The 115,343-nt window shown below is 44.8% G+C and carries 90 protein-coding genes and 1 other RNA gene (2 of these 91 only partly in view); 64 read left to right on the forward strand and 27 right to left on the reverse strand.

The genetic code is table 11. The annotated features are described in order from the left end of the window. On the forward strand, positions 1 to 965 hold the end of the coding sequence (locus tag ACYX4N_RS06635) for an efflux RND transporter permease subunit (RefSeq protein ID WP_476056005.1). 2,311 nt of this gene lie to the left of the window's left edge; the window shows 965 of its 3,276 coding nt (coding positions 2,312–3,276); its start codon lies beyond the left edge, outside the window; it ends in the stop codon at positions 963 to 965. An 85-nt stretch (positions 966 to 1,050) separates the two neighbouring features. Here ACYX4N_RS06635 and ACYX4N_RS06640 read toward each other — a convergent pair whose 3' ends face one another. Further along, positions 1,051 to 2,301: a dipeptidase gene (locus tag ACYX4N_RS06640; RefSeq protein WP_476056006.1), complete on the reverse strand. Its 1,251-nt coding sequence runs from the start codon at positions 2,299 to 2,301 to the stop codon at positions 1,051 to 1,053. Positions 2,302 to 2,694: 393 nt separating this feature from the next. On the opposite strand from ACYX4N_RS06640, the gene ACYX4N_RS06645 reads away from it, so the two are divergent. The 32 genes from ACYX4N_RS06645 to ACYX4N_RS06800 all read left to right on the forward strand — a co-directional run bounded on the left by ACYX4N_RS06645 (position 2,695) and on the right by ACYX4N_RS06800 (position 39,882). Next, positions 2,695 to 3,465: a SapC family protein gene (locus ACYX4N_RS06645; protein WP_474805345.1), complete on the forward strand. Its 771-nt coding sequence runs from the start codon at positions 2,695 to 2,697 to the stop codon at positions 3,463 to 3,465. A 159-nt stretch (positions 3,466 to 3,624) separates the two neighbouring features. Beyond that, the gene (locus ACYX4N_RS06650; RefSeq protein WP_474854996.1) at positions 3,625 to 4,449 is read left to right on the forward strand and encodes a hypothetical protein; all 825 of its coding nucleotides are present in this window, start codon (positions 3,625 to 3,627) and stop codon (positions 4,447 to 4,449) included. Between the two features lie 425 nt (positions 4,450 to 4,874). After that, on the forward strand, positions 4,875 to 5,333 hold the full coding sequence (gene mraZ / locus ACYX4N_RS06655) for a division/cell wall cluster transcriptional repressor MraZ (RefSeq protein ID WP_024016783.1): 459 nt from the start codon (positions 4,875 to 4,877) through the stop codon (positions 5,331 to 5,333). After that, on the forward strand, positions 5,330 to 6,271 hold the full coding sequence (gene rsmH / locus ACYX4N_RS06660) for a 16S rRNA (cytosine(1402)-N(4))-methyltransferase RsmH (protein WP_476056007.1): 942 nt from the start codon (positions 5,330 to 5,332) through the stop codon (positions 6,269 to 6,271). Before mraZ ends, rsmH begins: the two co-directional genes overlap by 4 nt. Beyond that, positions 6,268 to 6,603, forward strand: coding sequence for a cell division protein FtsL (ftsL, locus tag ACYX4N_RS06665; RefSeq protein ID WP_118492788.1), 336 nt, complete (start codon positions 6,268 to 6,270; stop codon positions 6,601 to 6,603). The genes rsmH and ftsL overlap by 4 nt, the downstream gene beginning before the upstream one ends. Further along, the gene (locus ACYX4N_RS06670; RefSeq protein WP_476056008.1) at positions 6,600 to 8,375 is read left to right on the forward strand and encodes a peptidoglycan D,D-transpeptidase FtsI family protein; all 1,776 of its coding nucleotides are present in this window, start codon (positions 6,600 to 6,602) and stop codon (positions 8,373 to 8,375) included. Before ftsL ends, ACYX4N_RS06670 begins: the two co-directional genes overlap by 4 nt. Continuing rightward, positions 8,365 to 9,930, forward strand: a complete 1,566-nt coding sequence (locus tag ACYX4N_RS06675) for a UDP-N-acetylmuramoyl-L-alanyl-D-glutamate--2,6-diaminopimelate ligase (RefSeq protein WP_476056009.1) — start codon at positions 8,365 to 8,367, stop codon at positions 9,928 to 9,930. The genes ACYX4N_RS06670 and ACYX4N_RS06675 overlap by 11 nt, the downstream gene beginning before the upstream one ends. Further along, positions 9,927 to 11,336: a UDP-N-acetylmuramoyl-tripeptide--D-alanyl-D-alanine ligase gene (locus ACYX4N_RS06680; RefSeq protein WP_476056010.1), complete on the forward strand. Its 1,410-nt coding sequence runs from the start codon at positions 9,927 to 9,929 to the stop codon at positions 11,334 to 11,336. Before ACYX4N_RS06675 ends, ACYX4N_RS06680 begins: the two co-directional genes overlap by 4 nt. Beyond that, entirely contained in the window at positions 11,330 to 12,412 is a 1,083-nt protein-coding gene (gene mraY, locus ACYX4N_RS06685; RefSeq protein ID WP_014950432.1) for a phospho-N-acetylmuramoyl-pentapeptide-transferase, read from the forward strand. The genes ACYX4N_RS06680 and mraY overlap by 7 nt, the downstream gene beginning before the upstream one ends. A 21-nt stretch (positions 12,413 to 12,433) precedes the next feature. Beyond that, a complete protein-coding gene (gene murD, locus ACYX4N_RS06690) occupies positions 12,434 to 13,942 on the forward strand; it encodes a UDP-N-acetylmuramoyl-L-alanine--D-glutamate ligase (protein ID WP_476056011.1) in 1,509 nt (502 codons plus the stop codon). Further along, on the forward strand, positions 13,939 to 15,363 hold the full coding sequence (gene ftsW / locus ACYX4N_RS06695; protein ID WP_476056012.1) for a cell division protein FtsW: 1,425 nt from the start codon (positions 13,939 to 13,941) through the stop codon (positions 15,361 to 15,363). Before murD ends, ftsW begins: the two co-directional genes overlap by 4 nt. Continuing rightward, a complete protein-coding gene (gene murG / locus ACYX4N_RS06700) occupies positions 15,356 to 16,486 on the forward strand; it encodes an undecaprenyldiphospho-muramoylpentapeptide beta-N-acetylglucosaminyltransferase (RefSeq protein ID WP_476056013.1) in 1,131 nt (376 codons plus the stop codon). Before ftsW ends, murG begins: the two co-directional genes overlap by 8 nt. Next, positions 16,486 to 17,940: a UDP-N-acetylmuramate--L-alanine ligase gene (gene murC / locus ACYX4N_RS06705; RefSeq protein WP_476056014.1), complete on the forward strand. Its 1,455-nt coding sequence runs from the start codon at positions 16,486 to 16,488 to the stop codon at positions 17,938 to 17,940. The genes murG and murC overlap by 1 nt, the downstream gene beginning before the upstream one ends. Next, a complete protein-coding gene (locus ACYX4N_RS06710) occupies positions 17,933 to 18,916 on the forward strand; it encodes a D-alanine--D-alanine ligase (protein ID WP_476056015.1) in 984 nt (327 codons plus the stop codon). Before murC ends, ACYX4N_RS06710 begins: the two co-directional genes overlap by 8 nt. A 2-nt stretch (positions 18,917 to 18,918) precedes the next feature. Then, entirely contained in the window at positions 18,919 to 19,689 is a 771-nt protein-coding gene (locus tag ACYX4N_RS06715) for a cell division protein FtsQ/DivIB (protein WP_476056016.1), read from the forward strand. 7 nt (positions 19,690 to 19,696) lie between these two features. Continuing rightward, positions 19,697 to 20,926, forward strand: a complete 1,230-nt coding sequence (gene ftsA / locus ACYX4N_RS06720; RefSeq protein ID WP_474805356.1) for a cell division protein FtsA — start codon at positions 19,697 to 19,699, stop codon at positions 20,924 to 20,926. A gap of 109 nt (positions 20,927 to 21,035) precedes the next feature. Next, positions 21,036 to 22,202, forward strand: coding sequence for a cell division protein FtsZ (gene ftsZ, locus ACYX4N_RS06725; protein ID WP_474805357.1), 1,167 nt, complete (start codon positions 21,036 to 21,038; stop codon positions 22,200 to 22,202). A gap of 213 nt (positions 22,203 to 22,415) precedes the next feature. Next, a complete protein-coding gene (lpxC, locus tag ACYX4N_RS06730) occupies positions 22,416 to 23,327 on the forward strand; it encodes a UDP-3-O-acyl-N-acetylglucosamine deacetylase (RefSeq protein WP_474805358.1) in 912 nt (303 codons plus the stop codon). 207 nt (positions 23,328 to 23,534) lie between these two features. Further along, positions 23,535 to 24,413, forward strand: coding sequence for a peptidoglycan DD-metalloendopeptidase family protein (locus ACYX4N_RS06735; protein WP_474805359.1), 879 nt, complete (start codon positions 23,535 to 23,537; stop codon positions 24,411 to 24,413). A 178-nt stretch (positions 24,414 to 24,591) separates the two neighbouring features. Beyond that, positions 24,592 to 27,300 (forward strand): preprotein translocase subunit SecA, encoded by a 2,709-nt coding sequence (gene secA / locus ACYX4N_RS06740; RefSeq protein ID WP_476056017.1) that lies wholly within the window; start codon positions 24,592 to 24,594, stop codon positions 27,298 to 27,300. Further along, the gene (gene mutT, locus ACYX4N_RS06745; RefSeq protein WP_476056018.1) at positions 27,300 to 27,683 is read left to right on the forward strand and encodes an 8-oxo-dGTP diphosphatase MutT; all 384 of its coding nucleotides are present in this window, start codon (positions 27,300 to 27,302) and stop codon (positions 27,681 to 27,683) included. The genes secA and mutT overlap by 1 nt, the downstream gene beginning before the upstream one ends. A gap of 412 nt (positions 27,684 to 28,095) precedes the next feature. After that, positions 28,096 to 30,003, forward strand: a complete 1,908-nt coding sequence (locus ACYX4N_RS06750; protein ID WP_476056019.1) for a methyl-accepting chemotaxis protein — start codon at positions 28,096 to 28,098, stop codon at positions 30,001 to 30,003. Positions 30,004 to 30,039: 36 nt separating this feature from the next. Continuing rightward, positions 30,040 to 31,587, forward strand: coding sequence for a chemotaxis protein CheW (locus ACYX4N_RS06755; RefSeq protein ID WP_476056020.1), 1,548 nt, complete (start codon positions 30,040 to 30,042; stop codon positions 31,585 to 31,587). A 19-nt stretch (positions 31,588 to 31,606) separates the two neighbouring features. Then, a complete protein-coding gene (cheB, locus tag ACYX4N_RS06760; RefSeq protein WP_476056021.1) occupies positions 31,607 to 32,644 on the forward strand; it encodes a chemotaxis-specific protein-glutamate methyltransferase CheB in 1,038 nt (345 codons plus the stop codon). A gap of 15 nt (positions 32,645 to 32,659) precedes the next feature. Next, entirely contained in the window at positions 32,660 to 33,301 is a 642-nt protein-coding gene (locus tag ACYX4N_RS06765; protein ID WP_476056022.1) for a HEAT repeat domain-containing protein, read from the forward strand. Beyond that, positions 33,294 to 34,148, forward strand: a complete 855-nt coding sequence (locus ACYX4N_RS06770; RefSeq protein WP_476056023.1) for a CheR family methyltransferase — start codon at positions 33,294 to 33,296, stop codon at positions 34,146 to 34,148. The genes ACYX4N_RS06765 and ACYX4N_RS06770 overlap by 8 nt, the downstream gene beginning before the upstream one ends. A 1-nt stretch (position 34,149) precedes the next feature. Next, the gene (locus ACYX4N_RS06775) at positions 34,150 to 34,527 is read left to right on the forward strand and encodes a response regulator (RefSeq protein ID WP_476056024.1); all 378 of its coding nucleotides are present in this window, start codon (positions 34,150 to 34,152) and stop codon (positions 34,525 to 34,527) included. Then, positions 34,520 to 37,222, forward strand: a complete 2,703-nt coding sequence (locus tag ACYX4N_RS06780; RefSeq protein ID WP_476056025.1) for a chemotaxis protein CheA — start codon at positions 34,520 to 34,522, stop codon at positions 37,220 to 37,222. The genes ACYX4N_RS06775 and ACYX4N_RS06780 overlap by 8 nt, the downstream gene beginning before the upstream one ends. Continuing rightward, positions 37,213 to 37,485, forward strand: coding sequence for a hypothetical protein (locus tag ACYX4N_RS06785; RefSeq protein ID WP_476056026.1), 273 nt, complete (start codon positions 37,213 to 37,215; stop codon positions 37,483 to 37,485). Before ACYX4N_RS06780 ends, ACYX4N_RS06785 begins: the two co-directional genes overlap by 10 nt. Further along, a complete protein-coding gene (locus ACYX4N_RS06790; protein WP_476056027.1) occupies positions 37,463 to 38,197 on the forward strand; it encodes a ParA family protein in 735 nt (244 codons plus the stop codon). Before ACYX4N_RS06785 ends, ACYX4N_RS06790 begins: the two co-directional genes overlap by 23 nt. A gap of 17 nt (positions 38,198 to 38,214) precedes the next feature. After that, positions 38,215 to 38,583 (forward strand): response regulator, encoded by a 369-nt coding sequence (locus ACYX4N_RS06795; protein ID WP_474805369.1) that lies wholly within the window; start codon positions 38,215 to 38,217, stop codon positions 38,581 to 38,583. A 9-nt stretch (positions 38,584 to 38,592) separates the two neighbouring features. Next, positions 38,593 to 39,882: a methyl-accepting chemotaxis protein gene (locus tag ACYX4N_RS06800; protein ID WP_476056028.1), complete on the forward strand. Its 1,290-nt coding sequence runs from the start codon at positions 38,593 to 38,595 to the stop codon at positions 39,880 to 39,882. 231 nt (positions 39,883 to 40,113) lie between these two features. Here the strand turns inward: ACYX4N_RS06800 and ACYX4N_RS06805 are convergent, their stop codons facing one another. From ACYX4N_RS06805 to ACYX4N_RS06845, 9 genes are all read right to left on the reverse strand, one after another. Further along, positions 40,114 to 40,986 carry an aspartoacylase gene (locus tag ACYX4N_RS06805; protein ID WP_476056029.1) on the reverse strand — a complete coding sequence of 291 codons (873 nt, stop codon included), beginning with the start codon at positions 40,984 to 40,986 and terminating at the stop codon, positions 40,114 to 40,116. A gap of 284 nt (positions 40,987 to 41,270) precedes the next feature. Beyond that, entirely contained in the window at positions 41,271 to 41,498 is a 228-nt protein-coding gene (yacG, locus tag ACYX4N_RS06810; protein ID WP_014950407.1) for a DNA gyrase inhibitor YacG, read from the reverse strand. Between the two features lie 101 nt (positions 41,499 to 41,599). Then, on the reverse strand, positions 41,600 to 42,352 hold the full coding sequence (gene zapD / locus ACYX4N_RS06815) for a cell division protein ZapD (RefSeq protein WP_474805373.1): 753 nt from the start codon (positions 42,350 to 42,352) through the stop codon (positions 41,600 to 41,602). 358 nt (positions 42,353 to 42,710) lie between these two features. Then, entirely contained in the window at positions 42,711 to 43,322 is a 612-nt protein-coding gene (gene coaE, locus ACYX4N_RS06820; RefSeq protein WP_476056030.1) for a dephospho-CoA kinase, read from the reverse strand. Positions 43,323 to 43,375: 53 nt separating this feature from the next. Further along, the gene (locus ACYX4N_RS06825; RefSeq protein WP_476056031.1) at positions 43,376 to 44,305 is read right to left on the reverse strand and encodes a prepilin peptidase; all 930 of its coding nucleotides are present in this window, start codon (positions 44,303 to 44,305) and stop codon (positions 43,376 to 43,378) included. A gap of 155 nt (positions 44,306 to 44,460) precedes the next feature. Beyond that, complete coding sequence (locus ACYX4N_RS06830) at positions 44,461 to 45,666, reverse strand: type II secretion system F family protein (protein ID WP_476056032.1); 1,206 nt, start codon at positions 45,664 to 45,666, stop codon at positions 44,461 to 44,463. A gap of 69 nt (positions 45,667 to 45,735) precedes the next feature. Further along, positions 45,736 to 46,170, reverse strand: coding sequence for a pilin (locus ACYX4N_RS06835; protein ID WP_476056033.1), 435 nt, complete (start codon positions 46,168 to 46,170; stop codon positions 45,736 to 45,738). Positions 46,171 to 46,569: 399 nt separating this feature from the next. Continuing rightward, the gene (gene nadC, locus ACYX4N_RS06840) at positions 46,570 to 47,424 is read right to left on the reverse strand and encodes a carboxylating nicotinate-nucleotide diphosphorylase (RefSeq protein WP_476056034.1); all 855 of its coding nucleotides are present in this window, start codon (positions 47,422 to 47,424) and stop codon (positions 46,570 to 46,572) included. A gap of 32 nt (positions 47,425 to 47,456) precedes the next feature. Next, entirely contained in the window at positions 47,457 to 47,975 is a 519-nt protein-coding gene (locus ACYX4N_RS06845) for a retropepsin-like aspartic protease family protein (RefSeq protein WP_476056035.1), read from the reverse strand. Positions 47,976 to 48,174: 199 nt separating this feature from the next. On the opposite strand from ACYX4N_RS06845, the gene ampD reads away from it, so the two are divergent. The 6 genes from ampD (at position 48,175) to lpdA (ending at position 57,260) form a co-directional block, all read left to right on the forward strand. After that, positions 48,175 to 48,711, forward strand: a complete 537-nt coding sequence (gene ampD, locus ACYX4N_RS06850; protein WP_476056036.1) for a 1,6-anhydro-N-acetylmuramyl-L-alanine amidase AmpD — start codon at positions 48,175 to 48,177, stop codon at positions 48,709 to 48,711. A gap of 45 nt (positions 48,712 to 48,756) precedes the next feature. Continuing rightward, positions 48,757 to 49,668 carry a beta-lactamase regulator AmpE gene (ampE, locus tag ACYX4N_RS06855; RefSeq protein ID WP_476056037.1) on the forward strand — a complete coding sequence of 304 codons (912 nt, stop codon included), beginning with the start codon at positions 48,757 to 48,759 and terminating at the stop codon, positions 49,666 to 49,668. A gap of 351 nt (positions 49,669 to 50,019) precedes the next feature. Next, positions 50,020 to 50,766, forward strand: coding sequence for a pyruvate dehydrogenase complex transcriptional repressor PdhR (gene pdhR / locus ACYX4N_RS06860; RefSeq protein ID WP_118492845.1), 747 nt, complete (start codon positions 50,020 to 50,022; stop codon positions 50,764 to 50,766). Between the two features lie 206 nt (positions 50,767 to 50,972). Continuing rightward, positions 50,973 to 53,648 carry a pyruvate dehydrogenase (acetyl-transferring), homodimeric type gene (aceE, locus tag ACYX4N_RS06865; protein WP_474855054.1) on the forward strand — a complete coding sequence of 892 codons (2,676 nt, stop codon included), beginning with the start codon at positions 50,973 to 50,975 and terminating at the stop codon, positions 53,646 to 53,648. Between the two features lie 21 nt (positions 53,649 to 53,669). After that, positions 53,670 to 55,706, forward strand: a complete 2,037-nt coding sequence (gene aceF, locus ACYX4N_RS06870; RefSeq protein WP_476056038.1) for a pyruvate dehydrogenase complex dihydrolipoyllysine-residue acetyltransferase — start codon at positions 53,670 to 53,672, stop codon at positions 55,704 to 55,706. Positions 55,707 to 55,838: 132 nt separating this feature from the next. Further along, positions 55,839 to 57,260, forward strand: a complete 1,422-nt coding sequence (lpdA, locus tag ACYX4N_RS06875; protein ID WP_476056039.1) for a dihydrolipoyl dehydrogenase — start codon at positions 55,839 to 55,841, stop codon at positions 57,258 to 57,260. Positions 57,261 to 57,348: 88 nt separating this feature from the next. Here the strand turns inward: lpdA and ACYX4N_RS06880 are convergent, their stop codons facing one another. Continuing rightward, on the reverse strand, positions 57,349 to 59,013 hold the full coding sequence (locus ACYX4N_RS06880; RefSeq protein ID WP_476056040.1) for a glycoside hydrolase family 28 protein: 1,665 nt from the start codon (positions 59,011 to 59,013) through the stop codon (positions 57,349 to 57,351). 257 nt (positions 59,014 to 59,270) lie between these two features. On the opposite strand from ACYX4N_RS06880, the gene ACYX4N_RS06885 reads away from it, so the two are divergent. Then, positions 59,271 to 61,589 carry a GH92 family glycosyl hydrolase gene (locus ACYX4N_RS06885; protein WP_476056041.1) on the forward strand — a complete coding sequence of 773 codons (2,319 nt, stop codon included), beginning with the start codon at positions 59,271 to 59,273 and terminating at the stop codon, positions 61,587 to 61,589. A gap of 53 nt (positions 61,590 to 61,642) precedes the next feature. Here the strand turns inward: ACYX4N_RS06885 and ACYX4N_RS06890 are convergent, their stop codons facing one another. The 3 genes from ACYX4N_RS06890 to ACYX4N_RS06900 all read right to left on the reverse strand — a co-directional run bounded on the left by ACYX4N_RS06890 (position 61,643) and on the right by ACYX4N_RS06900 (position 67,368). Further along, the gene (locus ACYX4N_RS06890) at positions 61,643 to 63,106 is read right to left on the reverse strand and encodes a CehA/McbA family metallohydrolase domain-containing protein (protein WP_476056042.1); all 1,464 of its coding nucleotides are present in this window, start codon (positions 63,104 to 63,106) and stop codon (positions 61,643 to 61,645) included. A 148-nt stretch (positions 63,107 to 63,254) separates the two neighbouring features. After that, entirely contained in the window at positions 63,255 to 65,960 is a 2,706-nt protein-coding gene (locus ACYX4N_RS06895; protein WP_476056043.1) for a TonB-dependent receptor, read from the reverse strand. Positions 65,961 to 66,312: 352 nt separating this feature from the next. After that, the gene (locus ACYX4N_RS06900) at positions 66,313 to 67,368 is read right to left on the reverse strand and encodes a LysR family transcriptional regulator (protein WP_476056044.1); all 1,056 of its coding nucleotides are present in this window, start codon (positions 67,366 to 67,368) and stop codon (positions 66,313 to 66,315) included. A gap of 392 nt (positions 67,369 to 67,760) precedes the next feature. Here ACYX4N_RS06900 and ACYX4N_RS06905 point away from each other — a divergent pair, with 392 nt between their 5' ends. From ACYX4N_RS06905 to ACYX4N_RS06935, 7 genes are all read left to right on the forward strand, one after another. Then, positions 67,761 to 69,038, forward strand: a complete 1,278-nt coding sequence (locus ACYX4N_RS06905; RefSeq protein WP_476056045.1) for an efflux RND transporter periplasmic adaptor subunit — start codon at positions 67,761 to 67,763, stop codon at positions 69,036 to 69,038. Continuing rightward, positions 69,038 to 72,160, forward strand: a complete 3,123-nt coding sequence (locus ACYX4N_RS06910) for an efflux RND transporter permease subunit (protein ID WP_476056046.1) — start codon at positions 69,038 to 69,040, stop codon at positions 72,158 to 72,160. Before ACYX4N_RS06905 ends, ACYX4N_RS06910 begins: the two co-directional genes overlap by 1 nt. 178 nt (positions 72,161 to 72,338) lie before the next feature. Next, positions 72,339 to 73,049, forward strand: a complete 711-nt coding sequence (locus tag ACYX4N_RS06915) for an SIMPL domain-containing protein (protein ID WP_476056047.1) — start codon at positions 72,339 to 72,341, stop codon at positions 73,047 to 73,049. A gap of 186 nt (positions 73,050 to 73,235) precedes the next feature. Beyond that, the gene (locus tag ACYX4N_RS06920; RefSeq protein WP_474805391.1) at positions 73,236 to 73,526 is read left to right on the forward strand and encodes a DUF1289 domain-containing protein; all 291 of its coding nucleotides are present in this window, start codon (positions 73,236 to 73,238) and stop codon (positions 73,524 to 73,526) included. A 21-nt stretch (positions 73,527 to 73,547) separates the two neighbouring features. Further along, a complete protein-coding gene (locus tag ACYX4N_RS06925) occupies positions 73,548 to 74,372 on the forward strand; it encodes an HDOD domain-containing protein (RefSeq protein ID WP_474855070.1) in 825 nt (274 codons plus the stop codon). Positions 74,373 to 74,506: 134 nt separating this feature from the next. Continuing rightward, positions 74,507 to 75,310, forward strand: coding sequence for a DUF481 domain-containing protein (locus ACYX4N_RS06930; protein WP_474855072.1), 804 nt, complete (start codon positions 74,507 to 74,509; stop codon positions 75,308 to 75,310). Between the two features lie 214 nt (positions 75,311 to 75,524). After that, on the forward strand, positions 75,525 to 76,283 hold the full coding sequence (locus tag ACYX4N_RS06935) for a DUF481 domain-containing protein (RefSeq protein WP_476056048.1): 759 nt from the start codon (positions 75,525 to 75,527) through the stop codon (positions 76,281 to 76,283). A 220-nt stretch (positions 76,284 to 76,503) separates the two neighbouring features. Here the strand turns inward: ACYX4N_RS06935 and serA are convergent, their stop codons facing one another. The 7 genes from serA to ssrS all read right to left on the reverse strand — a co-directional run bounded on the left by serA (position 76,504) and on the right by ssrS (position 83,244). Next, positions 76,504 to 77,733 carry a phosphoglycerate dehydrogenase gene (serA, locus tag ACYX4N_RS06940; protein ID WP_269916858.1) on the reverse strand — a complete coding sequence of 410 codons (1,230 nt, stop codon included), beginning with the start codon at positions 77,731 to 77,733 and terminating at the stop codon, positions 76,504 to 76,506. Between the two features lie 335 nt (positions 77,734 to 78,068). Then, positions 78,069 to 78,725 carry a ribose-5-phosphate isomerase RpiA gene (rpiA, locus tag ACYX4N_RS06945; RefSeq protein WP_476056049.1) on the reverse strand — a complete coding sequence of 219 codons (657 nt, stop codon included), beginning with the start codon at positions 78,723 to 78,725 and terminating at the stop codon, positions 78,069 to 78,071. 89 nt (positions 78,726 to 78,814) lie between these two features. Further along, the gene (locus tag ACYX4N_RS06950; RefSeq protein ID WP_476056050.1) at positions 78,815 to 79,459 is read right to left on the reverse strand and encodes a 5-formyltetrahydrofolate cyclo-ligase; all 645 of its coding nucleotides are present in this window, start codon (positions 79,457 to 79,459) and stop codon (positions 78,815 to 78,817) included. A gap of 31 nt (positions 79,460 to 79,490) precedes the next feature. Continuing rightward, positions 79,491 to 81,119 carry an ATP-binding protein gene (locus ACYX4N_RS06955; RefSeq protein ID WP_476056051.1) on the reverse strand — a complete coding sequence of 543 codons (1,629 nt, stop codon included), beginning with the start codon at positions 81,117 to 81,119 and terminating at the stop codon, positions 79,491 to 79,493. A 60-nt stretch (positions 81,120 to 81,179) separates the two neighbouring features. Further along, positions 81,180 to 82,121, reverse strand: coding sequence for a nucleoside hydrolase (locus ACYX4N_RS06960; protein ID WP_179984227.1), 942 nt, complete (start codon positions 82,119 to 82,121; stop codon positions 81,180 to 81,182). 22 nt (positions 82,122 to 82,143) lie between these two features. Further along, a complete protein-coding gene (locus ACYX4N_RS06965; RefSeq protein ID WP_179984226.1) occupies positions 82,144 to 83,040 on the reverse strand; it encodes a ribokinase in 897 nt (298 codons plus the stop codon). A gap of 21 nt (positions 83,041 to 83,061) precedes the next feature. Then, positions 83,062 to 83,244, reverse strand: a non-coding RNA gene (gene ssrS, locus ACYX4N_RS06970) — 6S RNA. Positions 83,245 to 83,776: 532 nt separating this feature from the next. Between ssrS and ACYX4N_RS06975 the strand changes: the two genes are divergently transcribed. From ACYX4N_RS06975 to ACYX4N_RS07010, 8 genes are all read left to right on the forward strand, one after another. Beyond that, a complete protein-coding gene (locus tag ACYX4N_RS06975; RefSeq protein ID WP_179984225.1) occupies positions 83,777 to 84,343 on the forward strand; it encodes a UPF0149 family protein in 567 nt (188 codons plus the stop codon). 75 nt (positions 84,344 to 84,418) lie between these two features. Next, positions 84,419 to 85,732 carry a Xaa-Pro aminopeptidase gene (pepP, locus tag ACYX4N_RS06980; protein WP_476056052.1) on the forward strand — a complete coding sequence of 438 codons (1,314 nt, stop codon included), beginning with the start codon at positions 84,419 to 84,421 and terminating at the stop codon, positions 85,730 to 85,732. A 42-nt stretch (positions 85,733 to 85,774) separates the two neighbouring features. After that, the gene (locus ACYX4N_RS06985; RefSeq protein ID WP_476056425.1) at positions 85,775 to 87,166 is read left to right on the forward strand and encodes an FAD-dependent monooxygenase; all 1,392 of its coding nucleotides are present in this window, start codon (positions 85,775 to 85,777) and stop codon (positions 87,164 to 87,166) included. After that, positions 87,153 to 88,325, forward strand: a complete 1,173-nt coding sequence (locus ACYX4N_RS06990) for an FAD-dependent monooxygenase (RefSeq protein ID WP_476056053.1) — start codon at positions 87,153 to 87,155, stop codon at positions 88,323 to 88,325. The genes ACYX4N_RS06985 and ACYX4N_RS06990 overlap by 14 nt, the downstream gene beginning before the upstream one ends. A 303-nt stretch (positions 88,326 to 88,628) precedes the next feature. Beyond that, on the forward strand, positions 88,629 to 90,179 hold the full coding sequence (locus ACYX4N_RS06995; RefSeq protein ID WP_476056426.1) for a M28 family metallopeptidase: 1,551 nt from the start codon (positions 88,629 to 88,631) through the stop codon (positions 90,177 to 90,179). A 51-nt stretch (positions 90,180 to 90,230) separates the two neighbouring features. Next, complete coding sequence (locus tag ACYX4N_RS07000; protein WP_476056054.1) at positions 90,231 to 91,106, forward strand: EamA family transporter; 876 nt, start codon at positions 90,231 to 90,233, stop codon at positions 91,104 to 91,106. Positions 91,107 to 91,188: 82 nt separating this feature from the next. Next, complete coding sequence (locus ACYX4N_RS07005; protein ID WP_476056055.1) at positions 91,189 to 92,232, forward strand: MBL fold metallo-hydrolase; 1,044 nt, start codon at positions 91,189 to 91,191, stop codon at positions 92,230 to 92,232. Between the two features lie 164 nt (positions 92,233 to 92,396). Beyond that, complete coding sequence (locus tag ACYX4N_RS07010) at positions 92,397 to 93,329, forward strand: DHH family phosphoesterase (protein WP_476056056.1); 933 nt, start codon at positions 92,397 to 92,399, stop codon at positions 93,327 to 93,329. A 51-nt stretch (positions 93,330 to 93,380) separates the two neighbouring features. Here the strand turns inward: ACYX4N_RS07010 and ACYX4N_RS07015 are convergent, their stop codons facing one another. The 6 genes from ACYX4N_RS07015 to ACYX4N_RS07040 all read right to left on the reverse strand — a co-directional run bounded on the left by ACYX4N_RS07015 (position 93,381) and on the right by ACYX4N_RS07040 (position 99,868). Then, positions 93,381 to 94,229 carry a LysR family transcriptional regulator gene (locus ACYX4N_RS07015; protein WP_159117926.1) on the reverse strand — a complete coding sequence of 283 codons (849 nt, stop codon included), beginning with the start codon at positions 94,227 to 94,229 and terminating at the stop codon, positions 93,381 to 93,383. A 93-nt stretch (positions 94,230 to 94,322) separates the two neighbouring features. After that, positions 94,323 to 95,639, reverse strand: coding sequence for a sugar MFS transporter (locus ACYX4N_RS07020; protein WP_476056057.1), 1,317 nt, complete (start codon positions 95,637 to 95,639; stop codon positions 94,323 to 94,325). A 121-nt stretch (positions 95,640 to 95,760) separates the two neighbouring features. Further along, positions 95,761 to 96,888: an N-acetylglucosamine-6-phosphate deacetylase gene (gene nagA / locus ACYX4N_RS07025; RefSeq protein ID WP_476056058.1), complete on the reverse strand. Its 1,128-nt coding sequence runs from the start codon at positions 96,886 to 96,888 to the stop codon at positions 95,761 to 95,763. A gap of 2 nt (positions 96,889 to 96,890) precedes the next feature. Continuing rightward, positions 96,891 to 97,892 carry a glucosamine-6-phosphate deaminase NagB-II gene (nagB-II, locus tag ACYX4N_RS07030; protein WP_476056059.1) on the reverse strand — a complete coding sequence of 334 codons (1,002 nt, stop codon included), beginning with the start codon at positions 97,890 to 97,892 and terminating at the stop codon, positions 96,891 to 96,893. A 1-nt stretch (position 97,893) separates the two neighbouring features. Further along, positions 97,894 to 98,772, reverse strand: coding sequence for a glucosamine kinase nucleotide-binding domain-containing protein (locus ACYX4N_RS07035; protein WP_476056060.1), 879 nt, complete (start codon positions 98,770 to 98,772; stop codon positions 97,894 to 97,896). Positions 98,773 to 98,782: 10 nt separating this feature from the next. Beyond that, positions 98,783 to 99,868, reverse strand: coding sequence for an acyltransferase family protein (locus tag ACYX4N_RS07040; RefSeq protein WP_476056061.1), 1,086 nt, complete (start codon positions 99,866 to 99,868; stop codon positions 98,783 to 98,785). Positions 99,869 to 100,069: 201 nt separating this feature from the next. Between ACYX4N_RS07040 and ACYX4N_RS07045 the strand changes: the two genes are divergently transcribed. The 9 genes from ACYX4N_RS07045 to ACYX4N_RS07085 form a co-directional block, all read left to right on the forward strand. Continuing rightward, entirely contained in the window at positions 100,070 to 101,104 is a 1,035-nt protein-coding gene (locus tag ACYX4N_RS07045; RefSeq protein WP_476056062.1) for a LacI family DNA-binding transcriptional regulator, read from the forward strand. A gap of 205 nt (positions 101,105 to 101,309) precedes the next feature. After that, positions 101,310 to 103,955: a TonB-dependent receptor gene (locus tag ACYX4N_RS07050; RefSeq protein ID WP_476056063.1), complete on the forward strand. Its 2,646-nt coding sequence runs from the start codon at positions 101,310 to 101,312 to the stop codon at positions 103,953 to 103,955. A gap of 59 nt (positions 103,956 to 104,014) precedes the next feature. Then, a complete protein-coding gene (locus ACYX4N_RS07055) occupies positions 104,015 to 106,237 on the forward strand; it encodes an alpha-N-acetylglucosaminidase (RefSeq protein WP_476056064.1) in 2,223 nt (740 codons plus the stop codon). 202 nt (positions 106,238 to 106,439) lie between these two features. Beyond that, entirely contained in the window at positions 106,440 to 107,519 is a 1,080-nt protein-coding gene (gene gcvT / locus ACYX4N_RS07060) for a glycine cleavage system aminomethyltransferase GcvT (protein ID WP_305763407.1), read from the forward strand. A 26-nt stretch (positions 107,520 to 107,545) separates the two neighbouring features. Next, positions 107,546 to 107,935: a glycine cleavage system protein GcvH gene (gcvH, locus tag ACYX4N_RS07065; protein ID WP_014979989.1), complete on the forward strand. Its 390-nt coding sequence runs from the start codon at positions 107,546 to 107,548 to the stop codon at positions 107,933 to 107,935. A gap of 121 nt (positions 107,936 to 108,056) precedes the next feature. After that, the gene (gcvP, locus tag ACYX4N_RS07070; RefSeq protein ID WP_476056065.1) at positions 108,057 to 110,966 is read left to right on the forward strand and encodes an aminomethyl-transferring glycine dehydrogenase; all 2,910 of its coding nucleotides are present in this window, start codon (positions 108,057 to 108,059) and stop codon (positions 110,964 to 110,966) included. An 822-nt stretch (positions 110,967 to 111,788) separates the two neighbouring features. Beyond that, a complete protein-coding gene (locus ACYX4N_RS07075) occupies positions 111,789 to 112,244 on the forward strand; it encodes a hypothetical protein (RefSeq protein WP_476056066.1) in 456 nt (151 codons plus the stop codon). After that, positions 112,234 to 114,390 (forward strand): hypothetical protein, encoded by a 2,157-nt coding sequence (locus ACYX4N_RS07080; RefSeq protein ID WP_476056067.1) that lies wholly within the window; start codon positions 112,234 to 112,236, stop codon positions 114,388 to 114,390. The genes ACYX4N_RS07075 and ACYX4N_RS07080 overlap by 11 nt, the downstream gene beginning before the upstream one ends. Before the next feature lie 211 nt (positions 114,391 to 114,601). After that, positions 114,602 to 115,343 carry the 5' portion of a hypothetical protein gene (locus ACYX4N_RS07085; protein WP_476056068.1) on the forward strand. Its footprint extends 659 nt past the window's final position, so the window shows 742 of its 1,401 coding nt (coding positions 1–742); its start codon is at positions 114,602 to 114,604; its stop codon lies off the right edge, out of view.

Raw genomic sequence — 115,343 nt, forward strand, 5'->3', positions numbered from 1 at the left:
AGTTGGCGGCGCGTTACGGCATGACGATAGACGATGTTCACAGTATTCTAGCTTCGGCAGTGGGCGGCAAAGTGGTTACGCAGTCAGTGGAAGGGCGTGAGCGTTTTCCTATCGCCATGCGTTTTTTACAGCACTACCGCGATACGCCTGAATCTTTAGCATCCATGTCTTTTGTCACGCCAAGCGGTGTCCACATTACCCTTGGCGATGTCGCGACCCTGCGTATTGACGACGGGCCGGCGGGGATTAAAAGCGAAAATGCCCGATTAAATGGATGGGTATACATTGATATCTCCTCAGACTCGGCCACAGGTATTGACTTAGGGGGCTATGTAGATAGCGCGAAACGTCATTTGTCACAGCACCTTGATTTACCCACTGGATACTCCATTACGTGGGCGGGGCAGTTTGCTTACCTTGAGCGCGCAAAGGCAAAACTGTCGGTGGTTATACCGCTAACGTTAGCCATTATCTGCCTTTTGCTTTATCTGGCATTTAAGCGCCTTCGCGATGTGGCACTCATACTCGCTACCTTACCGTTGGCGCTGGTGGGCAGTGTATGGTTGCTTTACCTTCTTAACTTCAATCTGTCGGTGGCGGTAGGTGTTGGGTTTATTGCCTTAGCAGGTGTAGCGGTAGAAATAGGCGTTATCATGCTGGTCTATCTAAACCAATATGTATCAGAAGCACTTAGGAGCCACGCAACAGAAGATGGCAACACTAAAAAAGATGCGCTTGTTAAAACGGCTATTGTCCATGCTGCCTCGGCAAGGCTTCGCCCAGTCATGATGACATCACTTTCTATTATTGTGGGCTTGTTGCCTGTGCTTTATGCCACTGGAACCGGTAGTGAGGTGATGCAGCGAATTGCGGCGCCTATGGTAGGCGGTATGGCGAGTGCACTGGTACTAACGCTGTTGGTATTGCCAAGCGCGTTTTACTTAATTGTGTCACGCAAAAGATAATAGAATTGAACGTGCGATACAGTACAAAAAGAATAGGGAAGCGATAACACGCTTCCCTACGCTTCATTTTTAAAGCGTTGCGCGACTAGTGCGCTGCCGCGTGATCTTTAGCATAACCTTCCGCATGCTCTTCCGCATAGTCTTCTACCTGCTGCCAAACGCGTAAAAGGTTTCCACTCAATATCTTTTCAATGTCGGCACGGCTATAGCCTCTATCCAGCAGTCCTTGTACTAGGTTTGGAAAACTCGCTACGTCTTTAAGTCCAATGGGTAATGAGTCACCTACACCGTCATAGTCTGAACCAATACCTACATGATCAACACCAATCAGTTTTACCACGTGGTCGATATGGTCAAGCACTTCATCAAGGGTTGAATAAGGGTAAGGTACTTTTTCACGGTAGCTTTCTTCGAAGTTCTCTAGCTTAGGACTATCTTCGCCTTCTTTTTCAATCAGCGCCTTGCGCGCAGCCGTAAGCCCTCTGCGCCACTTGCCGGCTTCTTTAGACACAAAACTTGAACCAAAGTTAATCATAATTACACCGCCATTTTCGCCGAGTTTTTTGATCATCTCGTCATCCATGTTGCGCTCAAAGCCAGGTGTAAACCGGCGCAGTGAAGAGTGCGATGCTATAACTGGCACCTTTGTTAGCTCGATAACCTGATAAAAAGCGTCATCAGAAACATGAGAAATATCTAACATGATACCGATATTATTCATCTCGCCTACTAAGTCTTTGCCAAATGGGCTTAAGCCTTTCCATTTTCTACGCAGATCATACGAAGAGTCAGAGATGTGATTAGCCTGGCTGTGAGCAAGGGTTATGTAACGGATGCCGCGCTCGTAAAAAGCCGTTAGATTCGCCAAATCACCTTGAATAGGAGAACCATTTTCCATACCCATTGGCAGTGAAATTAACCCTTTTTCAAATTGGGCTTTTACGTCAGAAGGGCTTTTAGCAATGGCAAATTTATCTGGTGCGCGGGCAACAATGGCTTCTACTGAATCGATGAGCTCATGGGCAAGTTGGGTAGATTCAGGCGAATTGTCCAAGCTGGCAGGTACATAAATACTCATAAAGGGGGAGTTTAGGCCGCCAGAAACTGCGCGAGGGTAGTCAAAGTCTCCACCTTCAGTAGCTTTAGTAACATCCACCCACTTTTCCTTTACGCGATAGGGAACGTCGATGTGACCATCTACAATAATGGTTTCTTGTGCGATCGTGATAGCTTTTTCAGATGCTGAATAAGTTGAGCTCTTAGCAAGAGAAGAGTGTGAAGCAAAAAGCGCAGAGATAAGTAATACGCAAGTAGAGAGTGGGAAGCGCCCCTTCATAGAAAATCCTTATTTTGTTTTTTTGTCGCTTAGGTCAACAACCGCTAACTAAGTAGCAATACGAGACTAAAGGATAATGCACACCGCGACAATAGACTTTTACTTGCTATGCATTTACCTCAGATTGAACACGTACATCCCTAAATTAGTCGATATTGCTCATTTTTAGAGCGCTTGTGCTTGTTTACCTCAAGTTTACATTGCAATAAAAATTTAAAACTTGTTATGGTGAAGACTGCGTGACTTCATTGCGCGAATACGGGATACTCCCAAGCGCTCCGCCAATTATCGATGACTACTAAGCATCAGCGCGGCCGACGTAATTTTTTAGTGGCACCCGCTCTTCTCACATAATTAAGCCGGGGCCACAGCTAACAAGTATGAGAAATAAATATGGCTATTAATTTTGTACCGCTAGATAAAGAAAAGCATAAAGACCTAAAGGTTGCGGTAAACACATCTTTCAGCTTCGCGAAAAACACACACCTTGCAGCAGCAACTATCCGTGAATTTGCACAACTTGCTGCAACAATGCCGCTAGTGTTCATTGAAGACACTGCATCTAAGCGTCATCACGTTGTCACTATGCTTGGTATGGAGCAAGGTCAAAACCTTTTCCTAACTGGCGACAGCTGGAAAGGTCCTCACGTTCCAATGAACATCCTTCGCTACCCGTTTGACGTACGTCCAGACGGCGATAAGCTTGGGGTTTATATTGATGAAAATTCTGACCTAATTTCTGATGAAGGCCAAGCTCTATTCACTGAAGCTGGTGAAGCCAGTGAATTCCTTGATAGCCGTCAGAAGTTCCTAGCAGACCTTGCTAATAGTGAAATGCTAACACAGCGTTTTGTAGCAAAAGTTGTTGAACTAGACCTTCTTGATCCAATTCAAATTCGCCTTACTTATCAAGACGGTAAGCAGCGCAATGTTACAGGCATGATGAGCATTAACGAGAAGAAACTTCTTGAGCTGCCTGAAGAGCAAGTACTTGAGCTACACAAACAAGGCTTCCTAGGTGCAATTTATGCGGTAATGATGTCAGTGGGTCAGCTTAATCGTCTTGTTGAGCTTTCAAACGATACAGATAACCCAATTCGCAACATGCAGCTTTCTGCTGTCAAAGCGGAAGAAGCGCCAGCGGAAGCGACGCCAAACGCGTAATCGCTCCTTCATTTTTTAAGTTTAAAAGCCCGCAAAGTTGCGGGTTTTTTTGTACCTTGCATTTACGTTCAGACTTCGTCATGTTTCGTTCAGAAACCGTTAAGTTTTAATACTTTATCTTACACATCGTTCCCAACACATTTTTTAAGGACAAAAGACATGAACATCAAATCTAATAAACTTTCAACAACGCTAACTGCACTGTCACTCATTACGGCTTCAGTATTTTCAGTCTCAGCAGTACATGCCGCTACACAAAACGAAGTACAAGTTACCGCTGTCGATTTTGAAGGGGTAGATGATAACCTCTACGGTGCTAGATATGTGCGCTACCTTGACGAGGTGAGTGGCGATAGCGGCGCTTACCTTATTAATCCTTATCTACAGCGCGTATCAAGTCTGTCTGGTGGATACGCTAATTTAGACGGTATCGACGTGTTTAACTTAGGTACAACTTTCTATTTCGACGATACGTGGATGCTAGCCATCGAAGGCGCCCACAGTAAATTTGACGACGACTTTGGTGATGAGGATTACACCAATATCGATTTAAAAGTAGGGTTTAACTTATCACGCCAATGGCAAATAGGCGCAGGTGTCATCTATCAGCGTGCCACGTACGACTTTAATGCCGGTGGAGAAAGTTACAGCGAAAGTGAGAATGAAACTTCACCTCTTGTCTTCACACGCTACACCACAGTAGGCAATGGAGGGACCGGTTGGGACTTCACTGCTCAATACATTGCCGATGATGTTGATGTATTATCTGGAAGTGCACGATACTTCTTTAGCCCAGGTCTAAGTGTTCAAGGCAGCTATAGCTACACCAATGCGCCAGACGGCTTTGACAACTTAAAAACTGTAGGGGTGGCTTTAGATTACTGGGTGAATGAACAATTCTCAGTAGCGGCAAGCTATGAAACAGATATTGATAGCGATATCGAAAGCGACGTAGCGTCGCTCACAGCTTCTTACCGTTTTTAAAGGTAGTTCAGCCATCAGCTATTGATAACTAGCGATTATTAACAATGAACTATCAACTTCGGTTGGTAGTTCATTTTTTGCGTTTATTCCTAGATACTGCTTTTAACCTAATCAACGCATTCAAATTAGATACAAACAGCCGTTCATCGATAAATTTTAAGTTTAATTTTGCCCACCTGAATATTTTTTAATCTTTTTTACGCGCCTAATCATACACTTCCTAAAAATACTGTATATCCAACCAGTTCAATCCCAGTGTTTATGCGGCTTTCACGCCTTTTTTCTACTTGACAGTGGGGATCATTGGTACCTAAACTGTATCTCAGTGGGTAAATGTGGCGAATTGTGGATCAAATCATCATCACTTTGCAGATTAGTACTCAAAAAACAAGAAAACCAAGAGCAAATAATAAAAGGCTAGGGGAATGTTCCGCGGCGCTAACGCAATCAATCTGGATACAAAAGGCAGACTGGCTATACCGACGAAGTATCGTCAGTCGCTGCTGGATGATTGTCAGGGACAACTGGTCTGCACAGTCGATACACAACAAAGTTGTTTGCTGCTTTACCCACTTCCCGAATGGGAAGAGATTGAGCTAAAACTCTCTAAACTTTCAAGCATGATCCCAGCCGAGCGTCGCTTGCAGCGATTGCTACTAGGTTATGCTTCAGAAGGCGAGATGGATAAAAGCGGACGTATTCTTATTCCTACTCCACTGCGAAGTTTCGCAAAACTCTCAAAAGAAGTCATGTTAGTTGGTCAGTTAAACAAATTCGAAATTTGGGATGCCGATATTTGGGCACAACAAGTTGAAGCTGATATAGACACCGAACGCAAAGGCGAATTTGAACTTACCGAACGATTACAGGACTTTTCTCTATGACGCAGCCTAGCGAATTTAAACACATTTCAGTACTGCTTGATGAGTGCATTGAAGCGCTAGCCATTAAACCGGACGGCATTTATATCGATGCTACGTTTGGACGTGGTGGGCATTCAGCACATATTTTGAAGGCTTTAGGTGAAAATGGGCGTCTCATCGCTTTTGACCGTGACCCGCAAGCAATCAAAGCGGCAGAACGCTTCGCTGAAGATAAGCGTTTTAGCATTATCCATTCACCGTTTGGTGATATGGCAGAAGAAATCGACGCGCTAGGGCTAACCGGTAAGATTGACGGTGTGCTTATGGACTTAGGCGTATCTTCACCTCAACTTGACGATGCTGAACGCGGCTTTAGCTTTCTTCGTGACGGCCCGCTGGATATGCGTATGGACACCTCACGTGGACAAAGTGCTGCAGACTGGTTGGCTAGCGCAGAAGAGCAAGACATAACACAGGTCATTAAAGAGTTTGGCGAAGAGAAGTTCGGCAAGCGCATTGCTCACGCTATTGTTAACACACGTAAAGATACACCTATTACCCGTACTGCACAGCTTGCCAAAATCATCGATGAAGCCGTACCTGTAAAAGACAAATTCAAGCATCCTGCAACCCGCGCATTCCAAGGTATCCGCATTTATATCAATGCTGAGCTAGAGCAACTTCGCGTGGGTCTTAAAGCTGCCACACAAGTGTTAGCAAAAGAAGGCCGCTTAGCCGTTATTTCATTTCACTCGTTAGAAGACCGCTTAGTAAAGCGCTTCATTAAGGATCAAAGTAAAGGGAAAGTTGTACCGCACAATTTACCGATAACCCAAGCTGAAATAGATGCAGATAAAGTGCTCAAAGCTCTGGGTAAAGCAATAAAACCCTCAGAACAGGAGATTGCGAACAACGTTCGCTCCCGCAGTTCGGTATTGCGTGTGGCAGAAAAGTTATGACCAAAGCCATACCAGACAAGGCCAGCACTAATTTCAAATTACTGCTCATTATTGTTTCAGATTTGACCCGCAACAAGTTGCGGGTTTTGTTGTATTTAATGGTTATCACAAGTGCCATGGCAGTGACACTTAGCAGTCATCACAACAGACAGCAGGTCATCGCCCTTGAAGACCTTATGCAAGAGAAAGATGAGCTTGATGTCGAGTGGCGTAACCTGGTGCTTGAACAACGGGCTTTGACCGAGCATAACCGCATAGAAAACCTAGTTGAAAAGCAGTTAGAAATGTATCGTGCCACGGCAGACGATGAAGTAGTGGTGAGGCTGAAATGAGTACATCTGCACTTTCTCGTAAGCGCAACAAGACAGGCGCAAAACAAAATGTGACGCCAAGCCTAGTACACTGGCGTTTTGTGGTTGTGCTTATTGTGATCATGCTAGTGTTTGGTGTGTTAGCCGCTCGCGCAGCTTACATTCAAGTTATCGAACCTGATGAGCTTATTCAACAAGGCGACAACCGCACGCTTAGAACCCGAGACATGCCAACTTATCGCGGGCTTATTACCGACCGAAACGGTGTCGAACTGGCGGTAAGTGTTCCTGTTCGCGCCATCTATGCAGACCCAAAAATTATCCATGAAAATAACGGCTTCGAGGAAGAACGCCGCTGGGAAGCGCTGGCAGATGTACTGCGCCAAGACGTAAATGAACTCAAAGAAAAAGTGGCAAACCCTAAACGCCGCTTTGTTTATTTGCAGCGTCAGGTGTCGCCCGCCATGGCAGAATACGTTGATAAACTGGACATTCCAGGCATTTATCTTCGTCGTGAAAGCCGCCGCTACTATCCTACGGGTGAGGTGTCAGCGCAGTTAATTGGGGTAACCGATGTGGATGACACAGGCGTTGAAGGATTAGAGCGCATGTATGACGAGTGGCTAACGGGCACGCCGGGCTCTCGTAAAATACGCCGTGATGCGAAAGGCCGTCAGGTAGAAATCTTAGAAACTAAATCTGGTGAAAAAGCCGGCGACCTGCAGTTGACTATCGATCAGCGCATTCAAGCACTTGCTTACAAAGAAATTAAAGAAGCCATGATTTACTATCAATCAAGTTCGGCTTCAGCCATCGTTATCGATGTAAAAAGCGGTGATGTATTGGCTATGGTTAACGCGCCTTCCTTTAACCCCAACGACAGAAGCAAATTGTCTGCGCATAGAATGCGTAACCGGGTTATTACTGACGCGTTCGAGCCGGGTTCAGCATTGAAGCCACTGGCAGTGCTTACTGCATTAGAATTCGGTGAAGTTGAGCCTGAAGATTCAGTAAACACCCACCCTGGTTGGATGCGTTTAGGCGGTAGCCTAGTAAAAGACTCACGCAACTATGGCGAGCTAACGCTAGAAGAAATTATTCAGCATTCCTCGAACATGGGCACATCTAAACTGGCGTTGTCTGTGCCTAAACAGTTTTTGCTTGATACCTACTACAACATGGGCCTTATGAGCGATACCGGGCTGAACATGGCAGGCGAAAGCAGTGGTATTTTCCATGAGCGTAGCCGCTGGTCTGAATTTGAGTTAGCCACATTGTCGTTTGGATACGGCATTTCTGTAACTACGGCACAGTTGGGGCGTCTTTACGCTACATTGGCAAACGGCGGTACAAAAACACCACTTAATATAATCAAGTCACCAGAACAACCTTCGTGGCAAGCTCAATCAGAGCGTGTGATCAGCGAAGAAAACGCAAAAGCCATTGTTCAAATGATGGAAAGCGTAACCCAGCGCGGTGGCACGGCAACCAAAGCTGCAGTTCCAGGTTATCGCGTAGCAGGCAAAACAGGTACCAGCCGCAAAGCGGTAGCTGGCGGTTACGGGGAAGAGTACGTGAACATTTTCGCCGGTATTGCACCAGTGTCTGACCCAAGGCTAGTAACTATTGTATTGATCAATGAACCCGGCGGCGATTTGTATCACGCGGGGGATACCGCTGCACCTGTCTTTTCATCGATTATGGGTGGTGCACTGCACATGTTAAACGTTACGCCCGATGACAAGCAGGTTACGTCAAGTCGCTTATTGAAAGGAGGTCAAAGTGGTAGTTAGTGCCTTTATTCAAAGTATTAAAGCCTTGTTAGCAAAATTTGGTGTAGATGCCCCCGATATCCGCATTGAGGGTTTAACGTTAGATAGCCGTGAAGTGAATACGCGCTTAGCGTTTGTTGCAGTTAAAGGGCATGAACGTGATGGTCGCGATTTTATACCCCAGGCAATAAGTTTAGGGGCTCGTGTAATTCTGGCGCAAACTGAAGACAGTCGCGCTCATGGTCAAATGGAAATGCGCGACCACAGCGTCATCATTTCGCTATATGAACTACCGCAAATGCTCTCTGCGTTGGCTGCTGCGTTTTATGACTACCCTGCCCAGAAAGTGACGACGGTAGCAGTGACAGGAACTAATGGAAAAACCTCTACAGTTCAACTGCTTACCCAGTTAAAGAGCGCGCTAGGTACCCGTTGCGCGAGCATAGGAACCTTAGGAAGTAGTGTGTTTGAGGGCGATGAAACTCAGTGGTCGAACACGCCAGCGGCAAATACCACCCCCGATGCCATACGTATGCAATATTTGTTGGCAGACTTTGTGCAAAGCGAAGTGCGCCATACGGCCTTTGAAGCAAGTTCTCACGCATTGGTTCAAGGACGTCTTGGTACAGTAAAAACCGATATCGCTGTTTTCACCAACCTTACTCGTGACCACTTAGATTATCACGGCACAATGGAAGAGTATGGCAGAGCCAAGCGCTTGCTACTTCAACAGCCGGGTTTGAAAGTTGTAGTGTTAAACGCTAACGACGATGAAAGTAAGAAGTGGGATGGTGCAGCAGATAAGACGATTACACGCGTCTGGACAGGTATAGATGAAAGTGGTCTGGATGGAAGCGGTGAAAGTGAGTTCTTGCGCAAACATAACAATCCACAAAGTCGCCATTGTTTCGCCACAAATGCTTCTTATCATGCAGGTGGATGTAGCTTTGAACTGTTAAGTTCGTGGGGAAGCGCTGCTATTTCGCTGCCACTATTTGGAAAGTTCAATATCAGCAATGTACTTAGTGCTATGGGTACGTTACTCGCTGAAGGTGAACGTTTTGATGACGTGGTTAACGCGGTAAATGCAATCACGCCTGTACCCGGGCGAATGGAAGTTTTCCCTGTAACGGGTGCTGCTAACTTGGTGGTGGACTACGCGCATACGCCAGACGCTCTGGAGAAAGTGCTGTTAAGCGCCAAATTCCATACAACAGGCAGAGTGTGGTGTGTGTTTGGCTGTGGCGGAGACCGAGACAAAGGTAAGCGGCCGTTAATGGGGCAGGCTGCCGAGGTTGGTGCAGACGCTATTGTGATCACCACAGATAACAGCAGAAGCGAAAGCCCTGAGTCTATTGCTAAGGACATCATTGCGGGCTTAAAAAACTCTGAGCTGGCAGTGTCTATACCTGATCGCGAGCAAGCTATTCGTCATTGCCTTAAGCATGCGCATGAAAGCGACATCATCATCGTGGCCGGAAAAGGCCATGAAGATTACCAAATTATCGGTGACAAAAAGACTAACTATAACGAACGTGCAGTTGTGGCGCGACTGCAACAGGAGTACAGCAAATGATAACAACAACGCTGTCATGGATAGCCGAAAAGGTTAACGGAAAATTATTAAAAGGTTCTGCTGACATCGAAGTGTCTGCAGTAAGTACCGATACCCGCACTCTAGAAGATGGCGCAGTTTACTTGGCCTTGAAAGGCCCGAATTTTAATGGCCATGATTTTGTTTCAACGGCCGAAAAAGCGGGAGCAAGTGCGGTTATTGCCAGTGAAGACGTATCAACCTCGTTACCTGTCATCATGGTTGAAGATACCAAAGAAGCACTTGGCCTGTTAGGTGCAGCAGTTAAAGCTTCTGTGGCGCCTAAAACCATTGCTATCACCGGAAGCAGTGGTAAAACCACCGTAAAAGAAATGTGTGCCGCTATTTTGGAGCGAAGAGGCAATGTATTAGCCACAAACGGTAACTTCAATAATGATATTGGTGTGCCGCTAACCCTTTTACGCCTAGAGCCTCAGCATGAATACGCGGTTATGGAATTAGGCGCAAATCACATTGGTGAAATCGCCTATACCACGAACCTTGTTAAGCCGGACGTCGCGACTATCGTAAACGCCGCCGCTTCTCACTTAGAAGGCTTTGGCAGCTTGCTAGGCGTGGCGCGCGCCAAAAGCGAAATTTTTAAAGGCTTAGGCAGTGAGGGCGTGGCGGTAGTCAATGTTGATAGCCAGTTTGCCGAATTTTGGCAAGGCAAACTTAAACAGACCAAAACGCTAACGTTTTCGCCCCAGCAGAAAAACGATGCTGACTTTAGAGCAGAAGATATCACCATTGGATTAGATGGGTGCGCCGAATTCCACTTGGTTTGCCCGCAAGGTGATATGTCTATTCAGCTTACTATTCCTGGCGTTCACAACGTGGGGAATGCCCTTGTCGCTGCGGCATTAACGCTGCAAGTTGGCGCCACACTAGAAAACGTGCGCGACGGCTTACTTGCCATGAAGCAAGTTAGCGGCCGTTTGAATGTAAAACAGCTTACCGAACAAGTTCGCCTGTTAGATGACACCTACAACGCCAACGTGGCGTCTGTTAATGCAGCAATTGATACGCTAAGTAGCTTTTCAGGCATCCGCGTTCTTGTATTAGGCGACATGAAAGAGCTGGGCGAAAAAGCGCGTTATTACCACGAGCAGGTAGGGGAATACGCTAAACAAAAAGGAATTAATTACCTGTATACCATGGGTGTTTTAAGTCAATCAGCGAGTGCTGTGTTTAATGAAAACGGTGGCCATTTCAGCGATGTTGAAAGTTTGTTGGCCGCAATGGAGAGTGATTTGTTAGTGCAGCAGCGCGATATTTCAATTTTAGTTAAAGGTTCACGCAGCTCCAAAATGGAGCGTGTGGTAGAGGCGGTAGAGGCCTCTGCGCTGGGAAAGCACGATAGCCGTCGGGAGCGAATAGCATGTTAATTTGGCTAGCCGACTGGCTGACACAATTCGATTCAGGGTTTAACGTATTTTCATACCTTACCCTTCGAGCAATTTTGAGCACCTTGACCGCGTTACTTATTGCCATTCTTATTGGCCCTAAGATGATTCGTTATTTGCAGCGTATGCAAATTGGTCAAACCGTACGTGACGATGGCCCGCAAAGCCATCTATCAAAATCCGGTACACCCACCATGGGCGGGTTGCTGATCCTTGCGGCCATTGTAGTAAGTGGTCTGCTTTGGGCTGACCTGACTAATCGCTATGTGCTGGTAACCCTAACTGTGGTTGTAGCCTACGGTATTATCGGATTTGTTGACGATTATAGAAAAGTAATCCGCAAAGACTCAAAAGGGCTTATCGCGCGCTGGAAGTATTTCTGGCAATCGGTCGTTGCATTAGGGGTCGCGTTCTATCTATACAGCAGCGCAACGATAAGCGCTGAAACCTCACTGTTGGTGCCTTTCTTTAAAGAAGTGTTTCCGCAGTTAGGTGCATTCTTCATTATCATTACCTATTTTGCCATTGTAGGGACCAGTAATGCGGTAAACCTTACTGATGGATTGGATGGTTTAGCCATCGTTCCAACCATACTAGTCGCGGGCGCATTTGCCATTTTTGCCTATGTAACAGGCAACGCGAACTTTGCTGAATACCTGAACATTCCTCATATTCCGCTTACCAGTGAACTGGTGATTGTGTGTACCGCTATGGTCGGTGCAGGCTTAGGCTTCTTATGGTTTAACACGTACCCAGCACAAGTGTTTATGGGCGATGTTGGTTCACTAGCGCTAGGCGGCACATTAGGCGTGCTTGCAGTACTAGTGCGTCAGGAACTGGTGTTAATCATCATGGGGGGCGTTTTTGTTATGGAAACCTTGTCGGTCATCCTTCAGGTAGGTTCTTACAAATTGCGTGGTCAGCGAATTTTCCGCATGGCGCCTATTCACCACCACTATGAATTGAAGGGCTGGCCAGAGCCACGCGTTATTGTGCGTTTTTGGATCATTTCAATCATTTTGGTGTTAGTGGGTCTTGCTACCCTCAAACTTAGATAAGCGGTTAAGAGATAAATAGTAATGTCGTATAACGTACGTGAGCATAGTTATGTAGTCGGTGGCCTAGGTGTTACAGGTCAGGCTTGCGCGCGCTTTTTGTTGCAACAAAAGGCGACGGTTAAAGCGTTTGATACACGTGCTAATTTTACTGCACCTGCTGATCTTGATAGTGCCCACGACTCTGACATGCAAGCTTTTATGGCGGAGAAGGTCACTTGCCATGCCTTAAGCGAAGACTACTTTGATGGTGTAGACACCTTGGTGTTAAGCCCGGGGCTTGCTCTTAATATTGAACAAGTGGCTTTAGCGCAAAAGTGTGGCGTTGAGGTGATCGGCGATGTAGAGTTGTTCGCCCGTTTAAATGCCACCAAAAACAGCGCTACGCCAGCTAAGCGCGTAGTAGGCATAACTGGCTCTAATGGCAAAACCACAGTCACTTTATTAGTGAACCATCTGCTTAAAAGCTGCGGCGTAAAAAGTATTGAAGCGGGTAACGTAGGTCGCCCTGTGCTTGAAGCGCTGCAAAGTGATGCAGATGTAGTAGTAATAGAGCTATCAAGTTTTCAACTTGAAACTACGTCTAGCCTAGTACTTGAAGCTGCCACTGTGCTTAATATTTCCGATGACCACCTAGACCGTCATATCACCCTTGAAGCATATATCGATGCCAAACATCGCATTTTCGATAACGCGAAATCTGCGATTGTATGGAGAGACGGTGAGTTTGTAGCGCCTGATGAGCAGCTTATTACTGAGGCTAAGGGTAATACAGCATCAGATACCGTAGCTAATGAAGAGTCGCTAGCGTCAATGAATATCATTGAATATGGGCTGGGGGAGTCGACCACAGGGTTTGCGATTGCGTCTTTTAACGGTGACGGTAACACGCTTAGCGATAAACAAAGCCTATACATTACGTTTAATGGCGAAAAGCTTATTGCCTTAAGCGATATTCATTTAGCGGGCATGCATAACGTACTAAATATTATGGCTGCATTAGGCATCTGCCTTCAGCTAGGTATTTCGCCAGCGCTCGCGGTTAAACATCTACACAGTTTTAAAGCTGCACCACATCGTTGTGTGGAAATAGCCCGTGTAAACGACATCCGATATATCGACGACTCCAAAGCAACCAACATTGGCGCAACGGTTGCGGCCCTTGAAGGGCTAGCACCAACTACACAAGGAAAGCTGATCCTTATTGCCGGTGGTGACGCTAAAGGCGCGGATATGGCAAGCCTAACACCATATCTAGAGCAGCACGTTTCCCATGTGTTCGCCTTAGGCAAAGATGCACACCTGTTTGAAAATACGTTCGCGCATACCACTCGTGTGGCAACCATGAAAGATGCCGTAAAAGCAGCAACAAGGCTTGCTGCCCCTGGTGATGTAGTGCTGCTTTCTCCGGCGTGTGCAAGCTTAGATATGTTTAAAAACTACATGCATCGCGGAGACGTGTTTAAACAAGACGTACACGACCTACATAATCTAGACAGTGAAAATAACGGCGCTGTGGAGGCCTCATCATGATGACTGCCTCTACCAAACTTAGCGCGTTATTTGCCGCGAAGCACGACGGCCAACCTTCAGCTAAACATCCCTATGACGTGACGCTTATCTTAATTGCGCTCGCGCTAATGAGCATCGGCGTTGTTATTGTTACTTCTGCGTCTATGCCGGTGGCCGATAGGCTGCACGATAATCCATTCTACTTCGCCATTCGCCACGGTATTTACATTGTTGGGGCCATCGTCGCTGCAATGGTAGTCCTTAATTTACCCATGCAGTTTTGGCGCATGACCAACCCCTACCTTCTGCTTGCGGCCATCGCCCTATTGCTAGCAGTACTGGTGGTGGGAAGAACCGTAAACGGGAGTACCCGTTGGTTAGCGATTGGCCCTATAACCATTCAAGCTGCCGAGCCAGCTAAGCTCTTTTTCTTTGCGTATTTGGCAGGGTATCTGGTTCGCCGTTATGAAGAAGTTACCGAGAACCTAAAAGGCTTTATTAAGCCCCTTGTGGTGTTCTTTGCACTTGCAATGTTGCTTCTTCTTCAACCTGATTTAGGTACGGTCGTTGTGATGTTTGCTACTACAATTGGCTTGTTGTTTTTAGCAGGTGCACGACTTTGGCAGTTCTTCGCACTGGTGTTTGCAGGCATATTGGCGGTTGTAGCGCTTATCGTGTTCGAAGAATACCGAATGAAACGGGTTACCTCCTTTTTAGACCCTTGGGCCGATCCATTTGGTGCAGGTTATCAGCTTACCCAGTCTTTAATGGCCTATGGCCGTGGTAACTGGTTTGGGCAAGGCCTGGGTAACAGCTTACAAAAATTAGAATTTCTGCCAGAAGCACACACTGACTTTGTTATGGCCATCTTGGCCGAAGAGCTCGGCTTTGTTGGTGTGCTTGCCGTACTTGGCCTCATTTTATGGATGGTGTTACGTGCGCTGAGCATTGGAAACAAAGCACTTGAAAAAGGCCGAGCGTTTGATGGTTACATGGCTTACAGCATAGGCATCTGGTTCAGTTTCCAGACGGCGGTAAATATTGGTGCAAGCGCCGGTATTCTGCCAACCAAAGGGTTAACACTGCCGCTAGTTAGTTACGGCGGTTCGTCACTTATCATTATGTCAGTAGCAGTAGCCATATTACTTCGTATCGATTTTGAATTACGCGTTGACGGCGTACAGGCGATTGGCCGGGGCGATGGCAAGTCAGGTAAAAGCAAAGCCCGACGTAAAAAGCCTATTCCTACAAGCGCGTCACAAGCTAAAGCGTCACAAGCTGAAGGTGGAGCGAGTGTAGAGAGCAATACAGATGAAACAGATTTTTCTACAGCGACGGTTAAAGCTAAACCTAGCGCCAAAACATCAAGTGCAGAAGATGAAGGTAAAGCCGGCATTAAAGCCATACTCGCGCGCGTAGCGCAGGAGGCGGATAATGGCTAAGCGTTGCTTAATTATGGCTGGCGGTACAGGCGGACATGTTTTCCCAGGTCTTGCAGTAGCTAACGCGCTTCGAAATGAAGGCTGGGATATTCATTGGCTGGGCACTGCCGAGCGAATGGAAGCGCAAGTAGTGCCTAAGCACGACATACCTATTCACTTTATTCCCGTAAAAGGGCTTCGTGGCAAAGGTATGTCGGCACGTATTCAAGGTGCTGTCGCTTTAGTAAAAAGCTTATTTTCTGCAAGACGAATTATAAAACGTCTACAGCCGGATATTGTAATTGGTTTTGGCGGCTATGCGAGCGGTCCTGGCGGCGTTGCAGCGAAGAGCTTAGGTATTCCTGTGATAGTGCATGAACAAAACGCAGCGGCTGGCATGACTAATAAGCTTCTCAGTAAATTTGCAAGCCGTGTGTTGCTTGGCTTTAACGATGCTAAAGAACAATTTTCAGGGGTTGCAGATAAGGTGCATACTGTTGGCAATCCTGTTCGCGATGAAATTTGGCAGGTGATACCTAAACCTGTAGACATTAACGCAGACGCTCGTGCAAACACCTTTGAAAACACTAGTGAGCACAAGCAAGGTTTAAATATGCTTGTAGTTGGCGGCAGTTTAGGTGCACAGATTTTGAATGAAACTGTGCCTGAGACATGCGGTGCCCTAGAAGGTTTATCAATAAAGCACCAGTGCGGTAAAGGCAACAGTGAAAGTGTTGCTCAAGCTTATAAATCCGTAGGCGCTGATATGGCGAAAGTTGATGTCAGTGATTTTATTGATGATATGGCCGCAGCCTATGAATGGGCTGACTTTATTGTCTGTAGAGCCGGTGCACTTACGGTGAGCGAAGTGGCCGCCGCTGGTAGGGCTGCTATTTTTGTGCCGCTACCCTTTGCGGTGGACGATCACCAAACGAAAAATGCGCAGTCGTTAGTGAAGCAAAATGCGGCACTGATGATTGCTCAATCAGTATTGAAAGAAAACTTAGGGCAGGCGGTGCGTCAGTGGTTACAACACCCTGAAGACTGCTTGAATATGGGTGGCGTTGCAAAAACATGTGCAAGCACTCATGCCACGGAAAATGTAGTAAGCCACGTTAAAAGCGTGGTAGGAGTAGGGGACTAATGGTTTTTAAAACCCCATTTGAAAGCCCGCAAATGCGCCGGGTTAAAAATATTTTCTTTATTGGTATCGGCGGTGCCGGTATGGGTGGTATTGCCGAAGTATTACTAAACGAAGGTTATGCTATTGCTGGCTCTGACATTCAAGAAGGGCCAATGACTCAGCGCTTAAGCGAATTAGGTGCTGATGTTAAAATAGGTCATCGCGCGGAAAATGTCGAAGGCATGGACGTTATTGTGGTTTCTAGCGCCATCAATGAGCAAAACCCAGAAATTATCGTTGCTCGTGAAAAGCGCATTCCGATCATTCGCCGTGCAGAAATGTTGGCAGAGTTGATGCGCTTCCGCCACGGTATTGCAGTAGCGGGTACCCATGGAAAAACGACTACAACCAGTTTGATTTCGACGATTTTCGCAGAAGCTGAGTATGACCCTACCTTTGTTATTGGTGGCCTGCTTAATAGCGCTGGTACGAATGCGCGACTAGGCAAAAGCCGTTATCTAATCGCCGAGGCTGATGAGAGTGACGCATCGTTTCTTCACTTGCAGCCAATGGTATCGGTTGTGACCAATATTGAAGCGGACCATATGGATACCTATGGTGGCGACTTCTCGAAAGTAAAAGATACCTTTGTTGAGTTTTTGTCAAACCTACCGTTTTACGGTCAGGCCATCGTATGCGGTGACGATGCGAATATTCAAGAGATTCGTCCTCGCATAGGCCGAAGCATTCTCACCTACGGCTTTGAATCTCATAACGACTATCGTGCAGAGAATATTTCACTGTCATTTGGTAAAGCGAGTTTTACCGTTATTCGACCAGAGCGTGATCCGTTAGATATTACGTTGAACCTCACCGGTAACCACAACGTGCTTAATGCCCTTGCTGCTATTGCTGTAGCAACTGATGAAGGTGTAGATGACGACGCTATCATTCGCGCGCTAGCCAGCTTTGGCGGCATAGGCCGTCGTTTCGAGCAGCTAGGTACGTTTACTACCAGTAAAGGTGAAGTTTGTTTGGTGGATGACTATGGTCACCACCCAACGGAAGTTAAAGCGACTATCGCTGCGGCTCGGGCAAATTGGCCTGATAAACGCTTAGTTATGGTTTATCAGCCCCATCGCTTTACGCGAACCCGCGACCTTTACGAAGACTTTGTTGAAGTACTGTCGAGCGTTGATGCGCTGTTGCTTCTAGATGTTTACGCTGCCAGTGAACAGCCCATTGAAGGTGCTGACAGTAAAGCATTGTGCCGGTCCATACGTCAGCGCGGCCAGATAGAGCCTGTTTATGTGGGCGATAAAGAGGCGCTTCCAGGAATTTTGGCGAATATCATACAGGATGGCGATATCGTCATGACCCAAGGTGCCGGTAATATCGGACAAATTGCTAAGCTTCTAGCACGCCATGAGTTAGAGCCTGCATCGCTTACGAAGGAAGGGAAGCAACATGATTAGTCCTTCGGTAAGTGTTCGCTCGCAGAAGACCCATTTACCGAGTGAGTACGGCAAAGTGGCTGTGCTGCTTGGTGGAGACTCTGCAGAGCGCGAAGTATCACTTAATTCAGGTAATGCGGTATTAAAGGCGCTATTAAGGCAAGGTGTGGACGCCTTTGGTTTTGACCCAGCAGAGCGGCCGCTTACTGATCTTCTTGAATTAAAAGTCGACAGAGCACTAATCATGCTTCACGGTCGCGGCGGTGAAGATGGCTCTATGCAAGGGGCCCTTCAGTTCCTAAAAATTCCCTATACGGGGAGCCCAGTTTTAGGCTCTGCGCTGGCAATGGATAAAATTCATACTAAGCAAGTGTGGCAAAGTTTAGGTTTACCCACTGCAAAATATGAAATTGCTGATAAAAGGCACTTTGAAGCTGGTAAGTGCAGCGCTATAATGGATAAATTGGGGAATGAAGTCATGGTAAAACCGGCCAGAGAAGGGTCGAGTATTGGCATGGCGAGAGTGACAAGCGCTAATCAACTCGAAACTGCCATTCAGGACGCCTTTAAATACGATAATCAAGTCCTGTTAGAGCAGTATATAGACGGCCCCGAATTCACTGTTTCTGTATTACAGGGGCAGGCGTTGCCGTCTATTCGCATGTCTACTCCACATACGTTCTATGATTATGCTGCGAAATATCAGGATAATACAACAGAATACTATTGCCCAAGCGGCTTGTCTGAAGAGCAAGAAGCACAGTTAGCAAAATTAGCATCTCGTGCTTTTGACGCTATTTCTGGCAGCGGCTGGGGAAGAATTGATGTTATGCAGGACAACCAAAGGCAATTTTACTTGCTAGAGGCGAACACAGTACCTGGCATGACAGAAAAGAGTTTGGTGCCGAAGGCAGCCAAAGTTGCAGGATTAACATTTGACGAACTGGTACTAAGTATTCTTTCTACCAGTTTTGATGACGTTGCAAACAAGGCGTAAACGTGGCGGATACCAATACTAATCAACTTAAGTCTGCTTCTAAAAAAGGCGGAAAAAGCAAAACGGCAGTGTGGGGCGGTGTCGCGTTCTTACTGTTTGTAATTGCTGGGTTAGTATTTGGCGGGCTTAAAGCAAACCAGTATTTGCAAGACGAACAGCAAATGCCGGTTCAGGTTATCGATTTTTCTGGTGATTATCAGCACATCGATATTACCAAGCTAGAGCGGTTAATACGCAAGGCGCAGCCTGGAAGCTTTTTTGCGCTTGACGTAAACGAAGTATTTGAGCTTGTTGAAGCGCAGCCTTGGGTTTATCGCGCGTCAGTAAGAAAGAAGTGGCCAAATACGTTAAAAATTTATTTGGTTGAGCAGCAGCCGGTTGCGCAATGGAATGAAGATTTGTTGTTAAACCCTTATGGGGACACGTTTAACGACGAAGGCGTGAAGCTTGATTTGCCGCGCTTGTACGGTCCGGGTGGCAGTGAAAAAACCGCCCTCGAGGGCTATAACGCGATGCACGCTTTAATAGCAACAACAGACATGACGATTGATGAATTGTCACTGAGTGAGCGATTTGCGTGGCAAGTGCAGTTGGAAAACGGCATTAAATTGAATTTAGGGCGTCAGGAGTTTATCGATAGGCTACAAAGGTTTATTGATGTTTATCCACTTTTGGCGCAACAAGAGAAGGCGGTGAAATACGTCGACCTTCGCTATGACACGGGCGTTGCAGTCGGATGGAAAGATGACAGCGCCACAGATGAAGAGAGTTAAGGAAACCATGTCAAAACCTGCTGAACGCAATTTGATTGTAGGGCTAGATATCGGCACCAGCCAAGTAAAGGCCGTGGTGGGTGAATTACTAGAAGACGATCAAATCAGTATCGTTGGCGTGGGCACCCATGCATCGAAAGGCATGGATAAGGGCGGCGTTAACGATTTAAACCTGGTCGTTAAGTCAGTACAGCGTGCAGTAAACGAGATGGAGTTAATGGCAGATTGCCGTGTATCTTCAGTTTTCATGTCTATCTCGGGGCGTCACGTAAAATGCCAAAACGAAAACGGCATGGTACCGATTAACAACCAAGAAGTAACACAAGAAGATGTTGATAACGTTATTCACGCGGCGCGCAGTGTGCCAATTGCAGCGGAACGTCGTTTACTTCATGTGTTACCTCAAGAATTTACCATTGATGTACAAGAAGGTATTAAAAACCCTATCGGTATGTCAGGAGTACGAATGGAAGCCGACGCCCACATTATCACCTGCGCCGACGATATGGCGAAAAACATGGTGAAATGTGTAGAGCGTTGTGAACTGAATGCCGACCAGCTGATCTTTTCAGCGTTGGCGTCAAGTTATGCTGTGTTAACTGACGACGAGCGTGAGCTTGGCGTATGTGTGGTTGACATTGGTGGTGGCACTATGGATATGGTTATATTCACAGATGGTGCGATTCGCCACACGGCAGTTATACCGGTTGCGGGTAATCAAATTACTAGCGACATTGCTAAAATATTTAGAACGCCTATCAGCAATGCAGAAGAAATTAAGGTGAATTATGCCTGTGCATTAAAAGATATGGTGAGTATGGAAGACAGTATTGAAGTACCTAGTGTGGGCGGGCGCCCGGCTAGAGTGATGTCTCGACATACGCTAGCTGAGGTCATTGAACCTCGCTATCAAGAGCTTTTTGAGCTGGTACATGATGAAATTCGTGCCAGCGGTCTGGAAGAGCAAATCGCAGCAGGTCTTGTACTTACTGGTGGTACCGCTAAGATGGAAGGTGCTGTGGAATTTGCCGAAGAACTTTTCCAGATGCCCGTGCGCGTGGGCAAACCCATCGACGTAAAAGGCTTGTCTGAATACGTTGATGATGCTGGCTTTGCAACAGTCGTAGGGCTGCTGCAATATGGCAAAGTACAATCTGATAATAAGAAGTCCAGTACGCAGAAAACCGGTGAAAGCTTATTTCATCGAGTGCAAAGCTGGTTTAAAGGTGAATTTTAATTTTATTTTGGGGGCGCTATAGCTACGGCATTAAGGCTAGCAGGAAGCAATTAGCCTAAGGGAATGACCTGGCGTAGTGTTTAAAAAGACGTACAACCGGAGAGTAAGTATGTTCGAATTAATGGATAGTCACGGCGAAGAAGCCGTAATCAAAGTCATCGGTGTCGGTGGCGGCGGTGGTAATGCCGTAGAGCACATGGTGTCTCAAAGCATTGAAGGCGTAGAATTTATCGCAGTGAATACTGACGCACAGGTGCTTCGTAGCTCAAGTGCAGACGTAACACTTCAAATTGGCTCAAGCGTAACCAAAGGCTTAGGTGCAGGTGCCGATCCAAATATTGGCCGCGAAGCTGCGCAAGAAGACAGAGAAACCATTCGTCAGGCGCTAGACGGTGCCGATATGGTTTTCATCACGGCCGGCATGGGCGGTGGTACAGGTACAGGTGCAGCACCTGAAGTGGCGAAGATCGCCCGAGAAATGGGTATTCTTACGGTAGCGGTAGTGACTAAGCCCTTCCCATTTGAAGGTAAAAAACGTACCTCGTTTGCTGAACAAGGTATTGTTGAGCTAGCTAACAACGTTGACTCGCTTATTACTATTCCGAATGAAAAGCTATTAAAAGTGATGGGTCCAGGCACGCCGCTTCTGCAAGCATTTAGCGCAGCAAATGATGTTTTGCGCGGCGCAGTTCAAGGTATTGCGGAGCTAATCACTCGCCCTGGTCTGATCAATGTTGACTTCGCAGACGTACGTACTGTTATGTCTGAGATGGGTAAAGCTATGATGGGTAGCGGTGCAGCAAGCGGTCCAGACCGCGCTGAAGAAGCTGCTGAATCAGCGATTGCTAGTCCATTGCTTGAAGATATCGACTTGTCAGGCGCGCGCGGTATTCTTGTGAATATCACTGCGGGTCCAGATTTCGCTATCGATGAGTTTGAGACTGTAGGTAACGCTGTTAAAGCGTTCGCATCAGAAAATGCGACTGTGGTTGTCGGTACCGTTATCGATATGGAAATGACAGATGAGCTTCGCGTAACGGTTGTTGCAACCGGTATTGGCGCAGAGCGTAAGCCTGACATTTCATTAGTAAGCGCAGAAGGTTCTCGCCTTACACAGCCGGCTAAGGAATACGGTAATTCACAAACAAGTGAACCGCGTTCTGCAGTAGGTGGTACAGAAGGCAACCAAGCGCTGAAAGCTGACGACAGTGCTCAGCCAGACAACGATTTGGAGTATTTGGATATTCCTGCGTTTCTTCGCAAGCAGGCAGACTAATTTAGCTGCCTGAAAAGGAAGGGAATTATTTTACGTTTGTGTTGTCTTACTTAGTAAGGTGTATTTACACAGCGTGAAGAATTTCGCGTGAATAGGTTAAGAAAATGCGTAATCTGACAGGGTGAAACTTGCCAGAACGGGTGTTTTTTGACATGTGAGTAATAACTCACTATAATTCGCGCCCGCTTTTTTAATAGGTAAAAGCTTAAGCAGATGATTAGACAACGTACAATCAAGCAATCGGTACAAGAGACCGGAATTGGGCTTCATAAAGGGGAAAAGGTCACAATGACTCTCCGACCTGCGCCAGCAAACACGGGTATCGTGTTTAGGCGTGTTGACCTTGAACCACATGTTGACATACCTTCGCGTGCGAACGCGGTAGGTAATACCATGCTGTGTACGTGCCTAAACAACGAAGACGGTGTAACTATCCAAACGGTAGAGCACTTAGCGTCTGCACTTGCAGGTTTAGGCATCGACAACATTATTGTTGAAGTAGACAGTAACGAGCTGCCAATTATGGACGGAAGTGCTAGCCCGTTCGTATTTTTACTTCAATCTGCTGGTGTTGAAGAGCTAAACGCGCCTAAGCAGTTTATTCGTATTAAAAAGCCAGTTCGTGTAGAAGATGGCGATAAGTGGGCCGAGTTAGTGCCTTACGACGGCTTCCGTGTTGATTTCCAAATTGACTTTGACCACCCTGTGATCAGTCAAACTCGTCAGCATATGGTGATGGATTTCGATTCATGTTCGTATGTTAACGAAGTGAGCCGTGCGCGTACCTTTGGCTTCATGCGCGACTTAGAATACATGAATGCTAACAACCTAGCGTTGGGTGGCAGCATGGAAAATGCGGTAGCGTTAGATGAGTTCCGCGTGCTTAACCCTGAAGGGTTACGCTACGATGATGAATTCTTGAAGCACAAGATTTTGGACGCTATTGGTGACTTGTATCTTGGCGGCCACAGTTTGATTGGTGAATTGCGTGCGTACAAAACAGGCCATGGTCTGAACAACAAACTACTAAACGCAGTACTTGCGCAAAAGGAGTGTTGGGAGTTTGTGACCTACGACTCGCAGGAAACGGCACCCATTCGTTATGCTCAACCCGCGTTAGCGTAAAAATTTAGAAAAGCCGCCTAACGGGCGGCTTTTTTTCATATGGCAATTACTGAAATAAATGATACAGTAGCCAAATAATTAATATAAATTTCACCCATGCGACAAAAAACTATAAGTTGAAGGTTGTCGCCTTTGGCTAAAACACATTCATAGTGTTATGAAGTGGTATGAAAAAGAGTGGCGTGAAACAGCAATTTTCTTCGTGGTATGAAATTAACAATCACATTAGCAGGTAAAAATAAACGCTACAGACACAGCATTAGTGTCCGTACGCTCGTGAGCGCAACCGTGCTCTCGTCTATTTTTATGCTAGTGTCGAGCCGTTCTACTGAATCTGTGTCGGAGGATGTCGCACGGGTTCGCTTAGCGCAGACTGAAGTCAGCGAAAAACAAAAAGACGTTGAAGCGCTAAAGCAACAAACAACGATAAAACTAAAAGCTTTGCTTTCTCATGTAGCAGAATTGTCTGCACAGGCCTCGCTACTTGACGAAAAGGGCAAGCAAATCGCAACAGAATTAGGTATGTCAGCGGCTGACCTGGACGCTTTCGTACCGGTATCGATACCGGAAAACCTCCAAGACGACCCCATCCTTCATGATATAGCCAAACTAGAGCAATCACTTGATTTAAAGTCTCAACAGTTGTCTATGCTTGAAAGTTTGGTAAGGGGTCACCATATCAACGAACAGAGCCAATTATCTGGTCGTCCGATAGAGTCAGGGTGGTTGTCTTCTTATTATGGTATGCGGGCCGACCCGTTTACTGGCGAACCTACTATGCACAAAGGGCTAGACTTCGCGGGTAAAGCAGGGGAAAACGTAGTAGCAACTGCCGCAGGTATTGTAACCTGGGCGGGTGAGCGCTATGGCTATGGCCAACTAGTAGAAATTGATCACGGTGATGGCTATGTTACCCGCTATGGGCACAACGACACCCTTACTGTTTCAATAGGCGATGTGGTGACCAAAGGGGAGCCAATTGCAAAAATGGGCAATACGGGGCGCTCAACTGGCGTTCATGTCCACTACGAAGTAATAAGAAACGGAAAACCAATCGATCCTCTGCCTTTCGTTTACAAAAAGTAGCGTAGGTAGCAGCCAGGTAATTCTCGTTGATGATGCCTTGTTAGTTAGGTCATTTGAAGCGAAGAAGCATAATTTAAGAACATCGCAGAACACAACGCATTTAATATTGTGTTTTATACGTTTAATTTAGCTGTGCACGATGTGCGGCGCCTCGACAAGTAGTGGAATATAAAAGCTAATGTTTTCAAGCATCCTTCGAAAAGTATTCGGTAGTAGAAACGACCGATTATTAAAAAAATTACGCAAAAACGTAGATGCCATTAATGCACTGGAAGCAGAATTTGAAAAGCTTTCTGATGAGGCGCTAAAGGCTAAGACGGACGAATTTAAAGCCCGTATCGAAAAAGGTGAAAGCCTAGATAGCATCCTTATTGAGGCCTTTGCTACGGTACGTGAAGCCAGTAAACGTGTTTACGGTATGCGTCACTTTGACGTGCAAATGCTTGGCGGTCAAGTACTGCACGAAGGCAAAATTTCGGAAATGCGTACCGGTGAAGGTAAAACCCTTACGGCTACTTTGCCAACTTACCTTAATGCCCTATCGGGCAAAGGTGTTCATGTTGTTACCGTGAATGACTACCTAGCACGTCGTGATGCTGAGTGGAGTAATCAGTTATTCATGTTTTTAGGTATGCGCGTAGGTTGCAACGTACCGGGTATGTCACCTGAGCAAAAGCGCGACGCTTACCAAGCAGATGTTACCTATGGAACCAACAACGAGTTTGGTTTTGATTACCTACGCGACAATATGGCGTTCAGCCCGCAAGATCGCGTTCAGCGCCCGCTTAACTATGCGGTAGTGGATGAAGTTGACTCCATCCTAATCGACGAAGCCCGTACGCCACTTATTATCTCTGGCCAGGCTGAAGATAGCTCAGAATTATATCGCCGTATCAACGTCATTATTCCTAAGCTTGTTCAGCAAGAAAAAGAAGATGAAGAAGGCCAAGAAGGCGATGGTGATTACACTATCGACCTTAAAGCAAAACAAATACACCTTACCGAGCGCGGTCAATTACACGTTGAAGAGATACTTCATGAAGAAGGCTTATTGCCTGAAGGTGAGTCGCTGTTCGCTGCTGGTAATATTTCATTGCTGCACCATATCAATGCGGCACTTCGCGCGCACAAGCTGTTCGCGAAAGACGTAGATTACATTGTTAAAGACGACCAAATAGTCATTGTTGACGAGCACACGGGTCGTACTATGGAAGGCCGTCGCTGGTCTGAAGGTTTACACCAGGCCGTAGAAGCGAAAGAAGGGGTTCGTATTCAAAACGAAAACCAAACCCTTGCTTCAATTACCTTCCAGAATTACTTCCGCTTGTATAACAAGCTTGCGGGTATGACAGGTACTGCCGATACAGAAGCCTTCGAATTTAACCATATTTACGGCTTAGAAACGGTGGTTATTCCAACCAACCGCCCTATGCAGCGTAAAGACATGGCTGACCTTATCTACCTAACGGCAGAAGAAAAATACGAAGCCATTGTTGAAGACATTAAAGAGTGCGTTAAACGCGGTCAGCCTACGCTAGTGGGTACGGTGTCTATCGAGAACTCAGAGCTGATTTCTCGCATTCTTAAGAAATCAAAAATCCCTCATAAGGTACTAAACGCTAAGTTCCATGAACACGAAGCAGATATCGTCGCACAGGCTGGTAAACCAGGTGCTGTAACCATTGCGACCAACATGGCAGGCCGTGGTACCGATATCGTGCTAGGTGGTAACTGGCAAGCAGAAGTTGAGAAAATTGAAAATCCAACTGAAGCGCAAATCGAAAAGATTAAAGCTGAATGGAAGAAAAGCCACGACGCAGTGCTTGAATCTGGTGGTCTACATATTATTGGTACAGAGCGTCACGAGTCTCGCCGTATCGATAACCAGCTTCGCGGTCGTTCAGGCCGTCAGGGTGACCCGGGTTCAAGCCGTTTCTACCTGTCATTAGACGACGCCCTAATGCGTATCTTTGCCTCTGAAAAAATGGGCAACATGATGAAGCGTTTAGGCATGGAGCGCGGTGAAGCTATTGAGCACCCGTGGGTAACGCGCGCCATTGAAAATGCACAGCGCAAAGTAGAAGGTCGTAACTTTGATATTCGCAAGCAGTTGCTTGAATACGATGATGTGGCCAACGACCAGCGTAAAGTTATTTACGAACAGCGTAATGAGCTTCTAGATGAAGGTGATATTAGCGAGACTATCGCAGCTATCCGTGAAGACGTTATTTCAAGCGTTGTCGATGAGTACATTCCGCCACAATCTCTTGAAGAAATGTGGGATGTAAGCGGCCTTGAAGAGCGCATGCGAGCCGACTTCGCCGTAGACCTGCCAATTAAGACTTGGCTTGAAAATGACGACAAGCTTTACGAAGAGAAGCTTCGCGAGCGCATTCTTGGCGAAGCCGTTGACGCTTATAAGCAGAAAGAAGCGGTAGTGGGCGAGCAGGTACTGCGCCAGTTTGAAAAAGCGGTAATGCTTCAAAACCTAGATAGCCATTGGAAAGAGCATTTGGCGGCGATGGATCACCTACGCCAAGGCATTCACCTACGCGGCTATGCGCAGAAGAACCCTAAGCAAGAATACAAACGTGAGTCGTTTGCACTGTTCTCGCAAATGCTAGAAGCGCTTAAAGTTGAAGTAATCACTATTCTTGCGCGTGTAAAAGTACAAGCTGAAGAAGACGTGCAAAAAGTAGAAGAGCAGCGTCGTCAAGCTGACGATGTGCCTAAGAACTTTGAGCACGAAGAAGCGAGTGCGACGCCTGAAGAAGCAAGTGACAAAGTACGTACCCAAGTTCGCGAAGGCGCGAAAGTAGGCCGTAACGACCCATGTCCTTGTGGCTCTGGTAAAAAGTATAAGCAGTGTCACGGTAAGCTTAAGTAATGAAAGTAGTACATGTTGCTGTGGGCGTTATCGCCCGCGGCGATGAAATTTTCATTACCCTTCGCCCAGATAACGTTCACCAAGGCGGGAAATGGGAGTTTCCTGGTGGCAAAGTGGAAGCAGGTGAGACCGTTCTACAGGCGTTAAAACGAGAGCTAGCTGAAGAAGTGGGTATCATCGTGAACCGCAGTGAACCTGTGATTGTGATAACCCATGATTACGGCGACAAGCAAGTTAAACTAGACGTTCATCGCGTATGTGACTTTACCGGTGAACCTCATGGCAAAGAAGGCCAACAGTCGCGGTGGGTAAATGTGCAGGCGCTTAACACGGCAGACTTCCCAGAAGCGAATGTTCCTATAATCAACGCATTGCAAAGCTGATACCTGGTATACTTATATAGTTATACAGCTAACAGCAGAAGCGAAGCATCGTTAAAATATCAAAGCGGCTAATAGCCGCTTTTTTCTTATACTTAGGTATAAGTTAATCATTTCTAAGTAGTTTATCTCCAAAAAACTTTACCCTAACGTTAGCCCTATTAGACTTTTGTACTTTGACAAAGTCGGTCTTGTCGTCTTCGACTTCAATACATATATAAGCTTTTGTTTTTATGTACATATACGAAATTGTGTCTTTTATGACATTTGCGTCATATTGTTTTGTAAGCCACAGTAAAAGAAGTTGTCGTAGTAATAATCATACAAAAGTATTTGGTTTTATACTCAAATAGCGCTTTTTTTAAACGATATTTAATGCAGTCAACGAATGGCCATTTAAATATCGAGGTTAATTATGGCGCTCAAAAAGTCCACTGAACAAGCTGTAACCCCTACCGTCCGCGTAGACGCTAAAATGAGAAAAGAAGCGGAAGAGGAGCGCCGCAAAGCAAGAACCCTAGCAAGACAGCAGCAAGCTGCAGAGCGCGTAGCATCAGCAACAGCTGAGCTTGCTAGCGGTATTAACCAGGCCTCCAGCGCTACCGATCAATTGTCTACTGCAGTTAACGAGATTGCCGCAGGAGCAGAGGAATCCAGCAGCGCAAGCCAGGAAAGCTTGGCGGCAGTGACACAGATTTCCGGTGGTTTAGTGGCACAGCTTGAACTAGCTGCCTCTACAATGGGTAAAACCAACGAGCTCCAAACCTACCTTGAACGGGTAGTTGGTGATTTAAGTGCCATGATGACCAGCGTTAAAACTGCATCAGAGCACCAATCACGCTCGGTGGTGATGATGAGTGAGTTAGAGCAGCAAGCGTCAAATATCGGTGAAGCCGTCAAACAAGTTACCCGAATTGCAGATCAAACTAACTTGCTAGCCCTCAATGCCGCAATAGAGGCAGGCCGCGCAGGTAAACACGGAAAAGGATTTGCGGTGGTCGCTGATACTGTCCGTGCACTTGCCGAAGTGTCAGATAAAAGTGCGGCGGATATTGCAAAGCAGATAGAACAAATTCAAGAGCAGTCAAATCGCGTTTCAGATGCTGTTAAATCTTCTTCGGAAGCAGCGCTTGAAGAAGTGAATAAAGGGGAAGCCGTTACCGAACAGCTCACCACTATCAAAGCGGATATGCAAAGCATTGCGGATGGCGCTAGAGAATTACAGGAACAAGTAAAATCAATGGATGCTGCGGCTCAAGAAATTCAGGCAGGTTCAGAAATCATCTCATGTGCTGCCGACGAACAATCCACCGCAGCACAAGAAGTTTCATCGAATGTTTCTGAGCAAAGTGTCGCTTTGTCACAGGCTGAACAGGCATCGCAGTCTTTAGAGATAATCACCGAAGAGCTTAAAAACAGCACTGATATCAATAAAAGCGCAGAGGAAGTCGCATCTTCAGCTGAGGAACTGTCGGCGAGTTTAGAAGAGATTAACCGCTCTTCAAGCGAAATAATGACGGCACTTACTCAGGTCAATAACGGTGCTCAACAGGCTGCGAGTTCAGTTGACCAAGCTGTGGGTAATATCGATCTGTTAAGAGAAGGCGTCGAAAGAGCATCAACGCAAAGTGATATAGCACTTGAAAAAGGCGAAGCAATTACGAGGCTGCTTCAAGAGAATCGCTCGCTAATTGAAGAAATGGTTAGCGGTATAAATTTGGCCTTGGAAACCAGTAAAGAAAACGTCAGCGCCATCAGTGAGATGGAAGTTATGACACGCCAAATAGATAAAGTGATAGATACGATCACAACGGTTTCGGTTAAAACCAGCATGCTGGCCGTTAATGGTGCGGTAGAGGCTGCACGCGCAGGTGAGTACGGTAAAGGTTTTGCGGTGGTGTCCGCGGATATACAAAGCCTAGCTGATGAAGCTGCAGAAAATGTAGAGCAAATAAAAGACCTAATCAAAGCGATTCAAGATCAGACAGTAAGTGTAAAGACCGACCTAACTAATGTTGCTGAAAGCGCTTCGAGAGAGGTAATGAAGGCCAAACAGACTACAAGAGATGTTGAACAAATCTCAACAGACATAGGCGAAGTGGTGGATTACAACAAGGCAATGAAAGACCGTGGTGAAGAAATTGCTGCAGGAGTGACTCAGGCCCAGCGCGGTTTAGAACAAATTGCAACGGCCAACGAACAAGCGAGCAGCAATTGTCAGCAAGCGCTTAGCGCAGCTGAGCAGCAAAGTAAAGGTATGGAAATGTTAGCCAAGTCTATTGAAGAAATTGCTTCGGTAGCTGACGAAATGCAAAACGGCTAGTTCATCGCAAAAGACTTTACAGGGGGAGCTTGCCTCATGAGTAACGACACTACATTCAATGAAACTGACGCTAACCTGGAGCAGGTTTCAGACGGTGAGCAACAGTTCGTATCTTTCTTAGTCGAACAAGAACGCTTTACCTTTCCCATGTTATCGGTGGGTGAAATTATTCGTGTACCGACTATGGTTTCAGTGCCTCTCGGCCCACCGCAAATGATGGGGTTAGCAAACCTACGGGGAAATGTGCTTCCAGTTTATGACTTAAGCGCTATTTTGCTTGGTAGCCATGCAGAAGTTAGTGATGCTACTCGTGTTGTTGTGGTGGAAACTGACCTTGGGAGTATAGGCTTTTTAGTTGACCGAGTGCTTCGCGTTTACAGTGTGGCTGAAGGCGCTGTTATCGATAAAGCATCAATGACCGACTCTATCGCTTATGACTATATGCTTGGCATTATTAAACAAAGCGAAGAGCCGGTAGAGCAAATTTTAGATGTATTAGCATTGGCAAAAGCGCAAGCGGTGACCAAGCAAGGCGGAAGCGCAATGCAATTATCCGGTATGCAGCGCATAGATAGTGATGAAAGTGAGTGTATAGACGCTGATGACAGCTTACAGCAGCTAGTCTGTTTTTCGCTAGAAGACCAAGAATTTGCTTTCCATCTTCAAGATGTGGAAGAGATTGTGAGAGTTCCCGCAGAGATATCACAACTACCAGAAAGTGCCCCGGCTGTCCTCGGTTTGGTTAATCTGCGCGGCCGCATTATTCCTATAGTCGACTTATCAAATGCCATTGGCATGATGCCCACACAAATTAATGAAACATCTCGCATTGTGGTCACTCAAAACACTGAGTTTGGTAGTGTAGGCTTTATTGTTGCTAAGGTCAGTAACGTCGTATCTATTTCTGAAACTGAGCTAGAAAGCGTGCCATCAGTCTGTAACGACGGTGCGGAATCTGGACTTCTTGAAGCTGTATACCGCAGCGATGGTGGAAAGCGTCTGGTCTCCATTATTAACCTTCCTAATATCTATGGGCGCGCGCTCATGAGTGCGCTTACTGGTATCGATGACGATATTAAGCAGGAGTCGCAAATGAGCGAAAGTAACGATGTAGCGTTTGATGAAGATGACTGCGAGCAATACGTGATTTTCTGGATTAATGGGCAAGAATACGGCGTGAGCATTGACGATACCCAAGAAATTACAAGAGTGCCCGAAAAGCTAGAAAGCGTGCCGAGCACGCCAGATTATCTCAAAGGTATAGTCAATCTTCGCGGAACGGTACTGCCCGTTATTGACCTGCGCAGCCGATTAGGTATGCCGTGTAGTGAGACTTCAGAGCGTCAACGAATCGTTGTCCTCACAAAAGATAAACAGCGCACAGGTTTTATCGTGGATGGTGTAGCAGAAGTAAAAACGGTGGTCAGACAAACTATTGAAGAGGCCCCATCGCTATCAGAGATGCAGTCTGAATTTTTAAACCGTTTGATAAAGCTTAACGATGAAAAACGCATCATCCAAATCATTGAACCCAATGTGTTGCTCAACGACAATGCGGTCGCAAAGGTTCAAGAGCAATGCTAATCAACGTTTAAGGTGATCTATGACAGTAAAAGTCCTTATTGTGGATGATTCAGCGTTAATGCGTAAGCTGTTTACAGAGCTTTTCGAGAAGGAGGGCTTTATCGTTCAAATAGCACGCAATGGCGAAGAAGCATTAACCAAAGCCGTTGAGTTCGAGCCAGACTGTATAACATTAGATATCAACATGCCGGTAATGGACGGTATGACATGTTTGGCCATGCTGAAAAAGCTTTCTACATGCCCCGTCATCATGGTGTCTTCGTTAACACAAAAAGGCGCTACCATTACGTTAGAGGCACTGGCACTTGGTGCCAGTGACTTTGTTCTAAAGACTGGGGGCACTGTTTCACGGGATATCTCAAATTTAGAAGTCCCGCTTATTAATAAAATCCATGCGCTAGCGAAAACCGGTAAACCCCAGCGTCCCATCACAAAAACGCCACCGGTTGTTAAACAAAAGGTTATACGAAATAGAAGCAGCGGTGCGTTCGAAATAGTACTTGTAGGGGTATCAACTGGTGGACCAAAGAAACTAGAGCATTTGGTTGCGAATCTGAATCCTTCTTTTCCTGTGCCGATTGTCATCTCTCAGCATATGCCAGCATCTTTTACCTGTGCACTGGCGAAGCGGTTAGATGGTTTAAGTTCGCTTAATGTTGTTGAAGTCGAAAGTAAGATGTCAATAAAACCAGGCACCGTCTACTTAGCGAAAGGTGATGCGGATCTTGCTTTTTCTAAAGCAGGTAGTGAGGTTTTTGCTCGACCAGTACCCTCTAGTCCGAGCTTTTTATGGCACCCCAGTGTAGATCGAATGGTTGATAGTGCGCTTACCTGCTATAAACCACTTTCCATGCTATGCGTTCAGCTAACAGGAATGGGAAGTGATGGCGTTACCGCTATGAGTAAAGCTTATAAAGAGGGTGCAACAACAATCGCAGAGAGCGAGGCCACATCGGTGGTGTTTGGTATGCCTAAAGAGCTTATCGAAGCTGGCTGTGCCAGTTTTGTACTTGACAGTCCGAAGGTCGCGTCGAAGTTAAATGCGCTTTGTCGTTAATAGGAGTAGTAAAAAATGGGTTTAAAAAAGAAAGTGGAGCCTGTTTCCAATATTTCCGAAGACTTTGAAGAAAAGCGCGAGACCCCCCGAACTACAGAACAACTCGTTAGCGACCTTAACTCAAACGATGGTGACGTGCGTCGATGGGCTATTAGAGATTTAAGTGGTCAAAAAGTAGCCTGTGACGAGTTTCTCAGACGGCTGCCTTTCGAAGACGATCCGACCGTTATTGAAGCGCTATTTAGTGCACTTGAGCAAGATATGTCAGGCCGTCACGCATCCCAAGTGCTCAGCTTACTTAAGAGCGAAAACGTGCAGCTTCGAAACGGTGCTATAGAACTTATGCAACAAAATCCAGATGTATTTGCGGCGAATGTTACCCTTCTTATGCAGGATAAAGATCCGGATACACGTATTTTTTGTGTAGATATCATTGGTGCCGTAGCACACATTGAAGCGGTAAATTGGCTGCACCAGTTTGCTCTAAACGATGACAATGAAAATGTGGTTGGCACAGCGCTCGATAAACTTGCAGAGATTGCAGATGTATCAACACTCGACATTTTGCAAACAGTAGAAAGCCGCTTCCCACGTCATAGCTACATTCAATTTGTGATCTCTTTGATAAGAAGCCAGGTGAGAGGCACCGATGAGTAACGCAGCATTGGAAAAAATAGATGCTGCCGACTTCGAGCGGTTCCGCTCTATGTTTTACCGAAAAACGGGGATCCACTTCGAAGATTCGAAGCGCTATTTTGTGGATAAACGTCTTCACGAACGCATGAAAGCAACGGGGCATCCGAACTTTAAAAGCTACTTTACATACATGCGGTTCCAGGCATCCGGCGAAGAGTTTCAAAACCTCGTTAATTCGATGACGGTAAATGAGACCTACTTCTTCCGAGAAGAATATCAGTTCGAAGCCATGACGCGAGAAATTATGGATGAGTTAGACAGCTATCGACCGCCTGGAGAAGACTTAAGAATTTGGTCAGTACCGTCAAGCACGGGGGAAGAGCCGTATTCAATAGCTATCTATCTTATTGAGTACTGGAAAGGTTTAGCTCACAGAGATGTGGAACTGATTTCTTCCGATATCGATAGTAACGTTTTGGCATCAGCGAAAAAAGGGCTGTATTCGAAGCGCTCGGTGCAGAATATCCCGCTGCCTCTCGTCAAAAAATACTTCAAAGAAGTCAATGGACAATACCAGCTAAGTGAAGATATTCGTGAGTCGGTGTCATTCACATTGGCTAATATTTTGTCGGGCAGCAACATGAAACAGTTTCGGCATTTTGACCTTATTTTTTGTCGCAACCTGCTTATTTATTTTGATGATGAATCTCGAAAGAAAGCGGCGCACGTGCTTTACGACGCCATGAAGCCTGGCGGCTATATCTTTTTGGGACACAGCGAGTCGATGAGTCGAATTTCGTCAATGTTTAAGGTTCGCAAGTTTGGCGATGTGATTGCCTATCAAAAGCCACTTGCAGGAGGGGCTTAACATGAAAACAGTAATGATTGTTGATGATGCCTCTACGGTAAGAATGTTCCATAAAATGCTGGTATCTACTCCTGATAGGATCATTGAAGAAGCAGAAAACGGTGTAGAGGCGCTAGAAAAAGCAATAGGGACGCAGGTCGATTTATTTTTGGTTGATGTGAATATGCCAAAAATGGACGGATATCGACTGTGCAAAGAAATCCGCCGTAACGAGGCGCTTCGTGCAGTACCTATTATTATGGTCAGCACCGAATCAGCAAATCGAGATGCCGAACGGGCGTATCAATGCGGTGCAAATTACTACATGACCAAACCTGTCGATGCAGACATTCTGAAGTCGGTGGTGAGTGCAGTGATTGGAGGGAGCGCCAATGAGTGAATTACTTGATGTCTTTATTGGAGAGTCGCGAGAAAACTTAGAATCGGCAAGCCAAGAACTGTTAGCAATTCAATCGTCGGGACCAGCATCAGAACGCGTAGATAAAATCTTCCGGGACTTACACACTATCAAAGGGTCGTCTGACTTATTTGAAATTAAACCTTTAACTCGGTTAGCCCATGCAGCAGAGGACTTGCTCGATAGTGTAAGAGCTAACGAAGTTGCTTTTAGTGACGATATAGGCGACCTACTGCTTGAAGCCTTAGATCAAATTTCGATATGGTTTGACGAACTAGAGGTGGGCTCACAAGACCTAGAGCAGTGGCAACCCATCTCGGCTAAGTTAGGGGCACAGTTAAGGCATTTTATCGACCCTAATGGTTTAGACTCGTCTGGTAACGAAAATAGCGCTGCACATAATGATTTGACATCATCAGATGATAAAACACTCACTGACGAACAAAGAGACATGTTGGCGGCTTTTAGTGATAACGCTGACCTTAAGCTTTTAAGTCAGGTCGAAGGGCCATTTTGTTACCATATTAATTACACGCCAGATGAAGGCTGTTTCTTTCGGGGTGAAGACCCTATAAATGTGGCGCTTGCTTTACCGGGTCTTAAAGCGTTCAACATAGACATGCCCGAACTTAACCATGATGCCGATATTTACAACTGTGTGACCAATATCAAAGCACTTGGTTGTGCAGATGCAGACGCAATTAAGCAGCACATGGCTTATTACGAAGGGCAATATTCCCTTACGGTATTTACTAGCCAAGCGTTAAGAGCAAGTTGCGTAGATAAAATCAAAGATAATGTTGCCCTCATTGCTGATCAAACGTTATCGGATGCACTGAAAGAGAATGATCTTGAGCAGGTGCACGCTAGTGCAGGGCTGTTGCTTGCTTCCCAGGACGTAAGTGATGATCTTTTTGATGATGCGAAGCGGGCGGTGCTGGAATGCTTATCGACAGCAGGCGAACTCGACTTTCTGAATCGGGACGCGCAAGCCAATGAAAGTGGTAGTGAAGATACTCATATTGATAAGGACAGTACTGCATTTAGCGCAGAAAGTACTTCTACCGACAGCACGGCTGGCAAACTTGGCGACGATAGCCCACAGGAAGCTGGAGGAAATTCACCACATGCTTCTATGCTGTGTGGAAAAACGTTAGGGCCCCATGAAAAAGCGATCCTTACACAACAGCTCACGCTTTTGAATTCAGACAGCTATAAGTCAGAGTTTATGTTTCCTTCTATCGCAGGGCTGGTAGGAAATATCTTAGGCGAAACCTTTAGTGACGAAGACGCCGTGGCCGTTGCCATTTGTAATGCGCTAGATGACGAAACAATTAAGGAGCAAGTCGATGAAGTACAAAAGCAAAAGAGCGCAGAAGAAACATCCGTAGAAGCATCGAAGACCGAGCATACAGCAGAGAGCGCTGAAGCTGTGGGCGACACTAAACCCTTAAGCAGTGCAGAAGACAATGTACAGCCAGTAAAAACCGAGCGCCAAGCAGTTAAGATGCTAAAAGTCGACCAAGCTAAAATCGACTACTTAATGGATATTGTTGGCGAACTCACGGTGGCGAAAAACTCATTGCCTTATCTGGCCAAACAAGCCGAGGAGGAAGGAGGAAGCAGAAAGCTTAGTAAGCAAATTAAAGCGCATTTTTCTATTGTTAATCGCTTAACTGAGTCGCTGCAAAGTGCGGTATTGCAAATACGCATGGTACCTGTCTCTCATGTATTCCAACGCTATCCTCGCTTAGTGAGGGACTTAGCGAGGAAGCTCGATAAAAAAATTGAGCTTTGTATGCAGGGTGAAGACACCGAGTTCGATAAAAACTTAATTGAATCACTTTCAGAGCCGCTTATTCATTTATTGAGAAACAGCATTGATCACGGTATTGAGTCACCGTCTGAGCGGATTGCAGCGGGCAAGTCAGAAATGGGTCGTATTGACCTTATTGCTACGCCCCTTGATGACAGCGTAATTATTGAAATCCGCGATGATGGTAAAGGGATAGACCCACAAAAAATTAAACTACTCGCCTTTCAAAAAGGGGTCATCAGCGAAGCTCAACTAGAGAGCCTAGACGATAACGAAGCCCTACAGCTTATATTCGCTGCTGGTTTTTCTACCTCAGAACAAGTCTCAGATTTGTCTGGACGCGGCGTCGGTATGGATGCGGTAAAAACAATGGTAAGCCAGGCAGGCGGCACTATCGAAATGCACAGCGAAGTAGGCGTAGGTACTACTTTCAAATTGCTGCTACCTCAAACTATGTCGGTTAACCGTGTAATGATGTTTGAAGTAAACGACCAAATGTTTGGTGTGGGAATGGATGCGGTGGTGGAAACTGTGAAAGTGCCCACCTCAGACATTCAGCGCATTCGCAACGAACAGGTTCTTGTTATTCGAGAAAAGCTAATACCACTGTGTAATCTGCGCGACGCATTGGGTTTTGAAGAGGCAGAGGAAAAAGAAGAGCACTCAATTTTGGTGGTAGCAACACCACAGGGAGAGTTCGGGTTTATCATCGATAAATTTCATGAGGGTATTGATGTTATTCAAAAACCTCTTGAAGGGGTGCTAGCGGGATACGCGCACTTTTCGGGAACAGCGTTGCTTGGTGACGGGCGTGTGCTGTTAATCATCAATGTACAAGAGGTGTTAGCCAAATGCCTATAGCGTTCAAAAAGAAAGTGGCGGTGATGACCGGACATTGCGAAATTGAAGAGGCTGAAAGTCTGTTTGCCTGGCTAAACGAAGAGGTCTCTAGGCAAGTTAATTTAAAGGCCTTAGTCAGTGCACACACTGCGGTATATCAGGTACTGCTCGCAAAGAAGCCAAAAGTCAGTGTGTGGCCAGAATCTGAAAAGCTGATTTGGCTTACTAAAATGATGAATAAAAAAGCAATGTGTGGTGCGAATGAAAGTAATAACGGTGGCTAACCGCAAAGGCGGTACAGCAAAAACTACAACGGTAGTAAACCTTGCTTATGGTTTAGCCCAAGCGGGTAAACGAGTTATGGTCATAGACCTTGATAATCAGGGACACGTGATGCATGGCTTAAAAGCGCTTGGATGTACACTACAAAGCGAGATTACCGAATTACCAATTAGCCACTTTTTCACGTCAGTAGTGAAATGCTCAGAAAACATTTACGCAACCAATGTAGATACGAACAAGGCCAATACGAACGATAACATTACTTTAGACACTTTACGCAATTGGTGCGACTCAGTTCCTGTTACAACACATTTCGACATTGTGTTAATCGATACACCGCCGACCCTGAGTCCGCAACTGATGGCCGCGCTATCAGCCGCTACCGACATTATTATTCCAGCTACGCCTTTACCGCTTGCCAGTGACGGCGTGCAAAAATTATTAACGGCCTGCAGAAACGCTATGGCGGAGCGAAAGTTTAGAGCGACTAGGCTAACCATTTTACCCGTAATGGTTGAACAAAATTTAAAGCTTCACAGGCAAGAACTTGGTGGCTGGTATGAACGCTACGGGCGCAACAAAGTGCTGCTTCCCATAAGAAAGAGTATCAAATTAGCCGAGGCATTTGCTCAAAACAAACCCGTTTTTACTTATGCACCTCAAAGTCGTGGCGCACACGACTATACTGAATTATGTAAACAATTAATCGGCTAGAAACAAGAGGTAATGCAATGAGCGCAATACACTTAGTAGATGATTCAGCAACAATGCTAATGAGTATGGAAATGCTGCTTAAACGGGCAGGCTATACAGTAACAAAATCAGAAAGTGCAGAGGCAGCGATGGCGGCACTTGAGTCCATATCGCCCAAATTAATAATAACGGATTTAAACATGCCGGGTATGAACGGTATAGAACTAATAAAAACACTAAAGCAGCAAGCTAAATTTAGGTTTACCCCCATGTTGATGTTAACCACGGAGTCGCAGCAAAGTCGTCGAGAAGAAGCGAAAGCTGCTGGTGCTACAGGCTGGCTTGTCAAACCCGTCGAGCCAGAGCAATTGTTAGGTGTAGTAAAGCAGTTGGTACCAGCTGCATAAGGTAAAAACATGAAAGTACTTGAAAAAGCAAAGCAGTATTACGAAACAGTGCTCGCTGAGACAATAAAAGTGCTTAAGGAAAAGACAGGTAACATGCAGGATTCGCTTTTACTTTGGGGCGGGCTTTTAACCGTAACAGTAGTAGGCGTAGTGGGGTCGCTGAGTATACCTATAGAGATAATGGGCCTGCAGGGGGGAGTCTGTGCAACTATTTTAGCAATGTTGACCTTTGTACCTTGGTATGCAAACCGACAGAATCGCATGTTTGCTGCCAAGTTAAGTCGTCAAGAAAGCTATTTGCAAGAAACTTCATCGCAGTTAAGCGAAACCCATGCTCAGGTTAATGATTACGTAGCCATATTAAAAGGGCAAATGGATGGCATAAGTGCAATAACTGAAGACGCCTCAATGGAGCTAATGAAAGCGCTGTATGAGATTGAAAGCAGTATTCAAGATAGTATAGACAACGTGGAATTGGGTCAGAAGAATGCCCTTAATTGCAAGGAGAAAAGCGCAGACGAGTTTGAGTTGGCGGCGCAGCGCCTGTCTAATATAAAAGAAATGATTAATACACAGCGCGCGCAACAGATTGCAGATACTGAAGCCATTCAAGGGGTAATGCGTGAGGTTGAAAACCTAAAGGAACTCACCGAATTAGTTAAAAATATTGCTTCGCAAACCAATTTGTTAGCCCTTAATGCTGCAATTGAAGCGGCGCGAGCTGGCGAATACGGACGGGGGTTTGCTGTGGTAGCTGAACAGGTACGTATATTATCGTCACAGTCTTCAGAAGCGGCTGAAAAAATAGAGTCGGGCATAAAATCAGCGCTGGACGCTGCACATGTTCAAGGTGAAAAAATGCTTAATTCAACACGTGCGAACGATACGTGTGAATTATTAACTGGGTTTTCTGATTCGCTTGAAAATATAACGCAACACTATCGTGTGCTTGAAGAACTAAACCCTAAAATGCTGGCGTGCTTCTCGCAAAGCGCCACCGACGTTGCGGTAAAAGTAAGCGGTGCCATCGCGAAAATTCAGTTCCAAGACATTATTCGCCAGCGCACCGAGCATGTGAAACTAGAGCAAGACGCTATTGTAAGTTTATTTGGGCAGTTTTCGTCATACATTAACAACCGCGAGCATTTTGATGAGTCGTTTAATTTAAGCACCAAAGAAATGTTTGAAAAATATGTGATGGAAGATCAGCGTAAAATACATTTCGATATTAATGAGTCTTCATCTGAAGAGAAAAATGAGTTTGAGGAGGCCCGAGAGCCTAAAATAGAACTGTTTTAATAAGAATTTCAAGAAATTAGGACAGAGCTGAAAGTAACAATGATTAGAAGCCATGAAAGTTAATACGGGTACGTAGGTAAGTGATATCACTACTGTAAAATTGCCAGTCAGCTCCACTGACTGGCAATTTCAAAACCAAGTATCTAATGAGTCTAAGCTCGGTTTCCCGTGAAGACGCATTCAAACACTGTGGCAAGTTTCCGAGGGGCTAACGAAACTAACGCCTTATCCTTACAGAGTAATGCGCTGGGCCGTAGCAAACGCAACGTCCAGTTTAAAGTACGCCGCTTCATTAATGAAATGAGGGTAGGTTTCTTTCTCACCGTCCCAGAGAATATCTTTTCCGTCAAAAGTTCTAAACATGGGAGAACCTGGTAATAGAGGCTTAAAATCATTGTCTTGCAATGAGTGGTGGATCATCGCGGTACGCGCGCCATTTCCATCTAATGGAAAGCCGACGTTTTCACCAAGGCGAAAGGCTTCACACTCAGGCAGTGCGTCTGTTTCTATCTTTTGGTTATTATAGGCTACACAAAAATCTAAAATAGCCTCGGCCATAGTTTGTGTTAAAAGGTAAACATCTTCTCTTAATACGCCTTGAGGCTGACCGCCCACTTCAATCATTACCCCTTTCTTACCGGTAGTACACAAATAACCGTGTTCAAGATAAGGCTTTTCGTCTTCCACCAAAATATTCGCTTCGGGCATTTGTTGTTTAACAAATCGTGCTAACTGAACGTGAAATTCATCCGCTTCTAGAATAATTAGCGTGGCGCCCATCTCGCTGGTGGTATTGTGAATATCAATAACAAAATCGGTATTTGAGTTGCCCTTTGGGCCAAGTTTCTCATTTATCGATTTAGCAAGCACGGCTTCTTTAGCGGTGTTGTTATCTGATAAACGCTCAAAGGTAAACTGACGGTTTAAATCTTCTTCTACAAAACGCACGTTCGCATCAATGGCCGCTTCATTGGCTATATTCAATGAAACATTCAACTCATTAAATCGCGAAGGTAGCCCGAACTGTTGCCAGTTTCGAATAAGCTGAATACCACTGGTTTCATTGCCATGAGTGCCACCAATAAGCGCGATAGAATTAAACATTCATATTCCTTTTTTACTAATGTGAATAAGCGGTAGAGCGGTGTTTAACAGTCAAAAACCGGTGAAAACCAAAAGCGCTGTTGCCAGATTTTTATACGAAACTAGCGGGGTGTTTGTAACACCAGGTTTCGATAGCAGCGAAACGCGAAATCTGAACTTAAATACACTAACTCTGATTGCCTTGATACTACACCAGCGAAGGTGGCTCGAAAACAGGAAAAATAGCAGAGAGAGCGAGTTTACCCACTTACCTCGCGTAGATTTTTAGATAACTGACTAGCGTCTTAGTGTTTGAAAAAGTCGTCAGACTGCTGTGCTAACATCGCCTCAATTTCTTCCACGTCTATATGTTTTGGCGTGGCGTCCTCAGCAGGCTTGCCGGCAATTTTTCTGTCTTCTGCAGCCCATTCACCCAAATCGATAAGTTGACATTTTTTGCTGCAAAAAGGGCGGTATTCGCTTGTTGGGGCCCAAACAACCTGTTTGGCGCAAATAGGGCATTTCACTTCCATAATAGACTCCAGTGAAATACGTCTTGGCGGCACAATCTATGAACTATGAACTATGAACAAAGAAAGTACCCAAGACGAAAAATATTGAATAAAGGCGGAGATTAGCAGGCCGCTAAACGAAACTGAATACTGTTTTCTACTGCGCCAGCCTGGCCTTCTTGGGGTGAAAACATCATAAAACGCAGGGCGTAACGGTATTTATTGCCGCTTAAGGTTGGGTAATAGCCTTCATCTACGCTGCACTTTACGCGAATAAGTTCGTTTTTATCTTCCGCTGCACCTTGATAAAAGCCATTCTCTGCCACCGCATTTACAAACTGCCCTCGTTCGCGGATAAACGATAGGCTAACCGCAATTGCATCGTCAAGAAGCCCTAAAGTCTCTAACCATTGTGCAATCTCAATTTGACGCTGTTCTAGCGGCTGCTGTAACCAAAAGTGCAAATTAGGAAGGTCGAAACTACATGCGCCGCCGGGTATGGCAAAGCGCTGTCTTATGGCGCTAAGCAATTTGTCATCTTTAAGCGCGCTACCAAAACGGCGATCGGTTTTAAGCTTTTGCTTTAATGTAAGTACTGTTTTCAACGCTTGCTCTAACGCCGTACTGTCTATTTTGGGGTGTTTTGACCAATAGACTAAATTCTTCTCGTGAGCTTCAAGATCTTTAGTTAAATCTGAACGAAGATCGAGCCTTTCTATTAGGTCGAGCAGTTCGAAAAGTTGTTCAAAAAACACAAGCTGAAGGTGCGTATGTTCTGATTTGGCAGTTATTTTAAGTTGACCAAGCAGCTGCTCAACACGTAAATAGTTACGTACTTTTTCCTTTAGTGGAAACTCGAATACAGCGCTACCCATGGAACCCCTTAAAACACATAGACTTAGAGAAACTGCACTACGGCCTTGTAGTGCGGCGAATAAAAGCAAGCCTAAAGCATCAAGGCTTTTAAGCCAAGTCTACTTGTTCGACAAATGCTTACTTTGACGCTAATTGGTCAAAAAAGTTTCAAAAAGCGGCGCTGTTGATCGGGAAGACCCGTTATAAGCAAAAAATGCTAAGAAACGGATGGTAAGGCCTCAAAGGGAAACAGAAGAGCAAATTAGAAGAGCAAAGCAGAACAGTTAGGTAAATGTGGTAAGCAGAAAAGCCAAACAGCAACGGTAGATATGAAAAGTAGAGGTAGAAGCGGTTTGCTATTGTGCAAACCACTTACGTTTATATTGAAGCAAGGCTTAGTAGTTTTTGGTGTAAAGTTGATATTTGACTGGCAAGCGCGTCTAGCGTCGTGCTGTTATCCAGTACATCGTTTGCTGCATCAATACGCTCTTTACGTGTAGCCTGCGAAGCCATAATACTTTTTATGGTTTGCTTAGTGCTGCCGTCCCGTTTTAACGCTCGTTCAAGCTGCAATGTCTCTGGACAATCTACCACCACAACATGGTTGCACATCTCAGTTAGTTTGTTTTCTACCAGTAAGGGTACAGATAAAATACAATAGGGCGATGTCGACTCTCTGATTAGCTGTTGCATTCGAGAGCGAATAAGTGGGTGCAGCAAACCATTTAACCAATGCTTTTCTTCTGCATCGGCAAAGACCTTTTCGCGTAGGGCGGCGCGATTAAGGCTTCCATCTTCTAGCAGAATAGTTTCGCCAAAATGCTCGACAATGTGCCGTAAGCCCTCTGAACCTACTTCAACAACGTCACGTGCGACTTCGTCAGCATCAACAATATCAATGCCAAGGTTTTCAAAAATGGCGGTTGCAGCTGATTTGCCGCTGCCTATACCGCCGGTAAGGCCCACTACGAACGCGTTTTGTTTATCCATAATCATCAAGCCTTGAAGTTAATGCGTTACTTGAGATTAAGTAACATTTGGGTTTATAGCACTGCATTAAGATAGGCAGTAATGATTTCTTCTTTAAAAAGCAACGTCAGCCAGCCTGCCACGGCCAAATAGGGGCCAAAAGGAATTGCTAACGATTTGCCCTTATTCTGAATGACCATAATGAGTATGCCTGCAATAGCACCCACAAATGAAGACAACAAAATAATAACAGGCAAGCCTTGCCAGCCAGTGAATGCCCCAAGTGCCGCGAGCAATTTAAAATCGCCATAGCCCATACCTTCCTTGCCTGTTACTAACTTAAATAGCCAGTAAACAGACCATAAGCTTAAATAGCCTGCCGCTGCACCGATAATGGCATCGGTAGTGCCTACGAATATGTTTTGTGTACTTAGCAGTAAACCTAGCCAAAGTAGAGGCAGTGTTAACTGGTCGGGTAGCAGCATTTTATCTAGGTCGATAAACAGCAGCGCAACCAGCACATAAGTGAAAAACACAGCCCATAGTGCTTGAGAGGTTACGCCAAACTGATAAGCAGCGAAGGTACAGGCTATAGCTGTGAAAAGCTCAACAAGCGGATAGCGTATTGAAATACCAACTTTGCATTTAGCACACTTGCCCTTTAGAAACAGGTAGCTGATAACAGGGATATTTTCCCACGCGCGAATTTTGTGGCCACAGCTTGGGCAGGTGCTGTCTGGCTTTACTAAGTTGAACGTATCTGTGGATATCGGGGGGGGGTCGTCGGCAGATATAGTGGCGACATCATTTTCGCTATCATTTTCACCGCCACTTGCGCCATTACTAAAATAGTTTTCATACTCTTGCTGCCAGCTCCGCTCCATCATAATGGGCAGGCGATAAATAACCACGTTTAGGAAACTGCCCACCATTAAGCTTACGAAAAAAACAAGAGAATAAAATACAGCAGGGTAGAGCTGACTAAGCGTTATTATGGCATCCATGAAGTGCAGGTCTTTTTAGTTTTAATAGTGGTTGGAAAAAGTCGGGTGTTAAACCTTATTTATGGACGCCACTAAAAAGCGTCGCCCAAATCGTTCACATTTATAGAGCTAATAATTGTAAAACTAATAATCACAAAGCTAGCGATATGTGTAAGTTATACCACGTTACCCATCTGGAATATAGGTAAGTACATGGCTACAATCAAGCCACCGATAACTACACCTAATACAGCCATGATCATAGGTTCTAGCAAGCTGGTTAAACCGTCTACCATGTCATCAACTTCAGCTTCATAAATAGTGGCAATTTTGCTCAGCATTTCGTCAACGGCACCCGATTCCTCTCCTATGGCAATCATTTGCGTCACCATATCAGGGAACACTTGCGTAGCACGCATGGCCACATGCATAGGCATACCGCCAGCTACTTCTTTGCGTATATATAAAATGGCTTCTCGGTAGACCGCGTTCCCGGAGGCACCCGCAGCAGATTCAAGGGCGCCGATAAGCGGAACACCTGCTGCAAAGGTAGTTGCTAGGGTACGGGTAAAGCGCGCAATACTGGCTTTTTTAAGTATTTCGCCGATAACCGGTATTTTTAAAATATTACGGTCTACCGTATCGCGCAGCTTTTGGCTACGTCTGTGTGCTCGCACAAACATAAAGCCTGCGGCAGCTACACCCATGGCGATAAAAATACCGTAGTCCTGCACAAACCGGGAAATAGCCAGAACCAACTGTGTAAATGCAGGGAGTTCAGCGCCAAAGCTGCTAAAGATTTCTTCAAACTGGGGTACAACGAAAATAAGAAGGATAGTTGTAACAATAAAAGCAACAACCAAAACTGCAATGGGGTAGAACATCGCTTTTTTGATTTTTGATTTTAGTGCTTCGGCTTTTTCTTTATAGGTGGCTATGCGGTCGTAAATGGTTTCAAGGGCACCTGATTGCTCGCCGGTATAAACCAAATCGCAATACAAATCGTCAAAATAAAGGGGGTGTTTTCTTAGCGCCGAAGACAGCGGATTACCTGATTTTACTTCTTCTGTAATTTCACCAAGCAGTTTGCGCATTGATGGGTTTGCATGGCCTTGTGCAATCATTTCAAGAGATTGTATCAAGGTTACACCTGCGGCCAGCATGGTAGCAATTTGCCGTGAAATAACGGAAATGTCAGCGGGTGTGATTTTCTTTTCACGCCTAAATAATGATTTAGATGGCTTCTTAACTCTGTTCGCTGAAATACCTTGGCGGCGTAAAAGATTCTTAGCTTCTGAGAGTGATGCGGCCGATATTTCTCCTTTTCGAGATAGACCATGGCGGTCTTTTCCTTGCCATTCGAAGACTATCGTGGCTTTCATCCTATCTCTCCTTTACTAAAAAAGGGGAAGCGCACTGTGCTTCCCCTTGTTCAATTGAACGATTACTCGTTAACACACTCCTGCGGCTACACATGTGCCAACGTTTCCAGCAGCTTCCTTAGACCAAGAGATTGGTGGAGTGACGCCGTTAGGGGTCAGAATATAGGTAAGGCCTCCAACTTCCGCAGTACCTGTTGCAGTGATAACCCCATCTTCAATTGTTACAGAAGCTACACGACCATTTGCAACGTTAATTGCAGGTGGTAACCCATTAGTACCTGCATCAGCATCTCCAATCGCAGCAAATTCACCTGTTTGAGCTGATACTTCAAACGCTGTCTTAAAAGCCGTCGTCGCCATTACAACTTCGGTAAACTTAGATTTTTGGGTATAAGTCTGATAAGCAGGCAACGCGATTGCTGCAAGAATACCGATGATTGCTACAACAATCATTAGTTCGATTAGTGTAAAACCTTTTTGGTTTTTGTTATTCATGTTCATCATGGTTTTTCTCCGGGACGTGTATAACACGTAAAGTTTAAAATCTAATTCAAATTGACGTTTATACCCGAGTCGTCCTTTTTAACGCCCCTGGTACTTGATACTCAGTATAGAATTTTATTTGTTACTGACAAGTATAGGCAAATATACGTATGTCTAGCTTTTGCAGTATGACATGGATAGCTGCGCTATGGCAGGCGCGATCACTTGTACTTTCGTATAAAAGTTAATGACTTATCTACGTATATCTACCTATACACAGAAAAACATGACGAGAAATAACTGGGAATGATCGTGAGTTTTAGTATTTTTGATCATACTACAACTCACGCTTTTTGCTTAGCGGCTAACTAAGGTGTTGACACCGAATTAGCTGATTAAATCGCCTTATAAACTGCTCTACTACGACAGAGTAATGCGCAGCGACAAATCAATTGCCTGAACATGTTTGGTTAACGCGCCAGATGAAATGTAATCTACACCTAGTTGTGCAAGTGATGCCAGTCGTTCATCAGTAATGTTCCCTGATACTTCCAGTTTACATTGGCCTTTATTAAGCGCTACTGCCTGTTGGATCTGTTCGTTAGTAAAATTATCCAGCATGACAATATCGGCACCCGCTGAAAGGGCCTGTTCAAATTCAGCTAGGTTCTCTACCTCAACTTCTACTGGCTTGCCCGGCATCATGGTTTTAGCTCGGCTCACGGCTTTTTCAATATTTCCACAAGAAAAAATGTGGTTTTCTTTAATTAGAAATGCATCGAACAAACCTACGCGATGGTTTTGACCACCGCCACAGCGTACTGCATATTTCTGTGCATAGCGCAGGCCGGGTAAAGTTTTGCGGGTATCTAAAATTCTAGTATTTGAACCGGCTAGAAATTTGGCATAAAAAGCCGTCACGGTAGCTGTTGAAGAAAGGGTCTGCAAAAAGTTAAGCGCTGTACGTTCGGCTGTTAATATAGCGCGAGCAGAGCCTTCCAAACTCACTAAAACCGTGTCAGCCTCAACCTTGTCGCCATCTTTTACATGCCAGGTTAGCGACACTGACTCGTCAATAAGCGCAAATGCTTGATTCGCCCAAGCTATTCCGCAAACCACGCAAGGCTCGCGAGTAATAATGGTCGCTTTGGCGTTCACATTTTCATCTATCAGGTTTGCGGTAATGTCGTTTGCAGCATTTAATTCGCCGCCAAGATCTTCTACAAGCGCGCTTGATACTTGCTCTCGGATCGCCTGCATATCTGGTGATGTCATTTTCATCGCTTTTATCTATGCTATTTATATATTCAAAGGGTACGCAATATTAACCATTCTCCGCGCTGAGTAAACTCTAATTGGCGAAGAACACTCATTCCTAGCAGTATATGGTCATCTTGCATACCGGGGTTTAAGTTTGCATCTACATTACGTACTACAATTTCGCCAATGCGTAATGTGTCAATTGTTGATTCGGCAACCCTCACTACGCCATTAGCAGTGCTGGCTAAACCTTCTCGCCCAGCTTTTAGTTGGAGTTTGTTGGCTAAATGTGCGGGAACCGCTACATCGGTGGCACCCGTATCAACAAGAAATATGACTTCCTCTCCATTAATATAACCTGTGGTCACATAATGCCCTTGGCGATTTTGTTTAAGGCGTACCTCAGTTTGTGAACCAATGCGTTCGGACGTGGGCTCGCTGTTCGGGTTAATTTGTTTTTCAAGTAAGTCAGAGAAGACAAAAACAAGTAAACCGAAACCGCAAATCCATGCAAGAGCAACCATCCATTTGCCCGCTGATGTTGTCAGGTCTTGTTGTTCATTCATGTTTTTACCTTATTGATAACCGCCTTACGTATAACAGAGATGCACTGTTTACCAATCACGCTCTTATAAAAGCTGCCGAATAAAGCAGTGGCATAAAATATTGAGCGAGCAACGGCATGCAGCGCTTCTAGCCCTATACACTTATATGTCTATACAATGTAGGCTATAAAACAGAAAATCAATTACCGAAGCAAATACTATGGTGCTTTATAACAAAGCGAAGTACACACCAAGTCCGCATTACGATGCTCGCCCTGGGGATACCGATGTCAGTCTTTTAGTGATACATAATATATCACTTCCGCCTTCACAGTTTGGTACGCCTGGGATACGACAATTGTTTACCGGCACGCTCAATCCAAATGAACATCCATTTTATGAAGAAATTGCTGGGTTACGAGTCTCAGCTCATTGCGTAATTTATCGAACAGGTGAAATAGAGCAATTTGTACCCTTTGATCAACGGGCGTGGCACGCGGGTCTTTCAAGTTTTCAAGGTCGCAGTCGCTGCAACGATTTTGCTATTGGCATTGAATTGGAAGGCACTGATACTCTGCCTTTTACTGATGCGCAGTATAAAGCGCTCAACGAGCTCACTGATTTTATTACACGACGCTATCCTCGGATCACTTTAGGGCGTATTGTAGGTCATAATGATATAGCGCCGGGGCGTAAAACTGACCCTGGTGTTGCTTTCGATTGGGCAAGATACAGAATGGGCGTAACTGGGTTATAGAACACTACTCGACCTAGAAAGCTGAAAAAAAGGAACGCAATACCTATGATGTTAATGAGTCTGTTGTTAGTTCTTAGTCTTGAACGACTGATAACAAAAACACCGAATTGGCATATTGAGAAGTATGCCGCGCAATATCGCGCTTTTCTCCAAGATAAAGGTTTAATCAAATTCCAAGAAACGGATGAGGAGAGAGAAGAGGAAAGAGAGGATAAGAAGGTATCGTCTACTGCGCTTTATTTTTACCTTTTAGTCCCGGCACTTATGCTAGGTGCTATTGAGTACTGGCTGCTTGGCGCATTCCTTACCTTTATTGAGCAAAGTTTAGTGCTGTTCATATGCATTGGCTGTCCGGTGTTAAGAGGCATTTATAAAAACTTTCTGAACGCCGCCGACCGAGGAGATCTTCAGGCGTGTAGTATGTATACCGACCAGCTGGGCCATTGTGCAAGTCAAACTGAAAGCGACGGCAGTGCGGGCACAGAAGGTAAGAGTTTTGGCCAGCACCTTACTTGGCTAAACTACCAGCACTATGCAGCAGTGATGCTGTGGTTCATTGCATTTGGCGCCCCAGGCGCACTATTTTACTGCCTAAGCAGAAGCACCACCGAGGCTTTGTGTAACGCTAATCACCCATTAAAAGAAACTGCCGGTAGGTTGATGTTTGCTCTTGACTATATTCCTGTTCGCGTGACCGCCTTCGGCATGTTGATGATGGGTCATTTCTCAAGAGCGTTACCTGAATGGTTAAAACACGCGCTCCAGTTCGATGTACCTGCCTACGACGTGCTGACGCAAATTTCCTCGAAAGCCGAGGTGCTAACTCCAGACGAACAGCAGTTACAGGCTGAAAATGCAGCAGTTGAGCCACAAGTGCTGGTAAAGTTAGCAAAACGTAATGTTATTTTTCTACTTGTTATAACGGCAGCGCTAACCCTTGTAGGCAGCTTGGCATAATCAATATTTTTAACATTTACTAAGCTACATGGTTTAGAAAGGCGTTTGGTCTATTTACTAATTGTATGTATATCAGACGCTTCGCATAACTAATATCCCACTTTGCTTCTCATCAGACCAGTTCTAACGTAAATACTTTTCTTAACAAATTCAACAATAAAGCTTAACACCAAGCAAATAGCATAGGCTTTGCTATGCTTGGGAGTATTTACCTCGAAATCGATCTGCCTTAAACTAGATAGGTAAAATGGTATTACCAATTGTGTTTGTGTTTAAATTTTCCATGATTATTTTTTACATTCACCGCTGTTATAACAGCGCTGGTTATAGATAGAAGGATATGTTGAGCGCATGCGTCAGCAGCGAAAAAAACTCTCTGATGTAATTACCGAACAACTCGAGTCAATGATACTCGACGGTACGCTATTGGCCGGTCAAAAGTTACCGCCAGAAAGAGAGCTTGCGCTTGAGTTTGATGTATCACGTCCTTCATTAAGAGAAGCTATTGGTAATTTGCAAGCGCGCGGTCTGGTAGAGCGCAAGCAGGGCGGCGGTACGTTCGTTAATCGCAACCTGAATTCAGCCATGAAAGATCCGCTCATGGACCTTGTAAGCCAGCGTCCTGAAACTCAATTCGATTTGCTTGAATTTCGTCATGCCCTTGAAGGGATGGCGGCGTACTACGCGGCACTTCGTGGTCAACCTGAAGACTACGATGCATTAAAGCAAGCATTAAACAATGTGCCTACGCCCAAAGCGCACGAAAGCAAGCGTGCCCAAGCTGAGGCGCTAGGACAGTTTTATATCATTATGGCAAGAGCATCACACAATATGGTGTTGTTGCACGTAATGAGCACCATGCAAAGCATGCTGGTAGACAATATTGAACGAAACTTTGACATGCTGGCTGCGCATCCTGAAGCGGTGGAAGACATCGCGAAGCAGCGTCGTGAAATTGTAGAAGCTATTGCTTCTCGCGACCCTGAAGCTGCCCGCCAGGCATGTAACACGCATTTAGCGTTTATTGAAAAAACGCTTTTAACCATTAATCAACGCGATACCCGCGTACAGCGCGCATTGCGTCGATTAGAGATTTAGTTACCTAGCATTACCTGTAACAAGGGCTAGATAGCTATACATTCGCAGAGGCCGGTCAGGTTTTTCCTGTGCCACTGCAAAAGCAGGTGAGCCAGATTGGGTCACTGTGAGTACAACGTAATTTAGTTTTCCTTCTTTTAGCGCCTTTAAGATAGAGGCAATGCTAAGGGAGGATTTTCTATATAAGCAAAAAATAGGATGGCACCATGTCTGATATGATGCACCAAGATGTAGATCCTCAAGAAACTAAAGAGTGGATTGATGCGCTTGAGTCGGTTTTAGAAGAGGAAGGCGTAGAACGCGCCCACTATTTACTCGAAAAACTTATTGATAAAGCACGTCGCAGCGGAGCGCATTTACCGTATGACGCTACTACTGCCTACATCAATACTATCCCTGCAGCGCAAGAGCCAAAAATGCCAGGCGACTTGACCATCGAGGCGCGCATCCGTGCCGCTATTCGTTGGAACGCACTAATGATTGTATTGCGTGCATCGAAAAAAGACCTAGAGCTTGGTGGCCACATTGGTAGCTTCGCATCATCGGCTATGCTTTACGATGTTGGCTTCAACCACTTCTTTAAAGCGCCTAATGAAAATCAAGGCGGCGACTTTATTTTTGCACAGGGCCATATTTCTCCAGGTATTTATGCGCGTTCTTTCATGGAAGGTAACCTAACTGAAGAGCAGTTAAACAACTTCCGTCAAGAGTGTGCGGGCGATGGTCTGTCGTCTTACCCACACCCTCACTTGATGAAAGACTACTGGCAGTTCCCAACCGTATCTATGGGTCTTGGTCCACTTCAAGCTATCTACACAGCACGTTTCCTTAAATACCTAACTAACCGTGGTATTAAAGACTGTTCAGGTCAGCGCGTATACTGCTACATGGGTGATGGCGAGTGTGATGAGCCAGAGAGCTTGGGTGCAATTGGCCTAGCATCTCGTGAAGGCCTAGATAACCTAACGTTCGTTATTAACTGTAACCTACAGCGCCTAGACGGCCCGGTACGTGGTAATGGCAAAATTATCCAAGAACTTGAAGGTACGTTCCGCGGCGCAGGCTGGGAAGTAGTGAAAGTAATTTGGGGTAGCTACTGGGATGAGCTATTAGCTCGTGATAAATCTGGCAAGCTAATCCAGCTTATGGGTGAAACGGTAGACGGTGAATACCAGAACTGTAAAGCCAAAGGCGGTAAGTACACTCGTGAAAACTTCTTCAACAAGTACCCTGAAACAGCGGCGCTTGTAGCGAATATGTCTGATGATGACATCTGGCGCTTAAACCGTGGTGGTCACGATCCAGTAAAAGTATTCGCAGCTTACCAAAAAGCGATTGATACGAAAGGTCGTCCAACAGTAATCCTTGCTAAAACGGTTAAAGGTTTCGGTCTTGGTGCATCAGGCGAAGCACAAAACGTAGCGCACAACGTTAAGAAAATGGACGTTGATTCAATCAAAGCGTTCCGCGACCGTTTCAATATTCCAGTAGCAGACGAGAAGATTGCTGACCTGCCTTACTTCAAGTTCGACGAAGACAGCGAAGAAATGAAGTACCTTCGCGCACGTCGTGAAGCGCTAGGTGGCTACCTGCCTTCTCGCCGTGAACAGGCTGAAGAGCAATTAGAAGTTCCAGAATTGAGCGCATTCGATGCTATCTTAAAAGGTTCTGGTGACCGTCAAGTTTCATCAACGATGACGTTTGTGCGTGTACTTAACGCATTGTTGAAAGATAAGAAAATTGGTAAGCGTGTAGTACCAATTATTCCTGATGAAGCCCGTACTTTTGGTATGGAAGGCTTATTCCGTCAGGTAGGTATTTACGCCAACGAAGGCCAGAAATACGTACCTCAAGATGCCGACCAGGTAGCTTACTATCGCGAAGATAAGAAAGGTCAGGTACTTCAGGAAGGTATTAACGAGCTAGGTGCAATGGCATCGTGGGTAGCGTCAGGTACGTCTTACTCAACGTGTAACGCTACGACTATTCCGTTCTATATTTACTACTCAATGTTTGGTTTCCAACGTGTTGGTGACCTTGCATGGGCAGCGGGTGATAGCCAAGCACGTGGTTTCCTATTAGGCGCTACAGCAGGCAGAACTACGCTTAACGGTGAAGGTCTACAGCACCAAGACGGTCATTCACACGTTCAGGCGAACCTAATTCCTAACTGTATTACTTACGATCCAACGTACGGTTACGAAGTAGCGGTTATTGTTCAAGACGGTCTGCGTCGCATGTACGGTAACAATGAAAATATTTTCTATTACCTAACATTGATGAACGAGAACTATCAGCACCCTGCAATGCCAGAAGGTGATGATGTTGCTGAGCAAATCATTAAAGGTATTTACAAGCTTGAGCGCGTTGAAAACGACAAGTCTAAGCTTAACGTACAGCTAATGGGCTCTGGTACTATCTTGAACGAAGTGCGTAAAGCGGCACAAATTCTGTGTGAAGACTACAACGTATCTTCTGACGTTTACTCTGTGACTTCATTCAACGAGCTAGCCCGTGAAGGTCAAGACGTAGCGCGCTGGAACATGCTTAACCCTGAAGCTGAGCAAAAAGTACCTTACATTGGTCAGGTAATTACGAAAGATGCAGGTCCTGCGATTTCTGCCACTGACTATGTGAAGAACTACTCAGACCAAGTACGCGCGTTCATTGAAACTGAATACCGCTGCCTAGGTACAGACGGTTTCGGTCGAAGTGATAGCCGTGAAAACTTGCGTACTCACTTTGAAGTTAATGCGTCATACATTGTGGTTGCATCACTTTACGAATTGGCTCAGCGCGGCGACGTTGAGAAGAAAGTGGTAGCAGAAGCCATTAAGCGTTTTGATATTAACGCTGAAAAACTTAACCCACTTTACGCGTAAGCCAGATAAGGTATTTTACATATGTCAGATATTCAAAAGATTATCGTACCCGACGTAGGCGGTGACGAAGTTGAAGTTATCGAGCTATGTGTTGCCGTAGGCGACAACATCGAAGCCGATGAAGGCGTTGTTACTGTTGAAAGTGACAAGGCGTCAATGGACATCCCAGCACCATTTGAAGGTGAGATTGTAAGCCTGTCTGTATCAGTAGGCGATAAAATCAAAGAAGGCGATGTGATTGGTGAAATGAAAGTTGCAGGTGGTGAAAGTTCTGATGAGAGCACCGCTGAAGAATCATCTTCAGACGACGCTTCACAAGAAGCGCCTAAGCAAGAAGAAGCACCAAAAGACGAAAGCAAGTCAGAAGCAGCGCCAGCTGCGTCTGGCAGCAGCGAAGTGATTGAAGTTGCAGTACCGGATATCGGTTCTGACGACGAAGTAGACGTAATCGACGTATTGGTTTCAGTGGGCGACGCCATTGAAAAAGAAGATGGTCTTATTACCCTTGAAACCGATAAAGCGACCATGGACGTTCCTTCAACACACGCTGGTACGGTGAAAGAAGTATTCATCAGCACTGGCGATAAAGTGAAAGAAGGCACAGTTGTTATTAAACTTGAAGTAGCGGGTTCAGGCTCGTCTTCAAGTGAATCGGCGTCTAGCGATGCTTCTTCTGAAGCGTCTGCACCGGCTGCACAGGAAAGCGAAAAGCAAGAATCAGCGCCAGCGGCGTCTGCAAGTAGCGAGATTATCGAAGTTGCTGTACCAGACATTGGTGAAGACGGTGAAGTTGACGTTATCGACGTACTTGTATCAGCTGGCGATACCGTTGAGAAAGAAGACGGCTTAATTACGCTAGAAACTGATAAAGCCACCATGGATGTACCTTCAACCCACGCAGGTACTATCAAGGAAGTCTTTATCAAGACGGGTGATAAGGTTAAGCAAGGTACATTGGTTGTTAAGCTTGAGACCAGCGGCGGTTCGTCTTCAAGTGCAGCTGAAAAGCCTGCTGAAGCACCTAAGCAAGAAGCACCTAAGCAACAAGAAACCAAACAAGCGTCACAGCAAGAAGCCTCGCAAGGCCGCTCTCCTGTGCCGCCAGCGCCAGAAGCTAAGAATACAGGTAAAGCACATGCTTCTCCTTCAGTTCGCCGTATCGCGCGTGAGTTTGGTGTAGACCTGACTCAAGTTAACGGTTCTGGCCCTAAAAACCGTATCTTGAAAGAAGACGTTCAGGCCTACGTGAAAGCTGAGCTTGCGAAACCTCGCACGGCTGCGGCTTCTGGCAGCGCGCCAGTAGGCGACAACGTACTTCAGATCGTGCCAGTTAAACCTGTTGATCACAGCAAGTTTGGTGAGATTGAAGAGCAAAAGCTTTCTCGTATTCAGAAGATCTCTGGACCGTTCTTACACCGTAACTGGGCGACTATCCCGCATGTTACACAGTTCGACGAAGCCGATATCACTGAAGTAGAAGATTTCCGTAAAGAGCAAAACGCTTACCATGCGAAGATCAAGTCTGGTCTTAAGATCACGCCACTCGTATTCGTAATGAAAGCGGTAGCGAAAGCCCTTGAGAAATATGAAGTATTTAACTCATCACTGTCCGACGACGGCGAAAGCTTGATCATTAAGAAATTTATCAACATTGGTATTGCGGTTGAAACACCGGGAGGCCTTGTTGTACCTGTTATTCGCGATGTGAATAAGAAAGGTATTGAAGAGCTTTCTCGCGAGCTTATTGAAACATCTAAGAAAGCCCGTGAAGGCAAGCTTAAAGCGGCCGACATGCAGGGCGGTACGTTTACTATCTCTAGCCTAGGTGGTATTGGCGGTACGGCGTTTACGCCTATTGTAAATGCACCAGAAGTCGCCATATTAGGTGTATCTAAGTCTGAGATGAAGCCTAAGTGGAATGGTAAAGAGTTTGAGCCGCGCTTAATGGTGCCGCTAAGCCTGTCTTACGACCACCGAGTAATCGATGGTGCGGTAGGTGCAAGATTCTCTACTGAGGTTGCTGCAAACCTAACTGACTTACGCAGAATCATACTTTAAGTAAAAGGTCGAAAAAGTTTACAATATCAGTAACATTTTCGACGATTTTATCAGCCTTTTTGACGGCATTTAGGTTATGCTATTACACAAAAGTAATAGCATGACCCTACAAGAACAGGATTGAGGTTCACAATGAGCGAAATTAAAACGCAATTGGTGGTACTGGGCGGCGGCCCTGGCGGTTATTCAGCAGCATTCCGTGCGGCTGACTTAGGTATTGAAACAGTTATCGTAGACTCACGCGACACGCTTGGTGGTGTTTGTCTTAACGTTGGCTGTATCCCTTCAAAAGCCCTTCTTCACGTTGCAAAAGTGATGAAAGAAGCGAAGCACCTTGCAAGCCACGGTGTTACGTTCGGCGAGCCTACCATCGATTTGGATAAAATCCGCGAATACAAAGACAGTGTTGTTAGTCAACTAACAAACGGTCTTGGCGGTATGTCTAAAATGCGTAAAACCAAGCATGTACAAGGCTACGGCAAGTTCACTGGCGCAAATACCCTAGAAGTAAAAAATGGTGACGACGTTACTACTATTACTTTCGAGAAAGCGATTATCGCTGCAGGTTCTGAACCTGTAAGCCTACCATTCATCCCAGAAGATGACCGCGTAATCGACTCAACTGGCGCGCTGGAAATGAAAGACATTCCAGAGAAAATGCTAGTACTAGGCGGTGGTATCATCGGTCTAGAAATGGGTACTGTGTACGAAGCACTTGGCTCGAACATTGATGTAGTTGAATTCTTAGACCAGCTAATTCCTGCAGCTGACAAAGACATCATGAAAGTATTCATGAAAGACTACAAAGACAAGTTTAACATCATGCTTGAGACCAAAGTGACTGCGGTTGAAGCTAAAGATGATGGTCTATATGTAACGTTTGAAGGCAAGAACGCACCTGCTGAGCCAGTACGCTACGACAAAGTACTTGTTGCTGTTGGTCGTAAGCCAAATGGCAAGATGGTTGGCGCAGATGCAGCTGGCGTAAACGTTGACGAGCGTGGCTTTATCAATGTTGATAAGCAAATGCGTACAAACGTTGACCATATCTTCGCAATTGGTGACCTTGTAGGTCAGCCTATGCTTGCGCACAAAGCGGTTCACGAAGGTCACGTAGCAGCAGAAGTTATTGCTGGACAGAAGCACTACTTCGACCCACGTGCTATTCCTTCAGTAGCGTACACTGAGCCAGAAGTTGCTTGGGTTGGTCTAACTGAAAAAGAAGCGAAAGAGCAGGGCGTAAGCTACGAAACAGCAACCTTCCCGTGGGCAGCTTCGGGCCGTGCCATTGCATCTGATGCAACTAACGGTATGACCAAGATGATTTTCGAAAAAGAAACGGGCCGTGTTATCGGTGGCGCTATGGTTGGTACTAACGCGGGCGAAATGCTTGGTGAAATTGGCCTAGCTATCGAGATGGGCGCTGATGCTGAAGATGTAGCATTGACTATCCACGCTCACCCAACGCTTAACGAATCAATTGGTCTTGCGTCTGAAATCTTCGAAGGAAGCATTACTGACCTGCCAAACCCTAAAGCGAAGAAAAAGAAGTAAACGTCTTTTTCGCGAATTAATTAAAACCCGCTCAACGAGCGGGTTTTTTGTTATTTACATTAGTAAATTCTGCGCAATATCTCTATTTTCAGTCGTTCGAATAAAGAATAGAACTTGAAGATAAAGGAGCCAACTGTTGGCTTTTATCTAGGGCCAAAAGATGATTCGTTTTAACCTCTTTGGCATTGTGCAGCACCAGATGAGTGTCGTTATCAGCATGCAGCGCCACATTAGATAGGTTTACGCCGTTTACATCATCAAACACCATTGCAGGTCTAAAATCATACGCTCGGGTTTTAAGTGAAATATCCTTAAGCGTTATACCTTTTACGTGTCTTACAAAGAGTCCCCAACTAGGAAGCTCTCCAAACATGGTATATTCAGGGTAAGCATCTCGTACTTGTGGTACTAGGAATAGTTGGTCATGGGGACGGTATGCTAAACCTTTGTTGGCTCTTCCAGGATAGCTAATGGTGATCTTTTCAAGAATAACGTTTTCTACAAACGCGTCCGGTAAACCCGTAATTGAAGCAGGGATAGGATTGAAGAACGCGTTTAACCCAGGCCCTCGCAAATCGTAGTCAATATCGGCTCTATCAAAACTAATTTCCGCATTTACGTTGCTGATCACCACATTTTTTATTTTGCCTAGCGGTGTATCTTTAGGCACGTCTCTATTGCGTTGCCCTAGACGTATAAAAATAGCGCATCCCACATTTTTTGCATCTACGTTTTTCACACTGACATTTTCGAGAATTGCGCCGTCTACAGTTTCAAGCGCTATTGCACTTCTGTAGGTGTCAAATACAACAATGTCTTCAATTTTTACATTGTGAAAACCATTTTGACTTTCCGTTCCAAATTTAATGCCGTTAGAGCTAGAACGCAGTGTGCAATTGCCAATGTAAACATCGTTGTTGCGCATATTTTGCTTGGTTGTGGATTTAAGGCAAATCGCGTCGTCGGCAGCATTAACAAAGCAGCCAGTAATGCGGACATGCTCACAGTCATTGATATCAATGCCATCGTTGTTCCAAAATGCGTCGCTTTGAACCACAATATTGTCAATGTGTAAATCGCGGCATGCTGCGTAGTGTTGAACCCATGATGCGCCGTTTTGAACAGTAATATCGTAAATTTTTATCTGGTTACACGAATGCATTGCAATTACATTGGGGCGATGGCGAGAGCGATTGCGACGTGCATTAAAATCTTCTTCGATGCGCTCTTTGGCGTGATGAAGCCGATTTATATTTAATGCTAACTTACGGCCTTGAGCATTGATGGTTCCTTGGCCAAATATACCGATATTGTCGCAATCATGTGCTTCGATTAGCGCGTGAACCTTACCATCGTCAGTTTCATAGTGTCGTATGTCAGTACTACCGAGCAAGACAGCGTCTTTATCTAGCTCTAGGCTTATGTTGCTCGACAAGTGAAGTGTTCCTGAGTAATAGATACCTGCTGGTAACCAAACCACACCCGGTTCGCCACTATCAATCACCGCCTGAACGGTTGCTTGAATGGCGCCTGTATCTAAAGACTGACCGTTTCCTGTTGCACCAAAGTCCTTTACGTTGAAACGTTTACCTTTTTGGGGAGGTTCACGCCTACTCGGTTTTCGTGTTGCGTTAAATTGCTCGTAATATTGATTGAGCATTTTTGCATTCAAGGCGTGTGAAAAGCACGAGGTTACAGCTATCGTCGATAGTGCTGTTTTGATAAATTTTCGTCTGGATAGCGGAGCAAACATAGCTAACAATCCTTTTTTCTTTGTTGGGGTTGTCGAGCGCCGCTAAAAATAAACGGAAAGAATCGACAACGTCTAATTCAGGTCTTTCTAAAGCGTAAATATCTGTTACGTTTTAAATTTTCATAATAATTTCATGGTGTTGATTCTAAAATTAAGAATAAATACTTAAGGTCGTAAAGACGTTACTTGAAATTTGACACCGGTGTCAATAGCGTGTTAAAAAAACGTTATAAGAAAATGATTAACAGGATCTTGTTTTGTCTAATAAGTACTTAAAAGCTGCTTCGACGAAGCTCTTGCTAAGAACGACGCTATTATTATTGTTTTGCCTACCTTTATCGAAAGGGTACACGAAGGATAGTAGCTATCATCAATACATTGACCCGTTTATTGGCTCTGAAGGATTGGGAAATGTATTTGTTGGCCCAAGTACACCTTTTGGAATGGTTAAGCCTGGGCCTGACATTGGTACCCACAGTAATAGTGGTTACGATCCGGATTTAACAAAATCGTTGGTCGGCTTTAGCCAAGTACATGTTAGCGGAACCGGTGGTGGCCCTAAATATGGAAACATTTCCGTTATGCCGTTTTCGGGTAATGTTGAGTCAATCGACCAGCGCAGTTTACGCAAGAATGAGCAAGCTCAAACGGGGTATTATGCAACAGTACTGACTAAGTGGGATATAAAAGCTGAACTGACCACAGCTGAGCGCGCCGCGTTTCATCAGTACACCTTTCGAGATACCGCTTACAATGCCATAAAAATTGATGGAGGTTTTTTTCTAGGGGAAAACCCTGTGCCAGATGCCCGAGAAGCACAGCAGTTCGTCGGGTCAGAGGTTGACGTTTTATCTTCCACTCAGATTCGAGGATATAGTCGTATCCGGGGTGGCTGGAACAATGGTAGTGCCTATACGGTTTATTATCACGCAGAATTAGACCAACCTTGTGATCGTTTTAGTACATTTAAAGGCGAAACTTTATTTCCCTCTGTAAATAAGCAATTTGATTCCGGCGAGAAAACGGGGGTGCTTTGTTTCTTCACTGATCATCAACGAAAAACAGTTAAGATGAAGATAGGCATTTCATTTATTAGTGAAGCTAAAGCTGCGGAAAATTTAAAAAATGACATACCTCACTGGGACTTTAACTTAGTGCGTCAGCAAGCTGAGCAAAAGTGGGAGAGGTTGCTGTCTAGGATCGAATTAGATTCGACAGCGAGTCTTGAGCAGCGAAAGATGTTTTACACGGGTCTTTATCACACAATGTTAATGCCTGTAGACCGCTCAGGGGAAAATCCTTTGTGGACAGCCACGCCATACTATGACGATTTTTATGCTATTTGGGATACGTTTCGCACGTCCTCCCCCCTTCTTACAATCATCGATCCCGAGCGCCAAGCCGATATCATCAACGGCATGTTAAATATCTACAAGTATGACGGGTATTTACCAGAGGGGCGAAGTGGAAATACTAATGGCCGCACCCAAGGGGGCTCTAATGCGGATATTGTCATTGCCGACGCCTACGTTAAAAATCTTCGAGGGGTAAATTATCACCTTGCCCTTAAAGCTATGATTAAAAATGCCACTGTTGCACCGGGCGGAAACAGTGAAAAAGAGGGGCGCGGTGGTTTGCCAGACTACAATCGTCTCGGCTACGTTTCTACTGATTATGTGCGCGCGGGAAACAGAACATTAGAGTACGCCTATAACGATTTCGCGCTGGCTACGGTGGCTAAAGGGTTGCATCGAATGGGGGAGTATTATCGCTTTATAGAACAGGCCAATAATTGGCAAAACCTGTGGCGCAATATAGAACATGATGGTGCACGTGGTTTTATTATGCCAAAAGATGTTAACGGAAAATGGATAGACGAAATCCCGTGTGACATTAAAGATGGTGTGGCCACGCGCGTTAGCTATACGCCCATTGCACAAGACTGGCCTAACTGCGTGTGCTGGTGGTGCGGTTTTTTCTACGAAGCGAGTTCGTGGGAATACTCGTTTTATGTTCCGCATGATATTGCTGCAATCATAGAGAAGAGCGGCGGCAGCGACGCTTTTGAATCTCGCTTGAACACATTCTTTGAGCACAATTATTACAACGTCGCTAATGAACCCTCATTTTTGACGCCCACGCTATATCACTGGCTGGGTAAACCTCATTTGAGTTCAGACAGGGTGCGCAAAATAGTCCAAGAGCATTATTCTAGCAAGCGCGATGGCCTACCTGGTAATGATGACTCTGGAGCAATGTCGTCGTGGCTTGCTTTTCATATGATTGGGCTTTTTCCAAATGCAGGGCAGCCTTACTATTTAATTAATTCTCCACAAGTGAAGTCGGCAACGTTGCATGTTGAAGGAGGCAATATCTTTAAAGTGATCACAGAAAATTACAGCGAAAAAAACCGGTATATCGTTTCTGCCACCTTAAATGGCAAGCCATTTCACAATACGTGGATAAACCACTCTGAAGTAATAAAAGGGGGAGAATTAAGATTGAAAATGGCAGCAAAACCTTCGAATTGGGGAGAGGGCAAGTTCCCGCCCTCACTATCCACCACTCAGAAATAGTCAAAACCAACGCCTGCACGTACCTTTAATACTGGTGCGTGTCGGCCGCTAAATCATTCCTTTACGCTAATAAACACAGGGTTGCTGTAAAACCATAAATCAGTCCAGGGATCTTCTCCTGCCGTGTCTATCTGTGGTTCCAATTCATTCTTATTATTAGTACCTCTGATGCGAACATACTGTGCCTGTTTTACCGCTTCAATGTCCATCTTTATCGTACGAAACTGTCCATCCACATACCAGTCTTTTGATGTAAAGCGATGAATTACTGGGGACGGCGCTGCAGCAACGTCGCTATTGATCATGCCAATAATCACGTCTACCCGTTCTACACTGGGGTTTTGACGGCCAAAATTAAGGGTGTCAGGGTCGCGAAATTTGATTTCTATAGAGCTTGTTTCGCCTGATTTTAATTCTATGGTTTCCCCAATATCTGCGGATTGGCCCTTTTTATTACTGACTTTAACCGAAAGTGAATCAATTAAATCTCCGGTAGTTGCAAACATTTTCCCTGCTCGTATCGCCTGCATTATGTCGTCGTACTGTTTTCTCGCGAACACATAGGTTTTTGAATATTCACCAGGCCAAAAGTCGGTTCGCCCCTCTGTGTAGTGCATATGGCTATCAGAAGTGGCTGTTATCCACCAGCGTCTGCCTTCACTCAACAGACTGTCCCATACGCCGCCGACCACTGCCGTCATCTGATCAAAACCACCCATTGTTGGAAAGTCGTTATATCCGCCCCTTAATCCACTCTCTCGAATGGAGCCGTCGGGGTTGAGTGCGTTGGCTTGGTGGCCGGGTGCGCCTTCCATGCCAATAACGACATCAGGTGCAGTGTCTTGCCATTTTCTTAGTTTTTGAGGCGTGACTTTTTTAAAACTAGAGAGCTTTTCAGCCAAGCGAGCCGGGTGATTTACAATCAAAATAGGTGGTTTTTGTTCTTCCTCCATTGCTCTGAGCGCTTGAAGCATAAACTCACCGGTATCTCTAGAGGCGGTGTCAGGCTCAATTTCCCTTCTATTAAACTGCGACTCTAACCGGAAAAGCTGTTCTGCTTCAGTCTCGCTATAAGGGATAATTAAGCTGCAGTGACGAGCGCCAGGTGTGTCGAACTCCATGCCGTAAAACTGTAAGACCTCAGGTGTCGCTTTTCGCGAAGCGACAAGCTCTGGATAGGCGTGTTCTAAGTTAACGGAACTGTGCCCAGGACCACCATGATCTGTGGTCACCATCCAGCTCAAATTATGATGCCTCGCCATTTGTGCGTATAGCGCAGTGGCGTACTGCGCATCGCCCCGCAATATAGGTGTTGGTGGAGTCGTGCTCCAGTCCCATCTAGCACTGTATTTACCATGGATATGATGATCGCCCGCAAGCCATGCTGTCGTAGGCTCTGCTTCTGCTAGGGAACGGCTTGATGCAGACGCATTGTGCGTTTTGCTATGGGAAGTTTTACACCACACAGTGAATAAAGAAGTGAGTAGCATAATGAAGTAAAACAAAGGGTAGCGCATTGGAAGGGCCTTTAACGTTCGTTGCGAAAAAAGTAGTGCGGTTTAGAGATGCAAAAAGGGAAGCATAAATCAACAGCTCTACTAAAACTACAAATAGAAAAGGCGCCGGAAAACAAGGCGCCTGTCATCGTTAATTATTTATAGCTAACTAAAATCTATAGGTAGCACCTGCCATAAATGTTCTTCCGCTGGTCGTTGTGTTGTACTGACGGTCACTGGAGTCACTGTATTGTATTTCTTGTTCATTCGTTAAGTTAATTCCCTCAATGTTTAACTTAAGCGACTCGTTAACTTGATAGAATGCTGAGAAGTCCACATAGGTTGTTTCGTGGAATCCGCGCTCATCTTCATCCCCAAGACCCGCTTCTACGCTACTGATATATCTATCTCGGTAGGCTGCTGAAACGCGCGCTCCCCATTCGTCAGTCTCGTAATAAAGAGTTAAGTTATAGCTGCTTTTCGATAAGCCTTGAAAGGCTTTAATTTGATCCTCGCCACTTCCTTGCACATTTCGATACGTGCTGTTGCCGTCTGCCCACGTATAGTTGGCAATTAAACCAAAGTTCTGGAACGGCTCAGGTAAGAAATCGAAGTCACGTTGGAAAGCGAGTTCGAAGCCTTTGATGGTCGATGAATCTGAATTTTGAGGGGTCGTCACGTTAAACTGCGTAGTTGGCGTTCCGCCATTTGGCAATAAGCTATTTGGCAACGATAGTTCTTCAAGGGTTTTTGTTTGTGCTGCAGTTTCAGTGACAATAAAGTCTTTGATATCTTTATAAAAAACCGCGACAGAAAAGTAACCTACACCGTCAAAATAAGACTCCAAGGAGGTATCAATGTTCACAGAAGAGTACGGCTCTAAGCTGGGGTTGCCGATAGTAACTGAACCAACATCTCCCTCAGATAGCGTAGCTTGCGATACATTTGCAGATACTGATAAGGCACTTAAGGAAGGACGCGTCAGATTTTTACTTGCACTAAAGCGAAGTAGCACATCTTCACTCACTTCATAAACCACATTGAGTGTTGGCAGAACGCCGGAATAGTCACGAACCATGGTAATATCTTCACCGCCAGAGATACCCTTTGAGGTCAATTCAGTATTGTAATAGCGAAGACCCACGCTTCCTCTAAAATTGGCGTCGTTTAGCATACTATCCCAGCTATACATACCATAGAGGGCTTGGGTTTCTTCTTCTACATCGTATGCAAATGTACTGACAACCTTATCTTCACCTAATGAAAGATCAGAAAGACCATAAAACTCTTGTATCTTCGCCATATCAAGCTCGAGCCAATCTTGATCTGGGTGGTCTGAGTAAACGTTGGTAACATCAGATGAAATTGTGGTTACACCGTTGTTAAGTGGGGTTTCTTTACTCTGAACATAACCTGAATCTTGTCTACGTTCGCCCGTGTTCGAGAATTTTTTATAATTGGCGCCGAAGCTAATGGTTCCTGTATCGCCAACGAAGTACTTAAAATCTACTTTGGCATTGTCGAAATCGTTTGTGATGTAGTCTTCTTGGAAATACAAATCTTTAACTAGCCAGCCTTCAGGGGAAGCAGGGTCAAAGTCATACGTATTTACACCGTAAAAGCGGTCTTGAGTAAAATCGGTTGTTATACCGCTGCCAGGTCGCATAAGGTTGGCTTTGTTGACCTTGGGCTGGTCGTAGTCAGAAGAACTTGTACCAATCTGTACGTTTGCTATGAAATCCTCTGAGATGTTCCAGTCAACATTGAAAGTTAGTTGAGTGAAAACAGACTCATTGTAATCTTCTCGAGACTCTGTTCTTATCGTGGTATCAGAGTAACGTCCAAAAACGACTTCTTTGTCGCCGTTATTGTCAATGAACTCTAGCTCCTCCACGCGCCCCAAAGCCGTACTGCTAGAACCCCCGGTCGAAATGTGGTGCTCATCAAGCGTATTGTTTAGTTCACCGCGCAGAAAATCTAAGCTAATATTTAAATCATCAGAGGGGCGATATTGTAAAGACGCCGTTATACCTAAGCGCTCTTGTTGGTTATTCCACACTGAGTATCGATTTCCTCTCGAAAACCATAGTTCACCGTCTTCGAGTAATTGAGCAGTATTGGCATCTAGGCTCTCACTATAGTTTGACGTGCTTCTCTTACGCCATCTATAGGTGTTGTAGCCAAATTCGCGCGACTCTCGTGTGCTATAAGCTACTGACGCTAGCGCACCGAAGTTATCCCATGTGTTGGACAGCATCCCAACTAACCGATTATCAAAGTTATCGGTATTGGTGTTGGTGCCACCTTGAACGCCCACTACGCCTTTCATTCCAGAGAAGTCGAAAGGTTTCGCGGTTTTTAAGTTAACTGTACCGCCTATACCGCCTTCTTCTATTTCGGCTGAATACGACTTTTTAACATCGATTTGATTAAAAAGTTCTGAAGCAAAGATGTTAAAGTCGAACGCGCGCGAGCGGGTTACAGCCCCGCGACTGTCCATGGGAGACGACGAAGACCCTAGAGCCTCCATGCCGTTTACTTCAACACGTGTGAATTGGGGCCCCATCCCTCGAAGTGATATTTGACGACCTTCACCGCCTTCTCGAGTAATCGCAATGCCCGGCACGCGCTGTAAAGAGTCTGCCAAGTTTAAATCAGGAAAGTCTGCGATGTCTTCTGCAACAATAGAATCTTGTGCAACCAAAGATTCTCGTTTTAAGTCTTTAGCTTTAATTACTGCGCTTCGAAAGCCTTGAACTTCTACTACTTCTATTGATTCTTCATCGCTTTCTTGAGCATAAACAGGTAAAACATAAAGTGTGGATAGCGCGTGAGCAACGCTCAACGCGACAGCGGTTTTTACGGTCTTATTCATTATTATCTCCCATTAACATTTCAGCAACATGAATTTACAAGGTTTATGACACCGGTGTCAATTGCTGGTCTGGGAATTTTTACATTTTTTTTATAATTAAGTAACGAAGCGGCATATTTGGGTTGCAATTAACTCAAAGAAGAACTTTGGTTACAGAATGTATGACATGTTCTGCAGAAATTATTCATTACAAGGTTCGGAAGGCAGCTATAAACTAGAAAAAGTGTTACTTCTAAGAGCCATTGACACCGGTTGCATTAAGGTTGTTATGGGATGGTCTCGATAGGCACATATGCCAAACTACGTATGCTAGAGTGAATAGGCTAGTGGTAGAACAGCTTAGTTAATATTTCTACCCTAACTCTGGTACTTCAACAGCTATTTTCTGTGTATCCAAGTGGGCGGGCGTAAATTCTTCACAGTCCATATTACGCTGGTCCATAAAGCGCTTTACCGTTTCAGCGCAGTAAGCTTTGCGGCAGCATTGAGACAGCAGCATTTCATGACGCTGCACGCGTTCGCGAATAAATTTTACTACTAATCCTCTTAACCATTGCAGGCCTGCATCTTGATCCTGACGTTTGTGCCACATTACAGATAGCGGAGAGCTAACAATTTCTATTGGTGTTTCAAACACTGCCAGTTCACCTGAGAATATTTCTTTTTCCATTACCAAAGATGGTGCTACACAAATAAGGTTGCTTTCTTTTAATAGCGGTGTGGCGTTATAAAATTGGTTTACGGACATGGCTACACGGCGCTTAAGGCCTAAATTCGCCAGCACTTGATCTGTTGGACCCGTCACATCGCCTGTAACAGAAACCAGAAGGTGATCGGCCGCGACAAAGTCTTCTAACGTTAGTTGAGATTTGGCTAAAGGATGGTCGGGACGCATTACCACCACCCAGCTTGGGTCTAGGACATGTTCAGCACGGATAACTGAGCCAGGCTCTTGGTATTTAGAGAAAGTCAGTTCGGCTTCGGCATCTTTAAGTATTTTGTCCGTTTCCATATCGTAATTAGGAATGGCATGGATATTAATACCAGGCGCCTCGTTCTCAATAACTTTGCGCAGCGGGCCCCACACCATAGACACAATGCTATCAGTTGCTGCAATACGAAAAGTGCGCTTTGCCGTCGCGGGGTCGAAGTCAGTCGGGTTAACGGCAACTTCAAGCTCGCCTAGAGGGCCTTGTATTTGACTCCAAAGATTTTTAGCGAAAGATGTAGGCTGAATACCACGCCCATCTTTAACAAACAATTCATCGTTCCAAGCGGTGCGCATCCGAGACAGCGCATTAGAGACCGCCGGCTGCGTCATTGATAACCTGTCAGCTGCTCGGGTAATGGCACCCTCAGTCATGATGGCATCAAAAATCATCAATAAATTTAAATCATGTGGACGCATTGTTCTCTCCGGCGCTTATTACCTATCATCTACATTCATCTATCAATTAATGAATCAATATAATAATAGGTTTAACGTGAATGACATTATTTAGTTATAGGTTATAGCTAAACGTATTAATTTTCTATATGAATACGACGAGCGACGCCTGTATATTACGGCGCCGTAGCCCTGAATTTACCTAAGCTTCGGCTTTTCTTACGAATTTTTGGATTTGCTCTATAACAAACCCCTTCTTAATTTTAGAAAGGCGCTCCACTCCTTCGGCATATAATATCAACATATAACACAATGTGATGTGTTGCATATAAAAATATAATTATTTTTATTCTTTTCGCATATGCATAATGCGCGGCATCAAACTTTAGTTTAACTTTTTAGAGAATCTTGCAATGAAAACTTTTACCCGTTTATTGGCAATAGTCAGCTTAACTGCGCTTGTCGCTGCATGCGGTGGTGACGAGCAGGATCCAAGTCAATCAATGAGCGCAAACGCAAATGCAGGCGTCCCTGTTGATGTGGCTACCGTGGTGACCCAGCGTTTAACCGAGTGGGATAATTTCACAGGCCGTTTAGAATCTCCGCACATTGTTGCGCTTCGACCTCGCGTGTCGGGCTATATCGATTTTGTTGCGTTTGATGAAGGTGAATACGTTGAGCAAGGGCAAACCTTATTTTTAATCGATAATCGCACATTTAAAGCGGAAGTTGACCGTTTGACCGCTCAGCTTGAAGAAGCGAAGAGCCGCGTAGAACTGGCCGAGCAAAACTTTAACCGTGCTTTCAAACTACGTAAAACTCAAGCGGTATCTGAAGAGGTGCTTGACGCTCGCCTAGCAGAAAAGAATCAAGCGCTAGCAAGCTTAAATCAAACTCAAGCCGCCCTTGAAGTAGCGCGCCTAAATCGTGGTTTTGCCCGAGTTGAAGCGCCAATCTCTGGGCGTGTATCCCGTGCCAATATTACAGAAGGCAACTTTGTTACTGCAGGGCAAACAGAGCTAACCCGTATTGTATCTACTGACCGTTTATATGCGTATTTTGATATTGATGAGCAGACTTATCTAAATTACGTCAACAGCGATAAAACTGTGTCAACGGCGGTAAGCGAGCAGCCAGTAGCGATGCGCCTTGCTAACGAGTCTGATTATAACCACTGGGGTCAAATTGATTTTATCGACAACCAGGTTAACGGTAGCACTGGCACGCTTCGCGTTCGAGCTGTGTTTAATAACGAAGAAGGTCGTTTAATCCCTGGCTTGTTTGCGCATCTAAAATTGGCGGGTGATACAGATGAACAAGGCATTCTAATTAAAGAAAAAGCCATTGGCACAGACCTTAATAACAAATTCGTGTTAGTGGTTAACGACGAAAACAAAGTGGAATATCGTGCAGTTAAGCTGGGTGATAAAGTGGGAAGCATGCGCATTATCACAAGTGGCTTAAATGCTAACGATACTATTGTAGTTGATGGTCTACAGCGCGTGCGCCCTGGTGCACAAGTTGCCGCAAATAAAGTCCCCATGGGTGATGAGGATGCGCTTGCAAACTTATCCAACTGGCAGTCACGTGTTGATAACGCTACCCAAGTAACCCAAAACATGGCGCAGTATGAAGATGTTTTATCTGGTGGTTCATTTACCTCAGGTACAGCAACGGCAGGTCTTAAGTAATGAATATCTCGCAGTTTTTCATAAGCCGCCCGATTTTTGCGGGCGTGCTTTCCCTACTTATTTTTATCGGTGGTGCCATCGCAGTTTGGCAACTGCCCATCACTGAATATCCTGAAGTGGTGCCGCCTACTGTTGTGGTAACCGCGAATTATCCTGGCGCTAACCCTGAAGTTATTGCTGAAACAGTCGCTACGCCGTTAGAACAAGAAATTAACGGTGTTGAAGATATGTTGTATATGTCTTCTCAAGCTACCAGCGACGGCCGCATGACCTTAACAGTTACGTTTGCGATTGGCACCGACCCAGATGAAGCAACAACGCTGGTACAAAATCGTGTGAATCGCGCTACGCCACGTTTACCTCAAGAAGTGCAGCGCTTAGGCGTGGTTACCGAAAAATCATCACCAGATTTAACCATGGTGGTGCATTTAACGTCGCCCGATAATCGTTATGACATGCTGTATCTTTCAAACTATGCCGACCAGTTTGTTAAAGACGAATTAGCTCGAATAAATGGAGTAGGGCAAGTACGCCTGTTCGGTGCAGGCGAATTCAGCATGCGAGTATGGCTAGACCCTAACAAGCTTGCAGCGCTTCAATTAAACCCTGGTGATGTTGCAGCGGCTATTGCCGATCAGAATCAGCAGGCTGCGGCAGGTAGTCTTGGTGCGCAGCCAACAGGCACCAGTGAATTTCAGCTACTTATCAATGTTCGCGGCCGTTTAAAAGATGAAGCTGAATTTGAAAATATTATTGTTAAGTCTGGCGAAAATGGCGAGATTACCCGACTTAAAGATGTGGCTCGTGTTGAGCTTGGGGCGAATAATTATGCCTTAAGATCGCTGTTAAATAATAACCCAGCTGCGGCAATTCCAATATTCCAAGCGCCAGGCTCAAACGCCATACAAATATCAGACGACGTGCGTTCGCGCATGGCGGAGCTTTCAAAGGTGTTTCCCGATGGCTTAGAGTACGACATTGTTTACGACCCTACTGTGTTTGTGAGAGGCTCGATTGAAGCCGTAGTAAACACGCTTTTAGAAGCGGTATTACTTGTTGTTCTTGTAGTTGTACTGTTTCTTCAAACTTGGCGTGCATCCATCATTCCATTGGTGGCAGTACCAATCTCACTGGTAGGTACATTCGCTTTCATGCAGTTAATGGGCTTTTCTCTTAATGCGCTGTCTTTATTTGGCTTAGTGTTAGCTATTGGTATTGTTGTAGACGATGCCATTGTTGTAGTGGAAAACGTAGAGCGAAATATTGCCGAAGGTAAATCACCATTTGACGCTACTGTCCAAGCAATGAAAGAAGTGACTGGGCCGATTATTGCTACCACGCTGGTTTTGGCTGCCGTATTTATACCAACGGCTTTCATGAGCGGCCTAACCGGGCAATTCTATAAACAGTTTGCACTTACTATCACTATTTCAACGGTAATATCTGCAATTAACTCGTTAACACTAAGCCCTGCTTTATCTGCTCTACTATTGAAGCCTCACGGTAAAGCAAACGATTGGCTTACTCGCGGTATGGACAAGGTGTTTGGTCGCTTTGTATTTGCGCCATTTAACCGAGTATTTGATAGTGGTTCGAAACAATACACAGGTGCGGTTGGCGGCTTAATTCGCAAAAGCGGCATTGTACTGGTGTTATATGCAGGCCTTATTGCGCTCACTTATAACCAATTTGCGACTACACCTACGGGTTACGTACCAGGGCAAGATAAGCAATATTTGGTGGCCTTTGCACAACTACCCAATGCGGCAAGTTTAGACAGAACGGAAGAAGTGATTCGTGAAATGTCTCGAATTGCGATGGAGCATCCAGGCGTTTCTGACGCCGTAGCGTTTCCAGGCTTAAATATTAACGGTTTTACTAATAGCCCAAGTTCTGGAATTTTATTTACGCCGCTTAAGCCTTTTAATGAAAGACAGTCGCCAGAGTTATCTGCAGGCGCTATTGCTGCAAAACTCAATCAGCAGTTTGGTTCGATTAAAGGGGCCTATGTCGCTATTTTCCCGCCACCTCCGGTGATGGGGCTAGGCACTATAGGTGGCTTCCGCTTGCAAGTGGAAGATAGAGGGAATTTGGGCTTTGAAGAGCTAGAGCGTGTAACCCAAGAAGTGATTGGTAAAGCGTGGGCGCACCCAGCGCTAACAGGTTCATTCACAAGCTTTACTGTAGCCGTGCCACAACTTGATGTAGACGTAGATCGTGAAAAAGCTGTAAGCCAAGGGGTAAACATCGATACGTTATTTACCACGATGCAAGCTTACTTAGGTTCCCTTTATGTAAATGACTTCAACTTGTTTGGTCGTACATATCAAGTGAACGTTCAGGCTGATGCTCAATATCGTCAAGAGATAGGGGACATAACCCAGTTCAAAATTAGAAATAGTCAAGGTGAAATGATACCGTTAGGTTCATTCCTAGACGTTCAACATAGCGCCGGTCCAGACCGAGTGATGCACTACAATGGCTACGTTACCGCCGAAATCAACGGTGCTCCAGCGCCTGGCTATTCGTCAGACCAAGCGAAAGCGGCTATCGAAGAGATATTGGCTGAAACCTTGCCGCTAGGAATGACCTACGAGTGGACAGAGTTGACCTACCAGCAAATATTAGCCGGTAATGCATCAGCTTTTGTATTCCCACTGGTTGTGCTTCTCGTGTTCTTAGTACTGGCTGCACAGTATGAAAGCCTTCGTTTACCACTGGCAATTATACTAATTGTTCCTATGACCTTATTGAGCGCTCTTATTGGTGTTCAGATTTACGGTGGTGACAACAATATCTTCACCCAAATTGGTCTAATTGTATTGGTCGGTCTTGCTACAAAGAACGCCATTCTTATTGTCGAGTTTGCTAAAGAGCTGCAGGACAGCGGCATGGATGCGCTTTCGGCAATTAAAGAGGCAAGCCGCTTACGTTTACGTCCGATTTTGATGACATCAATTGCCTTTATCATGGGGGTATTACCTATGGTTATCTCTACTGGCGCGGGTGCAGAAATGCGTCAAGCCATGGGCGTGGCCGTATTCTCTGGAATGATAGGCGTCACTTTCTTCGGCTTAATTCTTACTCCCGTATTTTACTATTTGCTAAAACGTAAAGGTTAACTCTCCCGTCTACCCAAGCGTTGCCCTCTTAAGGGGCTTTTTAGGCCACTCATTTGAGTGGCCTTTTTTTTGCCACCTTTGGTCAGCATTTATCTCGTATTGCATTATCTAAATGCTTATATTTCCCTGCATCCTTGAGATAAAGTTAAAAAAGTACAGCAGATAAACGGAGATTCGAATGAAAATAGGTGCGGCTATAGTAATGGCCTTGGGCATGGTGGTTGCGGTGGCTTTGCTTGGTGTTCAGGTATCATCGTCAATGAACGATATGCAAACGTGGGATAGGGTAGTTACCGTAAAAGGACTGTCGGAGCGAGAGTACATAGCAGATCAGGTTATTTGGCCTATTCAATTTGTCGACGCGGGCAATGACTTACCTCAACTGTATGAACATATCGAAAAGAATAGCCTTCAGGTGGCTAACTTTTTAGAAGAGAAGGGCATTTCAGCAGAAAGCATTACTATTGGAAAGCCTGAAATAAATGACAAATTGGCACAACAATATGGAAGTAGTGAAAAAGCACCATTTCGCTACAGCGCCATTCAAACCGTTACTGTCTTTTCAAATGATGTTGAAAAAGTGCGAGCGCTCATGCAGCAAATTGGGGAATTAATTAAAACCGGTATTGTATTATCAGACCAAAGTTATCGCGCTCAGCCCGACTATGTGTTTACTCGCTTAAACGAAGTAAAGCCTGAAATGATTGAAGAAGCTACGCTTAATGCTCGAGAGGTGGCGGAAAAGTTTGCCAAAGATTCAAAAAGTACATTGGGTAAAATTAAGCGGGCCAACCAAGGGCAGTTCAGTATTTCAAGCCGCGATAGTCACCATCCTCACATTAAGAAGGTGCGGGTAGTGTCTACCATTGAATATACGCTTGTAGATTGATATTCATGCTATGCTAAGACTGGCAACGTGAATTGACTAGACATGGCGAGTTCACGCATTTGTGCACTTTATGTATTAGATTACTGCTAATGTCTAGTGGCTGGATTTGCGGGTATACGTTTTAATTTAAAGAAGTGCTGTGTACTTCAGCGCTTAACGCTTATTAATTAAGGTGGCAAGCCTGAAATGAAGGACCCTAAAGCGCAGTCCCAACAGCTTGAGTTTTTTGAAATTCCAAGCCCTTGTATTGGTGTCTGCGAGTCTGGTCCAAGAGGGTTTTGTAAAGGCTGTTACAGAAGTCGAGATGAACGCCTTTATTGGCTCAAAGTTGATGATGCGACAAAACGAAAAATAATCAGTGCGTGTGTAAGGCGTGAAAAAGCAGTATTGGCGAAGTTACGCAAAGCGCAAGAGCTAAAAAGTGAAGAGTCAGCCGAACAATTTTCTCTTTTCAATGAGCCGCCTGAAAGAAGTTAAAAAGAGTTAGAGAATTTTTTGATGCCGTTAGATAAGTATGTTTCGTATGCTACAAAATCGTTTACGTTACCCGATATATGCGTTCGCTTGCGTTCAACGCTAGATGATCCTCGTTCTAGTATCGAAGAGATTGCTGTATTAGTTAGTGCCGACCCTTCTCTTACTGCTAAAGTTTTACGGCTAGCCAATAGTTCACTTTTTCGTTTTCCCTCTCAAATTGCGTCTCTGACAAAAGCGATTAACGTAATAGGGGGCGAAGCGCTTTATAATTTAGTGATTGCTGAAACGGCAACCACTGCCTTTAAGCACTTCGATACATTGCTAATTGATTTAGACAAGCATTGGCATGCCTCTGTTTATTGTGGCATGGTCGCTAAGAGTCTAGCGATGCGACTGAACATTCGCGGCGCTGAACGTTTTTTTGTCATGGGAATTCTTCAGAATCTAAGTGAGCTCATTGTCGCTAAAAAAGAACCTAAGCGTTATGACGATTATCGTCACGCACAAAAAAGCGAGTTGCCACATACTGAACAGTTAGCTCATTTCGGTTTTACGTTTGCACATTGTAGCGGTATCATATTGGAAAAATGGCACTTGCCTATTGGTTTGTACTATCCGATATCATTTATGAACGAAGAAGCAAAGTACGCTTCTGACGTTGATATCTGCGTCCTTGCTCTTGCTAGTCGAATAACGCTTAGTCAACTTGATAAAGAAAGTTATGCTGACATTGAACTTTTTACGCCTGAGATAGCCAATACAGTAAGTCTCGATATGGAAGTGATAAGTAATTCAATTGAATATGCTGAGCAAGAAACAGCAAAAATTGTCTCGCTTATTCACTGAGCTTTCAGTGTCTCAATTCTGTTATAGCACTGATAAACTGTAAAACACAGTAAAGTTCTTCCAGAGGATTGGTATTATAAGCGTCTTATTTAGACGTAATCTAATAACTAAAAAGCTCGACGTAAAATCAGATTATGTTCACAAAAACCTTCCGGCCGCACGTTGTTGTAGGTGCTATTTGTATTGGTATGTGTTTCTCAGCACATGCAAGAGACCTTATTGAGACCCTTTATCACGCCGATTTTACTCCAGACGCTGATGACGAAATTCCCCGTTTTACAATGGATGGAGAACTGGGTGTTCTTCTCAATACAGGCAATACGTCTGCTGCGAGTGTGAAAGCGGCAGTGAATGCCGATCATGAAACCGAAAATTGGAGCAGTGTTTATTTTGCTGAGCTGCTCTACAAAGAAAGCGGCACGCCTACCACAGAGCGCGACATAAGCGCACAGCGCTTTTTTACCAGCGCGCAATTCGACTATAAGCTACTTACGCCAGGCCGCCGCCTTTTTATGTACGGCGATTATGAAGATGATAAATTTACAGGGTATGAGCACCGAGCTTCATTAGCCGCGGGTTGGTCACAACGCGTTTGGCGAAACGAAGACAGTGAGTTTCGTTATAGTGTAGGGCCAGGTTACACCTTTATCGAAGCAGAAGAAGACAGCGATAATCTTGTTAACGACGGGGTAATAGTACGCGCATCAGCCGAGTACAAATATCACTGGAGCTCGGGTGCCAAACTGCGTCAATTTGTGAGCACAGAAGCTGGTGAAGAAAATACCAAGTCCCGTTCTGAAACCTCGCTTTCAGCAAATGTATTCGGTTCATTAGCGATGAAGCTGTCGTTTATACTAAATCATGAAACCGACACCCCTGAAGATGTCGCGGCGTTAAGCACAGAGACATCTGTAGCATTGGTCTATCAGTTTTTTTAGTCAATTAGTGTAAATTTAAGGCTTAAAACCGGCTTTTTACCGCGGGTGGATTGACTGAGAGCGTTGAAAATGTACACTGCGCACCATTGTTTGTAGCGTTGGTTTATTTTTCGACGCTATTTAGCTGACCTCTTTTAAAACTCGTGTTGTACCGCCTTGCAGTACTTAAGGTGTCGTGTACAACGAATGGACCGATAATCAATAGGATTGTTCAATGAAAAAGCAAGTGCTTGCATCTCTAGTTGCAATTTCTCTTTCTCCTGCCGTATTCGCTCAAGGTAAAGAAGTAAAACCTTTCACAATGGAAGGTGAGCTTGGCTTCATATCTACATCAGGTAACACTGAGACGACTTCAATCAGCGCGGGAATTCAAGCTCACCAAGAGCTTGAGAAGTGGAGTAATGACTACGTTTTAAAAGGTCTGTACAAACAGGAAACTGTCCAACAAGAAAATGATGCAGGCGAGCAAGAAGATGTCGAATTTACTTCTGCACAGAAATTCTTTGGTTCAGCGCAGGGTAACTATAAGTTAGAAAACCCAGATAACCGTCTATTTGCCTTCGCGTCATATGAAGATGACCGTTTTAGTAACTTTAACTACCAAGCAACGGTAGCAGCGGGTTGGAACCAAAAAGTGCTAGAGAATGATCGCCACACTCTAGAATATTCAATTGGTCCTGGTTACTCGTTCATTGAAACACAAGAAGATGAAAATCTTGATAGCATGATTGTTCGTGCATCAACAGCGTATTCTTGGAAAATTTCTGACACTGCTAAATTCACGCAAACCGTGAGTACTGAAGTGGGCTCTGATAACACGAAGTCACGTGCTGAATCTGCACTTACTGCTACGATCAGCGGGAACCTTTCTATGCGTCTTTCGTTCAAATTAGATCACAACACTAACGTTGATGAAGACGTAGAAAAACTTGATACAGAAACAGCTGTAAGCCTAGTTTACAACTTCTTCTAAACTTTACTGAAGCGCCTTGACCGCTCAGTTGTGCGTTGAGGCGGTTTAATGTTTTACCTAGGTAATTCCTTTATACACTGATGCCATAGTGTTGTTGGAATAGGCGCTAGAACCAGTGCATTACTAAGTAAAACAAAAGTACAGATACAAAAAAACGCTGCAAATTTGCAGCGTTTTTTTTAACTAAATATCAAGCAAGCGTTTTATTAAACGTTTTTGTTTAATGAAGGATTCTGGTCTTAATAGTGCCGTCTATTTGTTGAAGTTCTGCTAGTGCTTCATAGCCGCGGTCTTCTTTAACATCTACTACCACGTAACCAATTTCAGAGTTAGTTTGTAGATACTGAGCTTCAATATTGATGTCTTTTTCCGCAAAAGCTTTGTTGATTTGCGTAAGAATACCTGGCTGGTTTTTGTGTACGTGAAGCAAGCGCGAACGACCAGTGTGCTCAGGCAGTGATACTTCAGGGAAGTTAACCGCCGACAACGTAGAGCCGTTATCGCTGTATTTTGCTAACTTACCCGCTACTTCAATACCAATGTTCTCTTGCGCTTCCTGCGTGCTTCCGCCAACGTGTGGCGTAAGAATAACGTTGTCGAACGCGCGAAGCGGCGATTCAAATTCTTCAGTATTAGACTTAGGCTCTACTGGGAATACATCAATTGCTGCGCCATTAAGGTGACCGCTTTCCAGTGCTTTGGCAAGTGCGTCAATATCAACCACAGTACCGCGAGATGCGTTAATAAGAATGCTGCCTTTTTTCATTTGAGACAGTTCTTTTTCGCCAATCATATCTTGGGTTTGCGGCGTTTCAGGAACGTGTAGCGATACCACATCAGAGGTATTAAGCAGCTTCTCAAGCGACTTCACCTGAGCTGAGTTACCCAGCACTAGCTTATCTTCGATATCGAAGAATTGAACGCGCATACCAAGGTGTTCAGCAAGAATACTAAGCTGTGTACCTATGTGGCCATAGCCGATAATACCTAAAGTTTTTCCGCGAGCTTCGTACGAACCTACTGCGGTTTTTTCCCATTCACCGCGGTGAGCTTTGGCGTTTTTGCTAGGTACTTGGCGAAGCAAAAGAATAATTTGCCCAAGAACAAGTTCTGCAACCGAGCGAGTATTAGAAAAAGGCGCGTTAAAAACGGGAATACCACGGCGCTGCGTGGCTTCAAGGTTCACCTGGTTGGTACCAATGCAGAAACAACCAATAGCAACAAGCTTTTGCGCCGCATCAACTACTTTCTCGGTAATCTGTGTACGTGAACGAATACCAACAAAGTGGGCGTCTTTAATCTTCTCAATTAACTCATCTTCAGGAAGAGAGGTTTTAAGAAATTCAATGTTGCTATACCCATTGCTTTGTAGTGTTTCCAAAGCACTTTGGTGAACACCTTCCAACAACAAAATTCGGATTTTATCCTTCTCTAATGAAACTTTGCTCATGAACTCGCTATCTCTCGCTGATTTAATTGGGGTTGCTGGCAGTGCCAACCATAGGATCTCATAAATTCTCAGTAGCTAACATTTAAAGATGCACTATCTTATTTGCAACAGAGCCTTGGTTTAGCGCCTGCTATCTAGCGTTTTAGTTACGCTAATTGCTCTAATAAAAAAGGTTCATAACCTTAAGCAACATAAACATCTAGCTGCAAAAATATTATCAATTAAGACATCTAGACGTCTAAACGGAAATTAACAGAAAACGCGCTAAGTTAAAAGCAGTATTTTGCGTAGCTTTTCAACAAAACACTAGAATAGGGGCGGTTAAGCCGCCCGAATCACTTAAAGGTTTCAACACCACTGTCGGTTGCACTTAACACGATATCTGCGCCACGTAGGGCAAAAATACCGTTAGTTACTACCCCCGGAATATTATTGATTTTTTGCTCTAACTCACGTGGGTTTAGTATTTCAAGATTGTGAATATCTAAAATAACGTTACCGTTATCTGTCACAACGCCTTGTCGATACTCGGGGTCGCCACCCAGTTTTACCAGTTCGCGAGCGACAAAAGAGCGAGCCATAGGAATAACTTCTACAGGAAGTGGGAAGTCACCTAAAACAGGTACGCGCTTACTTTCATCTACAATACAAACGAACGTGGTAGCGGCACCCGCAACAATCTTCTCGCGGGTCAGAGCTGCGCCGCCGCCTTTAATCATGTGCTTGTGTTCGGTAACTTCGTCGGCACCGTCAATATAAACTGAAAGGTTGCTAACTTCATTTAACTCGAAAACTTCAATGCCCAAGGCTTTCAAGCGCTCGGTAGATGCCTCTGAACTTGAAACCGCACCTTCAATTTTGTGCTTAATTTTGCCCAGTTCTTCTATGAAAAAATTAACAGTAGAGCCCGTACCCACACCGACAATACTGTCTGCTTCAACATAGTCGATGGCTGCTTTGGCTACGGCTTGCTTTTTTTCGTTCTGATCCATGGTTACTCTCCAACTTATTATGCTTGCAAGTGTAACTTATAAGTGCGGATGAACCCATAAGTTCATAGGTTCAATTTGATATAGTGAAATTACGGTTTAGTGAATATAAGTGTGCGAGAAGGGGTCACGATAGCATCCAGCGGCACATCCCACGGGGCAACGGGCAGGGCATCAACTTCTTGCACATCGTGAGCGATACCTACCAATTTTGGCGTGTGCTGGTTTAAGGCCGATTGAGTATTCAGCTTGCGTTGCGTAAAGCTTAAGGTGCGGTCGTAATAGCCCCCACCCATACCTAAGCGGTTACCGCTTGTATCAAACCCCACTAGCGGCATAAGAATAACATCGCATTGTGTAACAGGTATGACGGCTTCACAGGACAATACAGGCTCTTCAATATTATATTTGTTATAAATCAACAAAGAATCGGGGGTATAAGATAAAAAAAGCAAGTGTCCTTTGCATACAGGATGTAGCACAGGCAATGCGAACTTTTTGTGCGAGACCTGCCAAGTTGATTCGATGTAGTATTTTAAGTTTACTTCGCCATCGTTAACCAAGTACCCGGCTACAGTAGTTGCGCTATTAACAAAGGGGAGGGTGTTTAGCTGAGCGGAGATGTTCTTTGCAGCGTCTTCATGTTGCTCTTCAGGTAAACTACGGCGTGCTTCGCGAAGCTTTTTGCGAAGTTGGGCTCTAGCTTGCTGTTTTTCTTGTGAAACGCTTACTTGCATATTGGGCAACCTTGCTTGGCGTGAAGGGCCGTTAGTGGTTCTTCTGCCCTAAATAGTGATTCAGTACACGAACCAACTCACTATTGTCTATGGGTTTGGTTAGCACGTCATCAAGACCTCTTTCTCGCAAATACTCAGACTCAGTTATCACGTCAGCGGTTAATGCTACAACAGGTAAGCTTGGCTTGTGAGCTTTTATCTGTGCCGTCGCTTCGTCTCCTTGAATGCCGGGTAAGTTAAGGTCCATTAGCACTAAGTCGACAGGATTAGATCTAGCGTATTCAACCCCTTCCTCACCTGTGCTTACCACAGAGAGCGCCACGCCTAATTTTTCAAACAAGGTTTGAATAACCACTTGGTTTATATAGTGGTCTTCAACCACTAACACATTTGCAGATTTATCAATGTTAACTTGTGCTACAAAGCTTTGTGGCTGTGCCTCAACGAACTGATTTGCACTTAGCGCATCGGCGGGCAAGGTTACGCTTATGCGGGTACCGTGATTTAATTTACTGCTAACTTTAATCGTCCCATCCATAAGCTCGATAAGACGCCTGGATATATTTAAGCCTAAGCCAGTTCCACTAATCTCTTGCGCGTTACCCATCCGTTCGAAAGGCTCAAAGAGTCGCTTTTGATCGTCTTCGCTAATACCAATGCCTTCATCTATGACATTGAATATAATTTTTCCATTTTTGTATTTTACTTGCGCTTTTACCGACTTACCCTTATTGGTAAATTTGATGGCGTTAGACAGCAAGTTCAGTGCAACCTGTCCAAACTTGGTATCGTCAAAAAATAGCGAGTCGGGCACTGATTTATCAATGCTGGTGAAAAATGTAATACCGCTGTCTTCGGCACGAACCTTAGTTAACGAAAACAGATGTGTAAAGAAGTCGCTTGTATTCACCGCTCGTGCCATTACGCGCATTTTGCCGGCTTCTATTTGCTTGATATCTAATACCGAATTTACAATTTCTAGAAGTCTTTCGCCGCTTTGGCTTACATGTGAAAGCGGGGTGGTAAAAGACGGGGGTAAATCTAACTTTTTAGCTTCGCCTTCAAGAAGGCGGCTGAAGGTGTTTATAGCGTTAAGTGGCGTTCTGATTTCGTGGCTAACGTAGGACAGGAAATCAGACTTGAATTGACTAGTACGCTCCAGTTCTCGGTTTTTCCGCTTGAGCTCTAAATGTGCTACCACTGATTTACTTAACGTCTGTAACGACGTCTTTTGTGCTTCAGTTAGCGTTCTAGGCTTGCGGTCGATAGCGCAAAGCGTACCAATAGCGTAGCCTGATGGTGTAATGAGTGGCGCACCTGCATAAAAGCGTATATCTGGTGAACCAGTTACTAAAGGGTTGTCATGGAATCGCGGGTCTAACGTGGCGTTAGGGATTTCAAACACTTCTTCCTGTAAAATAGCGTGGGAGCAAAAGGCTATTTCGCGGGATGTTTCTTCTGCATCTAGTCCAACGCGAGACTTGAACCACTGCCTGTCAGGGTCAATAAGACTAATAAGTGCAATGGGGGTTTCGCATATCTGAGAAGCTAACGTTGTGAGGTCGTCGAAAAGCTGCTCCGCTTCAGTATCAAGAACATCGTAGCTGAGTAGTTCGGCAAGACGTTCATCTTCATTTTCAGGGAGTGCAGCTGCTTCCATCTATATAAACCTAACGCAGAAATAAAAAAGGGACTGTATATTCACAATCCCTTAAACATATCACAGAGCGTAGGTGTCTACGAATAGTTGTTCCAGTTTTTGATGGTCAACTTTAGTCGCTACCTTAATGGTATTAGCTTCGTTCCAAAGTGGGCTAGGTGTTGTACCAGTTGGGGCAACCACCGTTTGGCCTCTGTCCAGCGTGCCAGTACCAACGCGAACGTGGCCTTCAGTCAGTTCAAATAACTCTGGGTGACGAAGGTGAGCAATTGGGAACGCATCGTGGAAGAAACATACACGGTCTTCACGGTTTTGTGAGTAAAAGTCCATGTAGAACTGGGCACTTTCTTTTACAAAGCCACCAAGGGTATTGTTTTTCTCTTCAAGTTTTTCAACAAAAGCTGGCGAGAATGGCGTGAAGTTCGTTACGTCCAAACCAAACATAGTCAATTCCCAATCTGCCGCAAATACGATTTCTGCTGCGTGGGCGTCATTCCAAATGTTCGCTTCTGCTACAGGCGTAACGTTGCCAGGTACAAACGCAGCGCCTCCCATAATGCTAACACCTTTAACCAGCTTAGGTAGCTCAGGCTCAAGACGAAGGGCTAGGGCTAAGTTGCCCAATGGACCTATTGCCACTAATGTGATTTCGCCCGGGTACTTACGCGCCATATCAACGATAAACTGCGCAGAGCTGCGAGGGTCTAACTCGGTTTTAGGCGCTTCAGGTTTAATATGACCGAAGCCGTGCTCTCCGTGAACAAAGTGTGCATAGGTTGACTCAGGGCCAACCCACGGCATACCTACACCTTTGGTTACAGGAATGTCTTTACCGGCAATTTCACAAAGGGTAAGCGCATTTTGCGCAGCCATTGTTACAGGAACGTTCCCGTAAACTGTGGTTAAACCAAGTACTTCAATGTCTGGAGATTGGAAAGCGAAAAAAATCGCCATTGCATCATCAATCCCCGGATCCGTATCTAATATGATCTTATGTGCCATCAAATTTTCTCAGTGCGTCTTGCTAGTTGGCGTGTTTCGCTAAGAAACGATCCACTTCTTTTTGTGTTGGAATACTCTGTGCTGCGCCTTCACGAGTTACTGCAATCGCTGAGGCGGCACAGCCACGACGCAACGCCTGTTTAGCATCGGTGTGGTTACTGTAGGCAGATAAGAAATAACCGATAAAGGTATCGCCTGCCGCAGTTGTATCAACTGCATCTACAGAAAAAGCGTTTACTTCTATGACGTCGTCTTTACGCAGCATCATTACACCTGCTTTACCCAGTGTAATGATAACTTCGCAGTGTGACCATTGTTCTTTGAAAACTGTCACAATATCTTCAAATTCTTCTTTGCCAGTTATAGCTGCCGCTTCTGTTTCATTAACAATAAGCAAATCGACGCATTCCAGTGGTAGCTGTTTAACCGACTCGCTCATAGGCGCAGGGTTAAAGGCAACCTTTAACTGTTTTTCTTTCGCTTGGCGAAGTACTTCTTCAATGCTGCTGGTTTCGTTTTGGGTTAGTACCCAATCTGAAGGGCGTGTATCGTCTAGCGCTTGCATTACAGTTTTTGCTGTAATGGTTTGGTTAGCACCACCAAAAAGCACAATAGCATTTTCGCCGCTAGGCGTAACTTGAATGATAGCGTGACCAGAAGGAACTTCTGAACACTTAACACCACGGCAATCTACCCCTTTTTTGATAAGGGCTTGCTTGAAAGAGGCGTCGTTTTCGTGAATGCTGCCGACGTGACGTACGTCTGCACCTGCTTGCGCTAAAGCAATCGACTGGTTTGCACCCTTACCACCTAGCAGTGTTTGGTAATGGGTTGAGGCCAACGTTTCTCCAGGTTGCACAAAGTGATCTACCTGATAAACGTGGTCAATATTTATAGAGCCAAAATTTATTATTGCCATTTCTTCTTCCGTCGAAAGAGGGCGCTTCCCAGAATGCCGCTGTCCATGTTTCGCCCGTGAACCGAAAAGTTCAGGGCGGAAGAATCACAATTGCCGTAGGCTTCTCGATACGCGTCGAGCTTGCACAATAGCAGCTGTTTCAACTTCCTAGGTTTAAAGCATCGGCCAGGGACATGAATGAACTAGCAAACATCCCAGGAAACATTGTTGTTGTATTAACGCAACAGGGTATAACAAACGCGAGATCCAGTGAAGAGGATCACCTAACGCGCTTTATAACTATTTTTGCGTGGTGAATATAAAAGCGGTAAAAAAATACTATTTTCTTGACCAATTGGTCAGCAATTATACACGCATATAAGATAAGCTCAATAATAACCAAACAGCTAATTTAGTTACAAACTTACACGTCTTTTAAATACTGCTGCGAGAGGAATTCCGTATCCAACAATGATGATCTTAGATTAATTATGCGTTCGTTACTAGGGATAGCAGCGTGCATTTCGTTAAATTAACGCCAATTCGCGGTTGTTTGAACAGTCAGTAAACAACGTATGAGTTCGTTGTACAAAGTATAATCTTTACTATTAATGCACTGTTCAAACACTGCACGCTAAATTGTCAAAAGTGGGCTTTGTATATTGATTTTTGCTAGTATTAACGCCATCACGGAGTAACGGCCGAAATCAAAAAGGGCTGTGAAAACTCAACTCATCTTAAATAAAGAGAACGAATCGTGGAAAAACAGCTCGATTACGATAGCGTAACTAATAAATTGTCACAACAAGGTATCATTGTAGATGCGGCAGAAGTACACGGCATTCTAACCGGAATGCTCTGTGGTGGCATGTCGCTTACCGACCAAAAGTGGCTTGAAGCCCTTAGCGAAACCATCAACCAAGGTGATGCGTTCAGCGACCAAACTCAACACCTTCTCAATACGCTTTTCAATCAAACCTGTCAGCAGTTATTAGAGCCTGAATTTGCGCTTAGCTTGCTACTTCCAGAAGACCAAGCGCCTATCAACGACCGCGGCGCTGCGCTTATCAACTGGGTGCAGGGTTTTATGCTTGGTTTCGGTTTACATCAGCAGGACCTTGTGCAGTGTTCTGACGATGTTAAAGAAGCACTTGAAGACTTCTCAGATATATCTCGTATGGAAGAGCCAATGGATGCGGATGAAGAATCTGAAAAAGCGCTTTTTGAAGTAGAAGAATATGTGAAAATCTCAGCTATTTTATGCTTCAGCGAACTGGGTCAATCACTTCTTGATGATCAACAAGACACACCATCCGTACACTAGTACTTAGGGAAAGTTAAAAGTAGCAGCTGTTTAATCGGCGTACTTTACAGTGAATTAGTTGGGGTTTTCTAGTTTATGATTAGCGCTCAAGAGTTTATTGCCAGACAAGACAGGCTGTTGGCGCAGTGCCAACCAAACAGTGTATGTATAGTACCTGCCGCTGGGCTGGTAACGCGAAGCCGAGATACCGAGTATACCTTTAGGCAAGATAGCGACTTTTGGTATTTAACGGGTTTTGAAGAGCCTGATGCATGGTTGATATTGTCTAATCACCCTCGCTACGGCGAGAGCTATCGCGCAATGGTAGTTCAGGAAAAAGACAAAAGCGCTGAAATTTGGCACGGTAAGCGCCTCGGTGCTGAAGCTGCGCTTTCCCGATTTAGCTTAGATGAAGCGTTTGAAACACATGAATTAGAAGAAGCCTTATTGGCGTCTATTCAAGGGCAAGACAATGTTTACTTCGCTTTAGGTCACAGTAAACGTCACGACCGATTATTTACCGAAGCCCTAAATACTTTGCGTGAAGCGCCAAAAGAATCATTAGCGCCTGGCGCGATACACGATTTTCGCCCACAGCTTCATGAAATGCGATTGTTTAAATCAGCCTGCGAAGTAGCAATGATGAAAGCGGCGGGGGAAATCAGTGCCCGAGCTCACAAGCGCGCTATGCAATTTGCTTCTCCTGGCTGTTTTGAATATCAGTTAGAAGCTGAAATTCACCATGAGTTTGCTATGGCTGGCGCACGTTCGCCTGCGTACAGCACTATTGTAGGAAGCGGTGACAATGCCTGTATTTTGCATTACACGCAAAATAGCGCACAGGTAAATGATGGTGATTTGATCTTGATCGACGCAGGCGCAGAATATCAAGGTTATGCTGCAGACATTACCCGAACATTTCCTGCAAATGGTAAGTTTAGTCATGCTCAGCGTGAAATTTACAGCGTTGTATTGAAGGCGCAAAAAAGCGTATTGGATATGCTAGCGCCCGGCGTCACGCTTTCCGAGGCAATGCTACACAGCGCAGAAATTATTACCGAAGGTTTAGTTGACCTTGGTATATTAGAAGGTAGTGTGGCAGAAAACTTAGAGAACGAAAGCTGGCGCCAGTTCTACATGCACGGGTTAGGTCACTTTTTAGGGCTAGATGTGCACGACGTAGGTAACTACAAAATAGACGGCCAAGACCGACCATTAAAGCCAGGAATGGTGATAACGGTAGAGCCAGGTATTTATATTAGTCAAGACAGTGTGGCACCCGATAAGTACAAGGGTATAGGTGTTCGCATAGAAGATGATGTGGTCATTACTGCATCGGGTGTGGAAGTTTTGACATCCGACGTGCCTAAAGAGATTGACGAAGTCGAATCACTTATGGCGAAAAACTAAAACAATAAAAAGCGCAAAAGTTAGAGCGACGGGAAGACAAATATAGTGGAATCGGCAGCGGTTGATGTAGTTATTATTGGTGGTGGGATTGTAGGAACCGTGCTTGCTAAAGCACTTTCTGAAAACATTTCTCTTGGAACGCCCGAAGGTAAAAAAAGCGGATTAAGTGTTGCACTTATTGACGCTGCAGACCCAAAAGAAACCTCACCCTCCCACAATGATTTCAACCCGTTTACCGATACACGAGTTATTGCGTTAGCAAGACGTACGGTTAACGAATTAGCCGATGTTGGTTTAAGCCTTAACGACTTAGCTAAGCAGCACAACGGCGAACTACCTCCTAAAATAAAGCAGATAGAAGTGAGCGATAAGGGCTACCTTGGTCTTTTAAATCTGCATAGCCAAGATTATCACATCGACGCGTTTGGCCAGGTGGTAAGTTTAAGCGCGCTAACGCGCTTAGCAGCAAATGCGAGTACTGCGTATCAGCACATAGCACCAGCAAAAGTGACCGGTGTTGAGCAGCACCGTGACAATGTAGACGTGTTGCTAGATAGCGGGGATGTGATAACCACTAAGCTATTGATACTTGCAGATGGCGGGCGTTCCGGTTTAGCTGAGCGTGTGGGTATTGCCAAAACAGTCAGTGATTATCACCAAACTGCCATTGTGTTTAATGTACATACGCAAAATCCTCATGAAAACAAAGCGTACGAACGCTTTACCGATTCTGGCCCCCTTGCTTTTTTACCCTTCGATAGTGAAATTGACGGCGTAAAGGCAAATGGCAATGGTTTTTCAGTGGTATGGACGCTAGAAACCCAAGCCGCTCAAGCACTTATGGAAATGGATAAAGCGTCGTTTATTAACGCGCTTCAACAAGCTTTCGGTTATCGTCAGGGCAAAATATTAAGGGTGAGTGATACGGCTAGCTATCCATTAGCGCTGACTAAAGCCCAACAAGTTACCAGCCACCGAACGGTAGTGGTGGGGAACGCTGCGCAGGCGTTACACCCTATAGCGGGGCAGGGGTTCAACTTGGGTTTGCGAGATTTGAGTGCACTCGTGTCAGTATTAAAAAGAGAGTCTGTGTTAAAAAGTGCTGTACCTAAGCACTCTATGTCGCCAATTTCGAAGCAAGAGAGCAATCAAAAAACGCAAGTGGAAAGCGGTGCTGGCCACTTTGACGCTGGGGCATTTAATATCGTTCAGCGCTATGCGAACGAACGTAAGAAAGACCGAGATAACACGATTGCGCTTACCGATACCCTAGTGCGAACTTTCTCCAACCAGTATTTTCCTACCGTCATAGGCCGAAACGTTTCCTTACTAGCATTAAGTATGATGCCGCAAGTGAAGAAAACCTTCGTAAAGCACACAACAGGTTATGGCGTAACACCACACGGAAATAGAGATAACAATGCAGCATGTTGATATAGCAATAGTGGGCGGTGGAATTGTGGGGTTAACCCTAGCCGCAGCGCTAAAAAACAGTGAACTAAATATAGCAGTTATTGATAAGTCGCCTTGTTATCAGGTGCTTGCAGATAAGCCAACGGCGCGTGTTAGCGCAATAAATCAGGCAAATATTAAAGCATTGCAACAGTTTGATGTGTGGCCTCATTTACAGCTAGATCGCGCCAACCCGTACACCGCTATGCATGTGTGGGACAAAGACAGTTTTGGTGATATACATTTTTCGTGTGACGAAATGGGAAGCGATACCCTAGGGGTAATCGTAGAGAATCAAGCCTTAGTAAATGCCTTGGCTAAGTCGGTAGAGGCTCAGCCTAACGTGCAACTAGTCACTGCAGGTATTGAAAGGGTGCTCGCTGGCCCTAATCAAACCATGCTGATGTTAGACAACGACGACGTGCTAAGCTGCAGGTTGCTTGTTGGCGCAGACGGCGCTAATTCTTTTGTAAGAAAGCAGGCCGGCCTGCCAATTACCTTCAAAGATTATGAGCATACGGCCATAGTCGCTAATATCAAAACCGAAGAGCCACACAACAATGTGGCGCGCCAAGCGTTTACGCCAACTGGCCCGCTTGCGCTACTTCCAATGACCGAACCGAATGTTTGCTCAATTGTGTGGTCGCAAACGCCAGCACAAGCAAGCGCACTAATGGCATTGGATGACGACGCTTTTTGCCACGCTTTAACTGCCGCAAGTAACAGCGTTCTAGGCACTATAGCGCTTGAAACCGAGCGCGCCGCATTTCCACTAACTATGCGCTATGCAAGGCAATGGGCCAAAGATGGGGTAGTGCTGGTGGGCGATGCAGCGCATACGATTCACCCGCTAGCCGGGCAGGGAGCAAATCTGGGAATGCAAGACGCCCTAGCGCTAGCTGAATCGTTAAGTAGCCTAAGTGCTGCCGGTAAAGACATAGGTTTATATAAGCACCTGCGCAGCTACGAGCGAAGCCGCAAAACAGAAGCCACAAAAATGATAGCAGCAATGGATGGCTTCAAATTCCTATTCGACGGCAACGACCCTATAAAAAAACTAGTACGCGGTATAGGACTTTCAGCTACAGACAAACTCACAACCATCAAAAACGCTTTCGTCAGCCACGCCATGGGCCTTTAAACCCAAATAATGGGGTCAGAGTACATTTCCCCAGTTTTGAAGTAGGGAAAGCTAATAATGTACACTGTCCCCTTTCTTGGCGTTGAGATAGTCGGCGGTAAAGGATACTCTTCGGTATCCTTTTTTTATTTCTAGCAATGGCTTATGTTTACTTTCTTGTGCAAACCTTATCGCGCCTTTTCCTTTGCATGCGCAGCGTCTCTACTTACTTCTACTTTACTTACTGGTTCGGCGAATGCTGACGTCACTAGTTCCAGCTTGACCTCGGTTGAGCCTTCGTCGGCGAAAGCAAAAAACGTAGAGATGTCGCTGAGTAGCGCTTCTATCGATTTAGATGTGTATCGTCAGCACGTTAAAACATTGGCTAGTGACGAGTTCGAAGGGCGAGGACCTTTATCAAAAGGGGAAGAAAAAACCGTAGAATACTTGGTAGCAGAGTATAAGAAGTTAGGGCTAAAGCCGGCTTTTGGTGACAGCTATACGCAAGCTGTGCCGCTCGCAAAAATTACGCCCAGCAACATGAGCACATTAAACATTGGCGACCTTTCTTTTGAAGCGGGCAGTGAGTTTACTGCACGAACACAACGTATAGTAAATGAATACTCACTAACTGAAAGTGACGTGATTTTCGTGGGGTACGGTATAAATGCGCCCGAGTACAATTGGAATGATTACGCCGGCCTTGATGTAAAAGGAAAGACGGTGGTAATGCTGGTAAACGACCCGGGTTTTGCTTCTAAAGTTCCAGCGCTGTTTCAAGGCAATGCCATGACCTACTATGGCCGTTGGACTTATAAATACGAAGAAGCCGCTAGGCAAGGCGCAGAAGCTGTTTTCATTGTTCATGAAACCATGCCTGCGGGTTACGGCTGGGGCGTAGTCGAAAACTCAAATTCTAATACCAAGTTTAGCCTAGTCGATGACAATGGTAATGCGTCACAAGTAGGCGTAATGGGGTGGCTTCATCTAAATGCCGCTAGGCAGCTTTTCGAAAAAGCAGGTTTAGATTACGGCGAGCTTAAAAGAAAAGCGTCTAAGCCCGGCTTTACGCCAATCCTGCTAAACACAAAAGCATCGTTAAGTTTCGCTAACTCTATCGAGCATGCTGAATCGCAGAATGTTGCCGGTATTTTAGAAGGCACCTCAAAGCCGAATGAGTGGGTAATGCTGCACGCTCATTGGGACCACCTTGGTAAAGTAGAGAAGAATGGCAAAACTACTATTTACAATGGTGCGGTAGATAATGCGTCTGGCACAGCTGGAGTGCTAACGTTGGCAGATGCACTCTCAAAGCATAAAGAAGGCTTTGCGCGTACGCTAATGTTTAGTGCGTTTACCGCAGAGGAAACAGGGCTGTTGGGTGCTGATTATTTTGCAAATAACCCCCCTGTACCTACCAAGAACATGGTGGCGTTTTTAAATATCGACGGTATGAACGTAAACGATGATGTTGATTATATCTTGCAGTATGGCGAAGGCTATTTATCTATTGAAGATGATTTAGCTACGGCAGCAGCGTTACAGGGGCGAACCGTTAAGATGGACCCGCGCCCTCAAAATGGCCTGTTCTTCCGCTCTGATCATTTCGCGCTTGCAAAACAGGGTGTGCCCTCTATTTTGTTCATGAGCTTAGGCGATACCGACCCAAGCTTTATCGCTAAACGCTATCACAAAGCAGATGACGATTATCTTCCAAGCTGGACATTAGGTGGCGTAAAACAAGACCTATCTCTTATTGGAACCATGCTTACTCATTATGCTCAAGGTGATGTATGGCCTTATTGGAAGCGCGAAAGTGACTTCAAAGCAAAGCGTCTACAGGCGTTATCTGGTAGCGAAACCACTGCCAAATAAAAAAGCTCGAAAGGCAGGTAGTAAAATAACTTTGAAGGTAAAGTAACGCTAATGAGTTGGGTTTTATTTACATTGGGCGCGGTTATCATGCAAACCGTGCGTAATGCGCTGCAAAGCAGACTGAGTGGTTCAGTTAACACCTCGGGTGTTACGCTATCTCGTTTTATCTTGGCTCCGCCCATAGCGCTTGTTTATTTGCTTATGCTCTACAGCAGTAGTGCCAGCCAGATGCCGCAATTTACGGGCTCATTTATCACAGTGATCTTGTTTGCTTCCCTACTTCAAATAGCGGCCACTTCTTTAATGGTTATTTTGTTTAAACAGAAGAACTTTGCCATTGGAGCAGGCTTGGCAAAAAGTGAAGCTTTAGTGGCGGGTGTGGTAGGCATGCTCTTTTTTGGTAGTTACCTAACACCTCTTGGGTGGGCTGGCATAGTCATAGGTGGAATAGCTGTATTCGTGCTTAGCAGCGGTAACCGACTTCATGGTATTAGTGTGAAAACCATGGCTATCGGTCTAGCTTGCGGTACCTGCTTTGCGCTGACATCACTTCTAGTGCGCGAAGCTAGCCACATGCTTAATATTCAGCATACAGTAGCCGCAGCATGGGTTTTATTATGGGTGCTGTGCGTTCAGACGGTAGCTTTAAGTTCATACATAGCATTAACCAAACCCTTCGTGTTTAAGCAACTAGTGAGCGCTAAAAAACAGGTGCTAGCGATAAGTACAGTAAGCTGTTTAGGCTCAATATGCTGGTTTACAGCTATGGCGCTACAGCATGTGGCGCTAGTGAAAACGCTTGGGCAACTAGAGGTTTTACTCACTTTAGTACTCTCACATTTCTGGCTAAAAAACGCAGTTACAAAACGCGAAATTACTGGGCTGCTCTTAATCGGCGCTGCCGCTATTATGGTGATGTGGGCTTGATGTTATGTAGCTTGTCTTTTTTGTTTTTTGCTTAGCTTTAAAAAGGTAAGAAACAGATATTTTTAATGGGAATAAAATAATTTTGAAACATCTATTGGGTCTTTTGATTTTCTCAGTACTAACCGCTTGCAGCACTGCTTCAGTGAGTGATAGGGAAACGGAATATAACGTTACTGTTGAAACAAGAAAAAGCGATGTAGAACCGGCATTTCAACTTGTTACATTGGGCGATACTGGCGGTATTAAAGACGGTAATTTGAGCGCATTTTTACTGCGAAGTTTAGAAGAGGAGCGCTATGTTGCTCTAGACGCAGGAAGCATAGTTAATGGTATTGATGTTGCGTTAAAAGAAGGGGCTTTTGACAACTTAAAAAGCAAGCCCGACGATAACCTGCGAGCTAACGGCACCGTACTGCATAATCACGTTGCTGCATACCTGATTAGCCATGGTCACCTAGACCATGTAGCAGGGTTACTCATTGCTTCACCAGATGACAACAATAAACCCATCTATGCCTTAAAGTCAGTAAACGACACCATGGGGGCGACTTACTTTAACTGGCAGGCATGGGCAAACTTTACCAATCGAGGCTTGGAGCCAAAGCTTAACAAGTACGATGTTATCGATCTGGCTCCGCAACAAACCACTTCAATTAAAGGCACGAATTTAACTGTCACGCCTTTTAGTTTGAGCCACCCCTTAGAATCGACGGCGTTCGTTATTGAAAGTGACAACGATATGTTTGTTTATTTTGGTGATACTGGCCCGGACGATGTCGAGAAAGAAGGCAAGTTAGCCGAAATATGGCGCTATCTTGCACAGCAAATGCGAAACAAAACGCTAAGAGGTATGGTTATTGAAGTGTCTTTTGATAACAGTCGCCCTGACAATCTATTGTTCGGACACCTTACGCCTAAGTGGTTGATGCAAGAACTTACTCGCTTCTACGAACTAGTTGAAGATAAAAGCCAGGTTTCAGACATAAACATCGTGATAAGCCATATCAAGTACAGTTTAAAAGCAGGAGAAAATCCACGTTTTGTCATATCAAAAGAGCTAGAGCAGGCTAATAAACTAGGCTTTAATTTTATACTAGCAACACAAGGTCAGTCGCTTATCTTCTAAATGCTTTTAGGAATAGAAAAGTAGTAAACAGCTGAGGAATCAGGCCTTTATTTATACTTTCGTCGCGTTTTACGACTTTGTAGTCAAAATCTATATAGGTAATCTCTCAAAATTTTTACTAGCTGTTACACTTACTTGATAATCGTTAATAAAGGAATTAAGTGATGTCAGAGCGAAAGTTTAGATTAGTTACCCGAAGTGATTTTGACGGGCTAGTATGCGCAGTACTACTGAAAGACTTAGATATGATTGATGATATTTTGTTTGTGCACCCTAAAGACATGCAAGACGGCAAAATAGACATCACTGAGAACGACATTACAACCAACCTGCCTTATGTAGCAGGTTGTCACATTGCCTTCGATCATCATCTTAGTGAGACTGTACGTAATTCAGGCGACATTGATAACCACATTATCGACCCGAAAGCGCCCTCTGCTGCGCGCGTCGTATATGACTATTACGGTGGTGCCGATAAGTTTCCCAATATCTCAGTAGATATGATGGACGCGGTAGATAAAGGCGACTCAGCGCAGTTTTCAAAAGAAGAAATTTTAGAGCCTACCGACTGGGTGCTTATGAATTTCATTATGGACGCGCGTACTGGGCTTGGCCGTTTCAGAGATTTTAAGATCTCTAACTACCAGCTAATGATGAAGCTAATAGATGCGTGTAAAGACCACAGTATTGAAGAAATACTGCAAATGGAAGATGTGGCCGAGCGCGTAAGTTTGTATCACGAGCACAATGAAATGGCGAAGGCGCAAATAGCTAAGTGCTCTACCGTACACGATAACCTTGTGATACTCGATTTAACCGAAGAAGAGACCATTTACGCCACGAACCGCTTCGTTATTTACGCCATGTACCCAGACTGCAACATTTCTATCCACAAAATGTGGGGGCTTAAAAAGCAAAACGTGGTGTTTGCGATAGGTAAGTCCATTACTAATCGTAGCTCTAACACCAATGTGGGTGAGCTGTGTTTGAAATATGGTGGCGGCGGTCACATGAATGCGGGTACCTGCCAAGTTGAAACCAGTAAAGCCGAAACTGTGCTTGCTGAGCTTATCGACACCATCACAAGCGACGGTTAACGCTGATTAGCACACGGATGGAGGGGCAGAAAAAGTACTCTGACCCCTTTTTTATTGGGTTAGGCGTACTTTGAAAAATTCTGCGAGGGTTTTGCTGATAACTGGGTGTTGGGTGTCTTGGTTAAACAGGCAAATGTTAACCTTTCCTAACTTAGGCAGATGCGGGTGGTTCAGTACGGCTAAATTAGCCGGTAGGCTCGATTTTGCTAGTGCAGTCACGCCAAGGCCTTGTTGAATGGCGGCAACCAAACCGCCTAAGTCGGCGTTGGTGTAGCTGATTTTCCAAGCAAACGTTTGCTGTTTTAGCTGTTCAATTACCCGGCTTCTGTACATGCAGCCATCTGGCGCTAGTACTAATGGAATATTGTTTCCTACCAACGGGTGAGATGTATCGCCTACCCACACCACATCATCTTCTAAAACAACTTCGCCCTCAGTTTCTTCATCTGGATTTACCAGTGCAAGAATTAAGTCAAAGTGATCTCGCTGAGACGGGTGAAGCAGATCGCGACTTAGCGCAGACGTCACCTCTAAAGACACATCTGGGTAGCGCTTTGAAAACTCGCCAATTAAACCAGGCAGTAGCGTAGAGGCAAATTCGTTGGGAATACCCAAGCGTAATCTACCGCTTAAAGGCGCAGGAGTCAAGCTTCTAAAAATGTTGTCGTTAAGTTCTAACAGTTCTTTCGCTTTTGGGTACAACCAGTTTCCATCGGCGCTAGGTACATGGCGTTGACCTACTTTGGTGAACAGCTTTCGGTCTAGCTGCGATTCAAGCTTTTTGATTTGCAAACTAATAGCAGGCTGAGAACGACCTAAAAAGTCGCCCGCCTTTGCATAGCCACCAAGCTCAATAACGCTAACAAAGGTGCGTAAAGTATCTAGAGAAAGCTGCTTCATTGTTAAAGATGGGTTCCGATATCACCGTTATTAAACACATCACTCAAGAATACCACTTATGCGTATGTTAAACCCACCAAGTCGTCGCCTAAATTACCATTCTCTTAGACGCCACCCTTTCAATGCGTAGAAAAGAATAAATGCATAGCAAGGTATCGTTGTCCAGTAAGCGTTCAACACTCCGAAGTGATCAGCCGCAAATCCGAAAAGTAAGGGGATAATTGCCCCCCCAGCTATACCCATTATCAAAAGTGCAGAACCGCGAGCAGTGAATTTACCTAGCCCTTCTAATGCTAGAGGCCAAACTGCAGGCCAAACAATGGCGTTAGCAAGTCCCAAAAGTGCAATAAGAGTAATAGGATCAGGAAGCGTTGCAATACCTGTCCAACCCCACAGAAAACCTGCAAAGACGTGGCTTTCAGCGTTAGTGAACGGTATACCGATTGACAAAACAATACCTAAAACTGAAGAGAGAGTAAGTAATTGGTGCTGAGTGCAAATTCGGGGCACAAGCGCTAAACCAAGGCTGTACCCAATGACCATAAAAAACATGGTGTATGACGTGAGCCCTAGTGCTCCCGGAACGCCAAGTTGCGAGCCCGCTAGGCCAATTGTATCTCCGGCAACAACTTCTACGCCTACATAACAAAAAAGTGCAATTACACCTAATACTAGCTGAGGGAATTGTAATACTGAGCCTTTACCTTTTCCGTATTCAGCGAGTTTTTTATCCTCAACATCAAGGTCCAATTCAGGCAAGCCAGAAAAACTTAGCGCAACAGCAAGTAATACTAACGCTGCGGCCATACCTAAGTAGGGCAATACAAGGCTTTGTGCTAATTGTTGTATTTGTGCACTACGCTCAGCTTCTGGCAATGCAGCGATACTTTGTTCGGTGATACCTGATAAGTCTCCGAGTACAAGAGCAATAAACACCATTGGTGCGAGCCAGCCAGCTCCTTTATTCAGTAGCCCCATAATTGATATTCTTGCTGCTGCACTTTCTGACGGCCCAATTTTTACTAAATATGGGTTTGATGCGGTTTGTAAGATAGTTAAACCGGAACCGACGACGAACTGAGCTGTAATGAATAATATGAATGTTTGCGTTTTAGCGGCAGGAACAAATAAGCAGCATCCTGCAGCAATTAATAAAAGCCCGAAAGTCATGGCGTTTTTATAGCCCAATTGATTGAGCACGAATGACATAGGAAGTGCCATAACAACATACGCAATATAAAAACTAAACGCGATTAGCAGTGCCTCTGTTCCGTTCAAATTGCAAACAATTTGCAAAAAGGGGATGAGTGCTCCATTTAACCATGTGATAAAACCAAAAACGAAAAACAATGTGCCGATTATTGCCATAGGGAGTATCGTCGACGGGGGGGATTTAACTGCAGTTTGCATCACGTTTCCTTTTTATAATGTTTTTATTTCACTGTATTGCTTACTTAATATTTTAATTTTTTGTGAGTACGTATTATCTGTTGTTCAAAAGAATACCTGGCTATGCACATTAGCTGCATACCTACCGGACGACTTCGCCATTGCGCCAACAGCGTGTCACCCTTAAGTCTTTATTTAGCGTTATGAAATTAGCGAAAGAGCCTGTGCGTAACGTTCCAATGTTCGCTTCGCTTTTTATAAATGAAGCAGGGGTAGACGTTGCCATTTTCAGTGTTGCTTGCAGATCAATGCTTAGGTCGAAATGCGTATGCTGGATAGCTTTCTCCATCGTTAATAGCGAACCCGCTAACGTACCGTCATCAAGACGTAACGTATCATTTTTACGTATGACTTTTACGCCTTGGTAGACGAAGTGGTCGACGTCACTCGCGGCCGGCGCCATAGCGTCAGTTACCAACATTAAGCGTTCATCACCTTTGAGCTTTATTGCTAATGACGCTGACACAGGATGAACGTGATGATGGTCAACGATTAGTCCGCAATAGACGTCATCTCTGTAAAGTGAGGCCCCAACCACACCAGGCTCTCTGCTGGTAAACGGTGACATGGCATTGAAAAGATGTGTAGCACCGGTAGCCCCCGCATCAAAAGCGGCAAAGCAATCGTCAGAGGTGGCGTTAGTGTGGCCTATAGACACAATTACGCCTGCATTGGTTAGCGTCTCAATATCTGAGGGCGAGACCGTTTCTGGTGCTAGCGTGACAATTACTTTACCAAGATCATTTCGAGTAAATAAGGCCAACTCTTTGTCGCTCAGTGAGCGGATGTGCTTTGAACTATGCATGCCCTTTTTGGTTGTGCTGAGGTGAGGCCCTTCAAAGTGGACACCTGGGATAGCGCCTGGATCCCATTTGTGACCTAACGCTATAGCATCAGCGCCTTTATTCATAACGTCGATGTCGTCAGTGATAATGGTTGGCATTAAGCTGCCCGTACCCACTTTTAAAAAGGCCTCTGCCATTTGCTGAAGCGTAGACAGTGTGGGCGTTTCGTTAAACTGAACGCCGCCTCCACCGTTTACTTGAACATCTACCATGGCGGGTATGACTAGCTCATGGATGACCTCAGCATTGCTATCATCCACACTGTTCGAACAGATAGCGGTCACTCGGCTGTTAATCACTTCAAAGCGCACGTTCGAATGAAATGAAAAGCCGTCAAAAAGGAGTTTGGCAAAATAAGATTTCATTGCTAGAGGGTTTCCGTTACTTTTTTAAGTCCGATAGGACTGTCAGGGTCCATATCCATCTCGCGCGCAGCTTTTTCAATATCTAAGTAAAAACGTTGCATAACAATGAGCGCCGATGTGAGAGGATGCACATCCAATGGTACCTCAAATAAAGGGAAAACTTGTGCTCCTCTGCGGATCACTTCTTCAATTTGTGACTTATGTACAGCACTTGAAGCGTCAGGAATATGGGCATCGATAATAGCTGTTTTGCGGTTTAGAAGGGATATGGGCCCGTGAAGAAATTCCGCGCTACTGAAAGCCTCAGCCTGTATTCCACAGACTTCTTTCATTTTAAGCGCTATTTCTCTGGATATGGCGTAACCGAAAGCGCGGCCTAGTACAACGCATCGTTCAAGCGGAGCTAAGTGCTCTGCGGTAAGTACAAAGGGGGAAGTTATTACCGACTCTAATTGTGTAGGTAGGGCAAGTAAAGCTTCGTGAAGATCGTTGCGTTTAGTGAAATTTGCAACAATGCTTAATAACGCATACAAGGTCGCCAGATAGCTTTTGGTGGCGGCAACGGCAATTTCTGGCCCGGCACAAAGTGGTATAAATATGTCTACAATATCTTTAACTGGTGATGACTCGTCATTTACCAGCGCAACACAAAGCGCACCTTTTTCCTTTGCCATTTTGGCTTGTGCAAGTATATCTGGACTTCTGCCCGATTGAGAAATGATAAAAACCAGGGCTCTATTTAATCGAAGGGACTTGCCGAAAACGCTGTTTACCGATGGCGCGGCAGAAGCAACAGGCAGCCCCATTTCAGTTTCAATCAAATATTTTCCAAACACGCCGGCATGGTCTGAGGTACCGCGGCCAATAATATACACAAATTCTGGATCGTGCTTTTCTATCTCTTCAGATAACTTGTTATATACATGGCTATTGTTGTCTAGCTGTCGTTTCAGCACTTGTGGCGTTTCTGCTGCTTCAGACGCCATTTTGGTCACATAAGCCATATTAACACTCCTTTACCAGGTCTTTTATTAATGAAATTGCACCAAATTCAGGTGAACACTTCGCGGGTTGTAAACGTTGCTGAATATTGTCAGGTAGCCACTCTGCCCATTGCGAAGATAAGCCACCAATCATTGAAATGCGTTTAGCGCCGAGTTCTTCGAGTTGAGAAACGATACCTGAAAGGTATTGCTTTCCTCCATTCACGATACTAAGAGCGATGGGGTCACTGCCATTAGCGCACTTCACAACAATTGGCGCAAACTTACCGAAATCACTCGACTTGAAGTGCAGCGACTTACCGACTATCGCTTGAGTGTCGTCTGTACCAAGAGCTTCGCACATATCGGTAACGAGCCGAGAGGAAGGTACCAAGGAATCGAGTGCTTCAAGGGTGTATTGCAAGGCCTGCAGGCCAAGCCATGCGCCTCCCGCTTTGTCGCCTAAAGGGAAACCGTGGCCACCGATACTTGTTAAGTTTCCACTCAAGCTTGCAAGTGCTGAACTACCGGTTCCAGTTATTATAATTGCGCCATCTTGACCTGCATGAGCGCCTAAACAAGCAATGTGTAGATCGGTGGTTATGTGTGTACGTTTAAATGGAAATATCCAACTCTGTGCAATTTCTCGATAACGCGTAACGTTTACACCTGCAAGACCTAGACAAACATTAAGATTGCTGATTTTTGTCGCTGACATTGAGGCTGCCTCTAATGCCAGTGTCGTAGCTTCGATAATTGATGCGAACGCGGTGTCGGCTGATTGAGCAGGGTTGCATGGACCTGACAATCCTTCGCCAAGCAATTCGCCTTGTTCGTTTTCAAGTCGCGCTTTGCATTTAGTGCCACCGCCATCAACGCCTACAAAGTAATTCTGAGTCACAGATTCCACCTTAAATCTTTACGAAAATTTGTTTGCGATAGAGGACATATACAGGAATAAAACAAACGCTGAGAAACAGAATGACCCACAACGTTGCACTTATAAAATCACTTGCTCCCATATCAGACATAAATGTGGTGTAGCTGTTGTGAACCGATACACCGGCGATTTCCCAATCAAGTAGCTTCTCTATGATTACGTGCAGGATATATGCGGTGATCGCGTTAGCCCCAAAGATGGTGGCTATTTGAGTACCGTTTCTGAAGCCTTTAATATCGGTGTACCACATCATACAGGCCAATATCATGGCGCCTATGCCGCCGGTGGCTAATACAAATGAGCTGGTCCACGCCTGTTTGATGAAAGGAAAACCTAGGCTCCAAATACATCCTAGAGAAAAAGTAACAAAGCCGAATACAAATAAATTCATCACCGTGGTAGGTAAGTCGTCCTTGCCTTTAACTATAATCTGGCCAATGAGCATACCCATAATACCGGTAACAATGGCAGGAAAAGTACTGAGCAGACCTTCGGGATCCCAAGTACCACGCCACAGCATACCCGGTACAAATTGATCGAACCAGTTTACAATGTTCTCTCCACGAGCAAGATGCCCGCTAGGGAGGCCCGGGGCAGGAACCAATAGAATAAATACCCAGTACAGAAGCAAGATACCAATGCCCACTTTAACCACGCTCTTCGGTTTGCAGTAAATTGCTAAATAACAGCAGGCAATATAAACAATGCCAATTCGCTGTAATACGCCTAGTAACCTTATTTGTTCGAAGTGGGTATAGAACAAATTAACAATGAGCCCGAGCCCAATGAGCGTAAAGCCTCTTCTCCACACTTTTTTCAAAATACTGGTCAATTGTGGTGAAGATGAATCAATATTCTTGAACCCCAAACTAATTGCTACACCCACAATGAGAATGAAAAAAGGAAACACTAAATCGGCAAAGTTGATGCCTATCCAATGTGCGTGCGCGAGTTCTCCATAAGTATTCGGACTGTTTACTACAATCATTGCGATTATGGTGAGCCCTCGAAATACATCGAGAGACAGAAGTCGTGAAGATGTCGTGTTTGTTGTCATGTTTCTTGCTTTTTTTATATTCAGTTGTTTAACCCTAACCCTTTTCTTTAACCTATGTCAACGTTGTCATTGTTGTTTTTTTGAACCTTGATGAAATTGTATTAGTTATTCATTGGTTTACGAAGACCAAGAAATTTGCTTAAACAGGGGGTTCACTTTATTCTCTCTAACACTCAATACCTTTCACCGAAAAAGAGTTTCATGAAAAAGCCAACTATTAAGGATGTCGCGAAATTAGCGGGAGTATCGTTTAAAACGGTTTCGCGAGTGGTTAACCAAGAACCAAATGTTAGTGAGTCGGTAAAGGAAAAAGTGCTTGAGTCAATAAAGCAGTTGAACTATCAGCCTAACCACACAGCAAGGGTAATGCGTAAAGCACCGTTCTCTCTTGCGTTTGTTTATGACAATCCCAACAGCCATTATGTGATTGAAATGCAAAATGGAATTATTTCTGAATGCAGAAAAAAAGGGTTTGAATTAGTTATTCACCCCACCGATTCTCATTCTGATGAGGTAGGGAATGAGCTTGCGGCTATGATTGGTTCAAATCAGATTGGCGGAATTATTCTCACCCCGCCATTGTCGGAAAATAAAGAGCTTGTTACATTTTTACTCAGTAGAGATGCTAAAGTAGTTAGGATCTTATCTGGCGAGCAACCCCCTGATGAACTCGCCCCGGTGTTGCATGTAGACGACGTAGATGCGGGATTTAAGATAACGCAGTATTTGCTGAATTTAGGCCATAGAGATATTGCTTTTCTTGGTTTTCATGCATCGCATGAGTCTAGTTTAGGGAGAGTAAGAGGTTTTAAAAAGGCACATGAAGCAGCAAAATTGCCTTTCGATAAAAATTTTATCATTGATGGAGAGTTTACATTCGAATCCGGCATGGATATGACTAAACAAGTACTTGCCATGCCCAAACGACCTTCCGCCATTTTTGCATGTAACGACGAAATTGCAGCGGGAGCTGTATTTATGGCGCGTCTTAACAATCTTAAAGTTCCGGAAGACATCTCGATTGTTGGTTTCGAAAACAGTCCCTTCGCCATGCAAACGTGGCCTCATCTTACTACGATTGACCAGCCTAACTTTGATATTGCAGCAACAGCTGCAGCAATGGTTATTGAAATGATGAAATCCAATGATATTCATGCTGTTGATTCAAAAGGGTTTTCTCTTGATGTGGTTGTAAGAGACTCGGCTTCTAATTATTCGCTTGAAAGCGTAGTTTAGCGTTTTCGTCTTACTGAAAGTTCATATTTTGGTCTACCCAATATCGTAGTAATAATTCCTTATTTTTTGTTGACAACGTTGACATTGGTTGGTAGCGTCAATGGCAGGTGATGAAAAAATCATCGTTAATAATAAGAAATAAAATTAATCAGCTGGTTGCCTAAAGCTGAACAACAACCACTACAAAGAAGATGGGAACCACATCATGAATAACGCTCGTCCAAAGAAAACGTTACTCGCCAGTGCTATCGTAGGCATTTTTAGCTCGCCTGCACTGGTTTTTGCTCAAGCTGCCTCAGACGTAAGTGACAGTGAAGTTGAACGTATTGACGTTACTTATCGTTCTAGTTTGGTCCAAGCTGCGGCACTAAAACGCGATGAAACGAAAGTTGCAGACATTATTACATCAGAAGATATCGGAAAGTTTCCTACCGAGAACATTGCTGAAGCAATCCAGCGAATCCCTGGCGTACAGATATCAAATATTAACGGTAGAGGTTCTACAATCAGTGTTCGCGGTTTAGGCTCGCAATATGCCAGAACTACCGTGAATGGCCAAACTATGGCGAGTGCGGATTTTACTGGTGGCTTTCGTTACGACATTATACAGTCTGAGCTAGCTTCAAGTATTTCAGTAATTAAATCTCCCAGTGCAGACATGGATACTGGTGGTTTGTCAGGTACTATTAATATCGATACTACGAAGCCACTTTCCTACAGTGAGCGTAAAGTTGTAGCTTCCGTTAAGGGGCAATATTCGGAATTCTCGCCCACAGATGATGTGACCCCCAAAGGTAATATCACCTATATCGACCAATTTGCTGATGACACAGTAGGATTATTTTTAAACGCAGGTTATCAGGAACTTGACGACAGGGTAGATAACTTCTGGATGGGTAGGTGGTTCAGCGACGATGAAGGCTATGATATTCCTCGACGTCCGCGTTACCGTCGTATTGACCGCGAAACCAAACGCTATTTGATGAACGGCGCAGTACAGTGGCGTCCTAGCGATAATTTCGAAACAACGTTTACCGCAATTTATGCTGATGACGATACGGTACAAGATTTGAACCAGCAGGTTTTCTTGTTCGATCGCGACGATATCACGCTACTTGGTGAGCCGGTAAATGGCGTTTATAACCAAGTGCGTATTGACGACTTTACTCTTGAAAATAATCGCCAAGCTGAGGACAAGCAGGCTACCAGTAAAGCGTTTACGCTTGAGTCAAAGTACGAGACAGAAAACTGGACTTTAGTCGGTGTAGCTCATTACACGAAAGGCGAGGCTGTGCATGCAGAAGAAGCGGTAATCTTAGCGACTACGGTATCTGCAAACATGGATATTTCAGATCGCAATAACGTTATCTTCAACGTGGATGAAGATCTAACCGACCCGTCTTTATACCCTGCTGACATGCCAAGGAACGAGTACCCAAACGGAGCAACTCGATACATGGACTCTTCTGAAAGTGCACTTCAATTTGACGCAATTCGCTTGCTTGAAGGCGACTTCTTCACTGGTTTTGCTTTTGGAGGAAAATTCCGTAAAGAAGAATTCAATAGAGACGTTTTTCGTACGGATAGATTCGCGATTGGTGAAGCTGACCCAAGTGACCTTCCGTTAATGAGTGACTTTAACTATATGGTAACTGACTTCTTGGACAACCAAATGTCCATAGAGCATGGCTGGATCGCGCCAGATATTCAAGCTTACCGAGATGCGCTTGCGGCTGAAGGGGTAACAGTTCCAACTTTATTCGCTGCTCAATCTTCATATTCAATAGAGCGAGATATTCTATCGGTTTACGGAAAAGTTGATTTCGAAAGTTACATCGGTGAAATGACGTTGAGAGGAAATATTGGTGGTCGTTATGAAACTACCGACAGAACGATCAATACCTATCTGACCGGTGAAGATAACCCGATTAACTCTGAAATCAGTTTAGTGATTGGCGAAACGGCATTTGACTACGATTACAACAATTTTTTACCGAGCGTAAACCTTGTGCTCGAATTGACAGACGAAGTACAAGCGCGATTTGCTGCTGCCAAGGTGCTAGTTCGACCATTGTTGACATCTCGTACGCAGATTGCTGCTTCTGAAACATCGGTGAATAATTCATTTGGTACGCGGACTTACACTGTAGATCTTGGCCAGCCTAACATGAAAGCGCTGACTGCCGATCAAGCCGACTTAGGGCTAGAGTGGTACTACGGCGAAGGTAATAGCTTAGCACTTACCCTTTTCTGGAAAGAAATTAAGAATGGTTCGGTTTCTGAGTTTGTTTGCCCTGATAGCTACAATGACGTTGCGCTAAGTGGAACGCCGGAAGATTGTGTGGACACAGAAGGTAACATCTATGAAATCACCAGCACCTATAACGATGATAGTGGTACGACTATCAAAGGGTATGAACTAGGTTGGAACCAGAGCCTTGATGCACTGCTACCTATCGATGGTTTCGGTTTCTCAGCAAACTATACTTTCATCGATGCAGAAGATAGCGAAGACTTCGTGCTAACTAATTCGTCAGAAGAGACTTGGAATTTCATCGGATATTGGGAAAACGACAAGTTTAGTGCAAGGGTCGCAGTGAACAACCGTAGCCCTTACGTTCAAGATAACACTGATGCATTCTTTGCACGCGAGGGAAGGGTAGTCGACGGTAGAAATCAGGTTGATATTCTATTGAGCTATAACGTTACTGAAGCACTTAACCTTCGTTTTGGAGCACTGAATATCAATGGTAACAACGAAGAAGCCTATTTCACAGAAGAGAAGCCGGTGTGGCAAACGACAAGTATTATAGGCACTAGCTATTATCTGAGTGCGGTTTACTCATTTTAAGACAATTATGCTGCGGGCAACCGCAGCATTTTTTTACGATTTTATCAGGATATTAAGCAATGAAGAAAACGTGGTCACTCTCGATAAGCGCATTGTGCCTATGCTTGTCTGCTGTATTAGCTGGCTGCGAACAGCAGCAAGAAGTCTCAGAAGTTGCATCTAAACCGTTAGACCCTCAGGTGAGCGCTGTTCTAGAGCGAGTTACACAGGGACAAGTAAAAAATATATCAACGATTAAAGTAACTGATAAAGAGCCTGAGTGGTTTGAAGTAAATGTAATTGATGGGCAAGCGGAAGTGCTGGCAAATAGTCATACCGCACTAGCGTATGGCGCTTATCAATACTTACGAGAACAGGGCGCTTTGTCAGTAAGTTGGGAAGGAAAGCGCGTTGCGTTCCCTGATGTCTTTAAAGACTTTGATGGTGCAAAAACAACAACCCCATTCGAACAACGTACTTATCTGAATGTTTGTGCTTACGGTTATACAACACCGTGGTGGGACTGGGAGCGTTGGGAGAAAGAAATAGACTGGATGGCGCTTCACGGAGTAAACAATCCTGTAGCAATGGAAGGGCAAGAATTTGTATGGCAAGCATTATGGAAGGATTTCGACGTTACCGATAAAGAACTAGCCGATTACTTTTCTGGCCCAGCATTCACGCCATGGCAACGCATGGGGAATATCGAAGGGCACGAGGGGCCTCTCCCGCAAAGTTGGATAAACAAAAAACATCAACTGCAAAAACAAATCCTCAAGCGCATGAAAGCGTTGGGTATGCAGCCCGTTGTACCTGCGTTTAGTGGCTACGTACCTAAAGCGTTTGTTGAGCGTTTTCCCGACGCCAAGGTTTATGAAATGCCACGCTGGACTGGGTTTGAGAATGCTACCTATTGGTTAGACCCCGCTGACCCCCTCTTTAAAACAGTGGCTAAGCGATTTATTGAGCTTTATACCGAAATTTATGGTGTACAGGACTATTACCTATCAGACGCATTTAACGAAATGCTACCGCCGGTTTCTGAAGAGAACCGACACGCCGAGCTCGCATCCTATGGAAAACGCATCCACGAATCTATTGCGCAGGTTGCACCTGATGCTGTGTGGGTAATGCAGGGGTGGATGTTTGGCGCAGACGAAGAATTCTGGGACCTCGCATCTATCGAAGCCTTCTTAAAAGATGTTCCTGATCAAAAAGCAATGATCCACGATATCGGAAACGATAGATACCATGTATGGCAGCGAACAGAAGGCTTTAAAGGCAAGCCGTGGGTATTCGGCTTCATTCATAACTATGGTGGTTCAGACCCTGTATATGCTGACTTTGCAGACTATGTTGAGCAACTTGACGTGGTTACAAGCTCGAATAAAAAGGGTGCGCTGACCGGGTTTGGTGTATTTCCCGAAGGGCTCCATAACAATTCTGTGGCCTATGAGTTTCTGTTCGATTTGCCTTGGAGCGCCAAGCCCGATATGAAAGAGTGGCTAGCAAATTATACTAAAGCGCGCTATGGAAAGACTTCACCCGAACTTATCGCAGCATGGGAAAAGGTGATAAAAGGAGTGTTCTCTGTTAGCTATTGGAAAAGCCGCTGGTGGGAAGGCTCAGCTGGCGCGTACTTGCTGTTTAAGCGCCCAACAATCGACATAGTAAACTTTGATGGGCACCCGGGTAATTTAATGGCCTTAGACGATGGTATCTCACAGCTAATTGAGCTGGCACCGTTGATGGATAATGCGTACCTATATCAGTACGATATTGTCGATTTTGTGAAGCATGCAGTGTCTTTGCATGTTGACCTTATGCTGCAAGAGGTGGTTAACGCGTATTCATCAAAAGACTTCGAACGTGGCGACGAACTTATGGCCTCAATTGACGTTGCCATCACTAAGCTAGACAACTTGCTAGGGTTTCATCAAGAAAGCCTGCACACGTGGTTGAGTGACGCCTCAGCTTATGGTGAGACTGCGCAAGAGTCTGCTTATTACGTAAATAATGCGCGCCTGCAAGTAACGCAATGGGGTGGACCAAAGCTGAAAGATTATGCATCTAAAGCGTGGCAGGGTATGTACAAAGACTATTATTTGCCTCGCTGGAAAATGTACTTATCTGCGTATCGCATCGCACAGGAAGCTCAAACGCCGTTTGACGATGCTGCGCTGCAGGAAGCGCTGATAAACTGGGAGCGTGATTGGATAAAGCAAACGGAAATTCCAACGCAATATACCCCAGAAACACCAATCGAAGATGCGCAAGCGCTTATGGATACGATCTCGCTATAATAAAAATTGTTGTTTCCGCTCTTATCAGAAGCCCCGTTACCGACTTGTGTATGGGGCTTTTTACATTTATATACCTAATCCAGTTGCAGTAATACATTTGCTTTTTAAATGTATTGATAAAAATTTCCAATTTGTTGCATAAACGCTAGCTCACTATACTCAATCTCGTTTTCTACCTTTCAAATTAAAAAGAGTAAGTGGAATGTCTAGTACCACCGCCCTACACGCAAAGCACCTAGAAGCCGGTGCGAAAATGGTCGATTTCTTCGGCTGGGATATGCCAATTAACTATGGTTCACAAATTGAAGAGCATCACGCTGTGCGTCAAGACGCCGGTATGTTTGATGTGTCTCACATGACCATTGTTGACGTAAAAGGCGCACAAGCCAAAGCGTATCTTCAGTACCTTTTAGCCAACGACGTGGCAAAACTAAAAGACAAAGGTAAAGCGCTTTACAGTGGCATGCTTAACGAAGAAGGCGGTGTTGTAGACGACCTTATCGTTTATCACTTCGACGAAACTAACTATCGCTTAGTGGTTAACTCAGCAACGCGCGAAAAAGACATGAACTGGTTAATGAGCAAAGCAGAAGGCTTTGACGTAACCATCACCGAGCGCCCTGAATTTGCCATGATTGCCGTACAAGGCCCTAACGCAAAAGAAAAAGCCGCTAACCTGTTCAGCGCAGCGCAAAAAGAAGCGGTAGCGGGCATGAAGCCATTCTTTGGTGTACAAGCAGAAGACTTGTTCATTGCCACTACAGGTTATACCGGTGAAGCAGGTTACGAAATCATGGTGCCAGCTGAGCAAGCGGAAAGCTTCTGGCAAGCACTGCTCGACGCGGGCGTTAAGCCATGCGGCCTAGGTGCGCGTGACACACTTCGCCTAGAAGCAGGCATGAACCTGTACGGCCAAGATATGGACGAAACCGTATCGCCACTAGCCGCTAACATGGGCTGGACAATTACATGGGAACCGGCAGAACGTGACTTCGTAGGGCGTAAAGCTCTAGAAGCGCAGCGCGAAGCGGGTACCGACAAGCTAGTAGGCTTGGTAATGACTGAAAAAGGCGTGCTGCGTCACGGTCTTAAAGTGAAAACAGAAAGCGGCGAAGGCGTTATCACTTCAGGTACGTTCTCTCCAACACTAGGTCACTCAATTGCGATGGCACGAGTACCAAGTGATGTTGGTGAAACAGTAGAAGTGGAAATGCGCAAAAAGTGGGTTACAGTAAAAGTGGTTAAGCCCTCCTTTGTTCGCAATGGAAAAAGTGTTTTATAAGTTAACAGAGAATAACAGGAACGATTATGAGCAACATCCCAACTGATTTACGCTATGCCGCTACGCACGAATGGGTTCGCCCTGATGGAGACGGTGTTTTCACTGTAGGTATTTCTGAGCACGCACAAGGCTTACTTGGCGACATGGTTTTCGTTGATTTGCCAGATGTTGGCGACGCAGTAAGCACTGGCGACGACGTATGTGTTGCTGAATCGGTAAAAGCAGCGTCTGACGTTTACGCGCCAATTTCAGGTGAAATTGTAGCAATTAACGAAGACCTAGAAGATTCACCAGAACTAGTTAACTCTGACCCGTACGGCGACGGTTGGCTATTCAAAATTAAAGCTGACGATGCGGCTGAAGTAGAAGGTCTACTAGACGCTGAAGGCTACGAAAACAGCATCGACGAAGAGTAATTCGTTACGCAGTTTTAAAAGAACCATAATTCGAAAAGGGGCATGAAGATAATTCAGCCCCTTTTTAACTTAAAGATTTAACGCGCCCTTGCGGCAACCATTACGAGTGCTTAACAACGTTATGTCGAATACTTCCCCTACATTGGCTCAACTAGAGCAAAAAGATACATTTATCCGCCGTCACATTGGCCCGGGTAAAGGCGAAATTGAAGAAATGCTGTCTGCTATTGGTGCAAGCTCACTAGACGATTTAATTGAGCAAACTGTACCGGCAGGTATTGCGCTACCAGAGCCACTAAAATGTGGTGAAGGGGCGACAGAAGTTGAAGCATTAAGTGAACTTAAAGCCGTTGCGCAAAAGAACAAAATTAACCGTTCTTTCATTGGTATGGGTTACTACGATACACACGTACCAAACGTAATTCTGCGCAACGTGCTAGAAAATCCAGGTTGGTACACAGCGTACACGCCTTACCAGCCAGAAATTGCCCAAGGTCGTTTGGAAGCCATTCTTAACTTCCAACAAGTGACCATTGACCTAACTGGCCTAGAGCTAGCATCGGCGTCATTACTTGATGAAGGTACAGCGGCAGCAGAAGCCATGGGCCTTGCTAAGCGTGTGTCTAAGAACAAAAAAGCGAATGCGTTCTTTATTGCTAACGACGTTCACCCGCAAACGGTTGACGTGGTTGAAACCCGCGCTGAAATGTTTGGTTTTGAAATCATCAAAGGTGCGGCAGAAGAAGCGGCAGAACACGACGTATTCGGTGCGCTACTTCAATATCCAACCTCTACCGGTGAAGTAAAAGACATCAGCGACATCATTGCTGCAGTACAAGCGAAAAAAGGGATTGTGGCAGTAGCCGCTGACCTAATGAGCTTAGTAATGCTTAAGTCGCCTGGCGAGCTAGGTGCAGACGTTGCACTTGGTAGTGCACAGCGCTTTGGTGTACCTATGGGCTATGGTGGCCCGCATGCGGCATTCTTTGCTACACGCGACAGCTACAAGCGTTCACTACCTGGCCGTATTATCGGCGTAAGTAAAGACACTCGTGGTCGCCCAGCACTTCGCATGGCACTACAAACCCGTGAACAGCACATTCGCCGCGAAAAAGCGAACTCGAACATTTGTACAGCACAGGTGCTGCTAGCCAACATGGCAAGCTTCTACGCGGTGTACCACGGCCCTCAAGGACTTAAAACTATTGCTGAGCGCATCCACCGCTTCGCCGACATTCTTGCTACTGGTTTAAACCAGAAAGGTGCAGAAAAAGGTGTAGCTCTAAAGCACAGCACCTACTTCGACACGCTAACCGTAATGGTAAGCAACAAAGAAGACGTACTAGCAAAAGCCTACGCAAAAGGCATGAACTTACGTGCTGACCTTGAAGGTGCGGTAGGTGTGTCGCTAGACGAAACTACCACACGTGAAGACATTGTTGCGCTATTCGACGTACTTCTTGGTGAAGAGCACGGCTTAACAGTGGAAGGTCTGGATGCAGAAGTAACCACGCAAGACGTAAAATCTATTCCTGACGATCTGGTACGCACCAGCGACTTCCTAACACACGAAGTGTTTAACAAGTATCACTCTGAAACAGAGATGCTTCGTTACATCAAGAGCCTTGAAAACAAAGACTTGGCGCTTAACCACTCAATGATTTCATTGGGCTCGTGCACCATGAAGCTAAACGCAACGGCTGAAATGATCCCAGTAACATGGGCTGAATTCGGGCAGCTTCACCCGTTTGCACCACTAGACCAAGCAGCGGGCTATCAAGAAATGATTGCAGAGCTTAGCGAGTGGCTAATTAACGTAACAGGTTACGACGCGCTTTCAATGCAGCCTAACTCAGGTGCGCAAGGTGAATACGCGGGCCTATTGGCTATTCAGCGTTACCACGAAAGCCGTGGCGAAGGTCACAGAAACGTGTGCCTAATTCCAAGCTCTGCCCACGGTACTAACCCTGCGTCTGCGCAAATGGTTAGCCTTAAAGTGGTAGTAGTAGCGTGTGATAGCAAAGGTAACGTAGACCTTAACGACCTTCGCAAAAAAGCGGAAGAAGTGGGCGATAACCTATCGTGCGCCATGATTACGTATCCGTCTACCCACGGTGTATATGAAGAAACCGTGCGCGAGATTTGTGACATTGTTCACCAATACGGCGGTCAGGTTTACATGGACGGCGCGAACATGAACGCGCAGGTGGGCATTACGTCACCTGGCTTCATTGGTTCAGACGTGTCGCACCTTAACCTACACAAAACCTTCTGTATTCCACACGGTGGCGGTGGCCCAGGTATGGGGCCAATTGGTGTTAAGTCGCACCTTGCGCCTTTCCTACCAAACCACACGGTTATTAATGTAGAAACAGCAGGAAAAGACTGTGGTGCGGTATCGGCAGCGCCATGGGGCAGTGCATCTATTCTGCCTATTAGCTACATGTACATCAAAATGATGGGTAGCGCTGGCCTACGTAAAGCAACCGAAGTCGCTATTCTTAACGCTAACTATGTGGCGAAGAAGCTAGAAGGGCACTTCCCAGTGCTTTACAAAGGCAACAATGGCCGCGTAGCGCACGAATGTATTATTGACCTTCGCCCGCTTAAAGAAGCAAGCGGTGTAACCGAGCTAGACATTGCGAAGCGCCTAAACGACTACGGTTTCCACGCGCCAACCATGAGCTTCCCAGTAGCGGGTACGCTTATGATTGAGCCAACAGAGTCGGAAGCGAAGTACGAATTAGACCGTTTCATCAACGCCATGGTTAGCATTCGCCAAGAAATTGCGAAAGTAGAAAGCGGCGAGTGGGATGCCACTGACAACCCGCTACACAATGCACCGCACACACTAGCTGACATCTGTGACAGCGACTGGAACCGCAGCTACGACCGCATGCTAGCGGCGTATCCAGCCCCAGAAGTACACAGAAACAAGTTCTGGCCAACGGTTAACCGTATTGATGACGTTTATGGCGACCGAAACCTGATCTGCTCTTGCCCTAGCATTGAGAGCTATGTTGAGGAATAGGTTGGGGGTGAGAATCGAATGAAGTTTGTGAAAAGGGCCGGAAGGCCCTTTTTTGGTGTGCTTTAAAATTTCAAACTGTAAAATACTTCGACGCTTCAAACTATAATGTGAGATACGTGAACCCTTGATTCGATAAGACCTCGGTAGGCAGATTTCGTTAGAATCCTTCAAGCTTTTCTAAACTAAGCGAAAGCACATTACTCGCTTTATGATATCAACTTCTTAAATTACAAAATATTTCGGTGTAATCAAATATTTCAGTTAATGTAAGTACACATTTTATAGAGATTTTTCCTTTATCTGCTCTCTTTCTAGTGGCTGGGAAAGCTCTTTGATATCGCATTATTATGGCTGTTTCCTCGACGGTTCATATTGGCTTTGAAGTTATATTCAGTTAGGAGTCACTATATTCAGATCTCTAAATTGATGACTTGACCCGAGTGCATCCGAACCTGTTTTTTGGACACTTTCTGCCATAATTCTGTAATGTCCTTCGCACTTTCTATAACCGACATATACCTCTAACCTCATCAGTTTTGCTCTACGCTTCTTGCTTCAGGCTTCGCGTGAATCGTTGAAATCGCTTGTGATCTCCTAAACCCATAGACACAAATTTTTGTCAACAGATAATGCTTAAATAACAACATTAACTGTTTGTCTATCAATTGCCTCTCTGAATAGGTGTATAAATTCATAAAAGTCGTTTCGCAGCAATGTTCGCGTTTAGGCATTACGCTCTAAAGAAGAATAAAAAGAGTGTTGAAATAAATGCAACTGTAGTATATTTTTTGTACAGTTCTTTTATTTCAATGGATTGAGAAAATGTCGGATAGCAGTTCGCTTCTTATACACACTACGGCTGTTTTATCTTCTATAGCGTTAATTCTGTTAACGCTTATAAAAGTTTTCCTTCCAAAAGTTTTAGAGGTTTGGTTCTTAAAAAGAAGAGAACTGAGAGACCATTTCACCAAAGAAAGATTCAGCAGAGAACTAAGTGTCTATCAAGAGCTTTGGAAAACTGTATCAAGCGAAAACATATCTGTATTAGACGAAGAGGTCGCAACAAAAGCTCAAAACGTCCTTTGTAATTTGCGTATTTTTTTACATGCAAACAGACCATTCATCCATTCTAGTCTTCTTAGCAATATAGACAGCATCTTAGACTACTGTGAAAAAATTACATCAAGGGAAAATACAGAAGACATAGGGAAGGCCGTCAAAGCTATAGATGCTCTCGCGACTTCAATTAGAAATAGGATTTATAAAAATGAACTATAAGATACTAAATGATAAATTTAATAATATGTTAACAAGTGAAAGCGCCAACATCCTCAAATATGTAGAGTTTAATAGTTCCCCGTTCAAACATCCTTTGGATTACGAGGAGATTAAAGAATCATTATTGGGAAGTTATGACATTTCACTCGCAAAGGACTACTTCGCATATACAAAAGATTCAACATTATCCCGCTTTTTACAAGATATTAAAAAACTATTTGTGAATTCTCCTTACGTTCCAAATGAAGACTACTTTCTAGATAGTGTTTATGTTGATTACAGCGACGGCAGTAGCAATATTGTAAAAATAGAGGCAGCTGTAAATCAAATTTTGAATACGAAATCTGTGTCTGCCATTATTAAGGGCGACCGGGGTTCAGGTAAAACAGCAAGTACACTTGTATACCTTTATCGAAATCATGAGGAACTATACGAGAAAAATATTATCTGGCTAAGATGTGATCTCCATAAACTATACAATGCTTGGATGATAAGCGACAGTGGCCTTGACAATTTGATAACACTTGGTGAGTACAAAGAATTGTTCATTGTTTACTCAATATGTAAACACGCGAACGACTCCGAAAGGAAAGAAATTTACGAATTAGTAAAATTGATAAAAAGGAATGACCGAGAATTTGGAATTGTAGCAAAAGCAAAACACACTTACTTAACTGATGTTAGCCTCTATGAGCAGATACAGAAAACTAATGAAGATATTATTCGCTTCGAAGGCCCTGATTCTAGCAGGAGCTTTTTGCTCGATGAATGGATTAAACATGCACAATTTAAACAAAATGAGTCACGCCGCCAAATTAAAAATGCGCGTTATTTATATAACGCTTTATTGGAATCGATCAATACACTGAATTGGCAGTTGTTACTGTTTTTTGATGGATGTGATAACGTCGATATAAACAAACGAAGAAATTTCTTTCTTTATCAGAAGTTCCTTTCGGAATTACACCCTCAATTATATAGGGATACCAAGAACTCTCCTGTATATACAGTTGTTTTGCTAAGACCTAGAACTTACGAAGAATTGTTAGAGAAACACCCCAATGTTCTTCAGGATCACAAAGACTCTATACCCTTTGTCGCTACTCTACGTACTCCTTGTTGCGAAGCAGTAACTAATGAAAGGTTCAAATATATTCGTAAAATTGGGTTATTAAATAACCTTCACGACGAAACGCATTACCGCTCTATAAGTAAAGCGATCACGACTATGTTGGAACAAATCAAAGAAGATCCTAGTTCGTTAAGACGAAGACAAGCAATTAACCATAATATAAGAGATTTTCTATTTAACAGGTTATCTTTAATATCAGTTTTAGCATATGTGTCAGGGATAAATGGAAAAATAAAAGAAAACCATGAGAACTATATCAATCCAGACAGTTGGAACAAACGAAATAAATTTCTAAATGGTCGTTTATTTTCTGATAGTAAAACTGAAGGCATAGCAACGGCAGAGCCAGGTAGTATTTACTTCAACATATTTTTTGCAAAACCAAATGGAAATAAATGGAATGGTTTTATCTTTCTAAGAATCTATCAAGTTCTTAAAAGGCTAAGTACTGCTCTTGAGTCCGAATGCACAACAATTCTTAGCACTCTATTCGACTACGACAATGATTTGGTAAAAGAGTCTCTCGAGATTTGTGAAACCTATGGTCTGATCCACTTTTTACCTAAAAGTAATGAAAATGAAGATAGTGAACAATATGTAGTGTTGAATGAGAAATTTAATTACTTAATAGAGGAGACATTTAAAGATGCAGATGTCATGTATTATTTAGCTCTCGATACATACCTCCCTTCCGCTCTAATAGAATCTGAGTATTTTAGAGCACACAACAATAATGTTAATGAAAAATCACACTACAATGAAGTCATGCCATTTACTGCAACTCTTTTTATGAAATTTCTTTGTATCCAAGATAAGCTAGAAAGAGAGGGGCTACACGGTAAACTAACAACTTTGATTGAAAAAATGCAACATTTAAGCATTGATGATACCGACTTTGTTCTACCCATTAAGCAGGTTCAGGGGCAGATTCCAGTTTTTAAACGAATTATTACGTCTATAGGACATACATCTGAACAGAAAAGGCGAGAGTTTAATAAAATTATTGAGTCATAAAATGGTACTTTGGGAGGAGTGTTCAATGCTAGGCTGTAAAAATTATAGCAAAACATATATAAAGTTAAGGTCGATGTTATCGATGTAAAATACTAACCACTCCGGATTTTAGATTGACATACTAGAGTGTTTGGTTATTATTTGTTCAATATCAAGTGCGGTACTTGCCAGTTGCTTAGAGCAAGATAATCTCTGCTAAAGGGAACAGGCAATGGCAACATCAACAGCTAGCGCAAATAGTGCGAAAAAGCAGGCTGTAGTGGTAATTCACGGTATGGGCGAACAACGCCCCATGGATACCATTCGAGAATTTGTTACTCATGTTTGGAAACAGGATCCAAACCTTACCTACCCACACTTTTGGAACAAACCCAGTTCAGTTAGTGAATCCTTCGAGCAGAGACGCCTTACCACAGACAGGCCACAAGCCAGCGGAAAAGAAGAACCCGTTCAGCGTACGGACTTTTTTGAATACTACTGGGCGCACCGAACTGTAGGTACTAAATGGGAGCATTTTTGGGGCTGGATCAGCGCGTTACTTTTCTGTTTACCCAGTCGCTATGACAACCATGCCAATACGCTAAAGCCACTTTGGTTTATCCTGTGGGGACTTATTGTCTTTGGCTTTTTTCTAGCGTTGTGGTGGCGTGACATTTTCAGCAGTTCGGATGATCTGTCGGGCTTAACCCTGACGTTTGTCACAGCAGCCAGTGCAGGCTGGGCTTTCCTTGTAGCGAAAGCCCGCAGCTTCTTCACCCATTATTTTGGTGATGTGGCTCGTTACATTCAAGCTAAGCCCGCCAATATTGCCATCCGCCAAGCTATCAGACAGGGCGGTGTGGAGTTACTGGAGCGTATTCATCAAACCGGTGATTACGACAGGATTGTGCTTGTGGGTCATAGCTTAGGGTCTTATGTGGCCTATGACATTCTTACTCATATGTGGGCACGGC

The sequence above is a fragment of the Alteromonas sp. ABH4_452 genome, assembly GCF_056311825.1.

Coding starts and splice junctions, on each gene's coding strand:
- ACYX4N_RS06905 (WP_476056045.1), top strand. CDS start 67,761: ATGAAAACTTTTACCCGTTTATTGGCAATAGTCAGCTTAACTGCGCTT.
- murG (WP_476056013.1), top strand. CDS start 15,356: ATGGCTAAGCGTTGCTTAATTATGGCTGGCGGTACAGGCGGACATGTT.
- ACYX4N_RS07050 (WP_476056063.1), top strand. CDS start 101,310: ATGAATAACGCTCGTCCAAAGAAAACGTTACTCGCCAGTGCTATCGTA.
- ACYX4N_RS07055 (WP_476056064.1), top strand. CDS start 104,015: ATGAAGAAAACGTGGTCACTCTCGATAAGCGCATTGTGCCTATGCTTG.
- ACYX4N_RS06895 (WP_476056043.1), bottom strand. CDS start 65,960: ATGAATAAGACCGTAAAAACCGCTGTCGCGTTGAGCGTTGCTCACGCG.
- ACYX4N_RS06800 (WP_476056028.1), top strand. CDS start 38,593: ATGAAAGTACTTGAAAAAGCAAAGCAGTATTACGAAACAGTGCTCGCT.
- ACYX4N_RS06785 (WP_476056026.1), top strand. CDS start 37,213: ATGCCTATAGCGTTCAAAAAGAAAGTGGCGGTGATGACCGGACATTGC.
- cheB (WP_476056021.1), top strand. CDS start 31,607: ATGACAGTAAAAGTCCTTATTGTGGATGATTCAGCGTTAATGCGTAAG.
- ACYX4N_RS06965 (WP_179984226.1), bottom strand. CDS start 83,040: ATGGCAATAATAAATTTTGGCTCTATAAATATTGACCACGTTTATCAG.
- pepP (WP_476056052.1), top strand. CDS start 84,419: ATGATTAGCGCTCAAGAGTTTATTGCCAGACAAGACAGGCTGTTGGCG.
- gcvP (WP_476056065.1), top strand. CDS start 108,057: ATGTCGAATACTTCCCCTACATTGGCTCAACTAGAGCAAAAAGATACA.
- ACYX4N_RS06790 (WP_476056027.1), top strand. CDS start 37,463: ATGAAAGTAATAACGGTGGCTAACCGCAAAGGCGGTACAGCAAAAACT.
- mraZ (WP_024016783.1), top strand. CDS start 4,875: ATGTTCCGCGGCGCTAACGCAATCAATCTGGATACAAAAGGCAGACTG.
- pdhR (WP_118492845.1), top strand. CDS start 50,020: ATGCGTCAGCAGCGAAAAAAACTCTCTGATGTAATTACCGAACAACTC.
- ACYX4N_RS06890 (WP_476056042.1), bottom strand. CDS start 63,106: ATGCGCTACCCTTTGTTTTACTTCATTATGCTACTCACTTCTTTATTC.
- ACYX4N_RS06930 (WP_474855072.1), top strand. CDS start 74,507: ATGTTCACAAAAACCTTCCGGCCGCACGTTGTTGTAGGTGCTATTTGT.
- ACYX4N_RS06770 (WP_476056023.1), top strand. CDS start 33,294: ATGAGTAACGCAGCATTGGAAAAAATAGATGCTGCCGACTTCGAGCGG.
- ACYX4N_RS06825 (WP_476056031.1), bottom strand. CDS start 44,305: ATGGATGCCATAATAACGCTTAGTCAGCTCTACCCTGCTGTATTTTAT.
- ACYX4N_RS06640 (WP_476056006.1), bottom strand. CDS start 2,301: ATGAAGGGGCGCTTCCCACTCTCTACTTGCGTATTACTTATCTCTGCG.
- ACYX4N_RS06735 (WP_474805359.1), top strand. CDS start 23,535: ATGAAATTAACAATCACATTAGCAGGTAAAAATAAACGCTACAGACAC.
- ACYX4N_RS06750 (WP_476056019.1), top strand. CDS start 28,096: ATGGCGCTCAAAAAGTCCACTGAACAAGCTGTAACCCCTACCGTCCGC.
- ACYX4N_RS06845 (WP_476056035.1), bottom strand. CDS start 47,975: ATGAATGAACAACAAGACCTGACAACATCAGCGGGCAAATGGATGGTT.
- ACYX4N_RS07080 (WP_476056067.1), top strand. CDS start 112,234: ATGAACTATAAGATACTAAATGATAAATTTAATAATATGTTAACAAGT.
- ACYX4N_RS07040 (WP_476056061.1), bottom strand. CDS start 99,868: ATGACAACAAACACGACATCTTCACGACTTCTGTCTCTCGATGTATTT.
- ACYX4N_RS07010 (WP_476056056.1), top strand. CDS start 92,397: ATGTCAGAGCGAAAGTTTAGATTAGTTACCCGAAGTGATTTTGACGGG.
- ftsW (WP_476056012.1), top strand. CDS start 13,939: ATGATGACTGCCTCTACCAAACTTAGCGCGTTATTTGCCGCGAAGCAC.
- lpdA (WP_476056039.1), top strand. CDS start 55,839: ATGAGCGAAATTAAAACGCAATTGGTGGTACTGGGCGGCGGCCCTGGC.
- yacG (WP_014950407.1), bottom strand. CDS start 41,498: ATGGAAGTGAAATGCCCTATTTGCGCCAAACAGGTTGTTTGGGCCCCA.
- lpxC (WP_474805358.1), top strand. CDS start 22,416: ATGATTAGACAACGTACAATCAAGCAATCGGTACAAGAGACCGGAATT.
- nagB-II (WP_476056059.1), bottom strand. CDS start 97,892: ATGGCTTATGTGACCAAAATGGCGTCTGAAGCAGCAGAAACGCCACAA.
- ACYX4N_RS06935 (WP_476056048.1), top strand. CDS start 75,525: ATGAAAAAGCAAGTGCTTGCATCTCTAGTTGCAATTTCTCTTTCTCCT.
- ACYX4N_RS06990 (WP_476056053.1), top strand. CDS start 87,153: ATGCAGCATGTTGATATAGCAATAGTGGGCGGTGGAATTGTGGGGTTA.
- serA (WP_269916858.1), bottom strand. CDS start 77,733: ATGAGCAAAGTTTCATTAGAGAAGGATAAAATCCGAATTTTGTTGTTG.
- ACYX4N_RS07020 (WP_476056057.1), bottom strand. CDS start 95,639: ATGCAAACTGCAGTTAAATCCCCCCCGTCGACGATACTCCCTATGGCA.
- murC (WP_476056014.1), top strand. CDS start 16,486: ATGGTTTTTAAAACCCCATTTGAAAGCCCGCAAATGCGCCGGGTTAAA.
- ACYX4N_RS06765 (WP_476056022.1), top strand. CDS start 32,660: ATGGGTTTAAAAAAGAAAGTGGAGCCTGTTTCCAATATTTCCGAAGAC.
- ACYX4N_RS07045 (WP_476056062.1), top strand. CDS start 100,070: ATGAAAAAGCCAACTATTAAGGATGTCGCGAAATTAGCGGGAGTATCG.
- ACYX4N_RS06925 (WP_474855070.1), top strand. CDS start 73,548: ATGCCGTTAGATAAGTATGTTTCGTATGCTACAAAATCGTTTACGTTA.
- ftsL (WP_118492788.1), top strand. CDS start 6,268: ATGACCAAAGCCATACCAGACAAGGCCAGCACTAATTTCAAATTACTG.
- ACYX4N_RS06835 (WP_476056033.1), bottom strand. CDS start 46,170: ATGATGAACATGAATAACAAAAACCAAAAAGGTTTTACACTAATCGAA.
- ACYX4N_RS06650 (WP_474854996.1), top strand. CDS start 3,625: ATGAACATCAAATCTAATAAACTTTCAACAACGCTAACTGCACTGTCA.
- ACYX4N_RS07015 (WP_159117926.1), bottom strand. CDS start 94,229: ATGAAGCAGCTTTCTCTAGATACTTTACGCACCTTTGTTAGCGTTATT.
- ACYX4N_RS06645 (WP_474805345.1), top strand. CDS start 2,695: ATGGCTATTAATTTTGTACCGCTAGATAAAGAAAAGCATAAAGACCTA.
- ACYX4N_RS06805 (WP_476056029.1), bottom strand. CDS start 40,986: ATGTTTAATTCTATCGCGCTTATTGGTGGCACTCATGGCAATGAAACC.
- nadC (WP_476056034.1), bottom strand. CDS start 47,424: ATGACATCACCAGATATGCAGGCGATCCGAGAGCAAGTATCAAGCGCG.
- zapD (WP_474805373.1), bottom strand. CDS start 42,352: ATGGGTAGCGCTGTATTCGAGTTTCCACTAAAGGAAAAAGTACGTAAC.
- aceF (WP_476056038.1), top strand. CDS start 53,670: ATGTCAGATATTCAAAAGATTATCGTACCCGACGTAGGCGGTGACGAA.
- ACYX4N_RS06915 (WP_476056047.1), top strand. CDS start 72,339: ATGAAAATAGGTGCGGCTATAGTAATGGCCTTGGGCATGGTGGTTGCG.
- ACYX4N_RS06995 (WP_476056426.1), top strand. CDS start 88,629: ATGTCGCTGAGTAGCGCTTCTATCGATTTAGATGTGTATCGTCAGCAC.
- ACYX4N_RS06920 (WP_474805391.1), top strand. CDS start 73,236: ATGAAGGACCCTAAAGCGCAGTCCCAACAGCTTGAGTTTTTTGAAATT.
- ACYX4N_RS06830 (WP_476056032.1), bottom strand. CDS start 45,666: ATGAAAGCCACGATAGTCTTCGAATGGCAAGGAAAAGACCGCCATGGT.
- ACYX4N_RS06960 (WP_179984227.1), bottom strand. CDS start 82,121: ATGGCACATAAGATCATATTAGATACGGATCCGGGGATTGATGATGCA.
- nagA (WP_476056058.1), bottom strand. CDS start 96,888: ATGAAATCTTATTTTGCCAAACTCCTTTTTGACGGCTTTTCATTTCAT.
- ACYX4N_RS06775 (WP_476056024.1), top strand. CDS start 34,150: ATGAAAACAGTAATGATTGTTGATGATGCCTCTACGGTAAGAATGTTC.
- coaE (WP_476056030.1), bottom strand. CDS start 43,322: ATGGATAAACAAAACGCGTTCGTAGTGGGCCTTACCGGCGGTATAGGC.
- mutT (WP_476056018.1), top strand. CDS start 27,300: ATGAAAGTAGTACATGTTGCTGTGGGCGTTATCGCCCGCGGCGATGAA.
- gcvT (WP_305763407.1), top strand. CDS start 106,440: ATGTCTAGTACCACCGCCCTACACGCAAAGCACCTAGAAGCCGGTGCG.
- ACYX4N_RS06795 (WP_474805369.1), top strand. CDS start 38,215: ATGAGCGCAATACACTTAGTAGATGATTCAGCAACAATGCTAATGAGT.
- mraY (WP_014950432.1), top strand. CDS start 11,330: ATGTTAATTTGGCTAGCCGACTGGCTGACACAATTCGATTCAGGGTTT.
- gcvH (WP_014979989.1), top strand. CDS start 107,546: ATGAGCAACATCCCAACTGATTTACGCTATGCCGCTACGCACGAATGG.
- aceE (WP_474855054.1), top strand. CDS start 50,973: ATGTCTGATATGATGCACCAAGATGTAGATCCTCAAGAAACTAAAGAG.
- secA (WP_476056017.1), top strand. CDS start 24,592: ATGTTTTCAAGCATCCTTCGAAAAGTATTCGGTAGTAGAAACGACCGA.
- ACYX4N_RS06680 (WP_476056010.1), top strand. CDS start 9,927: ATGATAACAACAACGCTGTCATGGATAGCCGAAAAGGTTAACGGAAAA.
- ACYX4N_RS06955 (WP_476056051.1), bottom strand. CDS start 81,119: ATGGAAGCAGCTGCACTCCCTGAAAATGAAGATGAACGTCTTGCCGAA.
- ampE (WP_476056037.1), top strand. CDS start 48,757: ATGATGTTAATGAGTCTGTTGTTAGTTCTTAGTCTTGAACGACTGATA.
- ftsZ (WP_474805357.1), top strand. CDS start 21,036: ATGTTCGAATTAATGGATAGTCACGGCGAAGAAGCCGTAATCAAAGTC.
- ACYX4N_RS07000 (WP_476056054.1), top strand. CDS start 90,231: ATGAGTTGGGTTTTATTTACATTGGGCGCGGTTATCATGCAAACCGTG.
- ampD (WP_476056036.1), top strand. CDS start 48,175: ATGGTGCTTTATAACAAAGCGAAGTACACACCAAGTCCGCATTACGAT.
- ftsA (WP_474805356.1), top strand. CDS start 19,697: ATGTCAAAACCTGCTGAACGCAATTTGATTGTAGGGCTAGATATCGGC.
- ACYX4N_RS06910 (WP_476056046.1), top strand. CDS start 69,038: ATGAATATCTCGCAGTTTTTCATAAGCCGCCCGATTTTTGCGGGCGTG.
- ACYX4N_RS06755 (WP_476056020.1), top strand. CDS start 30,040: ATGAGTAACGACACTACATTCAATGAAACTGACGCTAACCTGGAGCAG.
- ACYX4N_RS06670 (WP_476056008.1), top strand. CDS start 6,600: ATGAGTACATCTGCACTTTCTCGTAAGCGCAACAAGACAGGCGCAAAA.
- murD (WP_476056011.1), top strand. CDS start 12,434: ATGTCGTATAACGTACGTGAGCATAGTTATGTAGTCGGTGGCCTAGGT.
- ACYX4N_RS06950 (WP_476056050.1), bottom strand. CDS start 79,459: ATGCAAGTAAGCGTTTCACAAGAAAAACAGCAAGCTAGAGCCCAACTT.
- rpiA (WP_476056049.1), bottom strand. CDS start 78,725: ATGGATCAGAACGAAAAAAAGCAAGCCGTAGCCAAAGCAGCCATCGAC.
- ACYX4N_RS07075 (WP_476056066.1), top strand. CDS start 111,789: ATGTCGGATAGCAGTTCGCTTCTTATACACACTACGGCTGTTTTATCT.
- rsmH (WP_476056007.1), top strand. CDS start 5,330: ATGACGCAGCCTAGCGAATTTAAACACATTTCAGTACTGCTTGATGAG.
- ACYX4N_RS06880 (WP_476056040.1), bottom strand. CDS start 59,013: ATGTTTGCTCCGCTATCCAGACGAAAATTTATCAAAACAGCACTATCG.
- ACYX4N_RS06780 (WP_476056025.1), top strand. CDS start 34,520: ATGAGTGAATTACTTGATGTCTTTATTGGAGAGTCGCGAGAAAACTTA.
- ACYX4N_RS06710 (WP_476056015.1), top strand. CDS start 17,933: ATGATTAGTCCTTCGGTAAGTGTTCGCTCGCAGAAGACCCATTTACCG.
- ACYX4N_RS06900 (WP_476056044.1), bottom strand. CDS start 67,368: ATGCGTCCACATGATTTAAATTTATTGATGATTTTTGATGCCATCATG.